At 57.3% G+C, this 115,343-nt stretch carries 94 protein-coding genes and 7 pseudogenes; 38 read left to right on the top strand and 63 right to left on the bottom strand.

Going from position 1 to position 115,343, the window contains the following annotated elements; genetic code table 11:
- Window positions 1-126: 126 nt before the first annotated feature.
- Together AC1DCP_RS24720 and AC1DCP_RS24725 are read right to left on the bottom strand one after the other, a co-directional pair.
- Window positions 127-783 (bottom strand): carboxylesterase family protein, encoded by a 657-nt coding sequence (locus AC1DCP_RS24720; RefSeq protein WP_476774743.1) that lies wholly within the window; start codon window positions 781-783, stop codon window positions 127-129.
- A 281-nt stretch (window positions 784-1,064) separates the two neighbouring features.
- Complete coding sequence (locus AC1DCP_RS24725; RefSeq protein WP_441360477.1) at window positions 1,065-1,952, bottom strand: LysR substrate-binding domain-containing protein; 888 nt, start codon at window positions 1,950-1,952, stop codon at window positions 1,065-1,067.
- 195 nt (window positions 1,953-2,147) lie between these two features.
- On the opposite strand from AC1DCP_RS24725, the gene AC1DCP_RS24730 reads away from it, so the two are divergent.
- Together AC1DCP_RS24730 and AC1DCP_RS24735 are read left to right on the top strand one after the other, a co-directional pair.
- Window positions 2,148-3,098, top strand: a complete 951-nt coding sequence (locus AC1DCP_RS24730; protein ID WP_441360478.1) for a PDR/VanB family oxidoreductase — start codon at window positions 2,148-2,150, stop codon at window positions 3,096-3,098.
- A gap of 60 nt (window positions 3,099-3,158) precedes the next feature.
- The gene (locus AC1DCP_RS24735; protein WP_441360479.1) at window positions 3,159-4,307 is read left to right on the top strand and encodes an aromatic ring-hydroxylating oxygenase subunit alpha; all 1,149 of its coding nucleotides are present in this window, start codon (window positions 3,159-3,161) and stop codon (window positions 4,305-4,307) included.
- A gap of 237 nt (window positions 4,308-4,544) precedes the next feature.
- Here the strand turns inward: AC1DCP_RS24735 and AC1DCP_RS24740 are convergent, their stop codons facing one another.
- On the bottom strand, window positions 4,545-6,911 hold the full coding sequence (locus AC1DCP_RS24740; RefSeq protein WP_476764370.1) for a molybdopterin-dependent oxidoreductase: 2,367 nt from the start codon (window positions 6,909-6,911) through the stop codon (window positions 4,545-4,547).
- Window positions 6,912-7,112: 201 nt separating this feature from the next.
- Between AC1DCP_RS24740 and AC1DCP_RS24745 the strand changes: the two genes are divergently transcribed.
- A complete protein-coding gene (locus AC1DCP_RS24745) occupies window positions 7,113-7,775 on the top strand; it encodes a TetR/AcrR family transcriptional regulator (RefSeq protein ID WP_476774744.1) in 663 nt (220 codons plus the stop codon).
- A gap of 361 nt (window positions 7,776-8,136) precedes the next feature.
- Here AC1DCP_RS24745 and AC1DCP_RS24750 read toward each other — a convergent pair whose 3' ends face one another.
- From AC1DCP_RS24750 to AC1DCP_RS24765, 4 genes are all read right to left on the bottom strand, one after another.
- Complete coding sequence (locus tag AC1DCP_RS24750; protein ID WP_476774745.1) at window positions 8,137-9,567, bottom strand: amidase; 1,431 nt, start codon at window positions 9,565-9,567, stop codon at window positions 8,137-8,139.
- A gap of 22 nt (window positions 9,568-9,589) precedes the next feature.
- Complete coding sequence (locus AC1DCP_RS24755; RefSeq protein WP_476774746.1) at window positions 9,590-11,110, bottom strand: class I adenylate-forming enzyme family protein; 1,521 nt, start codon at window positions 11,108-11,110, stop codon at window positions 9,590-9,592.
- Between the two features lie 19 nt (window positions 11,111-11,129).
- Window positions 11,130-12,002: a polysaccharide deacetylase family protein gene (locus tag AC1DCP_RS24760; protein ID WP_441360484.1), complete on the bottom strand. Its 873-nt coding sequence runs from the start codon at window positions 12,000-12,002 to the stop codon at window positions 11,130-11,132.
- A 414-nt stretch (window positions 12,003-12,416) separates the two neighbouring features.
- Entirely contained in the window at window positions 12,417-12,803 is a 387-nt protein-coding gene (locus AC1DCP_RS24765; RefSeq protein ID WP_476774747.1) for a RidA family protein, read from the bottom strand.
- A gap of 277 nt (window positions 12,804-13,080) precedes the next feature.
- Between AC1DCP_RS24765 and AC1DCP_RS24770 the strand changes: the two genes are divergently transcribed.
- From AC1DCP_RS24770 to AC1DCP_RS24800, 7 genes are all read left to right on the top strand, one after another.
- Window positions 13,081-13,896 carry a citryl-CoA lyase gene (locus AC1DCP_RS24770; RefSeq protein ID WP_441360486.1) on the top strand — a complete coding sequence of 272 codons (816 nt, stop codon included), beginning with the start codon at window positions 13,081-13,083 and terminating at the stop codon, window positions 13,894-13,896.
- A gap of 161 nt (window positions 13,897-14,057) precedes the next feature.
- A complete protein-coding gene (locus tag AC1DCP_RS24775; RefSeq protein ID WP_476774748.1) occupies window positions 14,058-14,585 on the top strand; it encodes a MaoC/PaaZ C-terminal domain-containing protein in 528 nt (175 codons plus the stop codon).
- 60 nt (window positions 14,586-14,645) lie between these two features.
- Window positions 14,646-15,413: an electron transfer flavoprotein subunit beta/FixA family protein gene (locus AC1DCP_RS24780; protein ID WP_441360488.1), complete on the top strand. Its 768-nt coding sequence runs from the start codon at window positions 14,646-14,648 to the stop codon at window positions 15,411-15,413.
- Window positions 15,414-15,421: 8 nt separating this feature from the next.
- Window positions 15,422-16,372: an electron transfer flavoprotein subunit alpha/FixB family protein gene (locus tag AC1DCP_RS24785; protein ID WP_441360489.1), complete on the top strand. Its 951-nt coding sequence runs from the start codon at window positions 15,422-15,424 to the stop codon at window positions 16,370-16,372.
- Window positions 16,373-16,493: 121 nt separating this feature from the next.
- On the top strand, window positions 16,494-17,957 hold the full coding sequence (locus AC1DCP_RS24790; RefSeq protein ID WP_476774749.1) for an FAD-dependent oxidoreductase: 1,464 nt from the start codon (window positions 16,494-16,496) through the stop codon (window positions 17,955-17,957).
- Between the two features lie 6 nt (window positions 17,958-17,963).
- The gene (locus tag AC1DCP_RS24795) at window positions 17,964-19,127 is read left to right on the top strand and encodes an NAD(P)/FAD-dependent oxidoreductase (RefSeq protein ID WP_441360491.1); all 1,164 of its coding nucleotides are present in this window, start codon (window positions 17,964-17,966) and stop codon (window positions 19,125-19,127) included.
- A gap of 125 nt (window positions 19,128-19,252) precedes the next feature.
- Window positions 19,253-19,888, top strand: a complete 636-nt coding sequence (locus AC1DCP_RS24800; protein ID WP_441360492.1) for a TetR/AcrR family transcriptional regulator — start codon at window positions 19,253-19,255, stop codon at window positions 19,886-19,888.
- A 6-nt stretch (window positions 19,889-19,894) separates the two neighbouring features.
- On the opposite strand, the gene AC1DCP_RS24805 is transcribed toward AC1DCP_RS24800, so the two are convergent.
- Together AC1DCP_RS24805 and AC1DCP_RS24810 are read right to left on the bottom strand one after the other, a co-directional pair.
- Window positions 19,895-20,584 (bottom strand): nitroreductase, encoded by a 690-nt coding sequence (locus AC1DCP_RS24805; protein ID WP_441360493.1) that lies wholly within the window; start codon window positions 20,582-20,584, stop codon window positions 19,895-19,897.
- 222 nt (window positions 20,585-20,806) lie between these two features.
- Window positions 20,807-21,595 (bottom strand): SDR family NAD(P)-dependent oxidoreductase, encoded by a 789-nt coding sequence (locus tag AC1DCP_RS24810; RefSeq protein WP_476764369.1) that lies wholly within the window; start codon window positions 21,593-21,595, stop codon window positions 20,807-20,809.
- A 361-nt stretch (window positions 21,596-21,956) separates the two neighbouring features.
- Here AC1DCP_RS24810 and AC1DCP_RS24815 point away from each other — a divergent pair, with 361 nt between their 5' ends.
- From AC1DCP_RS24815 to AC1DCP_RS24830, 4 genes are all read left to right on the top strand, one after another.
- A complete protein-coding gene (locus tag AC1DCP_RS24815; protein WP_476774750.1) occupies window positions 21,957-23,075 on the top strand; it encodes a nitronate monooxygenase in 1,119 nt (372 codons plus the stop codon).
- A 100-nt stretch (window positions 23,076-23,175) separates the two neighbouring features.
- Window positions 23,176-24,825 (top strand): electron transfer flavoprotein-ubiquinone oxidoreductase, encoded by a 1,650-nt coding sequence (locus AC1DCP_RS24820; RefSeq protein WP_476774751.1) that lies wholly within the window; start codon window positions 23,176-23,178, stop codon window positions 24,823-24,825.
- A gap of 27 nt (window positions 24,826-24,852) precedes the next feature.
- On the top strand, window positions 24,853-26,133 hold the full coding sequence (locus AC1DCP_RS24825) for a 4-aminobutyrate--2-oxoglutarate transaminase (RefSeq protein WP_476764368.1): 1,281 nt from the start codon (window positions 24,853-24,855) through the stop codon (window positions 26,131-26,133).
- A 1-nt stretch (window position 26,134) separates the two neighbouring features.
- Entirely contained in the window at window positions 26,135-27,613 is a 1,479-nt protein-coding gene (locus tag AC1DCP_RS24830) for an NAD-dependent succinate-semialdehyde dehydrogenase (protein ID WP_441360497.1), read from the top strand.
- A gap of 111 nt (window positions 27,614-27,724) precedes the next feature.
- Here the strand turns inward: AC1DCP_RS24830 and AC1DCP_RS24835 are convergent, their stop codons facing one another.
- Window positions 27,725-27,856, bottom strand: a complete 132-nt coding sequence (locus AC1DCP_RS24835) for a hypothetical protein (RefSeq protein WP_441360498.1) — start codon at window positions 27,854-27,856, stop codon at window positions 27,725-27,727.
- A 250-nt stretch (window positions 27,857-28,106) separates the two neighbouring features.
- Between AC1DCP_RS24835 and AC1DCP_RS24840 the strand changes: the two genes are divergently transcribed.
- From AC1DCP_RS24840 to AC1DCP_RS24850, 3 genes are all read left to right on the top strand, one after another.
- Window positions 28,107-28,994 carry a transporter substrate-binding domain-containing protein gene (locus tag AC1DCP_RS24840; protein ID WP_441360499.1) on the top strand — a complete coding sequence of 296 codons (888 nt, stop codon included), beginning with the start codon at window positions 28,107-28,109 and terminating at the stop codon, window positions 28,992-28,994.
- An 89-nt stretch (window positions 28,995-29,083) separates the two neighbouring features.
- Complete coding sequence (locus AC1DCP_RS24845) at window positions 29,084-29,995, top strand: amino acid ABC transporter permease (RefSeq protein WP_441360500.1); 912 nt, start codon at window positions 29,084-29,086, stop codon at window positions 29,993-29,995.
- A complete protein-coding gene (locus AC1DCP_RS24850) occupies window positions 29,992-30,780 on the top strand; it encodes an amino acid ABC transporter ATP-binding protein (RefSeq protein WP_441360501.1) in 789 nt (262 codons plus the stop codon). Before AC1DCP_RS24845 ends, AC1DCP_RS24850 begins: the two co-directional genes overlap by 4 nt.
- A gap of 71 nt (window positions 30,781-30,851) precedes the next feature.
- Here AC1DCP_RS24850 and AC1DCP_RS24855 read toward each other — a convergent pair whose 3' ends face one another.
- From AC1DCP_RS24855 to AC1DCP_RS24885, 7 genes are all read right to left on the bottom strand, one after another.
- Window positions 30,852-31,334, bottom strand: a complete 483-nt coding sequence (locus AC1DCP_RS24855) for a thioesterase family protein (protein WP_441360502.1) — start codon at window positions 31,332-31,334, stop codon at window positions 30,852-30,854.
- Window positions 31,331-31,909, bottom strand: coding sequence for an adenylate kinase (locus tag AC1DCP_RS24860; protein ID WP_441360503.1), 579 nt, complete (start codon window positions 31,907-31,909; stop codon window positions 31,331-31,333). Before AC1DCP_RS24860 ends, AC1DCP_RS24855 begins: the two co-directional genes overlap by 4 nt.
- Window positions 31,910-31,952: 43 nt before the next feature.
- Complete coding sequence (locus tag AC1DCP_RS24865) at window positions 31,953-32,651, bottom strand: dimethylsulfonioproprionate lyase family protein (RefSeq protein WP_441360504.1); 699 nt, start codon at window positions 32,649-32,651, stop codon at window positions 31,953-31,955.
- A gap of 7 nt (window positions 32,652-32,658) precedes the next feature.
- Window positions 32,659-33,579 (bottom strand): electron transfer flavoprotein subunit alpha/FixB family protein, encoded by a 921-nt coding sequence (locus AC1DCP_RS24870; RefSeq protein WP_441360505.1) that lies wholly within the window; start codon window positions 33,577-33,579, stop codon window positions 32,659-32,661.
- A gap of 24 nt (window positions 33,580-33,603) precedes the next feature.
- Window positions 33,604-34,350, bottom strand: coding sequence for an electron transfer flavoprotein subunit beta/FixA family protein (locus AC1DCP_RS24875; RefSeq protein WP_476764366.1), 747 nt, complete (start codon window positions 34,348-34,350; stop codon window positions 33,604-33,606).
- A gap of 568 nt (window positions 34,351-34,918) precedes the next feature.
- Window positions 34,919-36,343 (bottom strand): aldehyde dehydrogenase family protein, encoded by a 1,425-nt coding sequence (locus AC1DCP_RS24880; RefSeq protein ID WP_441360507.1) that lies wholly within the window; start codon window positions 36,341-36,343, stop codon window positions 34,919-34,921.
- 187 nt (window positions 36,344-36,530) lie between these two features.
- Window positions 36,531-37,973 carry an FAD-binding oxidoreductase gene (locus AC1DCP_RS24885; protein WP_441360508.1) on the bottom strand — a complete coding sequence of 481 codons (1,443 nt, stop codon included), beginning with the start codon at window positions 37,971-37,973 and terminating at the stop codon, window positions 36,531-36,533.
- A gap of 169 nt (window positions 37,974-38,142) precedes the next feature.
- Here AC1DCP_RS24885 and AC1DCP_RS24890 point away from each other — a divergent pair, with 169 nt between their 5' ends.
- Both AC1DCP_RS24890 and AC1DCP_RS24895 read left to right on the top strand, forming a co-directional pair.
- Window positions 38,143-39,684 carry an ABC transporter substrate-binding protein gene (locus tag AC1DCP_RS24890; RefSeq protein WP_441360509.1) on the top strand — a complete coding sequence of 514 codons (1,542 nt, stop codon included), beginning with the start codon at window positions 38,143-38,145 and terminating at the stop codon, window positions 39,682-39,684.
- Window positions 39,685-40,001: 317 nt separating this feature from the next.
- Complete coding sequence (locus tag AC1DCP_RS24895) at window positions 40,002-41,546, top strand: ABC transporter substrate-binding protein (protein WP_476774752.1); 1,545 nt, start codon at window positions 40,002-40,004, stop codon at window positions 41,544-41,546.
- A gap of 573 nt (window positions 41,547-42,119) precedes the next feature.
- Here the strand turns inward: AC1DCP_RS24895 and AC1DCP_RS24900 are convergent.
- The 5 genes from AC1DCP_RS24900 to AC1DCP_RS24920 form a co-directional block, all read right to left on the bottom strand.
- On the bottom strand, window positions 42,120-43,250 hold the full coding sequence (locus AC1DCP_RS24900) for an alcohol dehydrogenase family protein (protein WP_441360511.1): 1,131 nt from the start codon (window positions 43,248-43,250) through the stop codon (window positions 42,120-42,122).
- 101 nt (window positions 43,251-43,351) lie between these two features.
- Window positions 43,352-45,016, bottom strand: coding sequence for a choline dehydrogenase (locus tag AC1DCP_RS24905; protein WP_441360512.1), 1,665 nt, complete (start codon window positions 45,014-45,016; stop codon window positions 43,352-43,354).
- A 191-nt stretch (window positions 45,017-45,207) separates the two neighbouring features.
- A complete protein-coding gene (locus AC1DCP_RS24910) occupies window positions 45,208-46,884 on the bottom strand; it encodes an ABC transporter ATP-binding protein (protein WP_441360513.1) in 1,677 nt (558 codons plus the stop codon).
- Window positions 46,874-47,770 carry an ABC transporter permease gene (locus AC1DCP_RS24915; RefSeq protein WP_476764365.1) on the bottom strand — a complete coding sequence of 299 codons (897 nt, stop codon included), beginning with the start codon at window positions 47,768-47,770 and terminating at the stop codon, window positions 46,874-46,876. The genes AC1DCP_RS24910 and AC1DCP_RS24915 overlap by 11 nt, the downstream gene beginning before the upstream one ends.
- A gap of 5 nt (window positions 47,771-47,775) precedes the next feature.
- Window positions 47,776-48,906, bottom strand: coding sequence for an ABC transporter permease (locus tag AC1DCP_RS24920; protein WP_441360515.1), 1,131 nt, complete (start codon window positions 48,904-48,906; stop codon window positions 47,776-47,778).
- 256 nt (window positions 48,907-49,162) lie between these two features.
- On the opposite strand from AC1DCP_RS24920, the gene AC1DCP_RS24925 reads away from it, so the two are divergent.
- From AC1DCP_RS24925 to AC1DCP_RS24945, 5 genes and pseudogenes are all read left to right on the top strand, one after another.
- A complete protein-coding gene (locus AC1DCP_RS24925) occupies window positions 49,163-51,163 on the top strand; it encodes an ABC transporter substrate-binding protein (RefSeq protein WP_476764364.1) in 2,001 nt (666 codons plus the stop codon).
- 199 nt (window positions 51,164-51,362) lie between these two features.
- The gene (locus AC1DCP_RS24930; protein ID WP_441360517.1) at window positions 51,363-52,490 is read left to right on the top strand and encodes an S-(hydroxymethyl)glutathione dehydrogenase/class III alcohol dehydrogenase; all 1,128 of its coding nucleotides are present in this window, start codon (window positions 51,363-51,365) and stop codon (window positions 52,488-52,490) included.
- Window positions 52,491-52,493: 3 nt separating this feature from the next.
- Window positions 52,494-52,709, top strand: a pseudogene (locus AC1DCP_RS24935) (alpha/beta hydrolase-fold protein); the annotation flags it as partial.
- Window positions 52,710-52,907: 198 nt separating this feature from the next.
- A pseudogene (locus AC1DCP_RS24940) lies at window positions 52,908-53,222 on the top strand (SOS response-associated peptidase); the annotation flags it as partial.
- 330 nt (window positions 53,223-53,552) lie between these two features.
- Window positions 53,553-53,900, top strand: a complete 348-nt coding sequence (locus tag AC1DCP_RS24945) for a hypothetical protein (protein ID WP_441360518.1) — start codon at window positions 53,553-53,555, stop codon at window positions 53,898-53,900.
- A 50-nt stretch (window positions 53,901-53,950) separates the two neighbouring features.
- Here AC1DCP_RS24945 and AC1DCP_RS24950 read toward each other — a convergent pair whose 3' ends face one another.
- The 3 genes from AC1DCP_RS24950 to AC1DCP_RS24960 form a co-directional block, all read right to left on the bottom strand.
- On the bottom strand, window positions 53,951-54,817 hold the full coding sequence (locus AC1DCP_RS24950) for a transporter substrate-binding domain-containing protein (protein WP_441360519.1): 867 nt from the start codon (window positions 54,815-54,817) through the stop codon (window positions 53,951-53,953).
- Window positions 54,818-54,891: 74 nt separating this feature from the next.
- Entirely contained in the window at window positions 54,892-55,665 is a 774-nt protein-coding gene (locus AC1DCP_RS24955; RefSeq protein ID WP_441360520.1) for an amino acid ABC transporter ATP-binding protein, read from the bottom strand.
- Between the two features lie 2 nt (window positions 55,666-55,667).
- Window positions 55,668-56,330: an amino acid ABC transporter permease gene (locus AC1DCP_RS24960; RefSeq protein ID WP_441360521.1), complete on the bottom strand. Its 663-nt coding sequence runs from the start codon at window positions 56,328-56,330 to the stop codon at window positions 55,668-55,670.
- A gap of 355 nt (window positions 56,331-56,685) precedes the next feature.
- On the opposite strand from AC1DCP_RS24960, the gene AC1DCP_RS24965 reads away from it, so the two are divergent.
- Both AC1DCP_RS24965 and AC1DCP_RS24970 read left to right on the top strand, forming a co-directional pair.
- On the top strand, window positions 56,686-56,868 hold the full coding sequence (locus AC1DCP_RS24965; RefSeq protein WP_441360522.1) for a hypothetical protein: 183 nt from the start codon (window positions 56,686-56,688) through the stop codon (window positions 56,866-56,868).
- A 60-nt stretch (window positions 56,869-56,928) separates the two neighbouring features.
- Window positions 56,929-58,467, top strand: coding sequence for an IS3 family transposase (locus tag AC1DCP_RS24970; RefSeq protein ID WP_476774753.1), 1,539 nt, complete (start codon window positions 56,929-56,931; stop codon window positions 58,465-58,467).
- Window positions 58,468-58,589: 122 nt separating this feature from the next.
- On the opposite strand, the pseudogene AC1DCP_RS24975 reads toward AC1DCP_RS24970, so the two are convergent.
- Together AC1DCP_RS24975 and AC1DCP_RS24980 are read right to left on the bottom strand one after the other, a co-directional pair.
- Window positions 58,590-59,242 (bottom strand): annotated as a pseudogene (locus AC1DCP_RS24975) (alpha-hydroxy-acid oxidizing protein).
- Between the two features lie 222 nt (window positions 59,243-59,464).
- Entirely contained in the window at window positions 59,465-60,418 is a 954-nt protein-coding gene (locus tag AC1DCP_RS24980) for an MBL fold metallo-hydrolase (RefSeq protein WP_441360524.1), read from the bottom strand.
- A gap of 132 nt (window positions 60,419-60,550) precedes the next feature.
- Between AC1DCP_RS24980 and AC1DCP_RS24985 the strand changes: the two genes are divergently transcribed.
- Window positions 60,551-61,477 carry a LysR family transcriptional regulator gene (locus AC1DCP_RS24985; protein WP_476774754.1) on the top strand — a complete coding sequence of 309 codons (927 nt, stop codon included), beginning with the start codon at window positions 60,551-60,553 and terminating at the stop codon, window positions 61,475-61,477.
- A gap of 68 nt (window positions 61,478-61,545) precedes the next feature.
- Here AC1DCP_RS24985 and AC1DCP_RS24990 read toward each other — a convergent pair whose 3' ends face one another.
- Together AC1DCP_RS24990 and AC1DCP_RS24995 are read right to left on the bottom strand one after the other, a co-directional pair.
- Complete coding sequence (locus tag AC1DCP_RS24990; protein WP_441360526.1) at window positions 61,546-61,938, bottom strand: limonene-1,2-epoxide hydrolase family protein; 393 nt, start codon at window positions 61,936-61,938, stop codon at window positions 61,546-61,548.
- A gap of 255 nt (window positions 61,939-62,193) precedes the next feature.
- On the bottom strand, window positions 62,194-62,580 hold the full coding sequence (locus AC1DCP_RS24995; RefSeq protein WP_441360527.1) for a limonene-1,2-epoxide hydrolase: 387 nt from the start codon (window positions 62,578-62,580) through the stop codon (window positions 62,194-62,196).
- 157 nt (window positions 62,581-62,737) lie between these two features.
- Between AC1DCP_RS24995 and AC1DCP_RS25000 the strand changes: the two genes are divergently transcribed.
- Both AC1DCP_RS25000 and AC1DCP_RS25005 read left to right on the top strand, forming a co-directional pair.
- Complete coding sequence (locus AC1DCP_RS25000; protein ID WP_441360528.1) at window positions 62,738-63,670, top strand: AraC family transcriptional regulator; 933 nt, start codon at window positions 62,738-62,740, stop codon at window positions 63,668-63,670.
- Between the two features lie 154 nt (window positions 63,671-63,824).
- Window positions 63,825-64,181, top strand: coding sequence for an MmcQ/YjbR family DNA-binding protein (locus AC1DCP_RS25005; protein WP_441360529.1), 357 nt, complete (start codon window positions 63,825-63,827; stop codon window positions 64,179-64,181).
- Window positions 64,182-64,297: 116 nt separating this feature from the next.
- On the opposite strand, the gene AC1DCP_RS25010 is transcribed toward AC1DCP_RS25005, so the two are convergent.
- The 5 genes from AC1DCP_RS25010 to AC1DCP_RS25030 all read right to left on the bottom strand — a co-directional run bounded on the left by AC1DCP_RS25010 (window position 64,298) and on the right by AC1DCP_RS25030 (window position 68,847).
- Window positions 64,298-65,728: a carboxylesterase family protein gene (locus AC1DCP_RS25010; RefSeq protein ID WP_476774755.1), complete on the bottom strand. Its 1,431-nt coding sequence runs from the start codon at window positions 65,726-65,728 to the stop codon at window positions 64,298-64,300.
- A 64-nt stretch (window positions 65,729-65,792) separates the two neighbouring features.
- A complete protein-coding gene (locus tag AC1DCP_RS25015; protein WP_441360531.1) occupies window positions 65,793-66,467 on the bottom strand; it encodes a glutathione S-transferase family protein in 675 nt (224 codons plus the stop codon).
- Between the two features lie 116 nt (window positions 66,468-66,583).
- A complete protein-coding gene (locus AC1DCP_RS25020; protein ID WP_441360532.1) occupies window positions 66,584-67,327 on the bottom strand; it encodes an antibiotic biosynthesis monooxygenase in 744 nt (247 codons plus the stop codon).
- A gap of 65 nt (window positions 67,328-67,392) precedes the next feature.
- Complete coding sequence (locus AC1DCP_RS25025) at window positions 67,393-67,989, bottom strand: cysteine hydrolase family protein (protein WP_441360533.1); 597 nt, start codon at window positions 67,987-67,989, stop codon at window positions 67,393-67,395.
- Window positions 67,990-68,088: 99 nt separating this feature from the next.
- Window positions 68,089-68,847: an SDR family NAD(P)-dependent oxidoreductase gene (locus tag AC1DCP_RS25030; RefSeq protein WP_441360534.1), complete on the bottom strand. Its 759-nt coding sequence runs from the start codon at window positions 68,845-68,847 to the stop codon at window positions 68,089-68,091.
- Window positions 68,848-69,001: 154 nt separating this feature from the next.
- On the opposite strand from AC1DCP_RS25030, the gene AC1DCP_RS25035 reads away from it, so the two are divergent.
- Together AC1DCP_RS25035 and AC1DCP_RS25040 are read left to right on the top strand one after the other, a co-directional pair.
- Window positions 69,002-69,901, top strand: coding sequence for an AraC family transcriptional regulator (locus tag AC1DCP_RS25035; RefSeq protein ID WP_441360535.1), 900 nt, complete (start codon window positions 69,002-69,004; stop codon window positions 69,899-69,901).
- A 756-nt stretch (window positions 69,902-70,657) separates the two neighbouring features.
- Entirely contained in the window at window positions 70,658-71,269 is a 612-nt protein-coding gene (locus AC1DCP_RS25040; protein WP_441360536.1) for a TetR/AcrR family transcriptional regulator, read from the top strand.
- Window positions 71,270-71,563: 294 nt separating this feature from the next.
- Here the strand turns inward: AC1DCP_RS25040 and AC1DCP_RS25045 are convergent, their stop codons facing one another.
- The 8 genes from AC1DCP_RS25045 to AC1DCP_RS25080 form a co-directional block, all read right to left on the bottom strand.
- On the bottom strand, window positions 71,564-72,058 hold the full coding sequence (locus AC1DCP_RS25045) for a nuclear transport factor 2 family protein (RefSeq protein ID WP_441360537.1): 495 nt from the start codon (window positions 72,056-72,058) through the stop codon (window positions 71,564-71,566).
- A gap of 119 nt (window positions 72,059-72,177) precedes the next feature.
- Window positions 72,178-73,449: an aldo/keto reductase gene (locus tag AC1DCP_RS25050; protein ID WP_441360538.1), complete on the bottom strand. Its 1,272-nt coding sequence runs from the start codon at window positions 73,447-73,449 to the stop codon at window positions 72,178-72,180.
- A 407-nt stretch (window positions 73,450-73,856) separates the two neighbouring features.
- Window positions 73,857-74,030: a hypothetical protein gene (locus tag AC1DCP_RS25055; RefSeq protein WP_441360539.1), complete on the bottom strand. Its 174-nt coding sequence runs from the start codon at window positions 74,028-74,030 to the stop codon at window positions 73,857-73,859.
- 30 nt (window positions 74,031-74,060) lie between these two features.
- Window positions 74,061-75,008, bottom strand: a complete 948-nt coding sequence (locus tag AC1DCP_RS25060) for an aldo/keto reductase (protein ID WP_441360540.1) — start codon at window positions 75,006-75,008, stop codon at window positions 74,061-74,063.
- Between the two features lie 208 nt (window positions 75,009-75,216).
- Window positions 75,217-76,221, bottom strand: coding sequence for an MBL fold metallo-hydrolase (locus AC1DCP_RS25065; protein WP_476774756.1), 1,005 nt, complete (start codon window positions 76,219-76,221; stop codon window positions 75,217-75,219).
- Window positions 76,222-76,373: 152 nt separating this feature from the next.
- Window positions 76,374-77,717 (bottom strand): lactonase family protein, encoded by a 1,344-nt coding sequence (locus AC1DCP_RS25070; protein WP_441360542.1) that lies wholly within the window; start codon window positions 77,715-77,717, stop codon window positions 76,374-76,376.
- Between the two features lie 81 nt (window positions 77,718-77,798).
- Entirely contained in the window at window positions 77,799-78,899 is a 1,101-nt protein-coding gene (locus tag AC1DCP_RS25075) for an aldo/keto reductase (protein WP_441360543.1), read from the bottom strand.
- Between the two features lie 70 nt (window positions 78,900-78,969).
- Complete coding sequence (locus AC1DCP_RS25080) at window positions 78,970-79,932, bottom strand: aldo/keto reductase (RefSeq protein WP_441360544.1); 963 nt, start codon at window positions 79,930-79,932, stop codon at window positions 78,970-78,972.
- Between the two features lie 318 nt (window positions 79,933-80,250).
- Between AC1DCP_RS25080 and AC1DCP_RS25085 the strand changes: the two genes are divergently transcribed.
- Both AC1DCP_RS25085 and AC1DCP_RS25090 read left to right on the top strand, forming a co-directional pair.
- Window positions 80,251-81,192, top strand: coding sequence for an AraC family transcriptional regulator (locus AC1DCP_RS25085; RefSeq protein WP_441360545.1), 942 nt, complete (start codon window positions 80,251-80,253; stop codon window positions 81,190-81,192).
- Window positions 81,193-81,276: 84 nt separating this feature from the next.
- Window positions 81,277-82,044, top strand: coding sequence for an MmcQ/YjbR family DNA-binding protein (locus AC1DCP_RS25090; RefSeq protein ID WP_441360546.1), 768 nt, complete (start codon window positions 81,277-81,279; stop codon window positions 82,042-82,044).
- 79 nt (window positions 82,045-82,123) lie between these two features.
- On the opposite strand, the gene AC1DCP_RS25095 is transcribed toward AC1DCP_RS25090, so the two are convergent.
- The 4 genes and pseudogenes from AC1DCP_RS25095 to AC1DCP_RS25110 all read right to left on the bottom strand — a co-directional run.
- Entirely contained in the window at window positions 82,124-86,875 is a 4,752-nt protein-coding gene (locus tag AC1DCP_RS25095) for an ATP-dependent helicase (protein ID WP_441360547.1), read from the bottom strand.
- Window positions 86,876-86,888: 13 nt separating this feature from the next.
- Window positions 86,889-87,239: a TfoX/Sxy family protein gene (locus AC1DCP_RS25100; RefSeq protein ID WP_441360548.1), complete on the bottom strand. Its 351-nt coding sequence runs from the start codon at window positions 87,237-87,239 to the stop codon at window positions 86,889-86,891.
- Window positions 87,240-87,280: 41 nt separating this feature from the next.
- Window positions 87,281-88,366 (bottom strand): zinc-binding dehydrogenase, encoded by a 1,086-nt coding sequence (locus tag AC1DCP_RS25105; RefSeq protein WP_476764361.1) that lies wholly within the window; start codon window positions 88,364-88,366, stop codon window positions 87,281-87,283.
- Window positions 88,367-88,548: 182 nt separating this feature from the next.
- Window positions 88,549-88,808 (bottom strand): annotated as a pseudogene (locus tag AC1DCP_RS25110) (transposase); the annotation flags it as partial.
- Window positions 88,809-88,833: 25 nt separating this feature from the next.
- Here AC1DCP_RS25110 and AC1DCP_RS25115 point away from each other — a divergent pair.
- Window positions 88,834-89,418, top strand: coding sequence for a helix-turn-helix domain-containing protein (locus AC1DCP_RS25115; RefSeq protein WP_476774757.1), 585 nt, complete (start codon window positions 88,834-88,836; stop codon window positions 89,416-89,418).
- A gap of 161 nt (window positions 89,419-89,579) precedes the next feature.
- Here AC1DCP_RS25115 and AC1DCP_RS25120 read toward each other — a convergent pair.
- The 6 genes and pseudogenes from AC1DCP_RS25120 to AC1DCP_RS25145 form a co-directional block, all read right to left on the bottom strand.
- Window positions 89,580-90,276: pseudogene (locus AC1DCP_RS25120) on the bottom strand (IS6 family transposase).
- A 685-nt stretch (window positions 90,277-90,961) separates the two neighbouring features.
- Window positions 90,962-92,668, bottom strand: coding sequence for a dihydrolipoyl dehydrogenase (lpdA, locus tag AC1DCP_RS25125; protein WP_476774758.1), 1,707 nt, complete (start codon window positions 92,666-92,668; stop codon window positions 90,962-90,964).
- Window positions 92,669-92,688: 20 nt separating this feature from the next.
- Complete coding sequence (locus tag AC1DCP_RS25130) at window positions 92,689-93,969, bottom strand: 2-oxo acid dehydrogenase subunit E2 (protein ID WP_441360552.1); 1,281 nt, start codon at window positions 93,967-93,969, stop codon at window positions 92,689-92,691.
- Window positions 93,970-94,077: 108 nt separating this feature from the next.
- Entirely contained in the window at window positions 94,078-96,759 is a 2,682-nt protein-coding gene (gene mdeB / locus AC1DCP_RS25135) for an alpha-ketoglutarate dehydrogenase (protein ID WP_476774759.1), read from the bottom strand.
- A gap of 248 nt (window positions 96,760-97,007) precedes the next feature.
- Window positions 97,008-97,946 (bottom strand): hydroxymethylglutaryl-CoA lyase, encoded by a 939-nt coding sequence (locus AC1DCP_RS25140; protein WP_476774760.1) that lies wholly within the window; start codon window positions 97,944-97,946, stop codon window positions 97,008-97,010.
- Window positions 97,947-97,960: 14 nt separating this feature from the next.
- Window positions 97,961-99,187, bottom strand: coding sequence for a CaiB/BaiF CoA transferase family protein (locus AC1DCP_RS25145; protein ID WP_476774761.1), 1,227 nt, complete (start codon window positions 99,185-99,187; stop codon window positions 97,961-97,963).
- Window positions 99,188-99,549: 362 nt separating this feature from the next.
- Here AC1DCP_RS25145 and AC1DCP_RS25150 point away from each other — a divergent pair.
- Window positions 99,550-100,110 (top strand): annotated as a pseudogene (locus tag AC1DCP_RS25150) (transposase); the annotation flags it as partial.
- A gap of 68 nt (window positions 100,111-100,178) precedes the next feature.
- Here the strand turns inward: AC1DCP_RS25150 and AC1DCP_RS25155 are convergent.
- Together AC1DCP_RS25155 and AC1DCP_RS25160 are read right to left on the bottom strand one after the other, a co-directional pair.
- The gene (locus AC1DCP_RS25155; protein WP_476774762.1) at window positions 100,179-101,348 is read right to left on the bottom strand and encodes an amino acid ABC transporter substrate-binding protein; all 1,170 of its coding nucleotides are present in this window, start codon (window positions 101,346-101,348) and stop codon (window positions 100,179-100,181) included.
- A 351-nt stretch (window positions 101,349-101,699) separates the two neighbouring features.
- Window positions 101,700-102,395, bottom strand: a complete 696-nt coding sequence (locus AC1DCP_RS25160) for a substrate-binding domain-containing protein (protein ID WP_476774763.1) — start codon at window positions 102,393-102,395, stop codon at window positions 101,700-101,702.
- A gap of 139 nt (window positions 102,396-102,534) precedes the next feature.
- Here AC1DCP_RS25160 and AC1DCP_RS25165 point away from each other — a divergent pair, with 139 nt between their 5' ends.
- Entirely contained in the window at window positions 102,535-103,539 is a 1,005-nt protein-coding gene (locus AC1DCP_RS25165; RefSeq protein ID WP_476774764.1) for a hypothetical protein, read from the top strand.
- A 493-nt stretch (window positions 103,540-104,032) separates the two neighbouring features.
- Here AC1DCP_RS25165 and AC1DCP_RS25170 read toward each other — a convergent pair whose 3' ends face one another.
- From AC1DCP_RS25170 to AC1DCP_RS25185, 4 genes are all read right to left on the bottom strand, one after another.
- Entirely contained in the window at window positions 104,033-104,683 is a 651-nt protein-coding gene (locus tag AC1DCP_RS25170; RefSeq protein ID WP_476774765.1) for a thioesterase family protein, read from the bottom strand.
- A 118-nt stretch (window positions 104,684-104,801) separates the two neighbouring features.
- A complete protein-coding gene (locus AC1DCP_RS25175) occupies window positions 104,802-105,497 on the bottom strand; it encodes an MBL fold metallo-hydrolase (RefSeq protein ID WP_476774766.1) in 696 nt (231 codons plus the stop codon).
- Window positions 105,498-105,551: 54 nt separating this feature from the next.
- Window positions 105,552-106,679: an alpha-hydroxy acid oxidase gene (locus AC1DCP_RS25180; RefSeq protein ID WP_476774809.1), complete on the bottom strand. Its 1,128-nt coding sequence runs from the start codon at window positions 106,677-106,679 to the stop codon at window positions 105,552-105,554.
- A gap of 142 nt (window positions 106,680-106,821) precedes the next feature.
- Window positions 106,822-107,427: an RraA family protein gene (locus AC1DCP_RS25185; RefSeq protein ID WP_441360560.1), complete on the bottom strand. Its 606-nt coding sequence runs from the start codon at window positions 107,425-107,427 to the stop codon at window positions 106,822-106,824.
- A gap of 210 nt (window positions 107,428-107,637) precedes the next feature.
- Between AC1DCP_RS25185 and AC1DCP_RS25190 the strand changes: the two genes are divergently transcribed.
- Window positions 107,638-108,537, top strand: coding sequence for a LysR family transcriptional regulator (locus tag AC1DCP_RS25190; RefSeq protein WP_476774767.1), 900 nt, complete (start codon window positions 107,638-107,640; stop codon window positions 108,535-108,537).
- 344 nt (window positions 108,538-108,881) lie between these two features.
- Here the strand turns inward: AC1DCP_RS25190 and AC1DCP_RS25195 are convergent, their stop codons facing one another.
- From AC1DCP_RS25195 to AC1DCP_RS25210, 4 genes are all read right to left on the bottom strand, one after another.
- The gene (locus tag AC1DCP_RS25195) at window positions 108,882-109,562 is read right to left on the bottom strand and encodes an RraA family protein (protein ID WP_476774768.1); all 681 of its coding nucleotides are present in this window, start codon (window positions 109,560-109,562) and stop codon (window positions 108,882-108,884) included.
- A gap of 23 nt (window positions 109,563-109,585) precedes the next feature.
- Window positions 109,586-110,242 carry an RraA family protein gene (locus AC1DCP_RS25200; protein WP_476774769.1) on the bottom strand — a complete coding sequence of 219 codons (657 nt, stop codon included), beginning with the start codon at window positions 110,240-110,242 and terminating at the stop codon, window positions 109,586-109,588.
- 325 nt (window positions 110,243-110,567) lie between these two features.
- Window positions 110,568-112,196, bottom strand: a complete 1,629-nt coding sequence (locus AC1DCP_RS25205; RefSeq protein ID WP_476774770.1) for a GMC family oxidoreductase — start codon at window positions 112,194-112,196, stop codon at window positions 110,568-110,570.
- A 249-nt stretch (window positions 112,197-112,445) separates the two neighbouring features.
- Complete coding sequence (locus AC1DCP_RS25210) at window positions 112,446-113,918, bottom strand: aldehyde dehydrogenase (RefSeq protein WP_476774771.1); 1,473 nt, start codon at window positions 113,916-113,918, stop codon at window positions 112,446-112,448.
- Window positions 113,919-114,384: 466 nt separating this feature from the next.
- Here AC1DCP_RS25210 and AC1DCP_RS25215 point away from each other — a divergent pair, with 466 nt between their 5' ends.
- Window positions 114,385-114,831: a transposase gene (locus AC1DCP_RS25215; protein WP_476774772.1), complete on the top strand. Its 447-nt coding sequence runs from the start codon at window positions 114,385-114,387 to the stop codon at window positions 114,829-114,831.
- Window positions 114,832-114,881: 50 nt separating this feature from the next.
- Here the strand turns inward: AC1DCP_RS25215 and AC1DCP_RS25220 are convergent.
- Window positions 114,882-115,114 (bottom strand): annotated as a pseudogene (locus AC1DCP_RS25220) (IS630 family transposase); the annotation flags it as partial.
- Between the last annotated feature and the right edge of the window lie 229 nt (window positions 115,115-115,343).

A 115,343-nucleotide genomic window follows, 5' to 3' on the forward strand; every position in this document is an offset into this window, starting at 1 on the left:
TAAAATGCCAGCGTCGGATCACGCTCAGTAACGCCATGTCGATCACTCCAGGGCCCCCGCTGAAAACATGCGAGGGACGGTTGAAACATGGGTCAATTCTCAATGGAAATATCAGGCTGCGCCGGGTCAGCTCTCAGTGGAAATCAACACCATAAGGCAAGAAACCTTACCGCCGCCGCCGGATTCACCGAAAATCGTTACATTTTGTGGGTCTCCGCCGAATGCGGAAATATTTAACCTCACCCAATGTAGAGCAGCGACGAGATCAAGTAGGCCAGGATTTGGTGCGTAATCGCTGTCTGGCAAGAGGTCGCCAAGAAATGTAAACCCAAGGACATGCAGGCGATGGTTGACGGTGACGACGACGACGTCACCGCGCACGGCAAGTCGCTCGCCGTCATAAAGCGGCGCACCGCCAGTGCCGTAGCGATAGCCGCCACCGTGGAAGAAAACCATCACGGGCTTGCCTTTTGCGTCGTTCGGCGACCAGACATTTAAGAAAAGGCAGTTCTCACTACCGTCGCGATTGTCGGTCCAACCTTTCCAATCCCTGTTCTTTTGGTAGCATGGGTCGCCTACTGCTTGTGCGACAAGCGGCGCATCCCAAGCGGCTGCTGGAACCGCGCCTTCAAACCTGGACGCGGCTGTGTCGCGTCCATACGGCACGCCTTTGAAGACGTTAACCCTACCAGTGGTGTACCCGGAAACTTGTCCGCCGGTAGTTCCCACCATCGGTGTTGTTCCGGCCGCAGAAGCAGCCCTGGTTGTTCCTGTCGAACCCATCAACCCCTCCAAGGCGCCCATATTTGATACGAAAGCTCGGCGAACCGGTGAGCGCCATACCTTTTCGTTTGAAAATTATTCTGTCAAGTATGTGATGCGAATAAGAGGCTTCAACTGTTGATCCCGCGATCCAGTCGGCTGGTGCACCAGTCGGCTCTAATGAGACTGCGAGCTACCGTCTAGGGCGGTTTACTGGCAAGTATCATATCTCGATCTTGGTCAGGCCGGTGTTGTGCTTGGCTGCGACAGTCATGTCCAACGCATTGGTAGGGCATCGTTCGTCAGGCACTAGCTTCGGCTGCTTCATCTTTCAGCCAGGCTGCAAAAGCTTCTGCGTTGCGCGAAAGTCGTGTCTCTTTCCTTTTCACAAGATAGTAGGCTTCCTTTGGAAATAGCCGCATTGCCGGAAATGGACAGACGAGACTGCCGCTTGCGAGTTCCCGCCTGGCTAAGATCGGAGCGCACAAGGCTATACCCCGGCTTTCCATAGCCATCTCGCTGAGGATGTAAGCGTCGTCCACGATATGCCCACGTCGGACGTTTGGGTGGTGGATATAATACTGGTCTAGCCACTGCTGCCAGTCCTTGTAGCGCCGATCATGCAAGAGCGTGAAGTTCTGCAGGTCCTCTGCATTATTCAATTTGCCCGAGGCGGCGATCGCCGATGAGCAAACTGGCGTGTAGTAGATGCTAAGCAGCTTCTCAGACACCAAATCCGGCCATCGACCACTACCCCATTTGATAGCAAGCTCAACGCGATCCGACAGCCTCAAGTTCGTTGAGCGATATTGTTCAAGGCGCAGGTTCGGGAACCGCCCGAGAAAACTGTCAAGTCTGGGTGAAAGCCAAGACGCTGCGAAAGCAGACTCAACCTGAATTTTCAGCAAGTTGGTGGAACTGGGAACTGAGAGTGACTCGAAGGCCGACAATAGCTGCGAAATCGGGTCGCTAATCGCGGCAATCAGCGTTTCCCCCGCGTCGGTTAGAGCCAGGCCACGGGCACTTCGTGTAATCAGGCGAGAGCCGACCGCTCGTTCGAGTTTAGCCACCTGGTGGCTCACCGCAGATTGCGTGATGTTAAGTTCGCTCGCGGCAGCCGTAAAGCTCCCGTGTTCGATCGCCAGCTTGAAGGCAAGAAGCTGCTCTGTCGGCGGAAGGTACAACGCCATGGGCTTTCCGATTTCATCATGACAAATCGTCATGAAGAGTAGGACACAGTTTCAATTGCGCCGCAACGCCATCGAACACATACTCACCGGAATGTTCAGTGTCCGCTACGTTCTGCATGACCCTACCCGCTTCAAGCTTTGACCGGGTCGCACGAGGGCCTGATCGACAGTCGCCTGCCAATGATGTGAGAGTGTATGAACGAGCAAGAAACAAGGTCCCTGCGTGTAGTAGATATCGTGAAGCGGGCAGATGATGTCGCCGAGCTCGTGCTTGCGGACGCCCAGGGACGAGAGCTGCCGTCGTGGGAACCGGGGGCGCACTTGTCCCTGAAGCTCGGGCCGCAGCTTGAACGACAATATTCGCTCTGTGGTCCGCTTGGCGATACCGCACACTGGCGAGTCGCCGTCCTACGCGCCGGCAATGGCCGCGGCGGATCGCAATTTATCCATGAGAATCTGAGGAAGGGCGACATCCTGGAAGCTCAGGGTCCGCGAAACCACTTTCCGCTTGAGGCCGCATCGGAGTACATCTTCGTTGCAGGCGGAATAGGCATCACGCCGATCCTTCCAATGATTGAGCAAGCTACGGCGCGTGGCACTCCTTGGGTCTTGTATTACGGCGGCAGAAGCCGTTCATCAATGGCGTATCATCAGGAGCTCGAAGCGCTCGGCGGGCATGTGCGGATCGTTGCGGAAGACCACGCTGGCATTCTCGATCTGAAGGCAATCGCAAATACTATCGCCCCTGGGACAAAACTGTACTCTTGCGGACCAGAGGGACTTTTAAACGCTCTGACCGCGTTGTCCTCTGATTGGCCCAAGGACACGCTGCACAGCGAGAGATTCAGCCCGATAACAGTCTCTGCGCCAGTTCAAAATCATGCGTTCACAGCGCATCTTCGCGCCTCTGGGCGTTCGATTTCGGTAGGCGCAGAGGAGAGCATTTTGGAGGCCATGACACGCGAAGGTATTCGTTGGCCTAGCGCGTGTCGTGAGGGAACCTGCGGTTCATGCGAGACGCGGGTTTTGTCTGGCGCTATCGACCATCGCGATTCGGTGCTTAGCGCTTCGGAGCAACAGCAGGGCGACTGGATGATGGTTTGCGTATCTCGTGCGCTCGGTCCCGAGATTGAACTCGATGCCTAGAGCGCCAGCGAACACGGTTGTCCTGGTATATTTTGAAATCAAACCTTGAAGGAGAAACAAATGGGACAGGAAATCGCGCCAAACAGCCTCCGTGCTGTGCGTTCTACGGAAACAACGTTCCCTCGCGAGCGCTACGTCTCACCTGCGGTCTTTGAAGAAGAGACCCGTCAGATTTTTGCGAAGCAGTGGACCTTTGCGGGCCATATCTCCCAAATTCCGAATGTCGGCGACTTCTTCTCCCATAACTTTGCAGGGGAGAACCTCCTCATCGTCAGGGAGAGCACCGAAAGCGTTCGTGCCCACTACAACGTCTGTCGCCACCGAGGTTCACAGCTGTCCAAATCGGATAAAGGAAATGTTCGCAATTTTGTGTGCCCATACCACCAGTGGAGCTACGGCCTTGACGGCTCACTTCGCCGTGCGCCGATGATGGCCGATAAGGACTGCATCGATTACGAAAAGCTCTCTCTCTTTCCGGCCGCCGTCGAGGTGTGGGCCGGCCTGATCTTCGTGAACCTCACGAGCAATCCCACTGAAAGCTTGACCGAACTGCTTGGCACTCCGTCGGACGAACTCAAAAAGCTTCAACCTGAGAACATGAAGGAAATCTTTCGCGAGGCCCTGCCTGTAAAGGGGAATTGGAAGACCCTCCTGGAAAACTATCTTGAATGCTACCACTGTGCCGGCTCTCACCCCGAACTCGGCATCGCGTTCGACATCCAATCCTCCTACGGCCAGACTGCGGGCTGGGGCGGCAGCTGCTTCCTCGGCGGCGAGCCGCTGCGGAAAGGTTTCACGACGGTTTCCATGAATGGAGAACTCGTTAGCAAGCCGCTCGGCATATATGCGGACAAGAAGGAACTGCCCGTGGAAATTACTGATGGCGTGGGGCTGCTTCCCGTCCTCAGCCGCGTAATCTTTCACATCGACCACGCTATTATTCACACGATGAACCCGATCTCGGAATCGGAAGTCGAGTGGACCTCGCGCTGGTATGTGCACTCAGATGCGATCGAGGGCGTGGACTACGAAATCGACAAGGTGATCGAAGTCTGGCGCGCTACGAACGCCGAGGATAAGGAACTCTGCGAGCGAAACTACAAGGGCGTCCTCTCGCGGAAGTTCCAGCCCGGCCCGTTGAACCCTCTTGCAGAAGGCGCCGTTCGCCCTGCCCTCGATCTTATCGACAGCTTGATGGCCGCCGTTTAAGCCGGAGAACTTCGAAAACAGACCCTGGTGGACGCTCGTTGTCGATCAGGGTCGAGACCGCTTCTGCCGACAGCGGCATGAAGCTCGCGGCTGACCCGATTTTTTAATTACATCTTTTCAACGCCGGTCTCGACCAAGGGCCACGAAAGGTACAGCACCTAATCCGCTTATTCATGCTGCGGTTCTGTCGATGGACTCTTCGATGTGCCGGCCTTCGACAGATCGCTTCCGTTTCGATCAGTCTCTTATTTGGGCGCGATCGTGAGGTTCGGACACTCGCTGCTCTGTCAACGGCGGCGCTTTGAACGCCCTTACTTCGGGCAAAGCTTCGTCAAAACGTTCAACTTCGACCAGACAAGATTGCGCAACAGTCGCTTGGGTCAACTTAGAAGACCCTATGTCGATCGTCAGCACATTGGGATTACCGTGTCGTTCGAGGATGTTGTCGGGACACCAGGTTTGTGGGTCAAACCATGCACCCGTCGCGATGATAACCACGCCTGGAAGGAGTTCGTCTGTCAACTGCGCCGCGGACAAGCACGCACCGCGATCGTTGAAGATGCGGACGGCGTCGCCATCCTTGATATTTCGAGCATCCGCATCGGCCGGGTTCATCAAGACAGGCTCTCTATCCTTGATCTTCCCTGCCCGACTGTGCGGAGAGTGATCAAGCTGACTGTGTAGCCGACGGCGTGGCTCCTGGCTGATCAGATGAAGTGGGTACCGTGAAGCTCGGTCCGAGCCCAGCCACTCGACCGGCTCCATCCAGGTTGCCTGTCCAGGACAATCGTCGTAGCCAAATCCGGCAATTTCCTCCGAATATAGCTCAATGCGTCCTGATGGCGTGCCCAGCGGATGGTTGTCGGGGTCAGCCCGGAAATCAGCCAGCATGATTGTCGGCTTGTTCGATGAAGGGAAATCGATGCGGCCCATTTCCCAAAATTCCTCGAGATCGGGCAAGTCGATGCGTGAACGGAGGTTCGCGCGGAACTCGCAGTACATGTGCTCGATCCACTGAGCGGCTGTCCTGCCGCCGGTGAACTCCTTCCCGACCCCCATCTTCATTGCGACACCTGCAAAGATGTCGAAGTCGCTTTTCGCCTCGCCTAGTGGGGGTTGAAACTGGCGCATCGCGACAAGCTGCCCCTCACGTGATGCGAAACCAAGGTCATTTCTTTCGAGGGAAGTACTCGCGGGAAGAACGATGTCCGCGGCCTTGGCAGTGCTCGTCCAAAACTGTTCGTGGACGATAATCGTCTCCGGTTTTTGCCAGGCACCGATAAACCGGTTGAGGTCCTGATGATGATGGAAGGGATTGCCGCCCGCCCAGTAAACAAGCCTCACATCAGGATATCGATAGGAGTTGCCGTCATAGTCGAACTGACCTCCAGGGTCGAGAAGCATGTCCGCAATGCGAGCGACCGGAATGAAATCCTTTATGGGATTGCTACCCTGCGGTAGCCGCGGGCCGGAAATCTTGAGTTCGTCCGAACCGATAGAGTTGAGGGTTGCGTAACCGATACCGAAACCACCGCCCGGGCTGCCGATCTGTCCTAAATGCGCCGCTAAGGTCACGAGCGCCCAGTAGGACTGCTCCCCGTGGCTTTGGCGCTGCAGAGACCAAGAAGCATTGATCATGGTCTTCGACGCTGCCATCTGCCTGGCAAGCCGCTCTATCTGACCACTTGGAACGCCTGTGATTTTAGCCGCCCATTCGGGCGTTTTGGCCACCCCATCATGTATGCCGAGAACATACGCCTCGACTTTATCGCTTCCGGTACAGAACCGATCGAGAAAGGCAAGATCGTGCAAATTCTCCGAAGTGAGCACATGGATCAGTGCGAGCATCAGTGCGACGTCAGTGTTTGGCCGTATGGAAACCCAATCGGCTTCGACACTGACGTCCTGTCGGAGGGGGCTGACATTTACAAACCGTACGCCCCGTGCGCGCATCGTCTCTATCGCCTGGCGTACTCGATGACGTCCCGCGCCCCCTGCCGTCATCTGGGTATTTCTAAGTGGCAACCCACCAAAGGCGACAAACAGCTCCGTGTGATCTGCGAGACTGTTCCAGTCCGTGTGCTGTTCGAGAAGTTGCTCCATCGGAGCCACGATGCGCGGCATGATGACGGAGCCAGCGCCGAAGCTGTAGGAGTCCCGGCCCCGCACGTAGCCCCCGATTACATTGAGGAAGCGGTGGATCTGACTTTGCGCGTGATGGAAGCGGCCCGCGCTTCCCCATCCATAAGATCCTCCGAAAATAGCATTGTTCCCAAAGGACTGCCTGACCCGCTGCAATTCGTCGGCGACAATGTCGAACGCTTCATCCCAGGGGACCTCGACAAAGTGATCTGAGCCTCTTCGCTGTCGATGGTCTCCCGGCCCTTTCTTCAGCCATCCCTCGCGGAAGGCCGGCCGACGGACGCGCAATGCGCTAACCGCATCGGAGAGCTGGTCTAGTCCGATTGGGCTCGGATCGCTGTCGCCTTCCCATGGCTTGAGAGCAATCTTTCCGACCCCGTCCCGTTCGACGCGATGTGTTCCCCAATGTCCTACGGCAAAATCGGCAGCAAGCGCCGGTGGGATAATTTCTTTCTGCGTCATGTAAGGAACCATGAGTAACTGGAGGAACATGGGTCGAAGCGAGGGCCACGGAACAATCCCCGATCGCTTTGTCAACGGAAACGTCCTGAATTAGCCGAGTTGCCGACCCGCCGAAGTGAGGACGAAGATCACATGGACAATTGTCCAAGTCAATTGCCCAAGTATCGGCCGACCCCCGTTTTAACGGCTTGCAAATGGTGGATGGATGCGGCTAGCCTTGCGCTTCAATGCCCATTTCCGAAAAAAGTGAAGGATTTAGACGTGCGCATTCCATCGGCAATCCGACGTGAACAATTGGTCGACGCGACAATTGAGATCATGCGCGAAAACGGTGTCCAGTCGGTAACTGTGCGGGATGTCGCGGCGAGAGCCAAGGCTCCCCTAGCAATTTTACACTACTGTTTTAAGGACAAGGACGACCTGATCAATGCTGCTGTCGACAGGTGGCTGAAGGAGATGATTTCTGATTCCATGAAATTTTCCACGAGCGGCGGCGTTCGCAATGCCGTCCGTTCTATGCTCGACTCTTGGTGGGAAGGCGTCGAGCGCATGCCCCAGAACGCACAGGCTCAGTTCGAACTCTTCCTGTGGGCGCTTCGCAACAGCGAACCAGTCCGGCTGACCATGTATCCCATGTATCTCCAGGAGCTAACCGTCGTATTGAACGAAGCACTTGAGATCTCAGGCTGCACATGTCAATGGGATACCACGGTCCTTGCAAGATCCTTGTTGGTCATCGTCGACGGTTGCAGCTTCCAGTATTTTTCCGACCCGGAAAACTCCGGGGCAAAGGCGCTAAGCTACGAAATGGCGGAGGCGCTTTTTGACCGAGCAAAAATTCTCCCACTGGAGCAACCGACCTAGATCTTGGAAATATGTAGGCCGCCGCCCTTAGAGCGAATTCACACGTTTCCGGGCGTTGAGTGGCCTAACCAGGCGGGCATTCTAGCGGAGCCCGACTGCTGCTACCGCAAAGCTCTCGCCCTTTGAAGACGAGCGAACAGCCCGGTCACCCTTGCGATCAGTTGCCGGAATGACCACGTCAAGCTTAAGGCGTTTTCACTTTCGTCGGCCGGGGGCGGGGATCGGTCCGCGGGCGTTGGCTCCGGATAGAACATGCTGCAACAGCCACCCAGGGCGACGGTAAATCCTCGGCTTTTCTCGGTTCCATCAGGCATTAGGTCGCTCCTTCTTATTGGCGGGTAGGCGGAAACATCTTTTCATTTCAAACTGCCGGGACGCGATCGAACCACGGCCGTGCTTCCTCCAGACGTGCGGAGAGCCTCAACAGGTCGCTTTCGCCCCCGAACGGCGCAATGATCTGTACGCCGATCGGCAATCCTTGCGCAGACCAATGCAGGGGAAGGCTGGCAGCCGGTTGCCCGGACGCGTTGATGAGTGCGAGGAACGTCGCGTAGCGGCTTATCTTGCTTCTAAAGCTGAAGAAGTCGTCATCCGTCGAAATCGCCCCCAGCACTGCCGGCGGCTGCATTAGCGTCGGCGTGACGATGAAGTCGTATTCAAGAAGATAGTTTGCCAGTTGCCGGCCGATCGTGTGAAACCGCGTAATTGCCAACGCATAGGCTTCCGCGCTCAGGCTCTTTCCCCGGTGATAAGCATCTAGGATGGCAGGCTCCAACTTCCTTTCCCATCCAGACTTCGGATCGTTGCGGATTTTCCCGTTAACCGTGACCGTGACGTTGGCGGCCATCACGTTGATTTGAGCCTCCACGAATTTCGAGAACTGAATGGGCGGAAGTGGTGCATCGACGACTTCCTGGCCAACCTCTTCGAGCAACCGTTTGGCTGTCTGCAGCGCTGCAAGGCACTCCGGGTGGATAGGGATATCGTCAAAGCCCACACTCCACATCGCGATGCGCCGTCGCCTTCTAAAGGGCTTATTCAATACAAATGCGTAGGAACCGTTCTTCAGCGGTGAGGCGTACGGGGCACCAGTTTCCATCCCCGAAATACCATCGAGTGCAGCCGCCGTATCGCGCACTGATCGCGACAATACTCCGTCAGTCGCAAGGCCACCCCAACCTTCCCCGCGTGCGGGGCCAGCTGGAATAAGCCCTCGGGAAGGTTTTAGACCGTAGATACCACAACAAGAGGCGGGAATGCGTATAGAGCCGCCGCCGTCACTGCCATGAGCAATGGGGACAATTCCGGCTGCAACAGCCGCGGCGGCGCCGCCGCTCGATCCGCCCGGCGAGTGATCAAGGTTCCATGGGTTGCGCGTTGGTCCGCCGTTCTGAACTGCCTCGGTGGTCGGCGCCATACTAAATTCCGGAACGGTCGTTCGACCGAAAGGCAGGAAGCCATCCTCAAGGAATCTGTCCGTCAAGGTCGCATTGAAATCGATCTTGAGGTCCGCGAACAATCGCGAGCCGAAGCTGTTGGTAAGTGGCGGATAGGCAAGCCCGGAATCCTTGAGCAGAAACGGAAGCGCCCCGAACCGCCCCTTCAGCGTTGCGTTGCGCGCGAGGTCTCGGCCAGTCTCGAAATTTGTGCAAGTCAAAGCGTTGATCTTGGGATTGATCTGCTCGGCGTAGTCGATCGCACAGTCCATGAGTTCGAGGGGTGTCAGTTGCTTGTCTCGAAGCATCCTGGCTAGGTCGAGACCGTCCTGCTTGCGATATTCGCTCTTATTCATGATATGGTTTGTCCTAACCTGGTCAGACAGCAAGAATTTGCTGTTCGGCGCGCAGTTTCAGCACTTTCTTGTCGACCTTGCCGGTCTTTCCCTGGGGCAGTTCTGTCTCAAAGAAAATTGTCCGGGGGACTTTGAAGTCGGCCATCTTCTGTTCGAGATAAGCGATCAATTCGTCCGAAGAGACATCCATTGCTGGACGCAGGACGACGAAAGCGATCGGCGTTTCTCCGAAAATGCGGTCGGCAATACCGACAACTGCAGCGTCCTGGATCGCCTCGTGGACAAGGATCGTTTTCTCCACTTCCGCCGGTGAGATGTTGTGGCCTCCGCGGATAATGATGTCCTTGATACGGCCGACGATGTAGTAGAAGCCCTCGTTGTCGCGACTGACGAGATCGCCGGTCCGGAACAGGCCTTCCTTGAGCGTTGCCGCTGTGAGCTCAGGATCCTTTGAATAACGCTTGAGTGTTGCCGCGCCACGTACAAACGCTTCGCCGGGCTCTCCCGCGTTACATTCCGAGCCGTCTGGGGCGAGGATTTTGATTGTCGCGCCAGGCGCGGCCTTGCCGATCGCCCCTGCGGGTAGTTGGGCCGGATCGTCGTGGTAGCGGCCAAAGACAGGCGTCACTTCGGTAAGCGCATAATAGTTCTGCAACGACTTATTGAACTTTGCGACGAAACGAGCACCGACCTCCTCTGGTAGGGGAGCCCCGGAGCAAATAAGGAGACGAGCGCCGGAGAGGTCGAACGTGAGTTGCCGTTGCTCGCAGTACTCCATCATCATGGAGTACATAGTCGGCACGCCATGATAGACGGTTATGTGATGGGCTGCGAAAGCCTCTAACACGTCGCGCGGGTGGAAACGGCGAAGGATCACGACAGTGCCCCCCGCATGCAGACCCGTCGCGGCTGCCGTGGAGAGCCCGAAAAGATAACCGAGAGGAAGTGCGACGAGGGTCGTATCCGTTTCGGAGATCCCCCACATTCTCGCCAGCGAGGCCGCCACGTCGATTTGCGCGCGCTGGTCGAGGACAACGGCCTTTGGATTGCCGGTTGTCCCAGAGGAATAGGTAATTATGAAGTCTGACTCGGTATCGATATCCGCGTGCGGCTCCTCCAAACCTTCTGTGTCAGCGGATAGCGTCGAGAGATGCAAAAGCTTGTCAGAGTGAACTGCTTGTCGAGCGATCCCCTCTACGTGATCATCGAAGAAAAGTACCATGGCCTCGCTGTGGTCGAAGCTATAACCAACCTCGTCTGCCGTGAGATTGGGGTTAAGAGAAACAAACACAGCCCCCATCTTGGAGGCAGCGTAGTAGCAGTACAGCTGCTCGGGGTGATTTTGTCCGTAAACCGCGAAGACGTCCCCCTTTCCTATATCAAGCGAACGCAGCTTGCGGATCACCTGATCGATACGACGGAGAAGTCCAGCGTAGGAGATGGTTTCTTGATCGTAGACGATGGCTGTTTTCTCAGACCGTTTTTCAGCAGCTGCACGAAGTGCATCGTAAACCGACGGGAGAGGAGAGAGGTGATTTTCCATGAGGCGTGATTCTTCTTGATTAGTCGGTGAAGGTTTCAAATGCTTGGTTTGCTTCGGCCTGCGCTCCATGCAGCTTGCGAAGTCTGTCCCGCGCTTCATCGGAAGCAGTTCGGAAGATCACGCCCGCTGTCGACTTCATGTGGTCGATCAGCCTCGCCAGCATGTTAATTCTCGGTCCTCGTCCAATAATTTGAGGATGCATTGTAAGCGTGAATACGCCATCGCCTAGGGAGGCGCAGAAGTCGAACTCTTCCCTCCAAAGCTCATACACTTCCTGAGGGGTTCTCATGCCAAGATACATTGGCTTGTTGAGAAAAACGAAATGTGGGAAATCGTCCAGTTCCCATGCTACCGGCATCTCCAGGATTTTGCTCGGCGTGCCAGGATCGTAATCATCTTCCGTTGCGACAATACCTGTGCGCGCCAAATACGGTCGGTAGTCATCCCCCATCATGCTCGAGTCGTAGATTATTCCACGATCCTCAAGGATTGATATTGAGTCGGGCCCGAGGTCCCAGGCTGGAGAGCGATAGCCCTTCGGAAGAAAGTCGCTACCCAGGATCGACCGCATCTTCGAAATCGAGCGATCGAGCAGCCGCTCCTCATCGTTTCGAGAAAGCCCCACTGGCGTCTCATGGCAATACCCATGCAGCGCAAGCTCATGCCCCTCTTCACGGATCCGCAGTGTTTGCGATGGGAACGCTGCGGCGGTGTGCGAAGGAACAAAAAAAGTAGCAGGCACCTTTTTTTCTGCGAGAAGGCTCAACACACGTGGCAAGCCGACCAGAGCCCCAAACTCGCCGCGCGAGAGAGGTGTGGCGCTCGTCTGGCGCATGGTGCTGATCCAAAGTGAAACTGCGTCGAAATCAAATGTGAGACAGACAGTTGTCATCACTCGTCCTTTGCGCGATTCGCCCCCGACTTGTGCCCCACGGACAAACGGGGAGGCAAAAATAGTACTAGTAGGTATGTTTTAATTCGATTTGGTATGCGTAGCGGGAATGTGCCGACATTGCAAGCTTCACAGGCCCAGTTGATGGCATTTACGTTCCTGTTGGAACTCAATGGATACTTCGCGCTTACGCAATGGCTTCCCCGCTGCGGCGTGGGCGTGACGATGAACCTGTGAAGCGGCCATCATCACGGACCTACATCCAATCCCGGTCCTTTCCGGTGACGGAATCGGAACGGAATAAGCGAAAGGTCTGGTGGTTAACGCATGGCGCAACGCTATAGAAAGTCTTCGGGACATTGCGCCGACCTAGCCGGGGACTGACGGCGCTCCACCCGGCTCGGCACCAAGCGCCTACGGCAAGACTGCAATGACTTCAACTTCCGCGAAGAGGCGCGGGTCGTAAAGCCCGGCCTGGACCATCACGCTGGCTGGCGGGCATTCCTGATTGTAGTGTTTCGCACGCACCTCCTTGATCGTTTTCAATAGCTCCGGGGTGAACTCCTTAACAAAGCAAGTGGTCCGTGCCACGTGCTCGAATGTCAGACCGGCTGCGGCGAGCGTGCGCTTCAGGTTCTCGAACATCGCCACGATCTGATCTTCCATCGAACTCGTCACTGGCTCTCCCGACTGGTCAAGACCGCAATGACCGCCCGAGACGAAGAACCCGCTCCCCTTGACGACCATGCCTTGAGACAGGCCCGGCCAGTTGGCTTCAGGTGGGTTTACTGGGGACAACATGAATTTCTTCCTTTCGTCAAAAGACTAGTGAGTTGCCTTCCGCCGGGTGTACCCGACGGGGCGCTCCGACATACCATCGCAGACTTATGGGATACGTGGAAGTATGTGGACACGATTTTATCCCGGACCCATGCCGACAAGAAATTTCCAGTGCCCACTGATTGTACGCTTGAGTATGTTTCATGGATTATCTAGTATGAACTTGAATTTCGGTTCGGACCCGGTCGCCAAAGCTGCCGAACGAAGCTCGCATTCTTGTTCATCTTTCGAGGCATTTATGACCAAAGGAACACCGTCGCATTGGGTGACCGCTGTAAGTGAGATAGCGGAAGAAGGTATCTACATACGCGGATATGCGATGAACGAACTGGTCGGCGCCGTCCCCTTCTCCGCAATCACCTACTTGTTGGTTCGCGGAGAACTCCCGACTCCAGGCCAGTCAAGGATGATGGACGTCATTCTCTCCTCCATTCTCGACTTCGGCCTCCAAAAGTCCGGTACCCTCGCCGCTCGCGCCGTAGTTTCCGTCAATCCCGTCATGACGGCCGGCCTCGGCGCAGCCGTTCTGGCGGCCGGTGCATATGCGGTTTCGCCCGAAGATACTGGCCGCTTTATCGCGGAGACTTTTTCCGGATGGAAGGCCGGCAACCAGCCGATGGACGAAGCCGCGGCAGAGCTTGTTCAAAACCTGCGGTCGGAAAAGCGCCGGGTCCCCGGCTTTGGCCACCAAGTCTTCAGATATCTGGATCCGCGATCCGAGAGGCTGAAGGCGATAGCCAAGTCTGAGGGCGTATGGGGCGAAGCAAACGAGTGGTATGAAGCCGTCCACAGGGCGTTCCAGATAGTGAGCAACAAGCCCGAACTGGTCTTGAACGACGTCGGAATGCTCGCCGCTATCATGGTGCAGATGGGTTTCACGCCCCAGGAGATGTGCGGATTGGCGATCCTGTCGACCATGCCTGGCGTTATCGCTCACATATCGGAAGAGTTAGGTTCGGGCGTTCGTAACCGCCTCGTACCCGACACGCATGTCGAATACACGCAGGTTCGCCGCGATCTCGACAGCGCTCTCAAGAGCGCCGGCTGGAGATGATTTCGAGCGGAGGAGATGCCGCGTCTTGGCATACTGTTCGCTTGACACATCGAACCAGCTGGTAGAAAATACATTCTCATCAGTATGAAAAACTGAGCTTTGGAGCGGATGAGGGAGTCCACAAAGCGATTTATGCGCCACGGCGCTCAAGGAGGTAATGAATGGACGCTATAATCGACCCTAATGCACTGAGCGTCGGTCCAAGCGCTATGTTCTTCGACGATTTCGAGGTTGGTCAGGAATGGACCACCCCCCGTCGGACGATTACTGAAACCGATATCGTGATGTTCGCCGCACTGACCGGCGACCATAACCCGGTGCACACGGACGAGCTCTACGCACGATCCACGCCATTTGGTGCGCGGATCCTTCACGGCCCTGCCGTCTTCGCTATCACCACCGGATTGGAGTTTCGGCTCGGCATCAAAGAGGGCACAGCCATCGCTTTCTTGGGAATGACCTGGGATCTGAAAGCTCCGGTGAAGATGGGAGACACGATCCACGTCTACCAGCGTGTCGAGGAAGTCCGACGCACCTCGAACCCCACGCGCGGGATTGTGAACTTCTGGCTGGAGGTTCGGAACCAGCGAGAAGAAGTTTGTCAACAAGGCATATGGAAAGTCATGTTCCATTCCCGGCCTGGCGTTGACCATCGAACGACAGCACCTTCCCGCGCTGCAGAGGCGTAGGGCAAGAACCGAAATGCGATTGTGCGGGCACTGCCGGCGATAGGAGCGCTGAAACTGCAAATGGATATATTTGTACTCATCAAGAGGGTCGCTGATCCAAACCTTCCCGAGCAACTGGTGTCGATATCCGACGCCGGTGACGAGATCGTCGTGCATGCATCGGCACAGTACTCGATCAATCTTTATGACCTGAATGCCGTGGAAGCGGCGATTGGACTTAAAGAGACACATGGCGGAAGCGTAACCGTACTCACTGCTGACGACGCTTCAGCCGAGCAATATTTGCGACGCGTGCTTGCAATGGGCGCTGATAATGCCATCCGCGTTGATCTCGACAAAGCCGCTCGCACCGACTCCTTCAAGACCGCTCAGGCAATCGTTACTGCGATAGAGAAGAAGGGAACTCCATCGCTGATTATTGCCGGACGACAATCGTCGGACACCGATTCCGGCTACGTGCCCTACCTCGTGGCACACGGGTTGGGTATCCCGGCGATCTCCCCGGTTGTCGCAATTAAGTCTGTAGGCGACAAGGTGATCAATGTGGGCAAGCTCGCCGACGCGACCATCGACGAATACGAGATTTCCCTCCCTGCCGTTCTGCTCGTCTCGAATGAAATCAACAAGCCCCGAACCCCTGGCTTGAAGGGCGTCATGACGGCCAAAAAGGCGACTATCGAGGTCGCTCAAGCGACGTCTGACGGCCCGACTGGCTCCAGGCCCAAATATTCTCCGAAAAAGGCGCAGCGCTCCGGCCAGTCCACCACATTCATCGATGGCAGCAATGAAGACAAGGCCGCCGCCCTTCTCGCAGCACTCGACAAGTGAGATCACCGATGAAGAACGCTCTCTTTGTAATCCATCATACTTCCGAGACCCGCGCGACAGAGTTCGCCACATTGGCGTCGATCGCGGCGAATCTCGCTGCGGCGGGTTATTCCTCCGATCTGCTCATCCTAAACACGACAGGTTCTTCCAGTGTGACTGTGAAGTATGGCGGGGTGTTCCGAAGCGCGTCCGTGGTGAGGCCGAACAAGCCTGTCGGTGACGGTGCAAACTATCTGGTCCAGGTCGTCGGTAAGGCGGCCTCCGATCGTGAAAGCTCACTGGTCGTTGGCTTTGGCACGATTTCCAACCGGAATTGGGGACCGCAAGTCGCGGCTGCGCTTGCCGCGGAATTCGTGACATCCTGCGAAGTCATTCAAGCCCGCGAAGGCAATATTGAAATCACCGGCCCGGTAATGGGCGGCTTGGCGCAGAAGATCCTTTCACTCGAAGGGCGTAAGGCCGTCCTTCTTTATAGCGGTGACGCTCTGTCCGCACCTGCTGCTCAGGATGTCGAAGCGCAAGTGGTCACCGAACCGGTCAATCCCGGAGCCGTGCGTTTTGTCGCCTCGGAGGCTCTGCCCGACAGCGGTGGCCTTCCGCTTCGTGGCGCGAGCAAAGTGGTGTCCGGTGGACTTGGTGTGGGTTCCGGTGAAAAATGGCGTGTCATTGAGGAGTTTGCGGCCAAAGTTGACGCGGCAGTCGGCGCTAGTCGCGCCGCGGTTGAGATGGGATGGGTGCCTTCGTCTCGGCAAGTGGGCTTCAGCGGCCAGAAAATCAGCCCTGAGGTTTACGTGGCAGTCGGCATTTCCGGTGCAGTGCATCACCTCGCCGGGATCGGCGGGGCGAAGAAGGTCATAGCGATCAACAAAGACCCGGATGCAAATATTTTCAAGATTGCGGATATCGGCATCGTCGGTGACTACGAAGAAATCCTGGCTGCGGCCATGAAAAAACTCTGAAGCTGATCGGAAGCGCGCCCAACCGCTTCCGCCTGCATTTGTGGTCGAAGTTTCTATGTGGATGCTGCCGGCCCGATAACAAGAGCTCGCATTTGCGAGGTTATAAGAAGGGAACATTCAAATGAGCGGCAAGCGTGTCGTTGTGGTTGGAGCGAGCCGGCTGGGTTGTGAATTTGCATTGGCTGCTCGTGCAGCCGGCGATGAGGTCACGTTGGTTGACGAGCACCCTCAGGAACTCAAGAGCATGTCTTTTGACGCCCCGTATTTTTACGGATCGGGTCTGCCCACGTCGCTCAGCGACGAAACCGCCGTCTTCGATAACGTCCTGAGTTCAAATGATCTTTTGCTGGAATGCGTCGAGAACGAAGTCGATGTCAAGATCGGTGTGGTTGCCTGGGGTGCGTTTCACAACGCTCCTAACTCCCGGCACATCGAAATTCCTAAGGTGGGAATCGTCTCTCGGGAGGGGAACGAACTCCTGGAATACGACCGACTGGTACTCGCGCCCGGTTCCCGTGACTTCGTACCGTCCTTCAAGGGATGGGATTTACCAGGAGTAATGGGGGGAAAGGCAGCAACTAAGCTTCTCCAGTCTTACCAGTGTTTCAACGGCAGCCGCTGCCTCGTGCTGGGAACGACCACCCTCGCCGTCGAGTTTGCGCGGGCTGCGATCGACCGTGGCATCGAAATCGCGGGATTCGTCGAGCCAACCGCCACCTTTCAATCAGGTGAGGAAGATGGCCACTGGACAGGCGAACAGGATATTCCGGTTTTCTATCAAAGCGTCCTTCTCGAAGCGCAGGGCACCGACAAGATCTCGTCAGCGACCGTCATTTCCATCGACGGCACCGACAAACGTGTCGACATCAACTGCGATACGATATGTGTTGCCATCGCGGTTCTCCCGAATGTGGAACTACCGGCCGCCATGGGCTGTGCTATGCGATTTGCCGGGGAATACCCGGCGTGGCTGCCGGTCGTTGACGCAAAGCTCGAGACATCTGTCCCGAATGTGTATTGGCTGTCAAATTTCAACAGGCAGGATGACCAAGTCGCTCGCCTTCTCGCGCCAACCGCCKGCGAGAACATCGACGCGTTACGCGATTCAGCGCCTTCCGGACAACCAAACCCTGCGAATTACATAGATCTCTGGGTTGCGAAGCTGCACGAGATGGGAGGCTCCGACGTCGTCTTGTGCCAATGCGAGTCGGTGACGCGGGGCGAGTTTCTGGACCTGCAACCGCCTCGGTACCTCAAAGCCGGCTTGCGCGCACCACATGTGGCGACGACGGGCGGAGACGTTGGTCCAAAGGTCAGTCAGGACATGACGAAGCGGATGACGCGGGTCGGCATGGGCCACTGCCAAGGCAAACGTTGTCGCGACGAGGCTGCCATGCTGCTTGCCCAGAGATACGGAATTGACGTCGCCGATATCAAGCCGGCCAGCTATCGCTTCCCGGTCAGACCGGTGGACATGGGCCTGATTGCGGCAGAGGATGACGACTACCACACCCGGGAAAGATGGCCTCACTGGATGCACGAAGAAGTCGTTCCCGAAAGCGTCGCAGGCCAGCAGAAGAGGTAAGAAGACATGAACAGTTATGATATCATCGTCGTCGGCTCCGGGCTGCTTGGATTAGCGACCGCATACCAGGCTCAAAAAGCAGGTGTTCGCGTACTCGTTGTCGACCGCGGGCCGGTGGCGTACGAAGCCTCTTCTCGCGCAACGGGCTATCTGAGCCTGCGCGCCGACGATCCCGACGAAGCGCCGCTTGCGGAGATGGCCGAGAAACTTTGGGATGGTTTGGAGGAGGAACTGGGGTACCCGACCGAATGGACGCAGAAAGGCCGTCTGTGGGTCGCTTTTTCTGACAAGCAGGTGGAAGAACTCCATGCCACCCACAAAGCCTTTCAAAGAGCTGACTTCGGCTTCGAAATCATAGATGCGGATGCATGCCGTAAGCTTATTCCCATTCTCTCCAACGAGTCGCGGGCGGGTCTTTACACACCGCGGTCGGGGCACGCCAACCCACAGCGTGTATCGCAAGCCTACGCTTGGGCGTTTCAAGACCTAGGTGGGGTCATTCTCGAAAACACGCCTGTTTATTCCGTCATCTCGGAGTCGGGGAGAGTCAAAGGCGTCAAAACCGCAACGGGAGACCTTTATGCAGATCGGGTTGTTCTTTGTGCCGGAGGCTATAATGCCAACCTCCTCGAGCCCTTCGGCGTTGTGTTTCCAGTCGCCTCTGTACGCTTGGAGGCATTGGTGACGACTCCTCTGCCGCCCATGTACGAGGTAGGGTTCATCGGTTTGAATGGACTGTCAATACGGCAGACAAAACGTGGCAATCTCCATGCCAACGGCGGTCCACATGAGTGGGTCGATGTAGACGCAGATCACGAGCCCGCAAAGCCGAACACGCCGATCGTTCGCAATTTGGTCCGCCGCATGATCGAGGCGTTTCCGGTCGCGAAAGGGACGCAACTTTTGCGGACCTGGGCGGGCGTTCTCGACATTACGCGCGACCAGAAGTCGATCATCCATAGGTTCGACGATCCCGAAGGGCTGCTCGTCGCTGCGGGCGGGGGACATGGTTTTGGGATGTGTCCGGCCGTCGGGATTGCCATGGCTGACCTCGCTCTAAAGGGCGAGACGTCGGCTCCTGTTGAAAGGCTCAGTCTCGATCGATTCATCGACCTTTCGCCGGACTGGAAAGCTCAGAAGAAGTGGGAAGCGGGATCTTATAATACTTGATTGGCAAACTTCACCAACGGCTGAGGCAGTTGGGTGCAGGCATTCGAATATGTAGGTCCTCAGGCAAGGTTGCCTTTCTGGTTTTTATACCGTAAAGAACGAAAAAATACTCAGGAAGGTACACCATGGATATGGAAGCTCAAAAAGATTCTGCCAAACCCAACATTCGGGGCAAGATCAAGCAGCAAAAGACCGAGCTAATTCAGGAAGAAATCCTCGACGCGGCCGCTCGCCTTATCGCGGCCCGCGGCTTTCGCGCCGTTACGGTAGACGACATCAGCGCGGAGATGGGCTTCACCAAATCGATCGTCTACTACTACATGAAGAACAAGAACGAAATCCTCTGGAGGATCTTCGAGAAGATCGACGACACGTATTCCAAGGGTTTGGCCGAAGTTTTGAAATCAGGCGGTAGTGTCACCGAGGTCCTTGCGCGGATCGTGAAGATGCATTCGCTGAATGTGATGTCACGGAGCGCTTGGGCGACGATCTACAACAGGGATGAAAACGAGCTCAACGACGAGCAACGCGAGGTCGTCACTGGCAACCGTCGGAAATACAACAAACAGATCCAGGATCTGTACGCCAAAGGTGTCAAAGAAGGTGTCTTCCGCGACGTACCTCCAGCCATCGCTGTTAGCTGCATTATCGGCGCTTGCAACTGGCCCTACACTTGGTTCAAGCCGACCTTCAAGCATAGCGCCGAGGAAGTTGCGTCAGTTTTCGCTGATCAGCTTATTCAGGGTGTTGCCCTGAAATAGGAAACCCTATTCGACGAAAATTACGCTGTCCGATAGCTCTGCGCGCGTCGTACGGAAGCTATTGGCAGCGTGATCTTTTACCTCGTATCCGAAAGAAACTCCGCAAACGATCCGGAAGTCGTTTTCGATTGCCGCGTGCTTGCGGATAATTTGCGCATAGTGAGCGATGGCGCCTTGCGGGACGGCCGAAACCCCGACAGCCTGGGCGGCAAGCAGGAAGTGCCCGAGGTATATACCCGCGTCAAATAGCCCTCGCTCAGCCAAGTCCTTGTGAACGGTTATAATGGCAAGGTGTGGTGCACCGAAGAAGCGGAAGTTTTCAAGCGCCTGTTTGGCTGAAGCCACTCGATCTCCCTTCTGGACGCCAACGGCATTGTACAGGGCCCAACCGCATTCGCGCCGACGCTCCTGGAAAATTCCGGTGTAGACACCGATTGGCGGAACATCGGACTTTCTGTCTGCGCCGTCCAAAGCGGACCTGTACATTTCGGCTCGTAGTAGATCCAAAGGCTCGCCACTGACGACGAAGACCTTGGTTGGCTGCGTGTTGCAGTCCGAGGGCGCCGTGCGGGCAACCTCCAGAATTTTATGAATGTCACGGGATGGGACCGGCGTGCTCGTGAACGCACGGCAAGAATAGCGAGCCTTTGCCAAGGAAATGAGTGCCTTGTATGGGCTCCCTTCGTCACAGCTCATCTCGACTTCCCTCAATATTGGTCCTGACTTCGTTCGATCTGTCGGCGAAACCAGCCGGACGCACCGGCGTTTCCCCTACGACCAACGACAACCGTCAAAGAGACTGGTTAGAACAAGCGAGTACCGTGACACTTTTTGCATACACTTAGATCGCCGCTCGTTATGGCGATTTCCCGGCGCGATTGAGCCGGGAAAACTCCCTATTGGATATGAGCCGGCTTGTTACTGGACCGTCCAGCCCGCGTCGATGACAAGCGAATGACCTGCCATGTAGTTGGCGTATGGCGACGCAGCGAACATGATCGCGTTCGCGATGTCCAACGGTACGCCTTTCTTTCCTGCAGGAACGCGCTTCAGTGCGTCGGGATTTACGCCAACGCCGCGTGCCATGTCGGGAGCGGTGTCGCCGAGGATCCGAGCCGAATTGCCGCGCATATCGGTCTGGATCATGCCAGGGCACACTGCGTTGATCCCAACACCTGTCTTGGTCAGATCTACCGCCATCTGCCGTGTCAGGCCGATCACGCCGAATTTGGACGTTGTATAGGCCAGGCCGTCTGCACCACCGATGATACCTCCTACGGATGAGACGTTGACGATGCGACCATCTCCGCGCGCAACCATGTCCTTCAGCACGGCACGGCAGAAGTAGAATGTGCCCCGAAGGTTGGTGTTGATGACCTTTTCCCAAAGGGCGTTGGAGGTCTCAAGCACGCCGGCAAATCCGTCGAAGACGGATGCATTGTTGACAAGAACGTCAATGCGGCCGTGCTTGGCCAACACAGACGTTACGACGTTATCGACCGAACTCTCCTGCTGAACGTCCGTCTTGATAAACTCAACAGACAACCCTTCCGAAGCGAGAGACTTTACAACGTCCTCACCCTGGTCTTCCAAATATCCAGCAATGATGACCTGTCCGCCGGCGCGGGCGAATGCTTCAACGGTCGCCCTGCCGATACCTGTTTCGCCGCCCGTGATAACGACAACTTTTTCCTTAAAGTCGAACATATGCAAGTTCCTTCAGCTTCGCCAATTCAGCAGGTCCGTTCGTCGAAAGAGGCCATCTGGGGGCACGGTCTGATCCTGCCACGCCACCAAACTTGAGATATTGACGCTTTTTTCACCGGACATACTCACACGTACAATACAGTACGCTACGGATTGCGCAACGGCATCCGGAGAACGAAATCGCGTTTTCTTCGATGTTACGGAAACACCCTCCTCGTTTCGAAAACCCATCATATCGCCCATCGCCTCTTTACAAACATACCCATAGTAATGTTTATTATACGCATCGGTAGACAAATAAGCGGTGTTGGTAAGCTGGCTGAGACGCGCCGCTCACCAAAAGGGTCCCGGAGGGTCAAAGTTGCAAACAGAACTAACGAAAACGCTTGGTATTGAGCTTCCAATTTTTGCGTTCTCGCACTGCCGCGACGTCGTCGCCGCAGTGACGAAGGCTGGAGGAATGGGTTCGCTCGGCGCGGCGTGGATGACTCCGGAAGAGTTGGAGATGTCAATCGAATGGATCGAGGAGCGTGTTGATGGGCGCCCCTTTTCGGTCGACCTGGTGTTTCCCGGCACGGGGGGAGAAGGCGTCGAAAAGACCCCCGACGAGTACCGGAAGCTCATTCCCAAAGAACACCTCAACTTTGTGAAGCGGCTTCTTGACGATGCAGGCATTGCGGACATTTCCGAGACCGACCGGGATGCGTATCTGGCCGAGTATGCCGAAAAAATGGCGATGACCAACAAGAAGAGCCGCGAGCAGCTTGACGTGGTGCTTGGCAAAAAGTCCGTCGACCTCGTGGTGGGCGCACTCGGTGTCACCCCGGAATGGGTCGTCAAGGAAGCTCACGCCAAAGGTGTCCAGGTCGGCGCACTTGTTGGCAACGCAAGACACGCGGCAAAGCAGCGGTCGGCCGGCGTGGATGTGCTGGTTGCCCAAGGAACAGAGGCCGGCGGAAGCGTGGGCAATATTGCCTCCATGGTTTTATGGCCGCAGGTCGTCGAGGCGGCTGAAGGCATCCCCGTGCTGGCGGCAGGGGGGATCACGCGCGGATCGCATATCCTGGCCGCCTTGGCACTCGGTTGCCAGGGTGTCTGGATGGGCTCGCTTTGGCTGGGAACGGCCGAGAGCGATCTGAGCTTGGAGATGCGAGAAAAGCTCTTTGCCGCCGCATCCGAAGACGCGCGCCTGTCCAAGGCTATGACCGGTAAGCAAGGTCGCATGCTCTACACCAAGTACGTGGACGCTTGGCACCGTCCCGAGGCTCCGGAGCCCCTTGACTGGCCGATGCAATCGATCATGAACGGGTACCCATTCAAGCGCGCCGAGCGCGGTCGGAACCTCGACTACTGGACCTACTCCGTCGGCCAGGCAGTTGGCGATATGCACGAGCATACGACGGTGAAATCCGAGATCGAGCGGATGCTCATCGAATATGTAGAGGCGCTTGAGAAACTGCAGGGCGTCACCTCTTACTAAGTTGAATCCATGCCTGTCACAATGCGTCAGTGACGGGTAACTGGCGAACCACCATGTTCGCCAGAACGACGCTCCATAATAGATTTTTGGCAGTAACAGTATGAACCTCGAACGCGAAAGCATGGAATTCGACGTGGTGATCGTCGGCGGCGGTCCGGCAGGTCTTTCGGCGGCGATCCGGCTGAAGCAGGTCAATCCGGAACTGTCGGTCGTGGTGCTAGAAAAGGGAGCCGAAGTTGGCGCGCATATCCTGTCGGGTGCCGTGGTTGATCCCATCGGCATCGACCGGCTTCTGCCCAATTGGCGCGAAGAGGACGCCCATCCCTTCAAGACAGCGGTGACTGACGATCAATTCCTGGTGCTCGGCCCTGCCGGAAAACTGCGGTTGCCGAACGTGCTGATGCCGCCGCTGATGAACAATCACGGCAACTATATCGTATCGCTTGGGCTTGTCTGTCGCTGGCTGGCAGGCCACGCCGAATCGCTCGGCGTCGAGATCTATCCCGGCTTTGCCGCCACCGAAGCGCTCTATAACGATGACGGCGCTGTCATCGGCGTCGCCACCGGCGACATGGGCATCGAAAAAGACGGCGAGCCTGGGCCGAACTACACCCGGGGCATGGCGCTCCTCGGCAAATATGTGCTGATCGGCGAAGGCGTGCGCGGCTCGCTCGCCAAGCAGCTGATCGCCAAATTCGACCTTTCCAAGGATCGCGAGCCGCAGAAATTCGGCATCGGCATCAAGGAACTGTGGCAGGTCAAGCCGGAAAACCACCGCCGCGGCCTGGTGCAGCACTCCTTCGGCTGGCCGCTCGGCATGGCCGCGGGCGGCGGCTCGTTCCTCTACCACCTCGAAGACAATATGGTCGCCGTCGGCTTCGTCGTCCACCTGAACTACAAGAACCCCTATCTTTATCCTTTCGAGGAATTCCAGCGCTTCAAGACCCATCCGGCGATCCGCACCACCTTCGAGGGCGGCAAGCGGCTCTCCTATGGCGCCCGCGCCATCACCGAGGGCGGCTACCAGTCAGTCCCGAAGCTGACCTTCCCAGGTGGCGCGCTGATCGGCTGCTCGGCCGGCTTCGTCAATGTTCCCCGCATTAAGGGCAGCCACAATGCCGTGCTCTCGGGCATGTTGGCCGCCGAGAAGATTGCCGATGCAATCGCGGCGGGCCGCGCCAATGACGAAGTCGTCGAGATCGAGAACAAATGGCGCAAGACTGCGATCGGTAAGGACCTGAGACAAGTCCGTAACGTCAAGCCGCTCTGGTCGAAGTTCGGCACGCTTATCGGCATCGGTCTTGGCGGTCTCGACATGTGGACCAATACGCTGTTCGGCTTCTCCTTCTTCGGCACGCTCGGCCACGGCAAGACCGACGCCGCTTCGCTGGAACCGGCTTCGCAGCACAAGAAGATCGACTATCCGAAGCCGGACGGCGTTCTCACCTTCGACCGTCTCTCCTCGGTGTTCCTGTCGAACACCAATCACGAGGAAGACCAGCCTGTTCATCTGCAGGTCAAGGACATGGCGCTGCAGAAGTCATCAGAGCACGACATCTACGCCGGTCCCTCGACCCGCTACTGTCCCGCCGGCGTCTACGAATGGGTGGAGAAGGACGGCAAGGACACCTTTGTCATCAACGCCCAGAACTGCGTCCACTGCAAGACCTGCGACATCAAGGACCCGAACCAGAACATCAACTGGGTCCCGCCGCAGGGCGGCGAGGGACCTGTCTATCCGACCATGTGAAGGTTGTTACTTTCCAGGAGTTTACCAATGCTGAATTCAGAAATCGCCTCACGCCGCAACGACGCCGTATCCAAGGGCGTGGGCGTCACAACGCAGGTTTATGCCGAACGCGCAGAGAACGCGGAAATTTGGGATGTCGAGGGCCGGCGCTATATCGATTTCGCCGCCGGCATTGCGGTGGTCAACACCGGCCACCGTCATCCCAAGGTTATCGAAGCTGTGAAAGCCCAGCTCGACCGTTTTACGCACACCTGCCATCAGGTCGTCCCATACGAAAACTACGTGCGGCTAGCGGAACGTCTCAATGATCTCGTTCCAGGCGACTTCAAAAAGAAAACGATCTTCGTCACCACCGGCGCTGAGGCCGTTGAGAACGCAGTGAAGATCGCGCGGGCCGCGACCAATCGCTCCGCAATCATTGCATTCACAGGCGGCTTCCATGGCCGGACATTCATGGGTATGGCACTGACTGGAAAGGTCGTGCCTTACAAGACAGGGTTCGGCGCAATGATGCCGGACGTGTTTCACGTTCCCTTCCCTGTCGAACTGCACGGCACGTCCGTTGAGGACTCGCTGTCCGTCCTCGACAAGCTGTTCAAAGCTGACGTTGACCCGGCTCGCGTTGCGGCGTTCATCGTCGAGCCCGTCCAGGGTGAAGGCGGCTTCTACGAGGTCCCGCGGGCGTTCATGCTTAAGCTTCGTGAACTTGCGGACAAGCATGGCATCCTGCTGATTGCCGACGAGGTACAAACCGGCTTCTCGCGGACGGGTAAGCATTTTGCGATGGAGCACTACGGCGTCGCAGCAGATATTACGACGATGGCAAAGGGCCTCGGCGGGGGTTTTCCGATCGCGGCCGTCACCGGGCGTGCGGAAATCATGGACGCTCCCGGGCCCGGCGGTCTTGGCGGAACCTATGGCGGAAATCCGATTGGCGTCGCAGCCGGAAACGCCGTCCTGGACGTGATTGAGGAAGAGGGTCTCAATGAGCGGGCTGCGCTTCTGGGCAACCGGCTCAAACAGCGACTGCAGTCTCTCAGGGAGTCAGTCCCGCAGATTGCGGACGTTCGCGGCCTTGGGTTTATGAACGCAGTCGAGTTCAATCTGCCTGGTTCAAAGACGCCCAATCCCGACTTTACGAACAAGGTCAGGCAGAAGGCTCTGGACAACGGGCTGATTCTCCTCACGTGCGGCGTCTACGGCAATGTCATTCGTTTTCTAGCGCCAATCACAATTCCGGATGACGTCTTCGCGGAATCGCTCGACATCCTCGAAGAAAGCATTCGCGAAGCCGTGCAGGAGGGCTGATATGACGATCTCGAACAGTCTGACGTCGAAACTGAAGGATCCATCCCTTGCGGTGGACAAGGCCCTGATCGCGGGCGAATGGGTCGGTGCCGCCGATAGCGGCAAGACATTCGACGTGACCAATCCTTCAACCGGGGAAGTCCTCGCGACCCTTCCCGATATGGACCGGGGAGAAGCCAAGCGGGCGATCGATGCCGCCTACAAAGCACAAAAATCCTGGGCCAAGAGAACCGGAAAGGAGCGCGCGGCGATCCTTAGAAAGCTCTTCGATCTCATGGTTGGAAATGCCGACGACCTCGGGACTATTCTGACGCTGGAGATGGGAAAGCCGTTTGCCGAGGCCCGTGGAGAGATCCTTTATGGAGCCTCTTACGTTGAATGGTTCGGCGAGGAGGCTAAACGCCTCTATGGCGACGTCATCCCAGGCCATCTACCTGACAAGCGCATCATGGTCATCAAGCAGCCCGTGGGCGTCGTGGCAGCGATTACGCCTTGGAACTTCCCAAATGCCATGCTCTCTAGAAAGATGGCTCCAGCAATCGCTGCCGGTTGTGCGATGATATCGAAACCTGCCCGCGAGACACCACTGTCCGCTCTGGCACTCGGGCTGCTTGCAGATCGTGCCGGCGTTCCAGCGGGCATTTTCAACGTTATCCCCTCCAAGAACTCCTCGGCGATGGGATTGGAGTTCACCGAAAACCCTAAGGTTCGCAAACTGACCTTTACGGGCTCAACCGAGGTGGGCCGTATCCTCGCCCGCCAGGGAGCGGAGCAGATCCTGAAGCTTGGGCTGGAGTTGGGCGGCAATGCTCCATTCATCGTCTTTGATGACGCAGATCTAGACGCCGCCGTTGAAGGCGCGATGGTGTCGAAATACCGCAACAATGGGCAAACATGCGTATGCGCAAACCGGCTATACGTGCAGTCCGGCGTCTACGATGCTTTCGCGAAGAAATTGGCTGAGCGGGTTTCCGCCATGAAGGTCGGAGACGGCTTCGAACAGGGTGTCAACGCGGGGCCGCTGATCGACAAGAAGGCGCTTGCGAAGGTTGAGGAGCACATCGAAGACGCGTTGTCCAAAGGCGCGAAAGTTGCAGTGGGCGGTAAGCCTCACGATAGAGGCGGGCTGTTCTTCGAACCGACGGTTCTGACCGGTGTCACGGCGGACATGAAGGTTGCACGAGAGGAGACTTTCGGACCGGTCGCGCCGCTCTTCAAGTTTGATACCGAAGAAGAGGTCGTCGAATTGGCGAACAATACCGAGTTCGGCTTGGCCTCGTACTTTTACTCGAAGGACATCTCGAAGATTTTCCGTGTTGCCGAAGAACTGGAATACGGCATGGTCGGCATCAACACGGGGTTAATCTCGACTGAGGTCGCGCCATTCGGCGGCATCAAGCAATCCGGACAAGGCCGCGAAGGCTCAAAATACGGATTGGATGACTATACAGAAATCAAATACCTCTGCTTGAGCATCTGAGGATGGCGGGAGGCCGAGCGAGACGGCCTCCCCGTGTCCCCCCTGCCTGCCTCCTGGTTCCATATCCCTGACCGGCGCGGTTGCTTCAAGAGCTGCTGCGATACATGGGCCCTACCCGTTAATCCGCGTGGGTCGAGCAACCGGCTCATATTGATCGAGAACCGTGTAGCGATAGCGTGCCAGACCGGTCGAAATGACGTCCAGAAATCGCTCATCGGGCAGGCTCGATCTGTTCATTTTCATCTTTGACTTCTTGTGCCGCGGCTTCTACTAAGCCGCGCCGTCACTTGGCTCGAACCTATTTTTCAACCGGAAATTGCCGTCCGACCACGGACAATTTTCGAAGCCTCGATAGCGCCGAGATTCCGCGCGGGCCGTATAACAAACTAGCTAGACTAGCTCTTAGACTTATGCGTACATTCCAAATCGCGCCCGTACCTGAACTAGACTAAGGGAACACGGATGGACGGTTGCGCCAACCAGGAGGAATGACATGGAAGTTCCATTTGCTCGAAGCTTCAAAGCCCTCGCCATAATCCTTCCGGCACTGGCTGCCGGCGTGGTTAACGCCGGCGCTGAAGACCTGCCTGCGGTTCCCGAAATTGCGGCGAAGCTGCCGCCGTTGGTTAAGGAAGCAGGTGTCCTGCGCATCGCCATGCCGGATCAAGGCAAGCCATTCGCTTATAAGGTCGGCTCTGAACTCAAGGGCATGGATGTCGATCTCGCGAATGCCATGGCCGCGACACTTGGGCTCAAGCCGCAAGTAACCCTCATTCCGTTCGCCTCGGCACTGACCGGTCTCCAGGCGAACAAATTCGACATATCCTTTGGCGAATTCTACATCACCAGCGAACGTATGAAGGCCGCCGACTTCATCACCAGCTGGCAGACTTATGCAACCTTCCTTGTTCGCAAAGATTCGAAGTTCACTCCGGAGAAGGTCCCCGACGTCTGCGGTAAGAGTGTTGCCGCTATGACCGGGTCGGTGGATTTGGCTGCGTTGGAGAAGGCGAAGTCGTCATGTGCGGCGGCCCCGATTAAGGTCGAGGCGTTTCCGACAAGCAGCGCGGCGGTACTGGCGCTCGTCAGTGGACGAGTTGACGCCGTGAGGGCTGATATCGGCGTGGCCAGCGACATGATGAAGGCCAATCCGGGGATCGACAGAAGCGGCAGACTTGGTGGTGGCGTCTGCGCTATTGCCGTTGCGCGCAACGATAACTCGAAGCAGATGCTAGAGGCGAGCAAAGCGGCCCTCGACCACCTTATCAAAACAGGCGACTACACAAAAATCCTCGAAAAGAATGACACGGGATACGGGGCTATTACCGAAGCGACAATCTATGCCCAGGGCTCTAACCCGCCAGTCTATAAAGAGGAATAGCCACACTCTGGAGCTGCCTTATCGGATAGGCAGCTCCCTAGGTCCGGAGTTCGGACCCATGTCGCCTTGCCAGAATCGGAATGCGCCAAATGTCCTCCACCGTCTATTCGAGCTCAAAAACTTCCGAACATGTTGATCTGCCGGTTGTTCGTATGCGTCATTACGGACGCTGGGCGGCAGGAGCGATGATTGCGATCATATTTGCAGCGCTGGTCCGCTCTGCATTCACAAATCCTCGATTCCAGTGGGCTGTCGTTGGAGAATACTTGTTCGATCGGTCCATCATCGAGGGGCTGTACACGACGCTCTGGCTGACGGTGGCAGCCATGCTTATCGGTGTGGTCCTTGGAACTGTCATCGCGGTCATGCGATCATCCAAAAATCCTGTGCTGAACAAGTTCGCGACAGGATATGCGTGGATATTTCGCGGCACACCTCTCCTGGTGCAGTTGATCTTTTGGTACAATATCGCAGCGCTGTACCCACAGATCGAAGTTGGGGTGCCGTTCGGCCCGACATTTCTGAGCCTGGATGCCAACACATTCATCACCGTGTACGTGGCGGCGGTCTTGGGTCTGGGCCTCAATGAGGCCGCCTATATGTCAGAGATTGTCCGATCTGGCCTCAACGCAATCCCTCCAGGGCAGCGCGAGGCAGCCGAGGCGCTTGGCATGAGCAGTCGAAGAATTTTGGTCAGGATTGTTCTGCCACAAGCAATGCGGATTATCATACCGCCCACTGGAAACCAGCTGATCGGAATGCTGAAGACGACATCCGTCGTCAGCGTGATCGCGATACAGGAGCTCCTCTATTCCGCACAGCTGATTTACTCGACCACGTTCCAAACCATTCCGCTGCTCATTGTGGCTTCGATTTGGTACCTTCTGATTACAACGGTCCTATCAACTGGCCAATTCTTTCTCGAGCGCCACTTCGGTCGAAGTGACGCAACTGCTGCCACAGCGCCGAGGATCGAGGAAACCGGGAGCCCAGTGAAATGACGGCTAGTGAAAAATGTTTCGGCGGTTCTGCCGTCTCGGCACGAAATGTAAGAAAACGTTACGGGAACCTCGAAGTCCTTAAGGGGATCAACTTCGACGTTGAATATGGCAAAGTCGCTTGCATCCTCGGCCCGTCAGGATCTGGGAAGAGCACCTTCCTGCGATGCATGAACCATCTGGAACCCCTCGACGGGGGCAGCCTCGCCGTAGCCGGGGAATTGGTCGGTTATCGCCAGCAAAATGGAAAGCTCTACGAACTCGGTCAAAAAGACATTGCAAAGGCCCGGTCAGACATTGGCATGGTCTTTCAAGGCTTCAATCTCTTCCCGCATATGACCGTTCTCCAGAACATCATTGAAGCACCGATTGGCGTGAAGAAGATCGCCCGTGAAGAGGCGGTCGATTACGCTCGCATACTGCTGAGGAAGGTTGGCCTCGAACATAAAAAAGATGCCTACCCACGTATGCTTTCGGGCGGCCAACAGCAAAGAGTTGCTATTGCTCGCGCCTTAGCAATGCGGCCTAAGGTGATGCTGTTTGATGAACCCACGAGTGCACTCGATCCCGAACTTGTCGGTGAGGTGTTGGGCGTGATGAAAGAACTCGCGAGGGACGGTACCACTATGGTGGTCGTCACGCACGAGATGGGGTTTGCACGTGAAGTCGCAGATACCGTCACCTTCATGGACGCCGGGTTGATCGTCGAGCAAGGCGCGCCCGACGAAATCTTCACGCGACCGCAGACCGAACGGGCGCAGGCATTCTTCGGTAAGGTCCGACGATGAGCTTGGTATTGCCCGCGCACGACGAGCAACTCAGACTATCGGCCTGGCATCAAAACTTAAACCCGTCGGGATCAACGGCTGTAGGCAAGCGGTTTCTTGAGCACGCTGCCCACACCCTCCGGCTTCGACAGCTGACGGTGTTCATCGAATATCATAGCGATCCGTTTCTGCATTAAATCGGGAGCCGCTGTGACCGCAGCGTTCTTTACATGGATGGAAAGGTGCTCTCCCGTGGCAAGCAAATTGTTCCCTTCGTCGAAGAGCCTGTGGAGCAAGTGTAGGCGTTTTTCGTCGTAACCGAGAATTTCGGTTTCACTCCAGAGTGGAGTGTGCAGTTTCGCCTCGGCGCGATGGCGTATATGCGTTTCAAGCGTAAAGTATGCACCATTTGTAGCATTACCAAAGTCGACGCCGAGCTCGCCATAAAGCGCGTCTGAACTTTCCCCGAAGACCTGCAGATACCTATGCTCCGTCATGTGACCATTGTAATCGAGCCAATCCGCCAGCACCTGTCCTCGCCATAGGCGAAGAGGTCCGCCCACTTCTTCGTTCATGCTAGTGCCTCCAGGATTTCCGCAGTCACGACATCGACTTCGCGCATTCCATCCACGGATATGAGCCGCCCCTGGTTGTAGTAGAAGTTAGAAAGCACGGTTGTACTTTCGCGGTACGACGCTAGACGCTTTCGCATGGTTTCCGGGTTGTCATCGGATCTAGGCTCCATTCCGTTCGCGATAGCGTCCCGGGCGCGCTTTTCGACCCGCTTTATCAACTGCGCCTCGTCAACGACAAGCTCGATGACAGCGTTGAGATGTTGGTGGCCCGCACTTAGGATATCGTCCAACGCTCGCGCCTGCGGCAAGGTTCGCGGGAAACCATCGAGAATGAACCCGTTTAACGCATCCGTCTCAGCCAACCTCTCCCTAACGCACCCGACAACTATGTCATCGCCCACGAGCCCGCCGGAATCGATAACCGCTTTCGCTTCGAGGCCCATGGGAGTTGACGCTCTCACCGCCGCGCGAAGCATGTCGCCGGTCGAAAGCTGGGGAATATCAAACCGCTCCATCAAGCGCTGGCCCTGGGTGCCTTTCCCGGCCCCTGGTGGCCCAAGCAGTATCAATCGCATCTGTCTCTCCTGTGTGAATCGACCTCCCTCGAACACGACCGCGTCATGCCTGGAGATGGCACCAGAGGATGAAAAGCGGGCGACCCGTGCATCGTATTGCGCAGAGTCGGCCAGCGCCGTTGAAGAGGATGTCGCCTTGTCCAGCTCCCAGCCAGTGTTCGTCGCCAAAGCGGAACTCGCCCATCGTCAGGGGGAGAAACACTTTTGAATGATATTGCCTATGATCGGGAAACCGTGTGTAGGGTGCCATCAACGTGAGGCCGACCCGCAGGTCAGTTCGATGTTCTGTCGCTTCCGGTTCAACAAGAAGCGCGTGTAAATGGCTCCGTCCAAAGTCTAGGCTTGCGAACGGTCCACCGCCACCTCGGGTCCACTCGATGCGATCCATAAGTCTTAGAAGACCGCGGGCCAGTGCCCCATATTGCCCCCCGTCTTGACAAAGCTTACGTAGGATCTCCCGCCCTGAATCTAGAAGTGGCTGCGGGGACGCGGGTGCGGTATCAGAAATCACGATCCCAGCACGGTCCAGCAGAGTCATGATCTTTCCGGCGTTGAACTTCGCCATGAGCGGAACGTTGTATGCAAGGAGAATATCGCCAAGCAACTGCTGGATTTCCGATAGCTCGACGGGCCGACCCACTCGTCGCGTTCGAGACGGCCGGGTCTCCATTAGACTTGAACCGGCGAGAAGCAGATCTTCTTGCCATTTTAGAGCTGCGCTCTTTCCAGCCAACGTCGCCATATCGATCTCAGAGTGCCTTGTGCAGTTCCGGCAGAATTTCGAAGAGATCCCCAACAAGTCCGTAGTCAGCTACCTGGAAGATTGGAGCTTCCTCGTCTTTGTTGATGGCGACGATGACTTTCGAATCCTTCATGCCCGCCAGGTGCTGAATCGCGCCCGAAATACCCACGGCGATATAAAGTTGTGGGGCGACAACCTTGCCGGTCTGACCGACTTGCCAGTCATTCGGCGCGTAGCCTGCGTCGACGGCGGCGCGTGAGGCGCCCACAGCGGCATTCAGCTTATCCGCAACAGGGAGAATAACTTCCTTGAACTTCTCTGAAGACCCCAGCGCACGTCCGCCAGCGATCACGACTTTAGCAGACGTGAGGTCGGGGCGATCCGACGGCGTGATGGAAATGGAAACCTCCTTGGAGAGGTCTGAAGGCAAAGATGCCGTCGGAAGAGCCTCGACGACAACGGATGGGCCTGGGGAGGCCGGGGAAAAGGCAGCCGTTCGCACGGTGATCACCTTTTTACCGTCGAGCGACTGGACCGTCTGGATGGCGTTGCCGGCATAGATCGGGCGCTTGAAGGTGTCGGCCGAGACGACTTCGATGATCTCGGAGATCTGCGCGACATCGAGCAGGGCTGCGACGCGCGGCAGGACGTTCTTGCCGGTCGAGGTCGCAGCCGCGATGATCGTGTCGTAGCCGCCCGCTAGTGAGACAATAAGGCCGGCCAGCGGCTCCGCAAGATTGTCCGTTTCGGCGAGCAATACTTTCGACACGCCCGCAAGCTGAGCGGCCGCGTCGGCAGCAGTCCCGGCGCCCCTGCCGGCGACGAGGATATGAATATCGCCACCGATCTTGGCGGCGGCCGTCAGCGTCTTGGCGGTCTGGTCGGAAAGCGTGGCGTTGTCGTGATCAGCCAGAAGAAGAATTGCCATGATGATTTATTCCTTTCTCGACGCTTAGAGAACGCCAGCGGACTTGAGCTTTTCGACGAGCTCAGCGACCGATGCCACCTTTACGCCTGCCGTGCGGCCCGAGGGTTCTTCGGTCTTCAGCACCTTGAGCTTCGGCGCGGTGGAAACGCCGAAATCGGCGGGCGCTTGTCTGTCGAGCGGCTTTTTCTTGGCCTTCATGATGTTCGGCAGCGAAGCGTAGCGCGGCTCGTTGAGGCGCAGGTCGGTGGTGACGACTGCCGGCAATTTGACGTCGATTGTCTGCAGGCCGCCGTCGACTTCGCGGGTCACGGTTGCCTTGCCATCGCCGATCTCGATCTTCGAGGCGAAGGTGGCCTGCGCGGTGCCCAGGAGAGCGGCCAGCATCTGACCGGTCTGGTTCGAGTCGTCATCGATCGCCTGCTTGCCGACGATGATCAGGCCCGGCCGTTCGGCGTCCGCGACGCCCTTCAGGATCTTGGCGACAGCGAGCGGTTCGACGGCGTCGTCGGTCTCGACGAGAATGGCGCGGTCGGCGCCCATGGCGAGCGCGGTGCGCAGCGTTTCTTCAGCCTTGGCCGGGCCGATCGAGACCACGATCACTTCCTCGGCCTTGCCGGCTTCCTTGAGGCGAAGCGCTTCTTCCACCGAGATCTCGTCGAAGGGGTTCATCGACATCTTCACGTTGGCCAGTTCTACCCCAGTGCCATCCGGCTTCACGCGGATCTTCACGTTGTAATCAACCACCCGCTTGACGGGGACGAGAATCTTCATGTCTGTCTCCACTTGGACGAACCGAATGAAAGGTGTGCGAAATGCCGGCCATCACTGCGAAGGGCCATATATACGCATTAGTACAAAGACATTCCGCTTAGTACAATACGGAAGATGCCACAGACCTCAAATTTTTTACTGTTTCACCCGAGGCGGCGGTTTTCGAGATATCGCGGGGGGCTGGAGGCATGAACGAGCTACGACCAGGCAAGACAAGGCCCTTGATCAGGTCCGCTCGGGGATCGCGCGTCGTTGGAGCCGGACCGAGGAAATACGCTTGCAAGTTGGCTTGTCGCCACAATGTTGCAGCTTTCGCGCACGCAAGAAACCATTCCGATTCTTCCGATGCATGGCGACGCTATGAGCGCGAGTTCCGTCCCGTCCTGTTGCGAATATGTCGACGGCATCGATAGTCGGCCGTCTGAAGTCATCAGGCGGCTGCGAGTCGCACGATTATCCCACGCAGGCGTAATCGAAGGCGGCTTGTCACCCACGCACTCTGCGTGCCGGAAAATGCAGGCTGCACCGGCACGGCGTAGCCTGCTTTTCGTTCGATTACTCTCGCACACTAACCGTGTCCGATAACCGCCTTGAGTTCCAGGTATTCGTTAAAGCCGTATTTGCCGTTTTCCCGCCCGTTGCCAGACTGCCGATAGCCGCCAAAGGGAGCCTTCGGGTCCACATCCGGCGAGTTGACGTAAATGGATCCTGCCCTCAACTCGCGTGCGAGCTTTCGCACCTTCTCCATGTCTTTACCTGTGATGTGTGCCGCCAGACCATATTCGGTGTCGTTTGCAATCCGAACAGCGTCGTCGAGGTCATCATACGCAATGATGCTGAGCACAGGTCCAAAGATTTCCTCTTTGTAGATTGTCATGCTTGGCTGCACGTCGGCGAATACCGTCGGCTTTACGAAATACCCGGCGCCAAACCCCTCTGGCCGGCCGAGGCCGCCCGTAACCAGCCGAGCCCCCTCCTCGATGCCGGATTTGATGCGCTCCTGAATGCTCCTGAACTGGTTTGCATTCATGACTGGACCAAGTGTGGTCTTCGGGTCGCTCGGAGGACCTACGACATTGGCTTCTGCCGCGGCGGCGGCGAGTTTGACCGTCTCATCGAGGCGACTCCGCGGAACGAGGAGCCGAGTTCCTGCATCGCATGCCTGGCCGTTGATGAAGAAGCAGTTTGCGATCGCGCTCTCAATCGCGCTCGGAAAATCAGCGTCATCAACAATAATGTTCGCAGACTTGCCGCCGAGTTCGGTAACGACACGTTTAACTGTATCAGCAGCGGACTTACTGATCTGAACACCAGCGCGCGTGGAGCCTGTAAAGGAAACCATGTCGATATCGGGGTGCCGGGAGATCGCGTCCCCAACGGTGGGACCGTCGCCATTGACAAGGTTGAACACGCCTGCCGGAACGCCGGCCTCATCCATGATTTCGGCGAGGATGATTGCGTCGAGTGGAGTTAGCTCACTGGGCTTAAGCACCATCGTGCATCCTGTTGCCAACGCCGGCAGAATTTTCGTGAATACCTGACCAATCGCAAAATTCCACGGCGTAATAAGGCCCACAACGCCGATGGGATCCTTGTAGACGGTCGTGGTGCCGATGTTCTCGACAAACTCGAATGTCCGGAGAATCTCGATTGTTTCGGCCGTATGTACTTTGCACCAGTCGAGCAGGCCGGTCGTGCTAAGGGAAATGGTCATTCCCATCTCCTGCGTAACCGTCTCGGCAATCTCGCGCTCGCGGCGGCGGAAAATCGCGCCAAGCTTCTCCAGCAATTCAATGCGCTCGCTCACCGATGTCTTCGAGAAAATTGGGAATGCGCGACGGGCGGCCTTCACCGCTTCGTCGACATCAGCGGCGTTCCCCATGGCCACCTTTGCGTAGACTTTCTCGGTCGACGGGTCGATGAGTTCGCGGGTCTCACTGGAAATTGGCGCTACCCATTTTCCATCGATATAGAACTTACTCGCGTTTTCCATGATGTTCCTCTTTCTTGTCTTTCGTCTCGCTCCTGGAGAGAGCGGATCTCAGCTACCGGCTTATGCGGAGGCGCCCGCAAACATACTGTGGCGTATCTCTACATCCCGGACCGTAGGTTGTCCACATCCTTGCGCTTTTTGCGAGGAAAATCCTTCGGTGATCGGCTGGTCATCTCGAAAGCGATCCTCATGGATACGGTCTTGCCGAGGATCCCGTTGCCGATCTCACAACTTTGCCAGGGTTCATATGCCCCGCCGGATCGAGGGCTTTTTTTATCGCTTTCATAACAGCGAGCTTGCCGGGGTCACCGTACTTATCGAGAAGGTCGAGTTTTATCCGGCCAATTCCGTATTCGGCGCTGAAGGACCCGCCCATCTCCGCGACCAGCTTGTAAATAAGCGGAGAGACCATCTCCTCGAATGAAGATTTGAAAGCGCCGGTTACTGCCCCTTTAGGAGGAACGACGTTGAAATGGACGTTTCCGTCCCCGACGTGACCATAGACTGAAAGGATCGCCTCCGATGAATGAGTGCGCACGATCCCTGATGCCTCCTCGATGAAGCTAGCAAGGCGGGAGGTCCTGACCGAAACGTCGTGTTTGACGGATCCTCCGTTCAAAACTTCTCCTTCAGGGATATTCTCCCTGAGATGCCAAAACTGCTTTCGGTGCTCTTCGTTTGCCGCGATTGCGCCATCCGTTACCAACCCGATGCTCATTGCGTCCTCCAAAAGAGCGTTGACCGCACCCGGGAGGTCGAGGAGGTGAGACGATGTTGCTGCCTCTAGCAGTATGTAGTGCTCGCTCGCCTCCTCAAGGGGCCGCCGAAGATGGGGCCGCTTTTGAAGAAGCAGTTCCAGCGAACTGTTCGAAACGTATTCGAAGGAGGTGACTGCATCACCGGTGAACTGCTGAGCTTGATCGAGAAGCGCTGACAATTCAGAAATGTCGGAAATTGCGAGAAAAGCCGTCACCACCTGCTTAGGCTTTCTCACCAGCTTCAACGATGCTCCCGTTATGATGCCGAGGGTGCCCTCGCCTCCTATGAACAACTGTTTTACATCATAGCCGGAGTTGTTTTTCCTCAGCGGGCTTAAGTCGCTCATCAGCGAACCGTCGGGTAGCACCACCTCGAGGCCGAGAACCAGCTCCCGCGCCATTCCATATCGGACAACGTTGATCCCGCCAGCATTCGTGGAAATGTTTCCACCAATCTGGCACGACTGCTGGGATCCGAGGCTCAAGGGCAACATCAGGTCTTTGTCTGCGGCGGCGTCTTGCAGTTGGCTGAGCACGCACCCGGCATCGACCGTCATTGATAGATTGCCGGCGTCGATCTCTCGGATCTTGTTCATGCGCTCCAGGCTGACAACAATTTCGCTTCCGTCATCGCTCGGCGTAGCAGACGTACAGTAGCTTGTATTACCGCCTTGGGGCACGACCGAAACGGCGCGCGCGCGCAGCGCCGCGACGATCTGTTGAATTTCGCTCACAGACCGCGGTCGAAGGACGGCTGGAGTTCGACCAATATAAAGATGTCGAAAATCAGTGGTATATTTGCTTACGATATCCGGATCGCGAACGACGATCTCAGGAGGCAAGTGGGCGAGTACGTCGTCGATTTCCATCATTGATCTATCCCTCGTCTGTAAGTCGCGCCGTTGGCCAGCTGGTCGATCGATCCGAAAGACCGGCAACGAACTGGCGAGTGTCTGACGGCGCTTGACACATCAGCGCGGCGATCTATTATGTACGCATTGGTATAAAATTTGTCTGACCAGTACAAGGGGAATCTTTCCGATGATCGACGTCACTCGAAGAACGTTCATGCAAGGCACGGCAGCGGCGATGCTCGCGTCCGTCGCTTACCGCCCGGCAATGGCGGCTCCGAAACGCGGCGGCAATCTTCGGATCGGCCTTGCGGGAGGATCTTCTCAGGACAATCTCGACCCTGCCAGCGTGGTCTACGATACGGCGTATCTGACCATGGCCACCGCTCGAAACACGTTGACCAACGTCGAGCCCAACGGCGACCTCTCACCAGGTCTCGCTGTCAAGTGGGAGCCGTCCGCCGACGTTACACAGTGGACGTTCGAGATCCGCCCCGGCGTCACTTTCCACAGTGGCAAGAAGCTCGAACTTGAGGACATCATCGCCTCGATCAACCTACATAGGGGCGCCGAGTCGACCTCTCCCGCAAAATCCTTGCTTGACCCGGTGACCGACATCGTCGCTGACGGCAATAACAAGATTGTCGTGAAGTTGAACGGGCCCAATGTTGACTTCCCCGCAGTTCTGACCGATCTGCGGCTGGTCATCGTGCCTGCCAAAGACGGGAAGGCGAATCGCCAGACGATGGATGGAACCGGGCCTTATGTTATTGAGAGCTTCGAGCCGGGCCAGCGAATTCGGTTCAAACGAAACCCCAACTATTGGAATGCCGAGAAATCCGGGTTCTTCGACACCGCCGAGGTGATCATCATCACTGATGCGGCCGCGCGAATGAATGCATTGCGTTCAGGACAGGTCGATGTGATCAATCTCGCGGACCTGAAAACGCTCAATATGCTTAAGCGAGTGCCGGGGATCAAGGTCGAGGATGTTCCAAGTGGCCGTTTCTATATCTTCGGCATGATGTCGGATTCCGCGCCCTTCACCGACAAGAACGTACGTCAGGCGGTAAAGTACGCCGTCAATCGCCAGGAGATGGTTGATAAAATTCTGCTCGGACATGGAACGGTGGGGAACGATCAGCCTCTCGACCGGGCGCAAAAATATTTTGATAAGAGCCTGCCGCAACGAGAGTTTGACCCTGAAAAGGCGAAATTTTACCTCAAGCAGGCCGGGCTTTCATCTCTCAAAATCCCGCTCAGTGTCTCCGAGGCAGCTTTCCCAGGTGCGGTTGCGGCAGGGTCTTTGTATGCCGCTTCCGCCGAACAGGCAGGGATAACTATCGATGTGACACGTGAACCGGACGACGGGTACTTCGAAAATGTCTGGATGAAGAAACCCTTCACGGCAGACTACTGGACGAAGCTTGCCTCAGCGGATGCACAATTTACTCAAGGCTACGCGCCTGGTTCTCCATTCAACGAGACGCACTTCGATAACAAGCGTTTTAATGATCTGCTTGTGCAGGCCCGGGCGACACTGGACGAAGCCAAGCGTTCAGAAATGTATTCCGAGATGCAACATCTGATCCACGAGGAAAGTGGCGCGGTAATCCCGATGTTCGCAAACTATGTCTGGGCAACGAAAGCGAACGTTATGCATCAGCCGGAACTTTCGACCAAGGGCGACCTGGATGGCTTCCGTTGTATCGAGCGGTGGTGGTTCGAATAAGGGTTTCAGTCAGGCAGCAGAACATCGCGGCCTGATTTTTTTCAAGGCATGATTGATCGCCGCATCGAAGGCTCGTGTATCGCGATGGGCTCTGCACGGAGCGATCCTAGTCGATGGGACAAGAGGGTATAGGTGTAAGCCCACTTCTGCGGTGACTGTGTCCATCGGGGGGAGAGGCATGCGCCGGAGCCTTTTCTGCGGCGCTGACCGGATTGACGAAGTTGGACAATTGTCCTTGACGTCCACCCGAGTTGGAATACACTGTCCCGTACAAAAAGATACCACTAAGGATATCATGTAAAAAAGGGGATCAGACCATGATTGAAATTTCACGTAGAACGATCTTGAAAGCGACGGGCGCTGCCGTCATCGTGAGTGCCCTTTCGGGACAAGCGTCGGCCGCACCAAGGCGAGGCGGTCATCTGCGCGTAGGCCTCGCTGGCGGAACGTCAACAGATACCCTTGACCCGACGGCTACACCGGTCGACTCTGGCTTTTTGACCTTGGCAACGATGAGAAGCACGCTCGTTGGAATGGATTCCAAGGGTGAGCTTGTTCCCAACCTCGCGGAGAGCTGGGAGCCCTCGAAGGACCTGACGCAATGGGTTTTTAATATCCGCAAAGGCGCAACTTTCCACAGTGGCAAGACCGTGACCGCCGACGATGTGGTCGCGTCACTCAACCTCCATCGCGGAGATGAGACGGCATCGCCGGCTAAGGCGTTGCTGCAGCCCATTACCAAGATCGCCGCCGATGGGCCGAATCGGGTCGTGATCACCCTCGAGAGCCCGGACGTCGATTTTGCGAGCCTTCTCAGGACGGACTTCCTTGTGATCTTGCCGTCGAAGGGCGGTACCGTCGACCGGGCCAGCAAGGACGGTACCGGACCGTATTCGCTTGAGAGCTTCGAGCCTGGACAGCGCATGCGCTTTACGCGCAACGCAAACTACTGGGACCTCGATAACTACGGATTCCTGGACTCCGCCGAGATCGTTATAATCGCGGACGCCGCTGCCAGGATGAACGCTTTGCGCTCAGGCCGCGTGGACCTGGTTAACTCGGTCGACCTCAAAACCGCTGGTATGCTGAAACGTGTGCCGGGGATAAAAGTGGAGGACGTGCCGAGCGGGCTCTATTATGGTCTCCCCATGCTCACGGACGTGGCTCCCTTCAACGACAATAATGTTCGCCTTGCCCTAAAGTATGCGATTAATCGGCAGGAGATCGTGGATAAGGTTTTGCTCGGCCACGGAACCGTTGGCAATGACCATCCCATCTTCAAGAATGTGAAATACAGCGCTACTGATATCCCGCAGCGCGAGTACGATCCGGATAAGGCCAAGTACTACCTGAAGCAGTCGGGACTAAACACGATCGACATTCCGTTGAATGTCGCTGAGATCGGATTCCCCGGCGCAACCGCAGCGGGCGAGCTGTATGCGGCTTCAGCCAAGGCCGCCGGCATCAACCTTAAGGTCAGCCGAGAGCCCGACGATGGATATTTCGAACGAATTTGGATGAAACAGCCGTTCTGCGCTGCCTATTGGCACCAGGCGATCACCGCCGATGCGCGGTTCACCGAAGCGTTCCTGCCCAAGTCGCCTTGGAATGAGACGCATTTCAGTAACCCACGCTTTAATGAGCTTGTGGTCACGGCGCGCAAAACAGTCGACGAGAACTCTCGTGCTGGGATGTATCATGAAATGCAAAAGATCATTCACGATGAAGGCGGGCTGGTGAACCCCGCTTTTGTAAACTACGTCTGGGCGATGACGGACAAAGTGCGCCGCCCTGAGGATCTGACCACCCTTGGAGACCTCGATTCCTTCCAATGCATCGCCCGTTGGTGGCTTGCAGCATAACCCCCTCCCCAACACCGGCAACTCGAGACGCGCAGCAAGCTATTGTTCGCATGCGCGTCTCGGATATCATTCGATCGGGCGGAAAGGTCGTGCCACAGCTGACCCTTAATTTGGTCCGTGAGATACCATACTGCTTCATGAGGTTCGCCAGCGAGGTGTGCTCACAGCGAAGACCGGGCAACCATCGCCTCGCTCATCACGAGCTGCATCTGTGTGAATGGCTCCCGTCAAACAAGAGGCTTATTTGGCGCGCGAAAGTCGGCGGCTGCATGCGTCGGGTCTGCATAAAGGTGGCTCATCTCGCTGCTGGTCCAGATCAGATTGAGGGACCGGGTTCATAACAAACTGACGCGCTCGAAGGGCCCGCAGCTCGGTGTCCTGAGCTCGTCTATCAACTGTCGCGTCATCCACGCCTTCACTGCCGCTGCACTTACGACCGCCAGCATCCATCTGATCCTGGCGATCGATACTTGTGCGTCGGTAGGTCTCCTCGCGGTCATCACCGCCCAAATGATCCTTGCCATTTTGTTTGCAAGGGCAATGGCTGCGAGTTTGATCGACCCGTTGATGGCGTCAGGGAACTATGACCAGTTTTCCGACGTGATTACGCTTTACCAATTCAGTCTGGGCGAGTGGAAGATCGCGCAGTGCAAATGTTTTTTCGATCAGGGGTCTCAACCGACCGGATGCGACATGATCTACAACGGCGCGGAACGTCTCTGGTGTGGGGCACGTAATCCCGAACATTTCCAGATCCTTGTAGATCAGGTCTCTAAGATCGATAGGTTGGATCGGCCCTCCGATAGCACCTGCCGTCGAGTAACGACCCCCACGGGCAAGCAATTTCAAACTGTCGGTGAAGAATGGGCCACCGACAACATCCGCGACGACGTGGACGCCATTTTCTCCGGAGATCGCTTCGATATCTGCCCGAACGTCTTTGCCTTCTCTCGCAACGAAATGATGCGCCCCGAGCGAGAGAACACGCTCTTTCTTTGCAGCGCCGGCAATGGCAATGACGCGTGCGCCGCGAATGAGTGAGAGCTGGATCAGCGCGGTGCCAACACCGCCTGCAGCCCCCGTTATGACCACCGTTTCGCCATTCCCCAGACGCGCCCGTGCAAGCATTTCTTCGGCGGTATCGTAAGATGTCGGAAACGTTGCCAGCTCGGCATCGCTCAGCGAACTATCGATTGAATAAGCATTCTCCGAGGGCACCGCGGTAAATTCTGCGAAGCCGCCGTCCCTGTCTCCGCCAAGATAAGCAATCAACTGCGCGCGCTCCGGTAGCGCAAGATCTCTCACCTGAGGATCGACGATCACCCGCTGTCCGATCCTGGAATCGTCAACGCCGGCACCGACCTTGATAATGGTACCAACTACCGCGGCCCCTTGAATACGCGGGAACAGAGCAGCCTGGGAGCTCCATGTTCCTTTTGTGTCGTTGTCATCCTCACCCTTGGCATCTGCGCCTCTGAGGCCGACATCCTCGGACAGACTTTCATTGACTGCGCGGTCATACCACCGAGTGCGCAAATTGATGTCGGTATTGTTGACCCCGCAAGCGCCAACCCGGATAAGCACCTCGCTTACTTCGGGCAGTGGAACTGCAACGTCGTCCCGATACTCGAGCTTGTCGATGCCACCATAGCCCGTGAGCAGAACGGCGCGCATTTTTTCGGGGACGGTTACCTTGGCATCCATGAGTATCTCCGCTTCTAAGAATGTTGGAGCCGTGAAAATAGAACAGCTCACATAGTCAACTTCAGTTCAGAAACCTTCCGCTCCGCGCGGCACGTACAGCGTCAGCGTTGGCTTGTCTGCCAGTTCGGGTTGACCCAGTAGGGCTCGTTCGATGGACTTAGCTGCGGACGTCCGAGACACAGATCCGCAGCTCTGTCTCCGATCATCATGGCCGAGGCATTCAGATTGGAGGTAACGACGACGGGCATAATAGAGCAGTCCGCCACCCGGAGGCCCTCCACGCCATGTACCTTTAGATCGGGACCCACCACAGCCTTGGGGTCGCTGCTTCGGCCCATCGCACAAGTGCTTGCTATGTGAAATGCCGTTGTGGCGCGTTTGCGGATCCAGGCATCCAGTGCCTCCTTGCTCTGGACCGCCTCTCCAGGTTCAATCTCCGCGCCTCTAAAAGCTTCGAAAGGAGCAGTGCCAACGAGCTCACGAACCAGGGCGATCGCTTCCCGGAACGTCTGCATGTCTCGTTCGTCGGACAGATAGTTGAACTGAAGCAGGGGCATTTGTGAGGCGTCTTTGGAGCGAAGACGCAATGTCCCGCGGGCAAAAGAAGTCTCCGCAGTACAATGGATCTGGAAGGCTTCCTGCGGATGCGGCTTAAAAGTGTCGTGCGAGATGCTTAGAGGGAAAAATTCAAATTTGAGATTGGGCTTTGATAGACCGGCTCTTGTGCGGATGTAGGCGCTCACCTCAAACTGGTTGCTCGCTGCAACGCCTTTCTTAAACAGAAACCAGTTTACGCCGACCAGGCCCTTGTTCGGCCATGCCGCAGCCCGTCTCAGGCTAACAGCTTGTTTGCAGGAGAACTGAACCGGAAGATCAAGATGATCCTGAAGGTTGCTTCCAACTCCGGCAGCATTGTGAACCACAGGAATTCCGTGCTTGAGCAGTTCCTCTGCGGGTCCGATACCCGAAAGCTGAAGAATGTGAGGAGTGCCGACACCCCCGGCGCAGAGGATGATCTCGCGGTGTGCGGTGAACGTCAGGGAGCCGTTGTTCATCCTGCACCGAACGCCAACTGCACGCTTTCCTTCCAAGATCACTCTTTCGACAAGTGCTCTCGGGGTGATCGTCAGGTTCGAACGAGATCGTACCTCACGGTTCAGAAATGCCGCCGCGGCTGTATTCCGTTGACCATCGATGATGGTTTGCTCAGCGACGCCAAAGCCCTCATGTTGAGGCCCATTTATATCGTCAGAAATGGGATAGCCGAGTGCCCTTCCCGCTTCGAGGAACGCCGCGTTCAGCGGATTGTTTGGCTTTGGCCGCGTCACGCGCAGCGGCCCCGTTCTGCCCCTGTAGCGGTCATCGCCTGCCTTGGCGGTTTCCATCCGCCTGAAGTACGGGAGAACATCGGCGTAACCCCAGCCTGTACATCCATGCTCGTCGCGCCACTCGTCGTAGTCTTGCGGATTGCCTCGCGTGTACACCATCCCGTTGATCGCCGAAGAGCCGCCAATTACTCTGCCGCGGGGATGGCTCATCGTTCTTCCGTTGAGACCTTTTTCGGCCTGGGACTCAAATCCCCAATTGTACTTGGTAGAGGTCAGAAGACTATCGACGGCAAGAGGCATCCTGATCTGCCAGGGGCTGGCGTCCGGCCCGGCTTCGATCAGGAGCACCGATACTGAATGGTCTTCGCTGAGCCGCGCCGCAAGGGCACATCCAGCCGATCCGCCGCCGACAACAATGAAGTCGTATTCTTTCAGCATGTAGCGACGCTCCCAAGAGTTCTTCAAGTTCCTCACGCCCGGTATCGGCGACAAGTCACCATCACAAACTGACGAGTAGGAATTTAGTCTAATTAGTATTCTCGGGGGCCGAAGGCGTCAAGTGCAGACCTTCGAATTCTCCGCTCGCCATCCCCCGGGGACTGCTACGTCCAGTTTTCGGATATCGGCGGCTACACGGCAGTTTTCTGGATTTTTTCTGCTGTTGCAGTCGATGAGCCCGCCCGCGCACTTAGAATTGAAGACAGCCAACCGGTCTCCATTTTTGGAACCGACGAAAGCAGGAGTTCGGTATAGGGGTGACATGGAGGGTTCAGGACATCGGTCTTGAGACCCTGCTCAATGATCTTGCCGTCGTTCATCACGATAACTTCGTCAGCGATAGCACGGACCGTGTTGATGTCATGCGTGATGAACATATAAGTGACACCGGAGTCGCGTTGCAGATCAGTTAGCAGCTTGAGGATGCCCTCTTGAACCACCTGATCGAGCGCAGACGTCACTTCGTCACAGATAATGAGTTCTGGATCCGCGGCGAGTGCTCGGGCGATGCAGATGCGCTGCTTCTGCCCCCCCGAAAGCTCTGATGGCAAACGATCATAGTACGATGAATCGAGTTCTATCCGCTCAAGCAGCTTGACAGTTTCCGCAACGAGCGCAGCACCCTTGATGTTCTTGAATACCCGGATCGCTCGGGAGAGAATCTCGCCGACGGTGTGGCGTGGATTCAATGCTGTATCAGGGATCTGGTGCACGAGTTGGATCTTTTTCAGCACCGATCGGTCGCGACTTCGAAGCGAGCTTGGAAGCGGCCGTCCACAGTATAAGACCGAACCACTCGTGGGAGGGAACAATCCCGCGATTGAACGCGCAAGACTCGACTTCCCAGAGCCGGACTCGCCGACAACGCAGACAGTGCGCCCCTTAGGCAGCACGATATTGATGTCGTGCAGCACCTGGTGCGTCCCGTAGGATGCCGTAAGGTTCTGAACGGAGAGCAACGAGTCCTCTGACGTCGTCGGCTCCTTGTAGAGGTTCCGAACGGCCCAAAGGGACTTCGTATAGTCCTCTTTGGGCTCGGTAATCATCTCGTTCGTCGGCGCCTCTTCGACTGTGGTTCCGTACCGAAGAACCTTGATTCGATCCGCCATCTGGGCAACAACGGCCAAATCGTGGGTAATGTAAAGCGCGGCGGTGTGGTGGCGCTCGACCAACGACCGGATCGACGCCAAAACCTCGACCTGTGTGGTCACATCCAGTGCTGTGGTCGGCTCATCGAAAATGATGAGGTCCGGCTTACAGATCATGGCCATTGCGGTCATTATGCGCTGGAGCTGCCCGCCTGAGACCTGATGCGGGTAACGATAGCCGATCTCCTCCGGTTTGGGCAGATGTAGCTCTCGGTAGAGCTCGATCGCATCGGCCTCAGCCTCTTCACGGGACTTGATGCCTCTGCGAACCGCCGCTTCTATAGTTTGCGCAATAAGGCGCTTGGCCGGATTGAACGCCGCAGCAGCACTCTGCGCAACATACGCGATCCGGTTTCCACGAAGGTCCCGAAGGCGCTTTTCCGAACAGCGCGTAAGATCCTCGCCATCGAACAATACCTGGCCGCCAACGATCTTGCATCCGGGTTTGGCATAGCCCATTGCCGCGAGACCAAGTGAAGATTTTCCCGCTCCCGACTCTCCGATAAGGCCGACAATCTCTCCGCGCTTAACCGTGAGGTCAACGCCCTTTACAATCTCGTGCCAGCGGTCGTTGCTGTACCCGTCGATCCGCAGGTCTCTGATCTCGAGAAGATCGCCGCCTTTGGAGCGCGTATCGAAGCTGCGTTTATCATTGCCCATTTTTAAGCCCACTCAGATTATGCAAGAGCCAGTCGACAACAAAATTTACGGCTACCGTCAGAAGGCCGATGGCCGCTGCGGGCAGAAGTGGGGTGACGTCGCCGTAGGTGATCAGTGTCGCGTTTTCGCGCACCATGGATCCCCAGTCGGCTGTCGGTGGTTGTATGCCAACGCCGAGGAAGGACAACGCTGAGATCGTCAGGAAGACGAAGCAAAAACGTAGACCCGCTTCCGCGATGAGCGGAGGCATAATGTTCGGAAGAATTTCATTGAAGACGATCCAGTGCGAGCGCTCGCCACGTAGTCTGGCTGCTTCAATGAATTCCAGCGATGCCACCGACAAGCCGCTGGTGCGTGCCAATCTGAAGAAATTGGTCGAGTCCAGGACAGCGATGATGAGGATAAGGCTCCAGACGTTTGATCCAAAGATTGCCAGAAGCATCAGCGAGAAAATCAGACCGGGGATCGACAATACGATATCGACTGATCGCGAGAGGACTTGATCGACCCATCCCCGGAGCAAAGCGGCCACGACCCCAAGCGAGACCCCGATGAAAAAGGACAACGCAGTCGTCAGGACCGCAATACCAAGGGTGTTCCGTGCACCGTAGACCAGACGAGTGAAGACGTCGCGGCCCAATTGGTCTGTTCCAAGAAGGTACTGCTCGCTCCAAGGTGCGAATGGTTCGGGGAATACCTGCGCTTCGCCATAGGGAGCAATCAGGGGAGCGAACAGAGCCACGGCAACATAAGTGGCTACAACGACCAAGCCAAACCAAGCGCTGATTGGAGCGGTGATAAGGGCCTTGCGGAGCTTAGTGCGACGGGTACGGCCCGGTTTAAAGGGCGTACGCAGCGCGGGTGTAACGGTTTCGATGTTGTTCATATTGGTCATCGCGCGTGAAGTAGCCTTGGGTTGGTTACGATAGTTACGATATCGGTGATCAGGTTGAGCAGGATGTATGCGCTCGCAAAGATGAGCGTGCAGGCCTGTACAACCGGTATGTCACGCGATCGAACGCCGTCGACAAGCAGCTGCCCGGCGCCGGGGTAAACGAAGACAACCTCCACCACGACCACACCAGTGATCAGGTATGCCAGGTTGACCGTAACCACGTAGGCGATAGGGCCCCAAGCGTTCGGTAGCGCGTGCCGTACAATGACCGAGAACGGGCTCACTCCTTTTAGGTAGGCCATCTCCACGTACGGGGTGGCGAGGAGATTGATGATGGCCGCCCGCGTCATTCTCATCATATATGCAATCGTCACCAAGGCCAGTGTCATCGCCGGAAGCATGCACATCCAAATTCGATCGCCGATCCCCATGTCTGGGGAAACGTCGGCCAGTATCGGGAATGCTGGGATATAGCTGAATACGACGGCGATGCCCTGCGAAAGCCACTCTGGCAGCACCTGCGCCAATCCTGTCATCGCAAAATTGTCTCGCATGATGACGAAGTAGGTCAGGATGTATGCGACGAAGAATTCAGGGACCGAGATAGCTGTTAGCGTCGCGCTGTTCAGTCCCCGGTCTACCCAACCGTTTCTATAAAAAGCGCAAACTATTCCGAGACATATCGATAACGGAACCGCTATGAGGGCTACGAAACTAGCAAGGAAAAGGGTGTTGTAAAGCCGGGGAGCGACAATCGCCGTTACATAGCGTTTGTTGTCGCCGCGACTTGTGAACGATGCTCCAAAGTCGCCGCGCACCGCGCCGCTAATCCAGGTAATGTAGCGCTCCACCGGAGGGCGGTCGAGCCCAAGTTCCCGCTCGAAAGCAGCGACAGTCTCCGGCGTCGCCGACTGACCTAGGACGGCCGTTGCGTAGTTGCCGGGAAGAAGCGTAACCGATCCAAAGATGATGACTGAGACGACGAAAAGCGATGTGATCGCGAGCAGTGCGCGTTGTCCAATCAGCCGTGCAAGACGTCCATACACGCCATTTGACCGTCCGCTTGGCCGGTCTATTGCTACCGAGGCAAGATTCTCCCCGCCGAGACCCACGGTGTGATGTTCCATGCCTTAACTCTCCCTTGGGTGTCCTCGCTCCTGAACTTAATCGAAAGACTGTTCTTACTTCAGAGCGTAGGGCCCGTTCCGCAGGCACGCGTTCCTTTATAATGTCTGCGGTGGCCTTCAATGTACTCATACGTATAAAAAATAACCCGGCGGTACAAGGAAAATCTTCAAATGTCCAACATCACACTCATGGAGGTCAGCGCGGATTACGGACAACCCTTGAGGGAAATTGTTTGCTCGTCGCCGGCGGACATTGATGGCGCTGATCGAAGCCGGGACAATAAAGCGGTTTGCGCACTGGCTGACGATTATCCCGCTCCTCGCTTTTAGTAATCGCTGCCTCGATTGGTCAGAGCTGCGGGTGGCTGCAAACATTTTGAAGCCGCTTCCACGAACGAGCTTGACTTCATACCCGACTTGCTGGATTGAATTACATACTTATGCGTCTTTTTTTAATGGGATGAGTTCACTTTTCATCCATTTCTGGGAGAGAGGCATGCCGGACGAGTTCAACTTCACTGAGGGGACGACGCTCCGCGAGTCTCGCCACGTTCGCCCGCGGTATCATTCCTGGCCATTCCGCCGGTTCTCACGTCCTCAACTGACACAGCCCTTGCCTGGTTCCCGCAGGTTGCGGGAGGGGCTCTGTATCTATGCGGCTAGGTTCAACGCTCAAATTAAAATGAAGCGATATCGCAAAAGGGGAACACAAATGCTCGAAATCAAACGAAGAACACTCATGAAAACCGCAGCGGCTGGTTTGCTGTTGTCAGCCGCGCCGAAGGCGGCGTTCGCCGCGCCGAAGCGCGGCGGCCATATCAAGATCGGCCTATCTGGGGGCTCCTCGCAGGATACCCTGGATCCCGCGAATGTTCTCTACGATTCCGCCTATCTGACGATGGCTACCGCCCGCAGCAACTTGACGAAACGCGCCGCGAACGGAGAGATTGTTCCCGATCTCGCTGAAAAATGGGAACACTCCGACGATCTCAAGACCTGGACTTTCACCATCCGGCAGGGCGTGACTTTCCATAGTGGAAAGTCGCTCGAGTTGAATGATATCGTCGCTTCGTTCAACAGACATCGCGGTCCGGACACCACTTCTCCCGCCAAGTCGGCGCTGGCGGCGGTCGACGATATCCTCGCCGAAGCTCCGAACAAAATCATCTTCAAGCTTAAGGACGCTAACGTCGATTTTCCAAGCATTCTAAGGGATCTGCGTTTTGTGATTGTGCCATCGAAGGACGGCAAAGCCGACGTCACTACCACGGACGGCACTGGTCCTTATAGCATTGAAAGCTTTGAGCCGGGACAAAGGATCCGCTTCAAGCGAAACCCAAATTACTGGGACAAGGAAAACGTCGGCTTCTTTGATACCGCAGAGGTGATCATCATCACAGATGCCGCTGCGCGCATGAACGCCCTGCGGGTCGGACAAGTGGACGTGGCCAATGCCATCGACCTAAGAACGCTCGACATGCTCAGGCGCGTCAAGGGCATCACGATCGACGACGTTCCAAGTGGACGCTACTACATCTTCGGCATGATGGCGAATACCGATCCTTTCAAGGACAAGAACGTTCGCCAGGCAGTAAAGTACTCCATCGACCGAAAAGAAATGCTCGAGAAGATTCTGTCTGGCCACGGTACCCTCGGGAACGACCACCCCATTGCCTCCAATCACCCATATTGGGACAGCAGTCTTCCACAGCGTGAATATGATCCGGACAAAGCGAGGTACTATCTCAAGCAGGCAGGACTGACGTCTCTGGAGATCCCGCTCAGCGTTTCGGAAGCCGCATTCCAGGGTGCGAACGCCGCCGCCGCGCTTTTTGCTGCCTCTGCGTCGAAAGCCGGCGTCACGATCAATGTGACGCGCGAACCCGACGATGGTTATTTCGAAAACGTCTGGATGAAAAAGCCGTTCACTGCCGATTACTGGACACAACAGGCGTCGGCCGATGCGCAGTTCACGCTCGCCTACTCGAAAGGCGCTACGTGGAACGAAACCCGGTTCGAAAACGATCGCTTTAACGAACTCCTGATTAAGGCTCGCGGAACCGTTGACGAAAAGGAGCGGGCCGGCATGTATCACGAGATGCAGCAACTCGTTCACGATGAGAGCGGCTCCGTCATCCCAATGTTCGCGAATTACGTCTGGGCTTCCAAATCCAAGGTTAAGCATCAAGAGGCCCTGTCGTCGGACGGCGATCTCGACGGGTTCCGCTGCATCAATCGTTGGTGGTTTGAGGAATAGCAAAACCGGGGCGCTTTGCGGAAACGCCAGCGCCTCGTTCCTCTACCACGTACCTCTCACGACAGAATTGAAGCCCGCGCGATGATGTCCGCGGTCGATAAGGGCTTGGCTCTCAAGTGACCCAAGCGGGACGATCGAGCAAACTGATCGTTCGGCTTGGGCACATATCTCAACTGAAAATCCGGAAAGGAACTCAACGATGGACGTTCGCGCCGCTGTTGCCGTTCAGGCAGGAAAACCACTCGAAGTGATGACCGTGCAGCTCGAAGGCCCCAAGGCCGGCGAAGTGCTGATCGAGGTCAAGGCAACCGGCATTTGCCACACCGACGACTTCACGCTCTCAGGTGCCGACCCGGAAGGTCTGTTCCCCGCCATTCTCGGCCATGAAGGTGCTGGTATCGTTGTGGACGTTGGACCGGGCGCCACATCTGTGAAGAAGGGCGACCACGTCATCCCGCTCTACACGCCCGAATGCCGCGAGTGTTATTCCTGCCTGTCGCGCAAGACCAATCTCTGCACCTCCATCCGCGCCACGCAGGGCCAGGGCCTGATGCCGGACGGCACATCACGCTTTTCCATCGGCAAGGACAAGATTCACCACTATATGGGCTGCTCGACCTTTGCGAACTACACGGTTCTGCCTGAAATTGCGCTGGCCAAAGTCAATCCCGACGCGCCATTCGACAAGATATGCTACATCGGCTGCGGCGTGACGACTGGCATTGGCGCCGTCATCAACACTGCCAAGGTCGAGATCGGCTCCACCGCCATCGTCTTCGGTCTCGGTGGCATCGGCCTCAACGTGTTGCAGGGTCTTCGCCTTGCCGGTGCGGACATGATCATCGGCGTCGATATCAACAATGAGCGCAAGGCTTGGGGCGAACGCTTCGGCATGACGCATTTCGTCAACCCGAAGGAAGTCGGCGACGACATCGTGCCCTACCTCGTCAACATGACGAAGCGCAATGGCGACACCATCGGCGGTGCGGATTACACATTCGATTGCACCGGCAACACCAAGGTCATGCGTCAGGCACTGGAAGCCTCGCACCGCGGCTGGGGCAAGTCGATCATCATCGGCGTGGCCGGTGCCGGTCAGGAAATCTCCACGCGTCCGTTCCAGTTGGTCACCGGCCGCAACTGGATGGGCACTGCATTCGGTGGCGCCCGCGGTCGTACCGATGTTCCCAAGATCGTCGACTGGTACATGGACGGCAAGATCATCATCGATCCGCTCATCACCCACACCATGCCACTCGAAGACATCAACAAGGGCTTCGAGCTGATGCATTCGGGTGAATCGATCCGCGGCGTGGTGGTCTACTAAGCCATGAAAACCATCTCCATCGACAAGTCTTACGGCGGTACTCAAGGGGTTTATGTCCATCGCTCGGATTCTTGCGGCTGCGACATGACCTTCGCGGTATACCTGCCGCCGCACGCCGCCGGGGGCAATTGCCCGGTGCTGTGGTACCTGTCCGGCCCGACCTGCACGCATGCCAATGTCATGGACAAGGGCGAATATCGGCGGCTTCCCCTGCAGCTTCGCATGCAGGAAGGCTACGGCCACTCCTACTTTTTCACTTCGACCTTTATGCAGGACCATCTGCGCTGGCACGCGCAACGATTAGCAGACTGATTGCAGAGCTCGGCCGGGCATATCGCAAACGGCCAGGGAGGGAAGGAGAGCATCAATGAGCATAGCCATTCATCCGGCAGTGGATTCAGGCTTTCGGGCAACTGACTGCCCTCCCCGCGCTTCGCACTTGAGAAGGCCGCCAAAGCCAAGGGCAAGCCTTTCGATCTCGACGAGATGATCCGCATGGAGGCCGATCGTGGCACAACCAATGTGCGCAAGCTCAGTTTCCCGCACTGGAGACGATGGTTCGGTGTCGAAAACGGATGCCTCGTCCCGGTTACAAGTTTCGCGGAACCGGATCCGGCCAGCCAGGAGGATGGCGGAAACGTGCCCAATACGTGGTGCGCCCGCGACGCAACCAAACCGCTGATGTTCTTTGCCGGCATCCATTTGCCGCAGTGGCAGAGTGTCCGAAAGGTCACGCGCGCCAGGCTGAGCTGCTTGCGCCAGGATGGTCAGCTTCACCTCTAACGGCCAGCGCCGCTTGCGTTCAATGCCTGCATCTTGGCAAAGACCGATCCAAAATCCACCTGACTTGCACTGGGAGGATGCTCTGCTCGGCCGCTACTGTCGTGTAGGTCAGAGGTCTTGCACATACGACACTGCAGGACGTGAAAGCTGTTGCCAAAATTAGCAGCAGCCGACTTTTCTACTATTTTCCAGATGGTCGGGCGGAGTTGTTTCTTCCCGTGCTCTCCTTTGAGATCGATCGTTTTTTCGACAAACAGGAGCACTGTCTGCAGACACTCGATGACTGACCGGGTTGGGGGCTTGCTGCGAAAACATGATCTGCCGTATTCCACGCCGCCCGGCTATCAGCGGCGCTCACCGATCCGGCGACCGAAGCTCACGCTTTCGCTGGCTGGTTATCGGTATGCGTTAGCGGCGGCAGACGGGGCCGATATCGACATTGCATTCACCGTATCCAGGAAGAATTCAGCCTCTCGAACACAGGCGGGTCTGATCGTTGGTATCTACGCCCTGTTCTACGCGCTTGGCCAACTTCCTGCCCAAATACTGAATCGGCATAACCAGCGTCGGGTGGATAACAGCGATATAAGAACAAGTAACAATTTTTCGATAGGGCTTTGTTTTTAGGTTGCAAGCTCCGAATAAAAAAAGGGCGAGCATAACCCCGCCCCTGTGGATCAGAAAATTACCTCTGGCGGAATGTCCTCTGCTTTGACGCCTGCCAGCGCAAGCCCACCACGCATCCACGCGCCAATCTGCCCAGCGCCCTTGTTGTACTCAATCCAGGCGTCCAGGAAATCACGCCAGTCTCTATTGGTCTCTTTTGGGATAACAATGCCCGTCGGCATCGCAACCATTGGATCGCGCAGCATCAGGAAGCGACCAAGCTGCGGCGTTTTTTTCAAGGCTGCAAGTCCGGGTATGGCAGCAAATGCTGCACAATCTGCCCTGCCCGACTGCATGGCGAGTATCACCTCATCGCGAGTTGGGAATGAAGTAATTGTTGCCTTCGGAGCATTCTGACGCGCCGCAAATTCCTGCGTGGAGCCGATGTCGGTCACTATACGGATTTCCGGCTTATTTATGTCGGCCCAGCTATTCGCTTCAACATTAGGCTTTGCGACAACCCCATAACCTTGATTGAAGTAAGGGATCGTGAATCCGACAGCCAAGGCGCGAGCACCGGTGTGCGTCGAAGCCATACCAATGTCGACCTTGTCGGTCTGAAGCTGAAGGATCTGGTCGCCCCATGTCGAGTCGACGAACTGAACCTTGACCTTGAGAATATTCGCGATGTCTTTGGCCATCTCGACAGCCGCGCCGATGATCTCGCCGCTCTTCAGGTCCTTGACGAAGTACGGGGGCTCGCCAACAGGTGCTGCGACCCGAAGGACGCCGCGATCTTTGATCTTGTCAATTCTAGAGTCAGAAGGCTGCGCGCTGGCAAGCTTTGTTTGAACTCCGATGTAAGCAGCAGTCGCCGTTGCACCGAGAACCAGTTTACCGAATCCTCTACGGCTCCGAGTATTATCAATCTTTTCCAATGAACTTCCCCTTATTTTGTTTGTTCAAACAACGCCAGCGAACTTTCAGGGTTCGTGGTACTCACTTCCAGCGGCTACGGCCTTACATAGTGAGATAAGAACGTTTTAGCCGCGTCGGTTGTTGGTGCTGCGAAGAAGTCGTTCGATCTAGCGTCTTCGACGATCAAGCCTTCCTTCATAAACAGCACTCGATCCGCAACGTCATGCGCGAATGACATTTCGTGCGTGACGACGACCATGGTCATTCCCTCTTTGGCGAGATCCTTCATCACGCTAAGCACCTCGGCCACCAATTCAGGGTCGAGCGCCGATGTAGCCTCATCGAACAACATGACCTCTGGCTTCATTGCCAAAGCGCGAGCGATAGCGACGCGCTGCTTTTGTCCGCCTGACAACTGCGCCGGGTAATCATTCGCTTTTGGGCTCAGGCCGACTTTCTGCAGCAATGCGAGACCTTCCTGCTTCGCATCAGCCTTCTTGCGCTTCTTCACTGTCACCAAGCCTTCGATGACATTTTCGATTACCGTCATGTGGGGGAAGAGATTGAAGCTCTGAAACACCATGCCGATCTGTTCGCGGAACGCCGATAAGCTATTATCTTTTGGGGCGCGGCTCGATTTTTGGAACTCAAATAATTTGCCGCAAACTTCGATACTGCCGGTTGTTGGGGCCACCAAGAGGTTAAGACATCGGCAAAGCGTTGATTTACCGGATCCAGATGGCCCGATCAGTGCAACAACCTCGCCCTTTTTGACGCTGAAATCGATGTCTTGCAGCACTCGATGGTCGGCGTAATACTTGTTGAGCTTCGACACGCGAACGACGGTTTCATTGGAAGACACTAGCATGGTCACGCTCCCATACTTTTCTTGATCTCCAGGCGTCGAGCCAGAAGAGTCGCGGGAAACAGAATGAGGAAATAGAGCACCGCGACAGCTGAGTACAACTCAAGCGGTCGGTAAGTTTCATGTGTGATCAACTGCGACTGATAGATGAGGTCTGGCAGCGCGAGGACAGATATAAGCGAGGTATTCTTCAACTGCATAATGGACTGGTTTACCAAGGGAGGAACCATCTTCTTGAGTGCTTGGGGCAACACGATACGGCGCATGACAGCGCCTCGTCTCATCCCCAAGGCCTTTGCGGCTTCGGTCTGGCCTTCGTCGACTGACTTGATGCCGCCCCGGATGATCTCGCCGTAGAATGCACCACCATACAAAGACAACGCCCAGAAAGCGGCAACACTCGCACTAATCTCGACGCCAAGAAGAGCAGGCAGCGCATAGTAGAACCAGATTAGGCTTACGAGCAGGGGCGTACATCTGAAGAGTTCGGTGATGGCTGCGAATGGTGCGATCAGAAACAAGCTGCCTGACAGCCGCGCAAACGCCGCGCTCAGTCCGAATATCATGCCACCTATGATCGTCAGCAGCGCAAACACGACGGTATATAGCAGACCGCTTAGAAGCAGCCCTTTATAGTCCCAGATTACATTTAAGTCCCAAACGTACATGATAACCCTGCATAACCCTGCTGTTAAATTTACCGTCTGCCTGAGGCTCAAAAGGGCGCGCCAACTAGTCCGACCGTACGGAAGATAGACTCTGTAGTCTATAATACAAACTAATGCGTATCTATAAATTCACAAACGTATGCTGTCAACAGGAGCACGCTTTCGTCATTCGCTATTCATCATCAAATTACCATCACATACCAAACACGATATCTGATGTACTACAAGGTATATGAGACGCAACATCGTCAAGCGTGCCAAAACGGAAGCGATCTTGCCCAACGCCGTTTCATGCTCATCAATCACAACAATCCCTTCGTCGCCGATAGATCGAGGAAATTGAACCAAAGTTCTTATGCTGGCCAATGCTCGCGATGAGCGCGAACGTAGCCAAGAGCACGATCAACTCATCCTCGACAAAGTTGTCCACCAGCGGCTAGTCGCAATGACGGCGAATTTTAATAAGCTCGGAACGATCCAGACACTCAAAGCGGGGAACGCTCGCGACCGCTGGTTGTTGATTGCCACTGAGAAGTGACCCGGTAGCGCAGGATAGGGGGTGCGGACGAAAACTTGGACCACCAGCAGGAGGTAGTTCATGTATTCCTACGCAGACAGACTTCGAGCCGTTGAGCTCTACATCCGGCTTGGCAAGCGGCTCAAGGCAACCATTCGGCAGTTGGGTTATCCCACAAAGAATGCTTTGAGGGGTTGGTACCGCGAGCACGTCGAGAATCGCGACTTGCGTGTTCAGGCGGTAGCTCGAGCACCAAAATTTTCCGAGGCCCAAAAGCAGGCTGCCCTTGAGCATTACCGCACTCACGATCGTTGCATCTCTTCAACGATGAGGGCGCTTGGCTACCCTGGTCGCGGAACTTTAACCGGATGGGTCCGGGAGGCCTTTCCGGAGGCGCGCTCATCCATGGTTGGTCGATCTTGGCGCCGTGGCTATTCCGATGAGATCCGGCAAGTAGGGGTCATAGGTCTCTGTAGTGGAGATCAAAGCGCTCAACAGGTGGCTGACCGGCTGGGCGTCTCAAGGCCGACATTGTATAGCTGGAGAGACCAGCTTCTCGGTCATGAGGCTTCTTCATCCATGAAACGCCGCAAAACCAACGCTAAAGCGCCAGAACGTGAAGAACTCGAGCGACAGCTCGAAGCCCTCCAGCGCGATGTCCGCCAATTGCAACTCGAGCATGACCTCCTAAAGAAGGCCAATGAACTGCTAAAAAAAGGCCTGGGCGTCGATCTGCAGATCCTGAGTAATCGGGAGAAGACACAGCTGGTTGACGCTCTTAGGACTATCTATCKAGTGCCGGAACTGCTTGCCCAATTGGGCTTGGCGCGCAGCTCCTACTTCTATCACAGGATCCGTGCGGGCCTGGCAGACAAATATGTCGCCATCCGCCGCAGCATGACGGAAATCTTTGAAACGAACCATCGTTGTTACGGCTATCGCAGACTACAGGAGTCGTTGGGCAGGCAGAGCGTGACAATCTCGGAAAAGGTGGTCCAGCGCTTGATGAAGCAGGAGCAGCTGGTGGTCGCAAGACCACGTCGAAAGCGTTTCGGATCCTACATGGGAGAAATCAGTCCGGCGCCCGAGAACATAATCAATCGCGATTTCCATGCGAATGCGCCGAACGTGAAGTGGCTGACAGACATCACCGAGTTCCAGATCCCAGCTGGGAAGGTCTACCTTTCGCCTATCATCGACTGCTTCGACGGCATGGTCATCAGTTGGTCGATTGGAACGCAACCCGATGCAGGGCTGGTCAACACCATGCTGGATGCAGCCATTGTGACCGTGACCGAAGTTGAAGAACGGCCAATCGTTCATTCCGATCGCGGAGCTCATTACCGCTGGCCAGGCTGGCTGACCCGGATCAGCGAAGCGAAACTGGTTCGCTCGATGTCCCGAAAGGGTTGCTCTCAAGACAACGCCGCGTGCGAAGGCTTCTTCGGCCGGTTGAAAAACGAACTCTTCTATCCTCGGGAGTGGAAGGCCATGACCATCGAACAGTTCGTCGGCGAGGTGGATGCCTATATCTGCTGGTACAATGAGAAGCGCATCAAGATATCGCTGGGCTCACTCAGCCCGGTCGAATATCGTAAAAGTCTCGGCCTGATCTTATAAATCAGTCCAAGTTTTTATCCGCACCCCCGCCGGGTCACTTCTCAGTGAAAATCAACAGCGATCCGTTCCACAGACTTGGAAGCTCCGCTTCGCGAGGTCGATCGCAAGGATATTCACCTGTGTCATCTGCTTTCCCTCCGTGAGCGCCACAATGGCGCTAGGCAGGCATCATACGCCGATGCCGGCCGGAAGGGGGCATCCACCCCAAACAGAACCGGACGACCTACTGCGACGGCCGTCGCACCTAGCGACAGAGCGCGGACGACATCGATGCCGCGACGGATGCCGCTATCGAAGATGACGGGAACGCGACCTCCTACAGCTTCCACCACCTCGCTCAGGACGGAAATCGAGGCAGGTAATCCATCCAACTGTCTACCGCCATGATTCGAAACTTGAACAGCGCTTGCCCCGGCTTTGATCGCTGCGTCTGCGTCGGGACCCCGCATGATACCTTTCACAACGACGGGGAGGCGAGACATCGATTTGACACGACCAATATCATCGAAAGTCAGATCAATTTTCTTATTGCGGAAGTCACCGGTGCCACCGTAACGCGGGTCGTGATTGCCAAGGTGAACTCGCTGGGAAACGGTCGGCCAAGTCGAATGAACTCGTCGCTGGCGCCTGGACCCAAGGCGTCCGCCGTGAGAATGACAGCGCTGTAGCCAGCGTTACGGGCTCTGTCCAGAAGGCTCTGCGTAACTTTTTCATCGGCATTGTAGTAAAGCTGGAACCATTTAGGCCCTGTTGTTGCCTCCGCAATCTCTTCCAACGGCCTGTTTGATGCCCCGGACGATTGATACAGAGCTCCGCCATACCTGCTCCACCAGCTGCGGCGAGTTCGGGGATGGGACTGGCAAAGATCTGGGCACCCATAGGAGCAACCATAATCGAAAAGGGCAGCCTATGGCCCAGCAGGTCGGTTTCGAGGTTGATGCTTTTGGCAGGCCAATTTTCTCGTGATCGAAGCCCGGCTATGCGTTTACCGGCTTCATTACCAATTGCCGCGACGATGATTGCTGACCCAGCGATACATGCCGAGGACGTTTAAGGTCTTCATTGTGCTGAATGCGGTCCATGACTGGACTTCAGGACTGAACTTTATGTTGCGATACAGTTCGTCCCAGGACTGTCCCTGACGCACAAGATCAAGCACCTGCTGATGCAGATCAACCATGTACGAGCGCTCTGCAACGATATCTGCCTTAGCAGCAGGTGTGTAATGGCCAACATCAATGAAATCGACATCCTGTTTGATCACCCAATCAAGCGTCTCGACCCAGCCCTCATAATAAAAGTCAAGAAAGTCGTTATATGGCATCGACTTGCTCTCGCACACGTCGGTGCACTGCAAAGCCCGATCCTTCGGAAACGACACCATTACCATGCTGTCGGAATGGCTGCCTGCGACACGATGAAGATTAACTTTCTCGCCTCCGAGAGTGATCGTCATATCTTCATCGAACACTTTGTCGGGGAGCGCTGTCGGTATCCCCTCTCCCACGATCGGCTCGACAGCCCTGGCATTCGCTACCACAATTGCGCCCGCCTGCTGGAAAATCTGTCCGCCGCTGATATGGTCGGCATGTGCGTGGGTGTACACGACATATTTTACCGGCACGTGGAATTTACTCTGAATCTCATTCTTTAGCCATTCTGACGTGCATGTCATCGCGGGGTCGATGACTAAAGCGCCTTCGGTGGTGATAAGTACCAAACCGCTGTGGACGGCCAGTCCGGGACCCGTCGTGTGACGATAGAGATTTCCCTTGATGTGTTCGAGAGCTCTCGGGTTGTCCGGGCAGGCGGCCGCGGTGAAGTCCTTTTTGACAATCCGATCCGAATACTTGGATGCGTCCATTGCGACACCGTCGTCGCTCGCAGCAAGTGCTGCCGAGCTGAAAAGAAATCCCGCCAGCAACGCGGTGGAGACTGTAGTTATCTTCATGGGGCCCTCAATCTAATTGTCTGGCCGTTGCACTTCACGACAACGATCGGCAAGGCGGCAGTGGTTTCGTCAGGTTCGCCGTCTAAATCCATCAAATTGACTGATCGATAAATTCCTATAATGTCTATCCTAATGAACAGTTTTATCGATAGAAGACGCAAGCTACCCACACTCGACCAAATGAGTGTTTTTCTCACCGTCGTGGACGAGAAAGGCTTCGCGGCTGCAGCCCGCCATCTTAATAGGCAACAATCGGTCATTAGCTATTCGATAGCAGCCATGGAAGCGCAGCTTGGTGGGGTCGAATTGTTTGATAGAAGCAAGCGGCGTCCTGTCCTTACGGAGGTTGGAAGAGCGGTTCTGGTCGATGCAAGGCGTATAGTACAGGAGATGGATGGTCTGGCCGCCAGGGTGGACGGGCTTCTTTCTGGAGTGGAGCCTGAACTGCGCTTAGTAGTTGACGCCTTGCTTCCGGCATCCTGGGTTGTTGCTGTATTAAAGGAGTTGCGGGAAGAATTTCCGAGCTTGCTTATTTCGCTTCGCATCGAATTGCTTGGGGGCGTACCATTAAGCGTTCTTAGTGGAGAGACCGATATCGGTATTAGTGGCCCCCTTTTTAACCGGATAGATGGCCTCGATCATACGTATATCGGCAAAACCAGGCTGCTGCCTGTCGCCTCACCTGATCACCCCTTGTCGTATAAAGAGGACGCGATACGCTCCTCCGAGGCGCAGCGCCATACGCAAGTCGTGCTATCGGATAATTCGAAATTGTCCGCGGGGCGGGATTTCTCAGTACTTGCAACCGAAACTATTCGAGTTTCTGACCTCAGAGCGAAGCACTACCTAATCCTTGCAGGGTTGGGATGGGGTAACTTGCCAGAACCGTTGATTAGCGAAGATATTGCCGCTGGCAATCTCAAAAGGCTGCGTCTTGCCGAATGGGAGGAACGCCCCTATCCGTTCCACTCAGTATATAAAGCGGGCCACCCTGTGCGCCCTGCCGCTGCTTGTTTCATCGCACGCTTGGGCGCACTTCTGAACCGATCTGAGCGATGAAGCTTGGACTATCGTTTTGCAGGCTTGCGACGGGACATCTGTATAGAGTCGACCAAGGCTCCAGTGAGCTAGCTCTTATCATCTGACAATTTTTTACCAGCGTTGATGTCGAAGTAATCGCGCCAAGCCACGATATGGTCGCCCTCCACCTCGAATATGCCCATCACCTTGATTGCGGCGATCTCACTGCCGTCGGCGCGTACAAAGCGGTCCAGTCGCTCGGTGAGCACGCGATTCCCGTCTGCGGCGATCGCGAGCATGTCAAAATGGACTGCCGCGACGCTCCTCGATCTGTTTGGCCGCTGAAGAAACGCGATGGCTTCGTCAATGCCGGTCGTTCTCGAAACACCTTCATTGACCCAAACCGTCTGGGACGTGAAATATCGCCGGATGGCGACCTTGCCATCCTCCTCAGGGATAGCAGCGGAGAAGGCTTTGACGATTTCGATGGGCTTTGGCATTCTGTTGTCCTTTACTTGAATGATATATCGGGCGACTGATACCTAGCAACGACCTAAACCATCCCAGCAGCCTGGTTATAAGCGCAGATAACATTTGAACACTCTCCACGTCTAAATTCATAAGAGTGACCTAAGCGGAGGGATCGGCCTATCGAAAAGTAGCTGTAGTCTTTTGCTCATTATCTAGAGTTGAATTGCGCGCTCGGTGCGGAGACAATAACCTCCGCCCCTTTTCATCGTCCGCGAGCGGGCTCCTCAAGGCGCGGCGAACGTTTCGATGGCTTTAACGTCGAAATAGTCCCGCCACGCGACGATCTTGTCGCCTTCGAGCTCGAAGATGCCCATGACCTTGAACCGTCCGATTTCGCTGCCATCGGCACGCTCGAACCGGTCGAGCCTTTCGGTGAGAACGCGGTTTTCGTCTGCGGCAATCGCGAGCATATCGATATGGACCGTCGCGATGCCCATCGACTTCTCCAGTTCGTTGATCATGGCGATGGCCTCATCGATGCCCGTTGTCACGGAAACACCTTCGTTGACCCAACTCGTGGTGGGAGTAAACCAGCGATGGACAGCTGGCCTTCCGCCGTCTTCAACAAACGCAGCGCAAAAGGCCGAAACAGTTTTGATTGGGGTGGGCATAGTAGCTCCTTTAATTGATCTCGAGGCCTTAATGGTCTCGTTGTTGAGCCTAAAAATAGTGGACGAACCGCGACGCCACGATGTCGGATTATCCGCCATCATTGCCTGATTTTCCGGAATGTTTGATAATTCTGGGCAATCAAGCTAACGTGCCTTGATGAGCGAACTCGACGAAATCCGCGAAATGGCGGTGCGGCATGCCGGACGGCCAAACCAACAGCTGCCAAGGCTGGTTGCTTACACCCTCGACCATACGACCGAAGTCGATCCCCTGGTCTACGACCCTGCAGCGTCTCTGGTAATCCAAGGGACCCAACGCATGTTCATCGGCGACCAGATGTTCGAGTATGGCCCCGGCCAGAGCATGATCATGGCGGCTGAGATCGCCGCGTTAGGCCAAGTCTGTGAGGCGTCGAAGGACAAGCCGTTCGTTGCGGTCGGCCTCTTTCTCGATCCTGTAGTGCTATCGGATCTTATACTCGAAATGGCCTCGATACCTGATTTGCCGATCGCGTCAGGATACGGGGTGAGTGCCGCGAGTGCGTCGCTTGTGGGGGCTTGGCGAAGATTGTTGGAGTTGCTCGACCGCCCGGCTGAAATACCGGTCATGGCGCAGTCCCTGGAGCATGAACTCATGTTCCGGCTGCTGATGGGGCCGCACGGCACCCTCCTCCGTCAGATCGCCGGAAGCAGTTCGCGCTTGGCGCACATCCGAAAAGCCATGGCCTGGATCCGGGATCATTATACCGAGCGTCTCGATTTCAAGGCGGTCGCAAACCTTGCGGGCATGAGTGTGTCCGTTTTTTACGACCGCTTTAGATCCGTCGCTGCCGTTAGCCCACTCCAGTATCAAAAGTACATCCGGCTCCACGAGGCCCGTCGCCGCATGATCGCGGACCACGTGAGCGCAGCCGAGGTGGGGTTCGCTGTCGGCTATGAAAGCGCCTCGCAGTTCAGCCGTGAATACAAGCGTCTCTTCGGAGCACCGCCGGGTCAAGATACCGAGAGAGCGAAGGCGGGCTTGGGGGGAACCAATCGACCGAAATCGCTTAGTGTGAGGCCAGACGTTGCCGAAAGCGGCGACCACTAACGTCAAACGCTAGGTTTATCTCGGCGGCAGCCCGATGTTGCAGGCATTGCGAGCCGTCGGCTTTGGTAAGGGTGAAAACCTGGAACGAAAGGCTTTGCCAACTCTATGTATATGTACAAGGACCGGGCACACAGGACAACACAGGAGATCTCTCATGATTGGACGTTCTGAAATCTTCGACTACGCCAAAAGGAAGTTCGACGCCAAACCCGATTATCCGTTCGAGAAGTTTCCGCGGTACGCGATCCTTCGCCATACCGACGACAACAGATGGTTTGGGCTGATCATGAATGTACCTCAGGAAAAGCTAGCTCTCAAAGGCGAAGGAGATGTCGATGTGATCGACATCAAATGCCATCCGGGAAAAATTGACGACCTCAAGACAAAGCCTGGCTTCAGGCCGGCCTATCATATGAACAAGGAGCACTGGCTTACCGTTGTCCTCGATGGATCAGTATCGAGGGAAGATGTCTTCGCGCTTCTCGACGAAAGCTACGACCTGACGAAATAAGTCGACCCTTGCGGCAAATACCCATCCGGGGTGGCATGACGGGTTCGTCGTGATCTCTCGTTTCCGCGTGTGGCTCTGCCAGAGCGGGTTGTCCGTCACTTTGTCCGGAGGGCAGCTCAGGGCCTCTCGATGCCTTGAAAAGTTTTAAAGACTTCGGCCGCATGGAGGGTCGCGTCATATGGCATGTTTCCGATCCCTTTGGTGGTGGGTTCGGTGCTAACGGCAGTCCAAAGGCGGTTTCTGTTTCCTTCTGCAAAATCCAGGAGGGTGTCACGGACGAAGGTGTCGCGGACAATCTGCTCTCCGCTGGCACCTGGGCGTTCCTGGCCGACAATGCCGTACATCTCGGTGCCATGCACCGCGTGCGCGCCCTCGACGGGGCCGACCGACAGCAGGTGCGCATTTCCGCCCGCTGCGGCGTGCGCCAGCGCAGCACGGACGTGTGGCAGAGTAAAGGAGAAATCGGTGAGCAATTCCCCGCGGACCTGAACGGGAGTGCGCCCGTCGATATCGTACGCGCCAATGACCGCACGGGCGCGACTGTGTGGAATTCGATTCCTCGTGGCGAATTCCTTGACGAGTTCGCTGATGCTGCCGGGATCGAAGTCCTTGGTCTTGTGAAGAACCCACCAGTCGGTTTCGTGGGTAGTGCTGCTTAACAGGATGTCAATGTCCCGATGCCGTCCGGATTCGAGGACCCGCAGGGGATGATGCGCAATGATACCACCCGGCTGGGCGTGGTCATCCACAATGGCAATGACATTGTTGTCGATGCCGTGGCGTGCACCGGGGTCTGCAGGTTGCGTCTTGCTCATTGTCTCGGCGAGCAACTTTGCGTCAATGTTCAGCAGCTTCTCGGGATCGTCCTGAATTCCGAGCGCGGTGAGCACGTCCAGTGCGCGTTCTTCCGCGCCCCACGCAGGCACCAAACGTGAAGCCATGCCGGAGAAAGCCGCGAGGTGGTGGTAGAGGCCATCGGCCGATGGCGCGGCAAGGAGGGCGAGGGTCGCGAAAGCACCTGCGCTGTGGCCGGTAACGGTGACGTTGTTCGGATCGCCTCCAAAACGGGCAATGTTCGCTTTTACCCACTGGAGTGCGGTGATGATGTCCTGGAGGCCGAGATTGGTGGCGTCCGCGAACACGCCCCCATAGTGTGAAAGTGAAAGCCAGCCGAACGGCCCGAGCCGGTAGTTGAGGGACACCCCGACGGCGCGGCCGGTCGCGGCCAGACCCGAGGCGTTTGACGTTGTCTGGGTGTTTGCACCAAGCTCGAACCCGCCGCCATAGATATAGACAATCACCGGAAGGGGCCGATTGCCGGCGTTTTCAGGTGCCCAGACGTTCAGGTTCAGGCAATCCTCCGAGAACCCATTGTCGGCCTCGAGCCAGCTGGTGTCCCCGGCTTGCAGCGGGGCCGGTCCCTTCTGGTCGTATGGTCGGCCCGGATCGAACGGCAGCAGGATCGGACGGCGAAAACGTTCGGCGGTGGCATAAGGGATGCCTAGCCAAGAGCGGATCGAGTGGGCAGCGGTATTAGCATCAGTCATGTATTCGGTCCTTCGGCCACGGGGAACGTCGAGAGCTGAGACAGCGGTGGCTTATAACCGGCAATCAGTCAACAAGGAGTGCCTTGTGCTGACGTAGGTGCTGGTGGAAACGCTCGGCATAGTCGCCTCCTACAGCGGCAATGACGCTCTCTCGTGCCGCCAGCGCCTTTTTCCACGCCGTGACGCGGGGAAGGCCCTCGAAGATTGGCTGGGATATTTCCGGATCAAGGATGTCGAAATACCGAAAGACAGGCGCGTAAACAGCATCGACCATGCCAAAGGCGTCACCGCTGAAAAAGGGTTCTGCAGCAACGACCTCCTCCAGTCGCTCCAGCTTTTCCCGAAAGGCGGCAAGCCTTGCGTCGGAAGTCGTGCGGTCCTTCGCGTTCAGGAATTGCCATGCTTCGGTAAGCGTTGCCGTGCCGTATTCGATCCAAGCCCGCTGCTGGGCGCGCGACAGCGCATCTTCCGCGTAGAGCTTGCGACCGCTCTGCGTCTCTTCAAGATATTCGCAGATCACCATGCTTTCGAATAGTGTCGCGTTCTCTGTGTTTTCCTGCTCCACCTTCAGCAAGGGTACTTTGCCCGTTGGAGAGAGCGCAAGGAACCAGTCCGGTTTGTCCGTGAGATCAACGTCGATCCTCTCGAACGACACGCCCTTTTCCAAGAGGACGATCGCCGCTCTTTGAACGAAAGGGCAAAGCGGATGGCTGATAAGCGTGAGGTGGCTGTCTGGCATGATAATCTCTCGTGAGGCGGCAAGGAAGGGCGATGGGGGAGCGTTTGCCTCACCCATACCGTTTGACAGAATTAGCGGCGACGGATCCACCGGCATGGTCGGATAGGCCCGAGCCGCTATTGTTGATCTTTGGGCATTTTTTTGGCGAGATTGACGTCGAAATAGTCGCGCCACGCAACAATAAAATCGCCTTCTATTTCGAAGATGCCCATCACCTTCAGTGCAGCGACCTCGCTCCCGTCAGAGCGCACGAAGCGGTCCAGTCTTTCGGTAAGAACGCGATTTCCGTCCGCAGCAATCGAAAGCATGTCGAAATAGACAGCTGCGACGTCCGGCGATCTGGGCCGTTTTATCGCCTCTTCTACGCCAGTAGTCATCGACAATCCTTCATTGATCCAGATCGTCGTGGGGGTAAACCATCGCCGGATCGCATCTTCCGCGTGATTTTCCGAGAATGCAGCGCAAAAAGCACTGACCGTTTCCATTGGGGTCGGCATGTTACGATCTCCTGTGTTGCGGCCTTGCGGATCCGCCGGGCGAAACTGCTGGGAAGCAGATACGCCTGCATCAGCGGATACAACGTCGAACACCTGCATGGCGGGCGGCTCGACGAGGAACGGCGCTGTCAGCGGGCGGCTCGTCGCCATTTGCGGCGATGCCCGGTGCGCGGCGAGCGCTGCCTCATCGTCGTAGATCTCGACGAGCGTGTAGTTGTTGGGCAACGTCTGCGAGCGGAACAGTTCGTACTGCCGGTTGCCGGGCTCGTTGGCGCGGACCGCCGCAGCCTGCACCGCGAATGCGCGTTCGAATGCATCGCCGCTGCCCGGTGCAATGGTAAGTCCGACTATCATTCCGATCATCGTATCGCTTCCACTTCCGGCTGCGCGAATGCCTGGTGCCCGTGATGGCTGGACCCGGCTAGGGTTCACGCCTGCGCCACGAAATCCTGCGTGGTCATGGCGTTGGCGTAGAACGGCGCGATTTCAGCCACGAAGTCCTCCTGCTGCTTCCGGGTGTAGCCGGCCGACGCGTCGTAGATGACGTTGGTGTGATAGCCGAGATCGTGGGCGTTGCGCATCGAGGATTCAACGCACTGGCGCAGGGAGAAGCCGGCAAGGTAGATGTCGAAGATGCGGTTGTTGCGTAGATAGCTGTCGAGAGTGGTGCCGACGAAGACGCTGCTCCCGCCGCCGCGTTCGCGGACGACGAATTCGCCCTCTGCAGGCTCGAAGCCAGGAAAGAACTCTGCCTGCTCGCCCAGGAACGACCCGTAATCGCGCATCATCTTGCGCAGCCCGTACTTGCCCTCGCCCAGGACCTTGAACTCAGGCTCGAACTTAAGCGCGGCGTGGATCACGTGCATCCCGCGACGGCGGGCTTCGGCGAGCGCGATCGTTGAATTTGTGATTGCGGTGTCGACCTGCTCGCGATCCTGAAACGATGGATATATTCCGCCGGTCGGCGAGAGCCAGTCGTTGACGTATTCGATCAAGATCAGCGCGCTCTTGGATGCTTCTGTCATGATTTTGGTCCTTAACATTAGGCGGGATCAGGCGGCGATCATCGCATCATGCTGACGCAGATCGTCGCCGAAGAGGTCGGGACAGGTAATCGTCACGGATTACAGCAACTGCCCGCCCGAAATATCGAAGGTCGTGCCGTTCGCCCAAGCCATGTCGTCGGACAGGATGGCGGCGACGGCGCTACCCACATCGTCCGGCAGGCCGACGCGGCCGAGTGCAATGCCCTGCGCCACATACGCGTTCACTCCCTCATTATCGCGCACGGCACCGCCGCCGAAATCAGTTGCGATGGCGCCCGGCGCGATGGCATTGACGCGGATCCTGCGTTCACCCAACTCCACAGCCAGATAACGGGAAAGCACCTCGACTGCGGCCTTCATGGCTGCATAGAGGCTGTATCCCGGCATGGTGAAGCGTACGAAGCCGGAGGAGACGTTCAGGATGCGCCCGCCGTCCGCGATCAGCGGCAGAAGCTTCTGGGTCAAGAAAATCGGTCCCTGGAGATGGGTGGAAACCAGGGAAGCAAACTGCTCCTCAGTCGCATCGACAAAGTTCGAGAACAGGCCGTTTCCAGCGTTGTTGACGAGATAGTCGAAACGATCCTGGTGAAAATCTTTATTGAGCGTCTCGGCGACGGCTCCGGCGAACGCCGCGAAGCTCGCTATATCGGTCACATCGAGTGCCAGCATCGACACCTTGCCACCTAGAGCTTCGATTTCCTGACGCACGGCGTTTGCCTCGGCTTCGCCGGTGCGGTAGGTGCCGATGATGTGGACCCCTCGCTTGGCCAAATGAAGCGCCATGTTACGGCCAAGGCCGCGGCTTGCGCCGGTGATGAGTGCGATTGGGTGGGTCATGGAGTGCCTTTCTCGGATCGTTGCGCCCTAAAGCGCTTTTGCTGGATCCAAGATAGGCCAATACCGGTATGTAAACCCGCCCGATCGGCTCAACTTCTTGCCTTATCGTCTCAATGCCTTTGCTTTCCCGGACGAAACATGACACAATGCCGGAATGACAGACGACCTCGCGCCGCATCTAGATATTGTTTTGCGTCATGCCTCGACAGGCTTGACGGACACACAGATCCCTCGCCTCGACATGTTCGTAGGAGAAGACTCCACCGGGAAGGCTCCTTGCCTTTATCGCTCAATGATCTGCTTCATTCTACAGGGGTCCAAGCGTGTCGCAATCGGCGACACCGTTCTAAGTTACGATAGCGCTCAGTATTTCGTAAGCGCTCTTGACCTGCCGCTGATTGGGGAAATCCTGGATGCCGGCAAGGGTCGGCCCTATGTCGCGGTCTCCCTGGTTCTGGAGCCGGCGCTGTTGGCTGAGTTGGCTGCGACAATGCCGTCAGTACGCGAAGGCGATCAAGACGGCATGGGGGTTGCGATCAATCCGATGACGCCTCCGCTTCGCGATACATTGCTGCGCTTGCTGTCGTTGCTCGATAGTCCCACCGACATTCCGGTCCTTGGCCCTATGATCGAGCGCGAGTTACTGTACCGGTTGCTGCAAGGTCCCCAAGGGCGATTGCTGCGCCAAATCGCACGCCCCGACGGCGCCTTAGACCGTGTCCGGCGCGCCATCGCGTGGATCCGGGATCATACCGACACGCACCTTCGGATCGACGCCCTTTGCGATGCCTGCGGGATGAGCCGTGCAAGCCTGCATCGCCATTTCCTTGCGATGACGGGTTTCAGCCCTCTCCAGTACCAGAAACAGCTTAAATTGCAGGAGGCGCGCCAACTGTTGCTGGCGGGCAGTCATAGCGCGTCTGATGCGGCGTTCGCGGTCGGATACGAGAGCGCCTCCCAATTCAGCCGCGAGTATCTCAGGCAATTTGGCGCGCCGCCGGCGCGGCATGTCCGGGAGATGCGTCAAGCAATAGAACACCCGACGGTGGCTTAGGCATTTTCTTTTACCGGCAAATGTGCCTGACACGGCTTTCTTACATCAACGTGGGTAACGACGTGGCGCAAACCACAGGTTGCGCCACTTCTGCTTTTGAATCGAAGCGTGGGGTCGTTTAGGCTGCGTTTCGAAATACTTGCGGGCTTCATCTACTTGAACCTCCAGCCGGAAACGCTGAAGTTGATCCTGCAGTTTTGCTCCTCGTTTGCGAGGACCTGGCTGGCAGCGGTGGTTTCTTCGACCATCGCCGACCGACCGCCTTTGAAGTGGCCGTCCGTTTAATCGTCTCCGGTCGCATTTACACCCCTACCCTTATCCAGGAGCTTGGCTCTGGCTCTGATGCGAGGCATCATCCGGCCTCGCTCCGCAAGGTTCAAATGTTATGCTCGTGAGGGCAGGTTCGGGTTCAACGAGTTCATCTATAGAGCACCATGGTGTGGAACGCGGCCAAACCACGCATGCGCATCGGAAAACCGCTTGGCAGGTCGGCCACGAACTCCCCGATATTCCAACCGGCAATAGACTTGCTAATTGCCCCTTATTCTCTTTTTGCTGTCGGATCCGATATCGTGCCTGCGCTCGAAGTATTGTCAACAACCGGATGTTGGTTCGGTGTCCATGTCCCGATCTGTCCGACGTCGAGATAATGATATCAGCCGGGATCGGCTCGCTTTCATCTTTAATTTTACGGATCAGGGCGGCCTGTGATATCCATTAGCCGCTTTCACCAATAGGAATAAATAGCATTTTCTTATGACGATTCGTATCACCCAAAAAGGACGGGCCGTACGCGACAGAATCATCTGTTCGGCCGCTGCTGTTGTGCAGGACAAAGGCCTTGCACATACGACATTGGAGGATGTGAAGGCCGCCGCCAAAATTAGCAGCAGCCAACTTTTCCACTATTTTCCAGAAGGCAGGGCGGCGTTGTTTATTGCCGTGCTCTCCTTCGAGATCGATCGATTTTTCGAAGAACAGGAACACTGGCTACAGACCCTCGAGGACTGGCCGGGCTGGGAGGCTTGGTGCGAGAATATGATTTCATGCTACACCGGCAGAGGAATTCTTTGCGGTTTCGGCCGAATTATTACGCAGGTAGATCCTGCCGACCCCGCAACGCAGAAATTGCTCATGGATATGCAAAGTCGATGGGAAGAAGCCATTGCTTCCGGCGTTAAGGCGCTGCAGAGTGCTAACTGCGTTTCCTCGGAACTCGATCCCAAACCATTTGCAGCATCTCTCCTTGCGGGCATACAGGGCGGACTTTTACTTCTCAGAACGACAGGCTCCAGCAGCCATCTGGAAGCAGTTTTTTCAGAGGCAACCCGACGCCTGAAAATGGTGACTGCGGATGGGGGGAACTGATTCCTCTCGGTGAACCAAGTCTCTTGGAATGTACATGTGGCGAGACCGGGAGGTTTACAGCAGAGTGGGCTAAGTCTGAAATGGCGGCGGTCGCCTAAGCGTCTACCTGTGCGCAACCAAGCCTTTGACATCGCTGATCTGTCATACGCTAGATGACAGATGCATTTGGATGATCGTGCTCAACCAATTCCTTGCTTGGAAAGGACAACCTCCCTGTGCAACTGGAGTTTTGGACGGCTTGCAACCTCGGTAAGCCAGCCATCCAAAACAATCGGATCCGGAAACTGCGGTAGTTCAGAACATGGAATTCGGATTTGCGGAGCCCTCCGGAACCGGCTGTACCACATCCCAATGTTCGGCTATCTTGCCGTCCTGGACCCTCAGGATATCCATCACCGCGCGTCCGCGATCTTCAGGATTGTTTCTGGCAAAAACATGAAGATAAACCAGATCGCCATCCACTGCAGTTCGAATGATGCGGTGCTCGGATTGGGGAAAGCTTTTGAACATCTCACGGAAGAAATTCATGAACGCCTCGCGGCCGTTCGGTGCCAGCGGATTGTGCTGGATGTAATCTTCCCGCATGTAATTTGGTGCCAGATCAACCCGGCGCTCGCTGAGTACTTTGGTGTAGAACTCGATGACGAGAGACCGGTTCTGTTCCTCCTGCACCAGATTGCGCGGTTGCTGGGATATGGACGGTGTAACGGTCTGGGCAAGCGCGTTTGGCAATGCAGCGAACAGCCCCCAGGCAAGAGCCGCTAGAATAAATCGGATTTTGGTGCTCAAGACGATCCTCCGGTGTGGTTTACAAGGCTCGCATGGACCGCTGCCAGAACACCAGTTCCTGGCAGCGGTTCATGCGGTAGCTGCAGTTGTCGTATCAATGCGATCCTGGGCTTGATGTGCTACGATGCTGTCGGGGCGCTATCGGCAATCAGTTTCTCGCTTCGGAGCGCCTGCCAGAACTCCTCGGGGATCGCAACTTTCATCGACTGAACGTTGGCGGCGACCTGTCTCGGAGCGCGAGCGCCGGGAATAATCGCCGAAACGATCGGATGTGCAGCGGCGAATTGCAACGCTGCCGTTCGGATATCTAGTCCAAACCTGTCGGCGACAGCCATCAGCTTCGCTCGCTTTTCCGCGACCCCTTTGGGCAGATCTGCACTGAAGTTGAAGCGGCTGCGACCACCCAGAAAACCGTCATTGAGAGGCGTGCCGACGACGACGGACGTGCCTTTTTTCTGAAGTGCCGGGAAAGTTTTCGTCAGCGCTTCATCGTGATCAATGATGGTGTATTGGCAGGCGAGAAGCACGATATCGGGAACAGGACCGTCCAGTTCGGTCGCACGGACGGCTGCATTGGGCGTGTTAATGCCGAAGCCCCAAGCCTTGATCAGACCTTCGTCTCGCATTTTGGACAATTCCGACATGGCTCCCGGCGCGGCCACCTTGTAGACGTCCTCCCAGGAACCGGGAAGCTCGGAATTGTCGGGAGAAAGATCATGAATATAGACGATATCGATCCGCGGTAGTCCGAGACGTTGAAGGCTGTCCTCTACAGAGCGGCGCGCGCCTGCTGCTGTGTAATCGTAGGCATAGTTAAACGGTGCAGGTGAAGTCCAGATTGCCTTGTCGCCAACGGGTTTGCCGGCGGCCGTCAGGATGCGGCCCACTTTTGTGGAGATAACGTAATCATCCGGGTTCTTTGTGTGCAGGAAACGGCCGAGCCGGTACTCGCTAAGACCGAATCCGTAAAACGGGGATGTATCGAAATACCGTACGCCCGCGTCCCAGGCAGCCTGCAGGATGTCGTGCGCGTCGGCATCGCTGATAGGCGCAAAGATATTGCCTATCTGTGTGCCGCCCATGCCGAACCGACCGGGCGTCATGTACCGCATCCCGTGGTTACCGCCATTGGTGGGAAGCGAAGCCCCCGTGATGTTGCCCCGGGTCGGTAAAACCGAACCACGCTCGGTCAGTCGAACAGGCAGAGTTGGGGCGACAGCCTCCGTTTGTGCAAAAGACAGCGTGGGAATCGCAGTCGCAGCAAGAGTGCCGCCGATTGACAGTCCAAGAAAATTGCGTCGATCCAAATTCATCTCCATAAGTGGATTGCGTAATCCAGTCTTGCAAAGCCAGACTGGATCGTCAAATCCATTATGTGCCAGCTCGATCAACAAATGTTGAGAAGCAGTCACCGTTATCTTGCAGGAAGCTCATCGGCGATGAGCAGCATCCATCGCTGACGGCTCAAACGCCAACCTCAAACCTGCGTGCAGGAATGTCGAAATCAGCGTCAGATAATCTGCCAGGATGCCGTTGACCCTACGTGGCCAGCAAAGCCCCATGCTCGCGATGTGTACGGAAGCGCTCCGGATATGGCGTCGTCGTTTGGTAGGACGATGGTTTCTGCTGCACCGCTGATGGCGACTTCGACAGGCGCGCGCACGAGAGCGACAACGGTCGCGCCGCGCGAGGCAGCGGCACAGATCGCAGCCCGGCCCACGCTTCCGGCCGCGCCGGTGACCAGGATAAGGTATCCTGGCTTGGCATCGAAGCCCCTTTTGGATGGGATCGTACCCGGTCATGACGCCCATTGGCAGCGCGGCGGCCTCAGCCAGTTCCAGCCCCTCGGGCACAGGCACGGCTCCTTCTGCGCGGCCGGTGAGGATGACGCTCCAGCCTTTCGCGGCCGAAGCGGGCGGACAGACTGGCCGATGCCGGGGCCCGCGCCGACGATCATGATGGACTTGCTCATGGAGATTTCCTTGGGGGGCGCCGGCCAGTGTTATTTGCCGGTGATGACGTCGATCTCCGTGAGGTCTTCAGCGGACAACTTCCAGCCAACTGACTTGGCGTTAGCCGTAACCTGCTCGGGACGAGTGGCGCCAGCAATGATGCTGGAAACCAACGGGTTAGAACCAAGCCAGCTCATGGCGAGCTCCAACATGGTGTGGCCGCGAGACTCGGCGAAAGCGATCAGTTTTCCCACCGTATCAAGACGTTCATCGGTCATGCCCGCCTGGAAATAAGGCATGGACATGCGCGTGTCCTCCGGGATTGCCTGCCCCTTGCGATACTTGCCGGTCAGAAGTCCACTGGCCAGTGGGAAGTAAGGCAGCAGTGAAATTCCGGTGCGCTCAAGCGCCGGGAAGAGACTGGTTTCTACGCCGCGTTCCAGCAAGCTATACTCGTGCTGTGTCGACAGCAGGCTGTGAAGATTATGGTGACGCGTGGTCCACCATGCATCGATCAGTTGCCACGGCGCAAGATTGGAAGAGGCAACGTAACGCACCTTACCCTGACGGACGAGATCGTCGAGTGCCCGCAATGTTTCCTCGATAGGCGTCTGCGGATCGGGGAAATGGTACTGGTAGAGGTCGATATAGTCGGTCTTCAGACGGCGGAGACTGTCTTCAACTGCCTTCATGATGTAACCGCGCGAGCCATTGTAGCGCGTGCTCTTCTCAGGGTTCATTGGCAAAGCAAACTTGCTCGCCAGAACGATTTCCTCGCGGTTGCTGCCAAGAATTTCACCCAGAACTATCTCGGAGCCGCCATTCACACCGTAGGCATCCGCTGTATCGAAGAAATTCACTCCGGCATCCATCGCTGCATGAACTACCAGACGTGCCCCTTCCACATCGAGCGACTCTCTCATTCCGCCAAAATTATTGCAGCCGAGCCCGACCAGCGAAACCAGAAGGCCAGAATTGCCGAGTTTACGTTTTTCCATTTATCAAACTCCTTATCGTTATCCCACACGGATGAGCTCGGCCACAGTGTCGTCTTGCGCAAGTTACTACTGAACACACCGTGTCACTACCAATGGCGCTTTCAAGTCGCGAGCCCACGCTGCCCCTCAGGAACACTGTGTCCGGCAACACCGCCGATTGCTCTGCGTGAATTTCTACCGCACCGACGCTTTCATCGAACACGTCGGCCTATTTCCTGTTCATCGCCAACTGGTAGCTCTCGGGTATGAAGCGATAGGCGTCGCCGTCACGCTGCACATAGCCAATACCGGGAAAAGGAAGGTGATATGCCGTGAACGGCATGCCTGTCTCCGCCAATTGCTGAGCCACCCGGTGCCGCGTCGCGACTGCGGCCTCGTGGTCAACGTCAAACGGCACCCGCCAGTCTGACCGCTGGAAGGAGGCGATGGGGCTGTGGAAGACATCCCCTGTGATCAGCAGCCGATGGCCGTTGCCCCCGTCAAGTTCGAAAGCCAGCATTCCTGGCGTATGTCCATAGGTGGCCCGCGCCGTCAGTCCCGGCATGATCGCCTCGCCATCGTCGAGAAGGCGGGTGCGCTTGCGAAGCGGCCCGAACAATCGCGCGACGAGACCCGCGCCATCGCCTGTCGCCTCGGTCTCCCAATAGTTCATTTCTACCCGCCCGACTGCGTAGGAAGCATTTGGGAAAAGCGGGTTTCCATTTTCCGAGACCCCCAGGATGTGATCGATATGGAGATGGGTGAACAGCACGAGGTCCACATCATTTCGGCTGTAACCGGAGGCTTCCAGCCGCTCCAGCAACATGCCCGTACCCCTTTCACTGCCTGCCGCGCCGAATCCTGTATCAACCACGACGAGCTGGTCGCCGAGCTGCACCGCTACCGGCATGAGGGAGCTTGCGAACCGATCCTCCGGCAAGGCGTTTGCCCTCATCAACTCCTGCATGGCCCCGCGATCCTGATCCGGGCCGTAGATCGGATCGAACCCTTCTGCGATGGAAACGCCATCCAGCAAGCAGGTTATGCGCGCATCCCCGATCTGGAAACGACGCCAACCGGGAGCGAAATCCCGGTCATCCAATGTGGCAATGACACTTTGCGCCTCAGCGTGTCTCGCCGGCGCCATCGCCAACCCAGCGGTTCCGGCAACCGCCAGAAGCAGGGTGGATCGGCGACTTATTGCGGCTGCAGGCTGGTTAGATTTATTCGACATTTATTCTCCTCTCCCGAACATCGTCATTCCTAGCGAGATGCGAGGTCGGATGTGATGCGTGGCGGAACTGCGATCCTGTCCGGGGCGTTGTGTGGACTGGAAACACGGGGCAATGGTTTGTCATGTCTCCCGTCTCCCGATTGGTCCATCGGCTAGCGCACGATGCTGATCACATGCGGGCCGCGCGTCACCGGGACGGAATAGCTCGTCTTCACGAACTCGATCCGGTCGGGATCGCCAGGGTCGCCAGAGATGCGCCAGAAATCGATCGATCCGCCCGGCATCCTTCCGTCATAGTGGTCGTAGGTCGTTGCGGCGACGAAACGGCTGGAATTGTCGAACACCACGGATTCGGGAAGGATGCCGTCGAACGGATAGGTGCCGACCGTCGTCAGATGGCCGGTTTCCGGGTTTATCCGCAGCAAGCTGAGAGAGGAGAAAAAAGACTGCGAGGGATCGTCATGAGCCGGCGGGCTACGTTCAAGGTTGGCGGTCACTGCCCATCGGCCATCCGGGCTGACAGCAAGCCCTTCGGGAACGACGCCGACCTCGGCGCGCGACACCTGGATGTGCTGCGGCGTTCCATCTTCATCGCGCGACGCATCGAGGCGAATGCTGGTGATCGTGCCGGGAGGCGCCTCGCCGCCGAGCCCTGCATAGATGGAATTCGTCAGGATGTGGCGACCGTCTGGAGTGAACTTGGCGGTGAAGGGATACCAACTGATCGGAATGGAATTGCCCCAGCGGGCCAGTCGCGTCGCGTCGCCTTCGCCGACGACCTCCACAAACGACAACTCCGGTCGCGTCCAGTTGGTAAGGGCGATAATGTTGAGTTGCGGGTGGAAGCTGGCATCCATCAACAAGTCGCCGGGCGTCCAGCCCGGAATCGCGGAGGCGGACAAAAACGACAATCGGCCGTTCGCGAACCGATAGAGCGCCAATGGTGTTTCACGTCCATCTCCGCCAAGCGCATGGCTGATGGCGACGAGGTTTCCGCCTGCATTGATGGCAACCGTCGAAGGCTGTGCAAAACCGTCGAGGGTCTGAACCACCGTCGGGTGGTCCGGATCGCTCAGATCGACGACTGTGATCTTCCGCGAGTTTGGCATGTCGGACATGACGGCATCAGCCTTGCCGGCGGGACGTGGACCGCGCGTCTCGACCACGATCGCGTAGCGCCCGTCCTGCGTGAGTGTGAGCGCGGTGGGAGGACCAACGACGGCATTGCCGACCGGAACACTTGTTGCGCGCCACTCTGACGGCGGCCTGTCCAGCCGGATGACCGAAAGCGCATCCTGCCCCTGTTCGGGCCCGAGCCGGCCGTCACGATAGGCCGAGGCCACCATGTCCGCATCCGATATCGCAACGAGGAACTTGCCTTGAAAATTCATATGGCCGACAGGTTGAAGAGCCTGCGCATGAGCGCCGGTCAAGGCCGCCGCATATAGCGCCGCCGCAAAGGCAGCAGCCGAATATCGTGATCGTCTCATACCCATTACCTACTCCCGGTGTGGTTGCGTTTCTTATTTACTGCGTGCGGCTGCGATGCCGGCCGCCTGATTGAAGCGGTCGACGTTCTACACCTCGTTCATCCAGCGGGGATACTCACCCCACCCGAGGACATTGTGACCGCCGAAGACCATGCGACGGATCATCGGTGAGCCGAGACCGGACGTAAACCCGATCGAGGGCGCGCTCGCATCGTTTAGGCGTTCGAGATGCGCGCCGTCGAGACGGAGGTCGGTGGCGGCGATGTTGCTTTCGAGCTGCGAGACCTTGCTGGCGCCTACCAGCGTCGATGCCACCCTCTCGTGCACCAGTGTCCATGCCAGCGCAACCTCGGCAATCGGGCGCTCCAGCTCCGCTGCCACCTGTTCCAGCGTTCCGAGAATTGTCCAGTTACGTTCGGTAAACTTGGTGTCGCCGAGCGGATTGGGACCGCTGAGCCGACCCTTGCCTTTAATATTTTCTGGCCGGTATTTTCCGGATAGAAAACCGCCGGCCAGCGGGCTCCATGGCATCACGCCCATCCCGGCCTCGCGCGCTACCGGGAAATGCTCGCTCTCCACGTCGCGCGCAACTAGCGAATATTCGAGCTGCATCGCGATCGGGCCTGGCACCCGCCGTTCCGCCGCGATCGTGGCTGCCTTCATCGCCACCCAGGCCGGCATGTCCGACAGGCCGTAATAGCGGATCTTGCCTGCGCGAACGAGGTCGCCGAGCGTCTGGACGATTTCCTCGATCGGCGTGACCTGATCCCAGATATGCATCCAGTACAGGTCGATATAGTCGGTGCCGAGCCGTTTCAGCGAGGCGTCGAGCGCCCGGTGGATGTTCTTCGCGCCCGCGCCGCCCGCGTTCGGGTTGTCGCCTGCGACGTGCACGCCCGATGTCGGATTGGCCGACGCGTTGAAGGCGAACTTCGTCGAAAGCACGATTTCATCGCGTGAGCCGCTATCGGCTATGAATTTGCCGACCAGTTTCTCGCTTTCGCCATCGCTATAGATATCGGCTGTGTCGATGAAATTGCCGCCGGCTTCACGGTAATGCTCGAAGATGGCGCGCGAGCCAGCCTCGTCCGCACCCCACACATCGGTGCCAAAGGTCATTGTGCCGAGCGCCAGGGGGCTGACGATAAGGCCGGATCGGCCAAGGGCGCGGTAATTGGTGAGAGACATGCTTTTTCTTTCGCAACGATTGGGGGAATGATCCGAACTTGCAGGTGCGGACCGGGCTCGCGAGGCGCGGTCAGATCCAGATCGGCGCGAATTCTTCGGCATAGCGCTCACCGAAACCGCCTTCAGGCAGGATTTCCTTGATCTTCGCTAGGTCTTCCGCCGTCAGCACCAGATCGGCGGCACCGACGTTTTCCGCGACGCGCTCCGCTTTGCGAGAGCCCGGGATCGGCACGATGTCGTTGCCCTGAGCCAGCAACCAGGCGAGCGCCAATTGCGATACGGTCGCGCACTTCGATGCAGCAAGCTCTTTCAACTGGCGGACGGCTTCGACATTCTTTTCGAAATTGCCGGGCTGCCAGCGAGGATCGCCCCGGCGCATATCACTCTCTTCGAGTTCGGCGGCCGGCTTGACCGCACCTGTTAGAAAGCCACGGCCAAGCGGCGAGTACGGGACGAAGCCGATGCCGAGCTCTCGCAAGAGCGGAAACAGGACTTCCACGTCGCGCTCGAAGACCGAGTATTCGGTCTGAAGCATCGCCACTTCCTGCACGGCGTGAGCCTTGCGGATGGTTTGGGGACCAGCCTCGCTCAATCCGAAATGCTTGACCTTGCCCTCGGCGATCAGGTCCTTGACCGTGCCGGCCACATCTTCGATCGGCACGTTCGGATCAACGCGGTGCTGGTAGAGCACGTCGATATGGTCGACACCCAGATAGCCCAGGCTGTTCTCGGTAACTTCGCGAATGTGCGCGGGGCGGCTGTCAGTCCCCCATGAGGGGGTAAAGCCAAACTTGGTGGCCAACAAGACGTCGTCGCGGAAGCCTTTGACGGCGCGGCCGATGAACTTCTCGTTGTCGCCCCAGCCATAAAGCTCGGCCGTATCGAAGAACGTCACGCCGAGATCGTACGCACGACGGATTGTCGCTAGGCCGGCCTCTTCGTCGGCAGAGCCGTAAGCCAGATGAAAGCCCATGGCGCCATAGCCGATGGCAGAGACTTCCGGACCGTTTGTGCCCAACCTGCGCTTTTGCATTCTGTATCCTTTTCCTGATAGAAATCCGCCGACGTATTCTTTTCCACATTTCGGCGTATCTGCTGGCGGGAAATGACGAACATTCGTGATTAGTATCGCTTCGTCATTGAACGAGGCTTCGGTTGCCTGATCGTCATCCCTCCATCGAGTACGCGAACCCGCAGCCTGTAATCTTTGTGCACCACGTGGCTGGGATGGAGCCTTTCTACGCTTCACTCGTCAGGACCGGTTAGCCCGATCCTTCCGAATAATTGCCCATTTCTCTTGATCAGGCTCATATCGCTTGTCTGGAAGGGTGCCGGGTGTCATTCTGTCCACATGCTTTTCACGACATCGCCTTCTCATGCACCGAACGACGGCGACGAGCATCGCCTAAATCACCTACGGTCGACGCTGGCGCTCAGAATCGGCGACGTTCTGCCAAGCGATGGCGAACATGTCTCCCCCGTACCCGGCCTACTGCTTATTCGCCGCGACAGCCCTAGCGACGCCGTTTCAGCCCTTTACGAGCCGAGCCTCGCGCTTCCGGTTCAAGGCCGCAAGCGCGTGATTCTCGGCGCGGATTGGATCGAATATGATCCGGACCGGTTTCTGTTGACGTCCGTCGATCTACCTACAATGTCTCATGTCATCGAGGCGAGTTCGGTCCGCCCGTTCCTATCGATCATGCTCAAGCTGGATCTACAGATCGCGCAGGAGGTCGCCGCCACCATCGACAGTCATGGACTAATCAATGACGCGGTGCACATACCGATGGCGCTCGGAACCGTAACCGCTGATCTACTCGACGCTGTCATTCGGTTAGAGGCCTTGGCGGACCGGCCTGGAGACATACCGTTTATGGGGCCATTGCTGATGCGCGAGGTGACCTACCGCTTGTTGCTCAGCCCCGCCGGTGCCTGGCTGCGGGAGATCGCGATGCTGGAAACGCGGGGCAATCGGATCGGTCGGGTGATCGTTTGGCTCCGGGAAAACCATGCGCGCTCCGTGCGGGTCGAGGAGTTGGCCGAGATGGCTGCCATGGGCGTCTCAACCTTCCACCATCATTTCAGCGGCATCACCCGGATGAGCCCCCTCCAGTTCCAAAAGCACATCCGCCTCCACGAGGCCCGACGCCTGCTGCTGACCGATCGGATCGACGCCGCGACCGCTGCGCTGTCGGTCGGTTACGAAAGCGCCACGCAGTTCAATCGTGAATATCGCCGCCTGTTTGGCAACCCGCCTATCCGGGACACTTCCTCACTTCGCGACAACGATTAAAATACATAGGAAGGCTCGGCGGCTCGGGACCAGGGCTGTCGTCTAACGGCGGCCCCGGTTACAACCGGCGAGGACTATTCAAGTATGACCGCCGCTGAAGAGGAAAGTTTTCCGATGGACGCTAAAACACTCGCCGCCGCCTGTACAGCCGCTGAGCAACTCCCAGAGGTCGCTTTACAGCAGGCGGCTGGTTCAGAAAGACGAGTTTACCGGGTGTTGGGAAAAACATTTATGATCGTGACGGAAGGCGCGGTGGTGACCATCAAGGCCGATCCCATCCGAGCCGAAATACTGCGCCAGCGACACACAGGGATCTCGCCCGGCCATGGTATGAACAAGCGGCACTGGGTCTCGATTACGGAGGGCGATACCATCACCAAGGACCTCGTCGAGGAGGAGGTGCGAGAGTCCTATCGGCTGGTGCGGTCAAAATTGCCGTTGCTTGATGAGCTCACCCCCGCAGGGATGCGGCAACGAAGTTTGTCCGGCCAGCGATTGCAGTCCCTCGCTCGTAAAGTCGCATCCGGACTACCCGGCGTCAGCCATGGGCGCCCTTTCGTCGAAAAGCTAGATGTCTACAAGGTCGGTGCCAAGGTCTTCCTGATCGTGACGGATGATCCGACCGAGCGAATTATCACGGTGAAGGTCGGTCACGAACAACGGGACCCCCTGTTCGACCGCTTTCCATCCGTGACTGCCGGTCGCTATCTCGACAAAGACCACTGGATATCCATTGGCTCAGGCAAAGGTATCACCAGCACTTTGGTGACCGAAACGGTGAAGACCTCCTACCGGCTTGTCCTCAAGTCAATGGCCAAGCGCGAACGACCGGCGAACAGCGCCGACGTCTGACAGGCGGGATCACCCGGTCGAAATGCGGCATGATCTGCCCTCAACGCTTTCTCCACAAAGTTAACCAACGATCCCGGCGTCAACCGAACCAGATCAGCCCCTTGGGTACCGTGGAAAAACCGATGGCGCGCAAGGCGGGCGACAGGCTGGTTTTTGCCACTCGAAGATCGTTGACCTGTTCCAGGGTAAACACGAGGTGTGGCTCGCGCTTCAGCGCGGCGGACAGCGCCAGCAAACCCGTTGCCAGCGTCCGGGACATGGCAGGATCGTCGATATCGACATAGGTCAGCAGATTGCGCCCGCCCTGGACCAAGTACAGCAGCAGACGTCCATCGACGATGACGGCGAAGGCACCGCTTCGTCGTGCCGGACGCACCGGGGATTGATGAGTTGGCCAGGGAAGAATCCGCCCGAAAGGGTTGGCCGGATCGGCGGCAGACAATGCCACCGCGATTGGTTCACTTGGCCGCGCGTCGGCCAATTCGCGGAGCCGTTCGATTGTTGAGCGCTCCGCGAACTGCGCGCCCCCTAATCCCTCCACGAAGCGGCCGCGCAACACACGGCCCGTATCCTCCATTCCGCGAAACACCGGTTGCAGCGCAGGAAAGCCTCCCGGCACCTCTTCGGCGACTGCCGCGCCGCGTGTGACGACGCCGAAACGATCAAGCAGTCCCTCGACCAACGCAACCGCGCGGACGGTATCGGCGACCGGCTCTCTATGCAGCAGGGACCAGCGGCCTGCCAAAGCCGGATCCCCGCCCCCGGTAAAGGACAAAGCGCGACGCCCGCCCGGTCGCCCAGAGGCACGAACTGGGCTTGGCCTGCGCGATGCCTGCGTGCCGCCCGAGAGGGAGCGCAATGGCGACCAGGTGTCAGTGGTGACATATCCGGTCCAGGCCAAATCCCAAAGCGCCTCATGAATTTCAGCTGGAAGCGACCCGGTTTCCCGCCCGCCAATCCCTGGGTGCCTGGCTTGCACCAGCGTGACGATCTGGCGCACAAAATATGCCCCGCCATCGGCGAAGATGTCGAGCATCGCTTGCTGAAGCGGCGGGAGCGTCGCCGCAGCGGGCACAGCCGCGAGGGTTTCGTTAGCAAACTCCTGAAGATGCAGGGCCACCAAACCATCTTCTTCGCCAAGCCGTCCATGGCCGGACCAGATAACCGCGCCGGTGGCGATCAACTCGTCCAGCATGCCAAGCGTATAGTCGCTGACGCGGGCCCGCAAGATCTGGCTCTCCCACAGGGAGGCTGGCAGAAGTACACCGGCCAGTTGTTGCACGACGCGGGCGACGCCATTTATCCCTTCGATCGCTCCCCCGGGTGGGCTCGTCGTCTTTAAGGCGGCATGGCCGGCGGATTCGGCAATAAGGCCGTGCCGCTCCAGCAGCAGGCGCGCAAAGGCTTCCCGAGGCACCGGGCGGGTAGCCTCTCGGGCAGCCTGAAGGGACCGCAGCCGCAGGCGCCGGAACACCTCGTCGCCGACCCATTCATGTTGCGCCAGGGGATTGCCGCCAATGCCGGAGGGATCCTTCGCCTGAAGGCGGCGCTCCACCCCGAACCGCCCTTTCAACACTTTGCCCTGATCGCGCAACCGCTCCAGGGCCATGTCGACCACGGCCACGCCAAGACCGAAACTTGTTGCGATCTCGCCGGTGCTGAAAGGCGTGTGGGTGCGCACATAGCGCCCAACCAGGTCGCGCAGCGGTTCAGCGGTCGGTTGCAGGAAGATATCGGGAATGGCGGCTGGCAGTGCCACGCCGAGCGCGTCGCGCAGCCGGGCTGCATCCTCGACGGCGGCCCATCGGTCGTCGCCGGCAATTGGCACCCGGATGACACGCCGTTCGGATTCAAGCAAAGCGAGGTGCGCCTTGGCGTCGCCGCTTCCATCGGCAAGGCGCCGGGCGACTTCGCTCGCCGACAAGGGGCCGAGTTCGCGCAGCAGATCGACCACGCTCTCGGCGCTTTTCGCCCGATAGTCGGGCACAAGGCGTTGCAGTTCACCTTCGACGCGCTCGATGACATCCGGATCGAGCAGTTCGCCAATATCAACCTGGCCCAGAAGATCGCTCAGCAACCCGCTGTCAAGCGACAGCACCGAGGCCCGGCGCTCGGCGAGCGGCGCATCCGTCTCGTACATGAACTCAGCAACGTAGCCGAACAGCAAGCTGGCCGCGAACGGCGAGGGAACCTCTGTGGTAATCTCCGCGATCTGGATTTTACCGTCGCCGAGGCGCTCCATGAGCGTGTCGAGAGCGGCCAGGTCATAGACATCCTGCAGGCATTCCCGGGCCGCCTCGATCAGTATCGGAAAATCCGGATAACCTTGGGCGATCTCCAATAGCTGGCCGGCGCGCAAGCGCTGCTGCCAGAGTGGAGAGCGGCGGCCGGGGCTCCGACGCGGCAGCAGCAGGGCGCGGGCGGCGCATTCGCGGAAGCGGGCCGCGAACAACGCCGACCCGCCGAGAGCCTCGGTTACCAGTTGCCGCAGGCTGACAGCATCAAAAGTGAACAGTTCCGAGCCCGGTATGCGACCGGATGTGTCGGGCATGCGAGCGACAATGCCGTCATCGCTGGCGACGACGGATGGGTCGATGTTCCAGCGCTGACGGATGCGTTCCGCGACCGCCAGTGCCCAGGGTTCATGGACACGGCGACCGTATGGCGAATGCAGGATGACCCGCCAATCCCCGATTTCGTCGCGGCAACGCTCGATCACCAGGGTCCGATCCGTAGGCAGCACACCGGTGGCGCGGCGCTGTTCGGTAATCATGCTGAACAGGTTGACGACGGCGTTCCGATCAAGCCCGGTCGCCTTGAGCCGTGCCTCTAATACTGGCGCTATATCGCCATCACCGTTGACGTCCACATTGGCTTCGAGCATTCCGAGGAAGGCGCCGATCGCTTCTCCCAGTTCGGCCGGTCGCCCAACCCCCTCGCCTCGCCAGAAGGGCAACCGTGCCGACCGGCCCGGTGCTGGCGTTACGATCACCTGATCGTTGGTGATCTGCTGAATGCGCCAGGACGTAGCGCCGAGGGTGACGACGTCGTTGACGCGAGATTCGTAGACCATTTCCTCGTCGAGTTCGCCGACGCGGCGCGAGCCGGCCCGCTCCTCACCTTCGGGCAACACGACGCTGAACATGCCGCGGTCGGGAATGGTGCCGCCACTGGTCACCGCAAGCTGGTGGGCGCCAGGGCGTGGGGTCAGCACGCCGGTTTCACGGTTCCAGACGATGCGTGGCCGGAACTCTGCGAAATCATCAGAGGGATAGCGGCCTGTCAGCATATCGAGAGTGGCGTCGAAGGCGGAGCGTGGCAGGTTCCGGAAAGGTGCAGCACGCCTGACCGCCATATACCAGTCATCGACATTTAGGGGATCCATTGCGACCGCGGCGACTGTTTGTTGCGCCAGCACGTCGAGCGGATTGCGCGGCGGATCGATCGCCTCGATACGGCCAGTTTGCATGCACTCGACAGTAACGGCAGCGTCGAGCAGATCGCGCCTTGTGCGCGGATAGATCAAGCCGGACGAAGTGCCACCGACCTGATGGCCAGCACGTCCGACCCGTTGCAGGGCGCTTGACACTGAAAACGGCGCCGCGACCTGGATCACCAGATCGACCAGTCCCATGTCGATGCCAAGTTCGAGGCTCGATGTTGCGACAACGCATCGCAAATCGCCGGATTTGAGCGCCCGCTCAATCTCGCCGCGCTGCGCCTTCGAGACCGAACCGTGGTGTGACCGCGCAATTAGCGGCGGCGCGCCCGACGATCGAGCCTCGGCGCTTCCCGAGGAAGAGTCATGATGGACAGGTTCACTGTTGCTGTCCGGCAATGGGGCCGGGATTTCGTCGGTAAAGCGTTCGGCGTAAAGTTCGTTCAGCCTTGCCGTCAGCTTCTCCGCAAGGCCCCGCGAGTTGGCGAAGACGATGGTCGAATGTCGGGCAAGCACCTGATCGAGGATACTGGCTTCGACATGCGGCCAGATCGAGCATACCCGGCCGCTCTGCTGGCCGCTGTGAGCTTGGTCATTCCTTGCCGGAATGTCGGTCATATCCTCAACGGGCACGACGATCTTGAGATCGATCTGACGGTTGGAGGGCGGGTTTACCACCGTGACCGGCCGGTCTCCTCCCAGGAAACGCGCAACTTCATTCACGGGCCGCACCGTCGCAGACAGTCCCACCCGCTGCGCCGGTTCGTCGACCAACGCCTCAAGACGCTCGAGACTGAGTGCCAGGTGCGAGCCGCGCTTGCCGTCGGCCACTGCGTGAATTTCATCGATGATGACGGTGCGCACACCGCGCAGGGTATCACGGGCCTTTGAGGTCAGCATCAGGTAGAGCGATTCAGGAGTGGTAATCAGGATATCGGGAGGGCGGCGTATGAGGATGGCTCGCTCGCCCGCCGGCGTGTCGCCAGTGCGCATGCCGACAGAGATTTCGACCGGCGGATCGCCACGACGCTGGCGTTCTGCGCTGACGCCCTGAAGCGGAATGCGCAGGTTCCTTTGGACGTCAGCGCCCAGCGCCTTGATCGGCGAAATGTAAAGGATGCGGGTCGCCGACTTCGACGATCCGGGGGTTGCGTCTGAGACGGGGTCCTGTGTTCGCTCGCGGAACAACTGATCGATGGCCTGCATAAAGGCGGCGAGGGTCTTTCCAGAGCCGGTCGGCGCGATCACCAGCGCGTTCTCACCCGCACCGATAGCCGCCCAGGCTGCTGCCTGCACAGCCGTTGGCGCAGCGAACGTCGACGCAAACCATGTGCGGGTCGCTGGCGTGAAACCGGCAAGCGGGCCGGCTGTTTCAGCTTCAGTCAAAGTCATTGGCGGCTGCAAGTCAGGTCCGGCCGCTCTTCAGTGCAGCTTGGTAGGCGCGATCGGCCCACTCATGCAGCTTCTCATTATCTTCCAGTATGTCGGCAGGAACAGTCCAGTAAGACTTGAGAGCGTGGTCCTCTCCTTCGTGCGAATAGCCAAGCGTGTGGGAGCCCGCTGTCTCGTACTGGGCGCGCGAATCGTCATCGACCTTGAAGTAAAGCGCGCCCTGCCAGGCCATGGCGAAGACATTATCGTTGCGATAGAGCGCAACAGCGCCGAACAGTGGCTTTGTCGTGATTTTCGCCCAGTCCGACAGTTGATCGACATAGTGTTCGGCAAGGTGCTTCGTCTGTTCGGATTGTTTCGACATCTGCTTGTCCTTTTTCTGGGATGAATAGGTGCGCGGCTGAGTTAGTCGAGAACGACTACATATTTGCCCGGCTCTGCCCGCGCCTCGAGGTCGGCCTGCGCGTCACGAACTCTCTCCAGTCCTTGATAGACCTTGGCGACAGAGATCTTCAGCCGGCCGGCCGCGATGGCCCGAAGTTGGCGGTCGAAGACCTCGGCTGGCAGGTCGGTGGCTCCACCGCCGTAGGCCGTCAGCCGCACCCCGAACGGAATGTAGCCAAGTGGGCTAAAGTCGGCGACTGTCCAGTCGTCCGACAGGGCGCCAGTGAAGCAGACCGTGCCGTGGACGCGAGTCGCCTGCATCGTGTCCCGCAAGGCCCGGCCGCCCACCAGTTCAAGCGCCGCATCGACACCGTCGGGGAAGATCGCCCGAACAGCGTCGGCGACCTTTCCGTCATCGACGATCGGATGGTCCACGCCGACGCCCCGCAACATCTCCAGCCGATCCGGACGGCGCGTGGTGGCGATCACGACCGCTCCCATTTCCCTGGCGATCGAAGCCGCCGAAAGGCCGACCGTCGATGTGCCGCCGCGGATCAGCAGCGTCTGACCAGGGCGGAGGTCGAGCCCTTTGGTCAGCGAGCCGTAAGCAGTCTGGAGCATTTCCGGAAGTGCCCCGACGACATCCCAGGGAAGCTTTGTCTCGAACGGGATGACCTGGGAGGTGGGGACAACGGTGTATTCGGCATAGGCCCCGTCGAACGATCTGCCCATGCCACCCATCATAGTGGCCACCATCTGGCCGGGCTGGAGATCGCTGCCAGGTGAGGCCTGATCTACGATACCGACGCATTCGATGCCCAGTATACGCGGCATTGTAAAATCCGGGCTGGACAAACCTTTGCGGCTGGTCACTTCGGACTCGTTGACGCCAAACGCCTTCACCCGTATGCGCACATAGCCGGGTTCAACGCCGGGTAATGGCACGTCCTTGACAACAAGCTTGTCAATGCCGCCGGGTTCAGAGACCACCACGGCTCGCATGGTTGTATTCATGGAAACTCCCTTCTTCGGACCGGCGTGGCGCTTTCGCAGGTATTTAGCTTGGCGCAGTTCCCGGGTGCCGACAGCAAACAATTCGTACTGCAACAAGACGCCTCTTCAGGAACGGCGTTCAGGTGCACGAGCATCCGAGGACCGGATAAGCTTTATCGGACTTTACCGATGCTGATTAAAGGTAAAGTTCAGACATTGGATGATACTTTTCGGACATTACACAATGTTGCGCCCCGAACAAGACCGGCGGCAGTGACCGGGCTCCAGTCGTCAGCCCATTCCATCCGCTCCATCAAAAGCCGCTCACAGCGGATGGAATAGAAGGCTTGCAAAAGCATGGCGCGTAAAAAAGCTTCTCAGGCGCGATCGATGGTCGCCCGATCGGCGAATAGAATGCTGCAAAATCATGCTCCAGCAAGACGAGTGCATCATTCACGATCTGGCGGATCGCCCTCAGCGGATGATCACGACGAACGCAATCCTCAAGATCGATATTGCTGAAGAGTTCACCTGTCCTCAGATCGCCGCCGCGCATCCATCCTCCAATCTCAATGAAGCAAATGAATCACGACAAACACCATCACGCTAAGCCTTTTTCAGAGCTCGATCGGGCGGCGCGTTCGATCCTGCAGATGCGCTACGATTCTTTGATCGGGGGTTTACTGTCCAAGGATGCCGGCCCCGCAAGCGAGCTTACCGGCAATGTTAACGCACTGCTGCGTTACCAGTTTTATGCCCTGATGAGTTGGCTGACCGTTGTTCATGGCGAGCGGCGAACGCAAGATTCACGGGTTTCTACCGCGTTACAGCGCTTCAAGCGCTTTCAGAAGCTGGTAGAACAGCGCTACGCCAAGTGGAACCAACTCAGCGAATACGCGACGGAGCTCGGTTGCACCGAAAAAACCCTGACCCGTGCCACCACTCTGGCAATTGGCATGAGCGCGAAGGCATTTATTTCCAAACGCATCAATCTCGAAGCCAAGCGCCTGCTCACCCATACGGACCTAACGGTGGGTGCCATCGCGGAAAAACTTGGATTTCAGGAAGCGAGCCATTTCAGCAAGTTCTTCAAACGTGAAGCCAATTGCACACCGAGGGAGTTCCGAGTCCTAAACGGTCACCTTGCTCCTCGCGACGCCTCGTAGTCCAGAGTGTCGGATAGGCCAGCCTACCATCACTGCGCGAGACGTGTCCGTAGCTGGCTCGGTCACGTGAGCCTCGATACGACAAACCACTATGCCAAGGTCAACCTCGAAACATAGCATAGGGCATTGTATCAGGTTCGCGTTCCGGAAACACCCTGCCGTTAGCCCTCGAGGAAACGCAATACGAGCGTCCTCGCGCGGATCCAATGAAAATGTGTGGCGAGGGCTGAGCGTTTCTGGTGCGGTGGCACGAAGAGATTGGTGACTGCTGAAAAGATCGAGACGAAACGTTGCAATCCTCCCGCGGATCGGAAGCCCTGCATCACCTGCTCCCGTTTTCGAAGCGGCACGTGAGAATTCTCTGCACGATTGTTAAGGCCCTTGTGCGATCGATGTTCGACGCCGGGCATTACGTCCCGTTTTTCCGCGCCGTATGAGCGCAGTTTGTCGGTGATGATGCGCTTCGGCGACAGACCCTGCTTCTTCAGCAGCCTGACCATCAACCGCCCTGGCAGCCTTGGTATCGCGGCGGGTCTGAACGATCTCATCGAGAACGTAGGTCCTGATCGACCGCACGCCACAGCCAATATTTTCGGCCGCCGATGGAAATCACGACCTCGTCCAGATGCCAGATATCTTTGCGCGAAGGCTTCTTTCTCCGCAACTTCTTCGCATAAGCCGTCCCGAATTTTCGACCCCATCGCCGTATCATTCGTAAGAGACGACGATGCCGCGCTCCAGCAACATTTCCTCGACCAGCCGCAGGCTCAACGGGAACCGGAAATACAACCGCGCAGCATGCGAGATGATCTGCGGTGGGAGGCGATGGTTCTTATAACTGATTATCGTCGAGTTCATCCTCGCCGAATTATCCGTCAATCGTTAAGCTGCAGACCACGTGACATCGCCCTTCCGATCTGTCACTAGGTGTGACGGCTGTCGCAATCGATCTTATTTTTCGAGATCACGCACTTGCAGAACCCGTCTGACCTCGCGCTGGCGCGAAGACACAATTGCAACCCACATCTTTTGGCGGATCGTCGCGAATGTCGATTGATGAACCTGCGTCATTAAAGGATACCTCATTTTTGCATGCTGCTGATTATGCCTGACGCTTTGAGGAAAATGAAACGCGATTTCTGCATTGCAGCATTGCGTGATCCGTCGGTTAATCACGGAATGCTGGGTCCGGTTCAGCTATCAATGCGATCGTTCAGCTTCTCCCAGATAGACGGGCCAAACCAACCGTGGACAAAATGCAGCTTCCTATCAAAACAATGCTGGTCTTCCACACGGAGCTGCGAAACTACTGAGGGGCGTACCACACACCGTGTTTAATTTTTGCGTGAGTGGTTATTAACGGGACGCAGCGCAAGATGCGCCAACCTTGGCAAATTCGTTGTCCGACGACCAAAAGCTGCGCGCGCATGAGAACCCGCTCGGGCTGCGCCCTCCAGCAGGACTTATGGGCGCTCCAAGGTGGCCTGGTTTTAGTTCGCCGCCGGGCCTGGTTTTATTCCGGCGTCGACAGGTGCAGACCCTCTCATTGTCGCCGCATTGGCGGCAAGTCAGTGCACGTTCCTTGTGCAACTTCGCCGGCCATGCCAATGGTCTCGCCAAGCGTGGGGTGGGGGTGGATAGTCTTGCCGACATCGGCTGCGTCTGCACCGAGTTCTATTGCCAGGCATACCTCCCCGATCATGTCGCCTGCATTGGGTCCGATCATCGCGCCGCCTACGATGCGGCCAGTCTTCACCGAGAAGATAAGCTTGGTCTGTCCATACTCGACGCCATTTGCTATCGCGCGCCCAGATGCGGCCCATGGGAACCGCCCTACCTTGACTTCGATACCGTCTGATTTCGCAGCATCTTCGGTAAGGCCCACCCAAGCGATCTCAGGTTCCAAGTACGCAACAGACGGAATGACCATCGGATCGAACGCCGATTTGTGTCCTGCCAAGACTTCGGCGGCCACGTGGCCCTGATGGACCGCCTTGTGCGCCAGCATCGGTTGTCCGACTATGTCGCCAATAGCGAAAATATTGCCAACGCTCGTGCGCATCTGATCGTCGACCGAGATGTAGCCGTTTTGGGTTTCGATGCCTGCAGCGTCAAGATCGAGGTTACCCCCGTTCGGACGGCGACCGACTGATTGCAGCACGCGATCGTAGACTGCAGGCTCGTTGCCGCCATCGAAGGTCGCCGACAAACCTTCTTCAGAGACCACGACGGATGCCAGCTTCGTAGACAGCATGACGCGGTCGAACCTATTCGCGTTGTGTTTAGACCAGATGGCGACCAAGTCACTGTCGACGCCTGTAAGGAGCTGATCCAATTGCTCTACGATGTCGATGCGTGTGCCCAGTGCACTGTAGACGGTCGCCATCTCCAGTCCGATGATGCCGCCGCCCACAACCAGCATCCGCTCCGGGATGGACTCCAGGGCCAAGGCACCAGTCGAGTTAATGACACGTGGATCGTCGGGCAGGAAGGGAAGTGCCACCGGAGTCGATCCGGCCGCCACGACGCACGACTTGAAGTCGATCCGCTGCTCACCGGCGTCAGTGCTAACCAATACATGATTGGGGCTGCCGAACTTCCCTGTTCCTGTGATGCGTTCGACCTTGCGCAGCTTCGCCATTTGGCCGAGTCCATCGGTAAGCTTTCTCACCGTTGCCTCCTTAAAGCCGCGCAGCTTGTTGACGTCGATTTCTGGCGCCGCGAAACTTACGCCGTGAGTTCCGAGCCGTTCGGCTTCCTCCTTGACCGCCGCGACGTGGAGCAACGCCTTGGATGGGATGCAGCCCACGTTCAAGCAAACGCCCCCAAGCACGTCATATCTTTCGACCAGTGCCACCCGTAGTCCGAGATCGGCTGCCCGGAATGCAGCTGTATAGCCGCCTGGACCACCCCCGATGACGAGCAGGTCGTAGCCCTGCTGCCCGGGGGCAATGTTTGGGGTTTCGCCGACACCGGCGGCAGTAGTTGCGGGAACCGGGGCGTGCCCGGAGGCCGAAAGCTCAAGCGTGGCCAGCAGGGACCCACTGCTGACCGTGTCGCCGACGGATACCCTCACATCAATGACCGTCCCGGCCGATGGACCGGGAATGTCCATCGTCGCCTTATCCGTCTCAACCGACGCGACCGGCTGCTCGGCGGCGACGATATCGCCGTTCTTAACAAATACCTCTGCGACGACGACTTCCTTGAAGTCTCCGAGGTCAGGCACCAGAATATCGACTGTCGTCATGACGTTTCTCTCGATGTTTATCAGAGGATCGCGCGGCGGAAGTCGCCGAGCATCGTCGCCAAGTGGCCAAGAAACCGAGCGGCGGCGACTCCGTCGACGACACGATGGTCCCAGGAAAGGCTTATGGGCATGATGAGTCGAGGCTGGAAGTCCTTGCCATCCCACACAGGCTGCACTTGGGAACGCGCCGCACCAAGGATCGCGACTTCGGGCGAGTTGATTATCGGCGTGAACCCGGTTCCCCCTACCCCCCCGAGCGACGACACCGAGAAGCTTCCGCCCTCCATCTCCGACGGTTGCAGCTTGCCGGAGCGAGCCTTGTCTGAAAGCGCGCCCATCTCCGCCGCTATCTCCAGCAAGCCCTTGCGATCGCAGTCGCGGATGACGGGGACCATCAAGCCCTTCGGCGTGTCCACTGCGAAGCCGACGTGCGCATATTTCTTCTGAATCAGCGTTTCGCCGTCCAGTGAGGTGTTGAAGCGGGGATGGGCGGCGAGGGTCAAGGCCGAAGCCTTTATAAGGAAGGCCACCATGGTAACCTTGACCGCCGGATCCCGTTTCTCCCCATTCAAGGTAAGCCTGAACGCTTCGAGATCAGTCACGTCTGCGTTGTCGAAGTTGGTGACGTGCGGGATGTTCAGCCAGTTGCGATGCAGGTTGCTGCCAGCGATCTTCTGGATGCGCGACAGCGGCGCGCTTTCGATCTCGCCGAACTTGGTAAAATCGTAGGTCGGAAGCGAGGGGATGCCGGATGCCGACAAGACCGGCGTCTGGGCACTGCCACCGGAGATTTGGGCCTTGATGAAGTTGTTCACGTCCTCGCGAAGTATCCTGCCATTGGCACCGCTGGCCGGCACCCTGCCCAGGTCCACACCCAACTCGCGAGCGAATGCCCTGACAGAGGGCGAGGCATGCGTCGAACCCGCAGACGGCGACGTTGTTAGAGGCGAGGTTTTTTCGACCAGAGGCTCCGTCGGCGCAAACGCCGCAGCCAGTGCTTGCGCCGTTTCCCGGGCAGGCGGAGCGGCGGTGACGACCGCTGATCCTGCTTCCGCGACTTCTCCGGCGTCCAGCACCATCACCGGGGCACCCTGTGATACTTTCTGGCCCAGCTCGATCAGGAGTTGAATGACCCTGCCCGCGACGGGGGAAGGCACTTCGATGGTGGCCTTGTCGGACTCCAGAGTGATCAACGGTTGGTCGACCGTCACGGTGTCGCCTGGTTTGACGAGGATCTCGACGACAGGCACGTTCTTGTAATCGCCGATGTCGGGCAATTCTATGGTCTGTGGGACGCCCATCGGCGGTTCCTCCCTATCATTCGGGTAAGCGCTGGCCATTCCGAAGGGAATGTGTGCGCTGAAAATGTCCTTGGTAGATGGCGTTACGCTCACAGGGCGTCATTGGCATCAGCAGTTCCATGGAGCGTCGACGTTCAAGGTGATGCCATATTTGCCGATCGCCTCAAGCACTTTCGATCGATCAATCTTCCCCTCCGAAGCTAGCGTGGAGAGTGCGGCGACCACGACGTGATGGCGGTCGACTTCGAAGAAGTCACGGAGCGCACGACGGTTGTCGCTCCTTCCGAAACCATCTGTGCCCAGAACCACGAATCTTCCGGTCACGTATGAGGCGATCAACTGAGGATAAGCACGGACGTAATCGGTCGCGGCGACGATCGGTGCCTGACCTGCGAGCAGGGTACCCACATAGCTGCGACGAGCGTGAGCTTCCGCGCCGAACATCTCCTCGCGCTCGATCTCGCGCGCTTCCCGCGCCAGCTCCGTGAAACTTGTCGCGCTGAAGATCTCCGCCTCGATCTTCCAATCCGTCTTCAGCAGCTCTGCGGCGGCAACCACTTCGGGCAGAATAGCACCCGAACCGACAAGCCTGATCGCGGCTTCGCCCTCAGGACCCGCAAGGCGGTACATACCCTTGACGATGCCCTCTTCGACTCCGGCAGGCATGGATGGCTGTGCGTAGCCCTCGTTCATCGCGGTGATGTAGTAGAACTCGTCCTTGCCATCCTCCATCATGCGACGAGCACCGTGATCGACGATCACTGCCATTTCGTAGGCATAGGCGGGATCGTAGGCGCGGCAGTTGGGAACGGTGGCGGCCATCACATGGCTGCTGCCATCCTGATGTTGCAGCCCTTCGCCGCCTAAGGTCGTACGACCGGCAGTTGCGCCGATCAGGAAGCCACGGGCCCGCTGATCGGCGGCCGCCCAGATCAGATCGCCGACGCGCTGAAAACCGAACATAGAGTAGTAGATGTAGAACGGCAGCATAGGCTTGCCGTGCACACTGTAAGAGGTTGCCGCGGCGACCCAGGACGATATGGCGCCCGCTTCGGTAATGCCTTCCTCGAGGAGTTGCCCGTCGACAGACTCCTTGTAGTAGAGCATCGAGCCGGCATCTTCCGGTTCGTAAAGTTGTCCCACGGGGGAGTAGATGCCGACCTGTCGAAAGAGGTTGTCCATCCCGAAGGTGCGGGCCTCGTCCGCTACGATCGGAACGATGCGATCGCCAAAATCCTTGCTCTTGAGGAGATTGCTGAAGAGACGGACCGCTGCAACGGTGGTCGACATATCCTTGCCGTCCGGCTTCGTCGCAAAATCCGCGTAGCTCGAAAATGCCGGAACTGCGATCGGGTCCGACGACGACCGACGCCGCGGCAAAAAGCCACCCAGCGCTGCGCGCCGTGCACGGAGATACTTCATCTCAGAGGAGTCTTCATGAGGACGGAAGAATTCGAGATCTTCGACCTGTTTGTCGGTCAGTGGCAAGCTGAACTTGTCCCTGAATGCGATGAGCGCACCGACTTCGAGCTTCTTGGCCTGATGGGCGGTCATGCGCGACTCCCCGGCGCCGCCCATGCCAAAGCCCTTCTTGGTCTTGGCGAGAATAACGGTCGGCCGCCCCTTGGTATCCTTGGCCGCTTGGAATGCAGCATGTAGTTTTTTGAAGTCGTGACCGCCTCGCTTAAGCGCTTCGATATCCTTGTCGGACATGTGCGAAACCAAGCGCTTTACCTCCGGGTCGCCATCGAAGAAGTTTGCCAGATTGTAGGCACCGTCTTTGGCGCCCAGCGTTTGGTACTTTCCGTCGACGGTCTCTGCGAAACGCTTGAGCAGGCTATGGTTCTCGTCCCTTGCGAAGATCTGGTCCCATTCCGATCCCCATAGAACCTTGACGACATTCCAGCCGGCACCCTTGAAGACGCTCTCCAGCTCCTGGACGATCTGCCCATTGCCTCGTACCGGACCGTCGAGGCGTTGCAGGTTGCAGTTGATGACAAATGTCAGGTTGTCGAGCTTCTCGCGGGCAGCGAGCGAAAGGGCCGCGATGGATTCCGGTTCGTCCATCTCTCCATCGCCGAACACGCCCCAGACATGCTGGGCGTTGGTGTCATGCAGCTTGCGATCCCGGAGATAACGCATGAATCGCGCCTGGTAAATTGCGCTGATGGGACCGATGCCCATCGATCCCGTTGGAAACTGCCAGAAGTCAGGCATCAACCATGGATGAGGGTAAGAGCAGAGGCCTTCACCTGTGATTTCCTGCCGGTAGTGCGAGAGTTGGTTCTCGGTGAGTCGGCCCTCAAGGAACGCGCGAGCGTATACGCCGGGCGCGGAATGGGGCTGGAAGAACACCAGATCCCCGCCGTGCTGCCCGTCGTTGGCATGGAAGAAATGGTTGAAGCCGATTTCGAAGATCTCCGCGGCGGATGCATAGCTGGCGACGTGACCGCCGAGTTCGCCGTAGGCCCGGTTGGCGCGAACCACCATTGCCAGGGCGTTCCAGCGGATGATCGAGGTGATGCGCTCCTCCATGGCGAGATCGCCGGGATATGGAAGCTGCTTGTCAAGTTCGATGGTATTTCGATAGGGCGAGTAGGGAAGAGCACCTTCTACCAAGCCGAGTTGCTTGGCACGACGGTCGAGCGCGTCGAGAAGAAACCGCGCTCGGGAGCCGCCAGCATGCTTTGCAACGGAATCGAGCGACTGTACCCAGTCCGCAGTCTCCTGCGGATCTTGGTCGGTGCCCGAAGGAGCATTGGTCTGGATGGAATTGTTGATCGAATTCATAGCGGTCCTCCACTCAGTCGTCGAAGTTTATCTGGATATTCGCGTAGTTTCCTGCTGGTCACTTGGCGAATGCCCGGCTGTCGGCACAGAACGTGGCTTTACCCATCCCTCTCGTCGAGCCGATTTTGGTCAGGCGCGGTGCCTGCCCAGGCCCGTTCTTGAGGAACCTGAAACATGATCAGTGGACAGACTGCCACATACTCCACCCAATCTGATGAGCCGGCTCACCTCGGATTCCACATGGGGCGCTACTGCCCTCTCTCCATCAGCTCGCGGCGCGAACCGCAGTAAGCAACATGCCCCACGGGCTGGATGCCGAGAATATCAGCGATGTCACGCGAAGCGGCGATCGTCGCGTCAGTGTCGAGACCGGTCTCGATTCCCATCTCGTTGAGAAGATAGACAATGTCTTCAGTCGCAAGATTGCCGAGAGCACTAATTCCGCCTGGCATGGCGACGCCGCCGCCGATACCACATATCGCGCCTTCAACGAAAGTCGCGCCGGCATCAAGTGCGGCCAGGATGTTGGCCGTCGCAGTGCCAGCCATGTTGTGAACATGAAAGCCGGTTTCGAGCTCCGGCCAACGCGTGTTCACTGCCCCGAATAGCTCACTAACATGCCGCGGATCTTCCATTCCCAAGCTTCCGCCGAAATAGAATCGCTTGATTCCGGCATCACGAAACCGTCCCACCAGGTCCACGACCCTGTCTACCGGTACGCGACCATCGTAAATGTCCCACAAAGCCGAAGCGACAGCCATTACGAAGCCGACACCGGCATCGCTGGCAATCTGGAAGGCGCGGATGGCCTGCTCGATCGCCTGCTCAGTGCTCATGTTCTGGTTCTTTTTCATATACCTTTCGCTGGTAGTGATAAGACCCAGGATTTCATCTGGCGGTGCAGCCGAGTGCAACGCCAGTTCCGCGCCCTTGGCGTTCGGGACAAGCGCCCGGTACACCGTTCCCGGCCGGCGCTTGATCCCTGCCATCACCTCTTGAGCGTCACGCAGATTGGGGATGGCCCGCGGGTGCACGAACCCGGTGACCTCGATGACTGGAAACCCGACCTCGCTCAGCCGATCGACGATGGCTATCTTGGTTTCCGTATCAATCCAACGCGGAAAGCCTTGAAGACCATCCCGCGGCGCCACTTCGACGATCTTAACCTTGTTTGGCAGTTTCAGCATGGGCCACGCTCCGATTAGACGACGATCTGTGCTGCACGCAGCTCGTCTTCACTGAACCCTAGCTGGTCAATCAGTACCTCGCGGTTATGCTCGCCCAAACGCGGCCCAGTGGAACGGATCTTACCAGGCGTCGCCGAGAGTTTCCCGACAACGTTTTGCATGCGCAAAGGGCCGCCAAGCTCTTCGTCGGGGATGGACGCTACGTTTTCGCGCGCTATAAACTGTGGGTCGTCGAAGGTCTCGGCAACACTGTAGGCAGGCGCTACCGCCGCTTCAAAAGACACGAGACGAGACAAAAGATCATCCAAATCGAAATTCGAAATCGCCTTCTGGAGATGCACATCAAGCTCCGTTGCATTTTCCAAGCGCACCCGATTATCCGAGAAACGCGGATCACTTGCGAGATCGGGGACGTCGAGGGCAGCACACAGCCGCTCGAAAATGCTCTGAGTGCTGCCGGCTATTGCGACGAATTTACCATCACGCGTCTCATAGGTGTTGCGTGGCGCCGTGAAAGGCAGCCGGCTCCCCTCGCGTTGTTGAATGATGCCGAGCTGGTCATAGTTGACCACTTGCGGACCCAGCAGGGTATAGAGAGTCTCATAGAGGGCGAGATCGATGACTTGCCCTTTGCCCCCGTTCACTTTCTTCTCATGAAGGGCCACCATCGTGAGGAAGGCGCCCATCAAGCCCGTGCTGGCATCGCCCAGCCCGAAGCCGGGCAGGAGCGGCGGCCGGTCCGGATGGCCGGTGATGTATGCCAATCCGGAGAATGCCTCCGCAAGGGTTCCGAACCCGGGGCGATTGCGGTTTGGCCCAGTCTGGCCGTAGCCGGTAATTCTTAACATCACCAGTCCGGGATTTATGGCGCTAAGGACATCGTAGTCGAGACCCCACTTCTCCAGAGTTCCGGTCCGGTAATTTTCGACGACGATGTCGACGTCCTTCACCAGCCTCTTCACAATTTCGACTCCCAATGGAGTACGAAGGTCGGCGCACACCGACTTTTTATTTCGGTTCACCACTTTGTAATAGAGACCGACACCGTTCTTACTGTTGCCCCAGTAACGCATCTCGTCGCCGTGCCCCGGCCGCTCAATCTTGACCACGTCGGCGCCATAATCACCCAGAAACATTGAAGCTGTGGGGGCCGCCAAGTAGTTGGATATGTCGAGAACGCGTACGCCCTCTAGTGGCATGCGCTTTCCGGCAAATGCGTTATCACCATTCGAATCACTCATCCTCGTACCTCCTCCATATTGAGGGCCCGACCTTGCCCTGCAAAAAGTGCAAATGTAGCGCCCGTAGGACGCGTCGATATCTGGCAAGCCGACCATGATTACGCAAACATAGACGAGAGGTGCTGGCTTGGCAAACGAAAATGTTTGCGTAAACATATATGCCGTCCCCCCGTAACTTCGATGAAACCGGACCGAGGGGCATACAGCCCTCCCACTCGGTCGACTTCCACATGGGCTTTCACCTAAGAGGACGTCCTCTGTCTCCTAGAGCGCGTCCGTTGAACGCGGAATCTCACTGAGGATTCGCGTGGCTGGCGAATTCTGTTTCCATCGCTCTGACGGGTGATTTGGTCGGAGGCAATATGACCCGCGCTTTCAGCGCTGATCTGCGTAGTCGCGTTCTGGCTGCGTCACAGGGTTGCATTTCGACAGCCATCGCCTGGATTGCGAGTGCGCGCGCTGCTCGGCTGACACCTGCGAAACAAGGCCGACGGGGTGGCTCGCTCCTTGATGCCCACGAGGACTTCATCGTCGGCATAATCGAAGAAACAAAGGACATCACCCTCAACGAGATGGTCCTGCGATTGCGTGAGGAGAGAGCCGTTTCCATTGGCCGTAATGCGCTCGATGTCTGGCTGCGAAAGCGCGGCTCGACTTTCAAAAAAGACCGCACATGCACTGGAGCAGGAACGCCACGACCTCACGAAGCGTCGTGGGGACTGGTTCGACGGCCAGCTCGATCTCGATCGGCGCGGATCGTCTTCATCGATGAAAACGGTCTCAGCACGAAAATGTGCCGGCTTCTCGGACAGGCCATTTGTGGAGAGTGATCCCGCTCTCCGATCCCAGACGGCCATTGGAAGACAACGACATTCTCCGGTGCGCTCAGGCTATTGGGCATGACCGCGCCCATGATCCTCGAAGTGAGATAACGCTCTTGCCTGCCGGGATCAACGCCGTATCGGCCGGTTGGTTGTCAGTGCGGCGGCGCTTAGCGCTTGGACCAATCCGGAGTCGGGAGGACCGCAGACTTCGATTGGATTTCGGACGGCCAGACGATTTCCCACTGGCCATTCAAAACCTGCACAATCATGCTTTGCAGGGCAGTCTGGAGGCCAGTCTCATCAACTTTGTAGGGACCCAGAACGTCATTCGTCTCCAGTGTCAGCAGGGCCTCACGGAGCTTCTCTTGGTCGGTACTGCCGGTCTTCTCAACAGCCTGCTGCAAGACCTGCAGGCCCGCATAGCTAGTGGCTGCGTAATAGCCCGGCTCGTAGCCCCATTTTTCTTTGAATGCCTTGACGAACTGCTCGTTATTCCCGATCTTTATGCTCGGATGATATCTCGACATGCCGACTGTATACTCCGCGTCCTTTCCCGTAGCTTCCAGGTAGCCTTCTAAGGCCACACCATTGTGTACAAACATCTTCGGCATGTAGTTGTTTGCGCGCATCTGGCGGACGATCTCGATCGCCTCATTCGGATAGCCGAGCGAGAGCCAGACATCCGGATTGAGCTTGCGGGCGGAAGCGAAGTAGGGGGAAAAATCGTTGGTGTTGATTGGAAAATACTCCGTCATCACGATCTTGATGTTGCTCTTGAGCGCCATTGGCTTGATGGTCTCATAGAATTCGTGCGCAGCCTCATAGTCGCGGCTGACCACCGCCATCGTCTCGTAGCCCTGCTGCTCCGCTACTGCGAAGACGCCGGTGCCAAATGTGAGGATGTTGGAGCCCGTCTGGAAAATATACTTAAAGCCGCGCTCATGGATCTTCTCCGAGCTACCGCCTGAATTGATCATCACTCTCCCATGCTTCTCCGACACAGCGCTGGCGGCTATCACGTTGGCGGATCCGAACGGAGCGATCAGGAAGTCGACCTTGTCATCGGTTATCAGCCGCTCCGTAAGGAGGGCAACCGTCGCCGGGTCGCTCTTATCGTCATAATACTTGAACTCAACCGGCCGGTTTAACAGGCCGCCTGCCTTGTTGATCTGTTCCTGCCAGAGCACAATGCCCTTCCGGTAGTGTTCGGCCGAGTCGGCCAGAGAGCCCGTCTGCGAGATGGTGGCGCCAACGACGATCGGTTCGGCCGCAGTCGCCGGGAAGCCGGCGAGCACGCCCATGGCCAAGAGGCCGGTTGCCATAAATCGGGAAAGCATAGTTATTGTCTCCTCCGTTGATGTTTTGGGTTGACCGACTAATAGGCGTCGAAGTCGTGGGACGACGCGCCTGTATCCGCCAGACTTATATGTTTACGCAATCATAGCCCTGCAGAAGCCCTTAGCAGGCTCATTGTCTTTGCTCAAACAGTTTCTCGGAAATGGTCCGGCAAATCGATCATTCTACGCAAAAGTTTGCGCTCCGATTGGTTTCGCCCGCTGCCGCGGCGCTGTTCGGAGCGATACGCAATGCTGACATTCTCCGTCGGGGCGTTGAAAGAGCAGTTTTACGAGACCGTCGCACCAACCCCAGGCGAACCTCGACATCGTCAAGCGTCAGATAAACCCGTTCTATACAACCGATATCGAAGCTATCCTGCGACGCAACGGATCACACGCCTTTACCTCTCTAAGAGAGTCATCGCGATTCCGCCGTGCGCGGAGGCCACGATCGCAATTATGAAGTGCTCGAAGATTGCGGCGCAGCTTTGAATCCATTAGGACCACGAGGCCGCGCTGGCGGCTCATGGCCGCTCTGCAGGGCGATACATCAGTGGCCGGGGTCGTGTACACCTGACCGCCGAACGACCCCGCCCCGGATCCTGTGCTTTCCCGCAGAATGATCTCAAAGGCAACTGTGCGTTTCGGAACGCTCTTGTCGCCACCACCTACGCTCGCCAAGACCACGTCGGTAGCGCGGCATCCGATCTCGTAACGTGGAACGCGGACTGCGGGAATGCTGGCCATGGAACTGATCACGGATTCGTAATCGTCGAACCCAGCGATCGTCAACCGCTGCGGCACTTTCCAGCCGCGAGCGTTGCATTCGGTTAGTGCTCGAGAATCTCGCCAACGTCCGGCTACGGGCGCGCCTGATGCAAAGCGGCAATTGGGTCCTTCACCGAATGTGAGAATGAGGCTCGTGGTATTTTTCTCCGTGAGCTGGTCGCGGACACCCCGATGCAATGAGATTGACGATGCACTGTGGGACGAAGCGTGCCGACGGGATGATGCAATATGAATATTCTTGAAGTGTGATCTGATCACAATCGCTTGCCGACAGACGTTTGCGCAAACATATTTCGCTTGCCGGAGCCGGCAGTCTTCAACTATCCTTACGCAGTGGAACCTCTGGGAGGGTTCGCGTGGGGGGGGGGGGGGGGGGAAACCAAAATGTCTCCATGCCGTGGCGGTGACCGCCGGCGCGCTGCTTGGGACGTCTATTGTGGCGGCGAACGCGGTCGAGTTGAAAAGCGGGAGTTGTGATCCGGCAGGCAAGTTCGAATTCGTCTGCGGTCCGGTGAACGCGGAGGAACTGCTCCCTCTGGACGGGACGCCCTGGATTGTGGCCAGCCAGCTCGGGTCGCCGAATGTTAAGAAAGGCGCGATTTCGATCATTCATCGGAAGAGCCGGCAATGGGGCGTATTGCCCATCGACGGCTCGGCCGCCAGTTACAACGACGCAGCCTATCCCGGCTGCACGAGCCCGCTCGTCGCGGAGGAATTTGTCGGCCACGGTATGACGTTCGTCGCCGGCAAGGATGGCAAGCAATTTCTGTTCGCGATCAATCATGGAAAGCGCGAAGCGGTTGAGGTATTCGAAGTCACGCCGAAGGGAGACGAGCTTCCCGATGGCGGAATTGCCGCTACCGTCTACTTCCAGATCGCGAGTTCAAAAACCTGGTTTTCGGACATGATGCAGGGGAAGGTCACAGGCGATGTCTTCGAATGGCATCCGGGCAAGGGCTGGTCCAAGATTCCGGATTCTGGGATGGCGGGCGCTAACGGCATCGTTGCGTTGGACGAAGACTCCCTCATAGTGGCGGAATGGGGCGCCAAAAAGGTTCACAAGATTAGTCGAAATGGATCGACCCCGCGCGTGACTGCGGAGATCACCGGTTATCCGGACAACATTCATAAGACGGACGACGGAACGTTCTTGGTGGTGGCACAGTCAGACAATCAGGAAGTATTCATGAATGTAGTCCGATGCTTGGGGACCGACGCACAGACTTGCGGAGGCGAGGACGACGTCGTCGAACTGCGTCCGGCGGACATGTCGGTGAAGCACCGGCTGAAGGTTGATGCCAATCCGAAACTGCTCGGCTTCGTCACCAGCGCCCTCGACCTCGGGGACGAGATCTGGCTCGGTGCCGTGCGCGGCAACAGGATCGGGATCGTCAAGAAATAGGCGCCTAAAGAACCGCCGCTCGGTCATCGGGCGGCGGTTTGTGACACGTCAGCCGCGCCGCAACACAGCACGCCCTTCGAGTGCGACCTGCTGACTGTATATGAAGAGAGAGTCCTGGAACATCATCGCCGGCTGACGGGCTCTCCGCATTTCGGACAAGCTACCGTCTTCGCCATCAGCGCTCACGTCAACGGACCTCTCATCCTGCACGCCGATCTCCACTGGGATTAATAGCCGTAGGGCCCCGCATATCATGCCTGTTGATAGTACGTAAGACCGTATCATTCTATGCCTGAGTGGCCCTAATTTCGCGTCGGCATGTTTTCGCCGACGCGCGACGACGACGCCATTGCCTATGGTGAGTCAACGTGACGGAGGGCAGCACGGCTCTATCTCGCGCCGGAAATAATCTGCCTCGCTCGGCTATGACTTAGCGCAGGTCACAATCGGCCTCTCCTGGTGAGCACACGCTCGATTAACCCCGAGCGCGCTCTTACGAACCTGGGTTAATCGGGGCGCAAGTCAGGCGCGCTTGTAGGAGTGTATTCCGCAAGCTGTCTGGCATGGGCACTGATTTCTGCCTGGAAAAGTCAATCCAGACGCAGCGAGCGGAGCCTGTAGCACAGATTTTTTCCGGCTCATCAGCGCGGCTCAGCTTGTAGCGGGTATCGAAGCTGCTTCGGCCAGGCAGCCCGACCGACATTGTGACAAGAACATCACCCGGGTAGCTCAACTGCCGCAGAAAAGCGGTGGCCGCATCAACGATAACCGGTCCTTCGCCATGGCCAACATCGCCAAGGAGGCCGAGGCCTTCAAACCATGTAATCCGGATTTGCTCCATGAAACGAAAATAGACGGTGTTGTTCAGATGTCCGGCGGCATCCATATCACCCCAGCGCATCTGCAATGACATTTGGCAGACCTCGGAATAGGCCTCATCTTCCAGAACAGCGGCTTCCGCCTGGGCGTCGTGTGAGAAAATCCCAGACATACCTTCGAGCGCCTTGATCTTCCAAGAATACACCATCGTCTGATCCAGCCCATAGTTCGACGCCAGTTCAGAGATCGTCGCATCGCCGAGAATGGCCTCTAGGGCCACCTTTGCCTTGAAATCCGCGCCATGAACCGTCTGTTCTCGAGCCACGCTGTTCGTCCTTACGTTTGTTGACGGCAACCTCAGCCAAGGCTCTGGTATACAGGACCGACTGCGCAGATCTTGCCAAAATCCGGGATAATGTGAACGGAAACCGGGTTGTGTCGAATTATCTGACTACTAAAGAAATACACTGGCTATCCGTCCAGAATATTTTGCCATCCTCCAGTGTCAGGGGCGGATAATGCCCTGGGATTATGAGGTCGCTATCGGATAAAATTTCCGCAATTGTAGTCGCGGATGATTCCCGAGTGTCGAAACACATGTCCGCCCTACCCCGAAGCGCCTCGGTTGGCATCTTGAGAGCATCGCCGGCCAGCGTCACCCTTGAGCCATCAGGCAAGGCCAGCTTGATCGCATAGCAACCAGGCGTATGTCCGGGGGCCGGGAAATACTTGACGCCCGGCGCGAGATCCCCCCTGCCCTTAATCAACGACAACCTATACTTGGAAAGCTGCTCCTTGATGAGCCAAGGTATGTAGATGTCCTTCTCATGCGGCCTGTCGGCGTAATTCCATTCTGCCTTGCTTACAAAAACCTCCGTGCTGAACGGGAAAAGGTCGATATTGAGGCAGTGGTCGCTATGAAGATGCGAGAGAAATATTTTAGTTATATCGTTCGGCGAAAGCCCCCTGTCGCGCAGCCCTTTTACCAACATGTCGCGTGTAACAGGGCCACCAACGTCGAATAGAATGTAGCCATCCTCGACTTGAATCAGTGTGATATTCGATATCCCGATAAATCCCACGTCAAGCTTAATACTACTTCCCATCACAACAATGTCATATTTGGGATAGGGTAACATAAATATCTCTCCACCTACGACAAAAACAAATATAGCTATACGTCTTCGCCTTTACTAAGCGATGACTGATCTATCAACGTCCCCTATGTTCTTCAGCCCGAGCATTCCGAGGTTGCGGTCTACTTCTTGAGAGAGAAGATCAATAGCGTGGATCACTCCGCGTTCACCAAACACGGCGGCGGCATAAAGGAATGGTCGGCCAACGAAAACGAACTGCGCCCCCAATGCTATCGCCTTGATCACATCTGTCCCGCGACGGATGCCACCATCCAACATCACGGTTGTGGAGCCGGCTTGGTCAATGATCCCGGGCAAAGCGTGGAGAGGAGCCACGGCGCCGTCGAGTTGCCGCCCACCATGGCTCGAGACAATAATCCCATCTACGCCGCAATCGGCAGCGATCCGAGCGTCCGCGGCTGCAAGTATGCCCTTAACGACAAGGTTGCCCTTCCACCGTCTGCGAATGATTTCCAGATGTTTCCAACTGAAATGATCGCGCTTACCAAAGTCACGCATGACATTGCGGGAAAGAATAGGCGCTCCTCGATAGGCCTCCATATTCTCGAAGTGGGGAATACCATGTTTCATCAACGTCTTCGCCGCCGTGCCGAGCAGCCACCGCGGGTGCGTTACGCCCTGCCACGCCAGATTCCAACTTGGTCGAAGTGGTGTCTCGAAACCCGCCCGCGCATAGTGCTCGCGATTCCCGAGTACAGCAACATCCGCTGTAAAGACAAGTGTCTCGAAGCCGGCGTTGGCAACTCGATCCACGAGCGCTTCGACCCGTGCCTCATCGGCGCCGAGGTAGGCCTGAAACCAGCGCCCTGGCGCTTCGTCTTCAACGCGCTCGAGACGTGTAAGCGAGGCACCACTAACAATTGAAGGAATACCGCGCTTCGCCGCGGACCGCGCAAGCACCACGTCGCCGTCGAATGCTGCCAGGACGCTACTGCCCATCGGTGCGATGCCGAACGGATGGTTGTAGGTTTTGCCGAAAAGTGTCGTAGCCTGGACGCGGCCGCTAACGTCGCGCAACACCCTCGGGATCAGCCTGGTTTCGTGGAACGACCGGTTAATTGCGTCGGCTGCCTGCCCTTCTTCCGCGACGCCCGAGACATAGGCAAAAATGGATTTGGGAAGGTGGCGTTTGGCCACTCTCTCAAAGTCATTCAAGGCAAGCATCTTGCCGAGCGGCCCGCGCAAGAGTTTGGGCGCGTGCGTACCTGCTGTCGTAGCGGTTCCCGCATCGGGCGTGTTCACGGTATTCATGTCACCTTTACCTCGATCTCACTCTGCTTCTGTCGATGGTCCATCTGACAGGCCGTCAATTGCGGTAGTGAGTCAGGCCTAGAATTTCCACTGTCGTTTCGCCCTTGCGAAGTCGGTCCATCACGATCTTCTCTTTCTCCTGACGGTCCCTCGCCGCCGATAAGGTGGCTTCCAAATGATGAGCTGGAATACTCATTACGCCGTCGACGTCGGCGACGACCATGTCCCCCAGCGCGACGGAGACGCCTGCGACTGTCGTGGTTTCGCCAACGCACAAAGCTTGACGCTTGATCGTGCCACGCATGGACACGCACCGCGCGAAGACGGGAAAGCCCCGGGCTTCTAAAGCATCGATGTCGCGCGCGCCTCCGTCGATCACGAGACCGACGATGCCGCGGGCTTCCGCCGCTACAGCAAACACTTCTCCCCAATATCCGGCCTGACAGCCTGCGGCATCGACCATGAGCACACTTCCCTTCGGCGCCCGCTCCACTGCTAGATGAATGGCTAAATTGTCCCCCGGAGGGCAGCTGACCGGAAATGCCGGTCCAGCGAACGCAGCGCCCTTCCACACCGGGCGGAGGGCTGGGTCGAGCGAACATTTTAGGCCGGAGGCTTCGCTCAGCGTTGACGTACCAAGTTCAAGTAGATCGCGCACCATTATACCCCTTCACGACACAGCGATGAATGATGAAAAAACCGCTCTCGCAGCTGTTCGCGTGCCGCCATTCTGGATGCCAACCAAACGTGAAAACACGCTTTCTTCGATTGACGCACCAGCGTCACGATATCTTCAAAGCTTAGTCTAATCGGGGCCTTTCATATGTCAATTACGATTGACAAAGGCCGTTGATATGCTGATGCTATGAGCATGATCGATTTTCGTTTGGTCCGCCACTTACATGCCTTTTTGATTGTCGCCGAAGAAGGCCATTTTGGCAGGGCGGCGGTTCGGCTGGGTATGTCGCAACCGCCCCTGACACAGCAGATCCAGCTTTTAGAGCATGCCTTGGGCGTTAAGCTTTTCGATCGGTCACGACGCGGCACGATCCTGTCAGTCCATGGCGCCGCGATTCTCCCCACGGTCCGCCGCTTCATTGACCACGCTGCTCGCGTCGATGGAATGGTTCGCGCCGCGAAAGACGGCAAAGCCAGCGAGTTGCGGATCGGCGCGATCCTCTCGGTCATAGAAAATATCTTACCCCCGATCGTGGAAAAATTGCGCCAGACCTTCCCGGACCTGTCGTTGTCAATTGTTGAGATCGATAGCTACCAGGCGCTTGAGTTGGTTGAGTCAGGCGAACTTGATGCTGCCTACGCACGCCTCACGCGTGGTCCAGAAAAACTGGATGTCCAGCTCGTGAAGAAAGACGATCTTGTCGTGGCGTTAACGGATAGCCATCCGTTCAGCGCACACACTAAGATCGACCTCGCGAACCTGAAAGAGGAGTCTTTGATCCTTTTTCCTCGTCAGACTGCTCCTGAGTTCTTTGACAGCATTATCTCACTCTGCTCGTCTGCCGGATACACGCCTCGCACCTTGAGTGAATGTAGGTCGATTTCCGCGCAAAACGCCATGGTCGGCTGTGGTCAAGGAGTAGCTTTGATTCCCAGCACCTACGCGCGTGCATTACCTGCGCTGTACAAAGTCATCTACAAGCCGATCGCGCAGAGATGCGACATCGCCACCATATCCATCATTACAAAAAAAACACGCAGCAATGAATTTATCGACACACTGATTGGTATGTCTGTCGAACCTGCGCACTGATCAAATCACGACGGCAACGCTGGAATGAAAACATTTAAACACCTTGAGTGAAACTGCAGCCAACCTTCCGAACGTTCATCTAAACGACTTCGAACAATTGCAAACCATCCTGCCGGACCCGGTACTTTGGCTTTGAAGTTGTGCCTCCCGCACACCCCTCAGGTCATTTTCCGGGCTGGCGCACTTCGACCGAGTTGCATGCGCCCGCACGATCATGGTTGTTTCGCAAAAAAACCGAAGGTCGATCCGGAGCCAGATTCATATTCGAGCGATTACAGTGATCGAGGTCGCGGATGCGACGAACACCCTGCAGGTCCGCGTGACATTGTCAGTCGTCATGATACTCAAGCCTTTCGCTGCAGATTGTGGTAGCCAAGTGATGCACGCGCCTCACCGATCGTCGCTCCCTTCGCGATTTGCTCGCGGATTGCTGCCTCGGTGGTTTCTATCTTGTGGGCTGCTTCCGCGACCTCACGGGCGCGGGCCCTCGGTACGATCACCACACCGTTTGCGTCAGCAACTACAATATCGCGGGATGCAACGCGGACTGTACCGATCCCGACCGTGGCGTTGACCGATTCCACCTGAACTCGGTCTTTCCCGGTTCGCATGAAGCGGCCTGCCGTGAACAAAGGATAGCCGTCCGCAAGCGCCTTGCCGACGTCGCGGCAGACGCCGTCGATGACCGTAGCCGCGATGGCGCGTAGTCCGGCATACTGAGTCATGATGTCGCCCCATACCGTGCAGTCGGTGCGTCCATCATTATCGATGACAATGATGTCTCCCTCGGCCACATCATCGATGAAATCACCTACACTACCCGGAGGCACGGCAGCGGGCACGTATTTCACCGTGTATGCAGGGCCTACTGTGACCTTGGTGTAATTGGCGAGTGGCCCGATCCCCATCGCCTGCCCGTGAATGCCGAGCTTGTCCAGCGCATCGGAAACACCTGGCGTGTCGAGGCCGACGAAGAGTGCAACGAGTTCCTGATCCTCGGAACTGGCGCTTTTTGGATTGTTCATCTGTATTGCTCCTGAAGGTGTGGTCACTGGTGACGAATGGCTTCGAATTCCTTATCGTGCATCACGTCCGCGACAGAACGTCCGGACCGGACCTCTCTCACCATACCGTCCTGTCGCTTGGCTATGCGCTCTCCAAGATCAAGCGCTTCTTCAATACGTGCGGCCGGCACGAAAACCGTCCCGCAGCGGTCGGCGATTACGTAATCCCCTTCACTTACCGTCACGCCGGCGACCTCGATCGGGGTGCCGGAACCGAGCTGCACGACACGATTGCGGCCGCTGATCATGGTTACGCCGCGACCGTAGACCGGATAGCCGATGGACTCGCTGCCCTCGATGTCCCGGCTGACACCATCGATAATGGTCCCTCGCACTTTTTTGACCGTCGCGGCGTTTGCGATGATGTCGCCCCAGGAGGAAATGCCTTCGAGGCCACCGGCGATCACGAGGATGCGGTCGTCGGTGGTGATCGAAGCGATGACGGGCGTAATGAGATGCGGCGTCAGTGTGTCGTCGGTCTTCGCTCCGATTTGGATTGTGCTCGCCCGGCCGACAATCTTCGGGCAATTCCACAGCGGCCTAAGACCATAGGTGGCACCAGGAAGGCCGAGGAAGTCCAGCGCATCAGAGACGGTGTTCGTATCTAGCGAAGCAAGGCGGGCGAGTAGCGTGTTTGTCATGAAAACCTCCAGAATCGATGGACCGCAAATGTGTTGTGGGCCGACAGGGAAGTAAAATTCGTAGTTCATATATCTTTGATAGCAAATCTGTACCAATGCCCCGCGGAGGAGGCTGAATTACTGCAATGATAGTCCGTTTATCTGCTTGACAGCTCCAGCCCGTTCGCCTTGCGCGGGCCTGCCGGACTGCTATGCCGGCCGTAGAGAAGGCCTCTTCAGGAACAGCCTCTTCCAAGAAGCACACGGCTTCATCGATTCTAAGCGGAGACGGCGACCTCCACTCCGGCGAACAGTAAGCCGAGCCGTTTGAGCGTACCAATGAGTTTCAAGGCAAAGGGTCTGCTGCCAGTGGCTGCTTCCCAAGAATCATGTCAGCCGCTTTCTCGCCGACCATAATTGTAGGGCCGTTGGTATTGCCTCCGAGCAGAGTGGGCATTATCGAAGCATCGGCGACCCGAAGCCCTTTGATCCCGTAAACCCTCAATTCGCTGTCTACTACAGCTTCTTTTCCTGGACCCATCGCGCAGGTGCCGACCGGGTGATACGCGGTGTGTGAGTTTTCGCGCACATAAGCTGTCATATCATCCGCGCGTTCTACGTCGCGGCCCGGGTCTATCTCCAATCCGCGATAAGGAGCGAATGGCTCGGTCTCGACTAGCCGTCTGGCGATGCGCAGGCCCCGCACAACGGTTTCGACATCCTCGGGCTCAGCAAGCAAGTTGGGATCAACTCCAGGTGCGGCCTTTGGGTCGGCGCTTAGGAGGAATACGCGGCCTATGCTCTTCGGGCGCAAAAGCACACTTAGCATGCCGAAGCCAAATCCGCGACCCATGCGCCCCGCCTTGTCCCGAAGCGCGGGGACGAATATGAGTTGGACGTCTGGGCGGGCTAGACCGGGCTGGCTGCGGATAAAGGCGCCGGAATGAAGAATGTTGTTGGCGAGCAGTCCCCGTCCGGTGAACGGGTAGGACAGGACATCCCAGGCGAGCCGAGGCAAAGTCTTCCAAGACAACCCGTAGGGCACAGTGCTTGGGCTTGTGTACTGGATCGGAGCCGCGATGTGGTCCCGGAGATTTCGCCCGACTCCGGGGAGGTGATGCTTTACCTCGATTCCTTTTTTGCGCAGATCGTCTGCATCGCCAACCCCGGACAGTAACAGAAGATGCGGGGAGCCGATCGCCCCGGCGGATAGGATTACCTCGCGGCCGGACTCCACTAAGCGAACCTCACCACCAGTCTCAATCTCTACACCTACGGCGCGGCCGTCTTCGATGACCACTCGGCGGGCGAGGGCGCCGGTGAGTATATGCAGGTTCGGGCGGTGGCGCGCGGGCGCTAGATATGCCGTGGACGTGGAACAGCGGCGGCCGCGCGCGATTGACGCCTGGCGTCGCCCAAAGCCTTCGTGCGTCTCGCCGCAGAAATCCTCGTTGCGGTGATACTGCAGTGCCTCTCCCGCCTGGAAAAAGACCTCGGACAACGGATTGTACCGGTCGAGAAACCCGACCTCAATTGGGCCATCGGTACCGTGGTAGACCGAATCGCGGAAATCCCGGTTGTTCTCGGAGCGTCGAAAGTAAGGCAGTAACTCTCGAAATGACCAACCCGGGTTCCCGAGGTTCGCCCAGTCGTCATAGTCCGTGGGATCGCCCCGCGTGTAGACCATGCCATTGATCGAGCTCGACCCACCAAGCGTTTTGCCACGTGGAATCGCGATCTTGCGGTTGCTGGCGTGGGTCTGTGGGGTAGTGGTAAAATTCCAGTTCAGGCGCGGATGTTTGAGTAGCCGCATAATGCCAAGGGGCACGTGAATCAGCGGATTGCGATCGACCGGTCCCGCCTCGATCAGGCAGACCGTATTGGAAGGATCTTCGGAAAGTCGGTTCGCTAGTACGCAGCCGGCTGAGCCAGCTCCGACGATGATATACGTGAAACGTTGTTCTGCACTTTTCATAAGGGTCCTGCGTACCGATTATCGAGGAGACTAGGGGTCCGTTCTTCCTCAGCTTCAATTGGGGCAGGCAGGGGCCTTCTTGTCAAAGAAGCCTCGCATGCCCCGGCAAGTAACGTCAATGCCGCGACCTATCTAAATAGATTGAATGTCACGTTACCGCAGATGTCGATCCGCACTCATTCGTCGATTTTGCCGTGAATGGGCAACGGGTCTCTTTTTGCAGTGTTCGACCGGAGCTGGCCAAGCCCCTCAGTTCAGGCGCATAACAAACGGGTTGGGGACTTCGGAGTCGTAGTTGATCCACACGCTCTTGGTCTTGAGATATTGCCGGATTGAACTGATTCCGTTTTCAAAACCCACACCCGAGTTCTTGTAACCGCCAAAAGGCATCGTATAGCTGGCATCACGGTACGTATTGATCCAGACCGTACCGGCCTCAATCGCGTTGGCCATGGTAAACATGCGCCGTATGTCCTGAGTCCATACCCCGGCGGCGAGGCCATACATCGTGTCGTTGGCGATGGCGATTGCCTCATCCTGATCACGAAACTTGATGACAGAGAGTACGGGGCCGAAAACCTCCTGTTGTGCGATGCGCATGCTGTTATCGACGTTTGTGAAAATTGTCGGTTGGATGAACCACTCCCCGGCATCGGATGATCCTCCGCCAAGTACAAGTTCCGCGCCCTCGGATTTGGCCACGTCGATGTAGTCGAGAATTTTCTTGAACTGGGGCGGCGTAGCCACCGGTCCCATCTGGGTGTCCTCCAACATGGGATTGCCAATCCGCACGGTTTTCGCGAAGGCGAGCAAGCGTTCAACGAATTGGTCATGGATCGATTCCTGCAGGAGCAGGCGCGAGCCAGCGATGCAAGTTTGTCCAGAGGCGGCAAAGATGCCGGAGACCGCTCCTTTCAAAGCGTCCTCGATATTGGCGTCCGCGAAGACGATGTTCGGCGACTTGCCACCGAGCTCCAGCGTAACGGACTTGAAGTCGCCCGCCGCCGCCTCGTAGACCGTGCGTCCCGCGTTCTCGCTGCCGGTGAAGGATATCTTCGCCGTCTTAGGATGCCGGACGAGCGCGTCGCCTACGTCCTTGCCATAACCACATACAACGTTGAACACGCCCGGCGGGAAGCCGACCGCCTCAACCAGCCTTGCGAGTTCCAGCGTCGATGCAGAAGTGAATTCCGACGGCTTCACGACCACGGAACAACCAGCAGCGAGCGCCGTCGTAACCTTCATCACCGCCTGGAACAGCGGAGAGTTCCAAGGCGTAATAGCCACGACAACGCCGATGGGCTCGTTGCGTGTATAGTTGAAGTATCCATGACGTTCTGCCGGAGGTGCGGTTCCCTCGATTTTATCCGCTAGACCGGCATAATAGTAGCAGAACTGCGGGAGATAGCGAACCTGCAGTCTCATCTCTGAAATCAGCTTACCGTTGTCACGGGTTTCTAGCTCGCCTAGAAAATCTGCTTTCTCGGCGATCGCATCTCCGAGACGACGTATCAGTGCGCCCCGTGCACTGGCCGACATAGCTGCCCATGTGCCGGCACGCATTGCCGAGTGGGCGGCTTCAACGGCGAGCGCTGCATCTGCTTCGGTACCGCGTGCGATAGTTGCCCAAGGTTTTCCAGTGTAAGGATCGCTTGTATCAAAGCGCTCGCCTTTTGAGCCCTCGACCCAACGCCCACCTATGAACATTTGATAGTGCTTCATGACTTTTCTTCCTCCGCAGAAGCGCCTGCATTTCCGGCATCCTGGCGCACTAAACCTAACTCATCTTACCGAGACACTCGGCAATAGGCCGCTCAAGGAGCGTCACCGCCGATGAGCAACACGCCTTAGCTCTTCCTCCGTGTTGAGCTGCTCCGTGCGCTTCACTTCCTGCAGCGCCCCCGCCCGTTAGCAATGGGGTTAGAGGTGCCAAAGTTCGGGAAGATTTTCCCATAAAATGATTACGCAAACATAATCGATGCGAGCATGTCCCGCAAGTGAATTTGTGCGGAACGTTTTCAGTGGAAGTAAAGCCGGCAAACCGATCTGGCTGTAAGATCGCCGTGCCAATTAACCTCGAAAGCGTTCATTCAGCGATCATCCCGTACGTCTACGTGTCGGACCATAAATAAGTTAAACAACATAAATCAGTTGTGATTCTCTCTAACTAATTTAACTCGACGCGGACATGGAAACGACGTGGATGACGACGAACCGAGGGGAATATAACCTAGTGCGCTATGCGGACAATTTGACGGATGCGGAACGGGTGCTGGTTGAGCCTTTGATCCCGCCAGCCAAGCGTGGCGGCCGCAAGAGTGAGGTCGATCTGGACGACGTCATCGACGACCTGATTTATGTTCTCCGCACGGGCTGCCATTGGCGAGCCATGCCGAAAGACCTGTCGCTAAAGAACGCTGTTCAGCGATTTCGAACGGTGGAACTGACAGGGCACTCTCGGCTGCATTCATGGGGATCTGTACGTGAATACCGCGAGGCGATGGGCGGGGAGGTCGTCCGACGGCGGCGACCATCGACAGCCAGAGCGTCAAAGGCAAAGGAAAAAGTGTGCTTTGCATCGACCCCTGCGGGTAGCGTGCAAGGAGGAAGCGGCATATCCTTGTCGACACGGTAGGTCTGCTGCACGCACTGGTTTGTCCGACCGACATTCAGAGCAGATCCTGTTCAATCCGGGTCATATCCAGCACCTCTGAAGTAGTTTGCGCATTCTATCGGCGTGAAGCGGGGCATCAATACGCCGACCGCATCCCACAAAGGGCATCGATCTTTCTCTCTGCCCGAGCCCGCCACATGGCCTTCGACTTTGAGAAGGCATTTTCAATGGGGTTGGAGTCGGGACTGTAGGGCTTGCGCTCGATGGCCTCGCGCACCCCGGCCGTTTTGTGCGCGGGCAGATTGATGGGGTGGACGCCCCCTCACGGCATCACTGTGGCAGAGTGGGGTGTCGATCATCATTTGAACGGAGGCGTCCATGTTGGAAGTAAACACAATCGGATTGGATCTGGCGAAGAACGTGTTCCAGGTGCACGGTGCAGATGCGCCTGGATCTGTATTGTTTCGAAAGAAGCCATGTCAGCACCCGACCACGCTCCTTGCTCTTCAAAAGATTTTTTCTTGCACAAACGG

The organism is Agrobacterium sp. 10T429 (genome assembly GCF_056393925.1).

Coding starts and splice junctions, on each gene's coding strand:
- AC1DCP_RS24865 (WP_441360504.1), bottom strand. CDS start 32,651: ATGGCGACGTTGGCTGGAAAGAGCGCAGCTCTAAAATGGCAAGAAGAT.
- AC1DCP_RS24745 (WP_476774744.1), top strand. CDS start 7,113: ATGGATGCGGCTAGCCTTGCGCTTCAATGCCCATTTCCGAAAAAAGTG.
- AC1DCP_RS24800 (WP_441360492.1), top strand. CDS start 19,253: ATGGATATGGAAGCTCAAAAAGATTCTGCCAAACCCAACATTCGGGGC.
- AC1DCP_RS25025 (WP_441360533.1), bottom strand. CDS start 67,989: ATGACAGAAGCATCCAAGAGCGCGCTGATCTTGATCGAATACGTCAAC.
- AC1DCP_RS24835 (WP_441360498.1), bottom strand. CDS start 27,856: ATGAAAATGAACAGATCGAGCCTGCCCGATGAGCGATTTCTGGACGTC.
- AC1DCP_RS24805 (WP_441360493.1), bottom strand. CDS start 20,584: ATGAGCTGTGACGAAGGGAGCCCATACAAGGCACTCATTTCCTTGGCA.
- AC1DCP_RS24765 (WP_476774747.1), bottom strand. CDS start 12,803: ATGTTGTCCCCAGTAAACCCACCTGAAGCCAACTGGCCGGGCCTGTCT.
- AC1DCP_RS25010 (WP_476774755.1), bottom strand. CDS start 65,728: ATGACTGATGCTAATACCGCTGCCCACTCGATCCGCTCTTGGCTAGGC.
- AC1DCP_RS25065 (WP_476774756.1), bottom strand. CDS start 76,221: ATGTCGAATAAATCTAACCAGCCTGCAGCCGCAATAAGTCGCCGATCC.
- AC1DCP_RS24855 (WP_441360502.1), bottom strand. CDS start 31,334: ATGAACGAAGAAGTGGGCGGACCTCTTCGCCTATGGCGAGGACAGGTG.
- AC1DCP_RS25030 (WP_441360534.1), bottom strand. CDS start 68,847: ATGACCCACCCAATCGCACTCATCACCGGCGCAAGCCGCGGCCTTGGC.
- AC1DCP_RS25180 (WP_476774809.1), bottom strand. CDS start 106,679: ATGCTTGCCTTGAATGACTTTGAGAGAGTGGCCAAACGCCACCTTCCC.
- AC1DCP_RS24920 (WP_441360515.1), bottom strand. CDS start 48,906: ATGGAACATCACACCGTGGGTCTCGGCGGGGAGAATCTTGCCTCGGTA.
- AC1DCP_RS25210 (WP_476774771.1), bottom strand. CDS start 113,918: ATGAAGCACTATCAAATGTTCATAGGTGGGCGTTGGGTCGAGGGCTCA.
- AC1DCP_RS25015 (WP_441360531.1), bottom strand. CDS start 66,467: ATGCCAGACAGCCACCTCACGCTTATCAGCCATCCGCTTTGCCCTTTC.
- AC1DCP_RS25200 (WP_476774769.1), bottom strand. CDS start 110,242: ATGACAAACACGCTACTCGCCCGCCTTGCTTCGCTAGATACGAACACC.
- AC1DCP_RS25140 (WP_476774760.1), bottom strand. CDS start 97,946: ATGCTGAAACTGCCAAACAAGGTTAAGATCGTCGAAGTGGCGCCGCGG.
- AC1DCP_RS25060 (WP_441360540.1), bottom strand. CDS start 75,008: ATGGAAAAACGTAAACTCGGCAATTCTGGCCTTCTGGTTTCGCTGGTC.
- AC1DCP_RS24720 (WP_476774743.1), bottom strand. CDS start 783: ATGGGTTCGACAGGAACAACCAGGGCTGCTTCTGCGGCCGGAACAACA.
- AC1DCP_RS24990 (WP_441360526.1), bottom strand. CDS start 61,938: ATGCCAAAGCCCATCGAAATCGTCAAAGCCTTCTCCGCTGCTATCCCT.
- AC1DCP_RS24830 (WP_441360497.1), top strand. CDS start 26,135: ATGACGATCTCGAACAGTCTGACGTCGAAACTGAAGGATCCATCCCTT.
- AC1DCP_RS24740 (WP_476764370.1), bottom strand. CDS start 6,911: ATGACGCAGAAAGAAATTATCCCACCGGCGCTTGCTGCCGATTTTGCC.
- AC1DCP_RS24775 (WP_476774748.1), top strand. CDS start 14,058: ATGGACGCTATAATCGACCCTAATGCACTGAGCGTCGGTCCAAGCGCT.
- AC1DCP_RS24755 (WP_476774746.1), bottom strand. CDS start 11,110: ATGGAAAATCACCTCTCTCCTCTCCCGTCGGTTTACGATGCACTTCGT.
- AC1DCP_RS25205 (WP_476774770.1), bottom strand. CDS start 112,196: ATGAAAAGTGCAGAACAACGTTTCACGTATATCATCGTCGGAGCTGGC.
- AC1DCP_RS24850 (WP_441360501.1), top strand. CDS start 29,992: ATGACGGCTAGTGAAAAATGTTTCGGCGGTTCTGCCGTCTCGGCACGA.
- AC1DCP_RS25055 (WP_441360539.1), bottom strand. CDS start 74,030: ATGAGCAAGTCCATCATGATCGTCGGCGCGGGCCCCGGCATCGGCCAG.
- AC1DCP_RS24900 (WP_441360511.1), bottom strand. CDS start 43,250: ATGGATGCCAAGGTAACCGTCCCCGAAAAAATGCGCGCCGTTCTGCTC.
- AC1DCP_RS25070 (WP_441360542.1), bottom strand. CDS start 77,717: ATGGGTATGAGACGATCACGATATTCGGCTGCTGCCTTTGCGGCGGCG.
- AC1DCP_RS25185 (WP_441360560.1), bottom strand. CDS start 107,427: ATGGTGCGCGATCTACTTGAACTTGGTACGTCAACGCTGAGCGAAGCC.
- AC1DCP_RS25095 (WP_441360547.1), bottom strand. CDS start 86,875: ATGACTTTGACTGAAGCTGAAACAGCCGGCCCGCTTGCCGGTTTCACG.
- AC1DCP_RS24915 (WP_476764365.1), bottom strand. CDS start 47,770: ATGAACAACATCGAAACCGTTACACCCGCGCTGCGTACGCCCTTTAAA.
- lpdA (WP_476774758.1), bottom strand. CDS start 92,668: ATGACGACAGTCGATATTCTGGTGCCTGACCTCGGAGACTTCAAGGAA.
- AC1DCP_RS24905 (WP_441360512.1), bottom strand. CDS start 45,016: ATGCTGAAAGAATACGACTTCATTGTTGTCGGCGGCGGATCGGCTGGA.
- AC1DCP_RS24995 (WP_441360527.1), bottom strand. CDS start 62,580: ATGCCCACCCCAATCAAAACTGTTTCGGCCTTTTGCGCTGCGTTTGTT.
- AC1DCP_RS25155 (WP_476774762.1), bottom strand. CDS start 101,348: ATGCTTTCCCGATTTATGGCAACCGGCCTCTTGGCCATGGGCGTGCTC.
- AC1DCP_RS24735 (WP_441360479.1), top strand. CDS start 3,159: ATGGGACAGGAAATCGCGCCAAACAGCCTCCGTGCTGTGCGTTCTACG.
- AC1DCP_RS25040 (WP_441360536.1), top strand. CDS start 70,658: ATGACGATTCGTATCACCCAAAAAGGACGGGCCGTACGCGACAGAATC.
- AC1DCP_RS25145 (WP_476774761.1), bottom strand. CDS start 99,187: ATGAGTGATTCGAATGGTGATAACGCATTTGCCGGAAAGCGCATGCCA.
- AC1DCP_RS24965 (WP_441360522.1), top strand. CDS start 56,686: ATGCTGGCCAATGCTCGCGATGAGCGCGAACGTAGCCAAGAGCACGAT.
- AC1DCP_RS24910 (WP_441360513.1), bottom strand. CDS start 46,884: ATGGGCAATGATAAACGCAGCTTCGATACGCGCTCCAAAGGCGGCGAT.
- AC1DCP_RS24840 (WP_441360499.1), top strand. CDS start 28,107: ATGGAAGTTCCATTTGCTCGAAGCTTCAAAGCCCTCGCCATAATCCTT.
- AC1DCP_RS24960 (WP_441360521.1), bottom strand. CDS start 56,330: ATGTACGTTTGGGACTTAAATGTAATCTGGGACTATAAAGGGCTGCTT.
- AC1DCP_RS24725 (WP_441360477.1), bottom strand. CDS start 1,952: ATGGCGTTGTACCTTCCGCCGACAGAGCAGCTTCTTGCCTTCAAGCTG.
- AC1DCP_RS25075 (WP_441360543.1), bottom strand. CDS start 78,899: ATGTCTCTCACCAATTACCGCGCCCTTGGCCGATCCGGCCTTATCGTC.
- AC1DCP_RS25080 (WP_441360544.1), bottom strand. CDS start 79,932: ATGCAAAAGCGCAGGTTGGGCACAAACGGTCCGGAAGTCTCTGCCATC.
- AC1DCP_RS25020 (WP_441360532.1), bottom strand. CDS start 67,327: ATGATCGGAATGATAGTCGGACTTACCATTGCACCGGGCAGCGGCGAT.
- AC1DCP_RS24885 (WP_441360508.1), bottom strand. CDS start 37,973: ATGATGGAAATCGACGACGTACTCGCCCACTTGCCTCCTGAGATCGTC.
- AC1DCP_RS24890 (WP_441360509.1), top strand. CDS start 38,143: ATGATCGACGTCACTCGAAGAACGTTCATGCAAGGCACGGCAGCGGCG.
- AC1DCP_RS25115 (WP_476774757.1), top strand. CDS start 88,834: ATGAATCACGACAAACACCATCACGCTAAGCCTTTTTCAGAGCTCGAT.
- AC1DCP_RS24785 (WP_441360489.1), top strand. CDS start 15,422: ATGAAGAACGCTCTCTTTGTAATCCATCATACTTCCGAGACCCGCGCG.
- AC1DCP_RS24870 (WP_441360505.1), bottom strand. CDS start 33,579: ATGGCAATTCTTCTTCTGGCTGATCACGACAACGCCACGCTTTCCGAC.
- AC1DCP_RS25190 (WP_476774767.1), top strand. CDS start 107,638: ATGATCGATTTTCGTTTGGTCCGCCACTTACATGCCTTTTTGATTGTC.
- AC1DCP_RS24810 (WP_476764369.1), bottom strand. CDS start 21,595: ATGTTCGACTTTAAGGAAAAAGTTGTCGTTATCACGGGCGGCGAAACA.
- AC1DCP_RS25175 (WP_476774766.1), bottom strand. CDS start 105,497: ATGTTACCCTATCCCAAATATGACATTGTTGTGATGGGAAGTAGTATT.
- AC1DCP_RS24780 (WP_441360488.1), top strand. CDS start 14,646: ATGGATATATTTGTACTCATCAAGAGGGTCGCTGATCCAAACCTTCCC.
- AC1DCP_RS25100 (WP_441360548.1), bottom strand. CDS start 87,239: ATGTCGAAACAATCCGAACAGACGAAGCACCTTGCCGAACACTATGTC.
- AC1DCP_RS24880 (WP_441360507.1), bottom strand. CDS start 36,343: ATGGAAAACGCGAGTAAGTTCTATATCGATGGAAAATGGGTAGCGCCA.
- AC1DCP_RS24820 (WP_476774751.1), top strand. CDS start 23,176: ATGAACCTCGAACGCGAAAGCATGGAATTCGACGTGGTGATCGTCGGC.
- AC1DCP_RS25215 (WP_476774772.1), top strand. CDS start 114,385: ATGGAAACGACGTGGATGACGACGAACCGAGGGGAATATAACCTAGTG.
- AC1DCP_RS24980 (WP_441360524.1), bottom strand. CDS start 60,418: ATGAAGATAACTACAGTCTCCACCGCGTTGCTGGCGGGATTTCTTTTC.
- AC1DCP_RS24760 (WP_441360484.1), bottom strand. CDS start 12,002: ATGACAACTGTCTGTCTCACATTTGATTTCGACGCAGTTTCACTTTGG.
- AC1DCP_RS24730 (WP_441360478.1), top strand. CDS start 2,148: ATGAACGAGCAAGAAACAAGGTCCCTGCGTGTAGTAGATATCGTGAAG.
- mdeB (WP_476774759.1), bottom strand. CDS start 96,759: ATGAATTCGATCAACAATTCCATCCAGACCAATGCTCCTTCGGGCACC.
- AC1DCP_RS25035 (WP_441360535.1), top strand. CDS start 69,002: ATGACAGACGACCTCGCGCCGCATCTAGATATTGTTTTGCGTCATGCC.
- AC1DCP_RS24825 (WP_476764368.1), top strand. CDS start 24,853: ATGCTGAATTCAGAAATCGCCTCACGCCGCAACGACGCCGTATCCAAG.
- AC1DCP_RS24925 (WP_476764364.1), top strand. CDS start 49,163: ATGGCGCTGATCGAAGCCGGGACAATAAAGCGGTTTGCGCACTGGCTG.
- AC1DCP_RS24795 (WP_441360491.1), top strand. CDS start 17,964: ATGAACAGTTATGATATCATCGTCGTCGGCTCCGGGCTGCTTGGATTA.
- AC1DCP_RS24860 (WP_441360503.1), bottom strand. CDS start 31,909: ATGCGATTGATACTGCTTGGGCCACCAGGGGCCGGGAAAGGCACCCAG.
- AC1DCP_RS25130 (WP_441360552.1), bottom strand. CDS start 93,969: ATGGGCGTCCCACAGACCATAGAATTGCCCGACATCGGCGATTACAAG.
- AC1DCP_RS25085 (WP_441360545.1), top strand. CDS start 80,251: ATGCTTTTCACGACATCGCCTTCTCATGCACCGAACGACGGCGACGAG.
- AC1DCP_RS24845 (WP_441360500.1), top strand. CDS start 29,084: ATGTCCTCCACCGTCTATTCGAGCTCAAAAACTTCCGAACATGTTGAT.
- AC1DCP_RS25090 (WP_441360546.1), top strand. CDS start 81,277: ATGACCGCCGCTGAAGAGGAAAGTTTTCCGATGGACGCTAAAACACTC.
- AC1DCP_RS24945 (WP_441360518.1), top strand. CDS start 53,553: ATGACTGACCGGGTTGGGGGCTTGCTGCGAAAACATGATCTGCCGTAT.
- AC1DCP_RS25195 (WP_476774768.1), bottom strand. CDS start 109,562: ATGAACAATCCAAAAAGCGCCAGTTCCGAGGATCAGGAACTCGTTGCA.
- AC1DCP_RS25005 (WP_441360529.1), top strand. CDS start 63,825: ATGATTGGACGTTCTGAAATCTTCGACTACGCCAAAAGGAAGTTCGAC.
- AC1DCP_RS24875 (WP_476764366.1), bottom strand. CDS start 34,350: ATGAAGATTCTCGTCCCCGTCAAGCGGGTGGTTGATTACAACGTGAAG.
- AC1DCP_RS24985 (WP_476774754.1), top strand. CDS start 60,551: ATGAACAGTTTTATCGATAGAAGACGCAAGCTACCCACACTCGACCAA.
- AC1DCP_RS24955 (WP_441360520.1), bottom strand. CDS start 55,665: ATGCTAGTGTCTTCCAATGAAACCGTCGTTCGCGTGTCGAAGCTCAAC.
- AC1DCP_RS24930 (WP_441360517.1), top strand. CDS start 51,363: ATGGACGTTCGCGCCGCTGTTGCCGTTCAGGCAGGAAAACCACTCGAA.
- AC1DCP_RS24750 (WP_476774745.1), bottom strand. CDS start 9,567: ATGAATAAGAGCGAATATCGCAAGCAGGACGGTCTCGACCTAGCCAGG.
- AC1DCP_RS24895 (WP_476774752.1), top strand. CDS start 40,002: ATGATTGAAATTTCACGTAGAACGATCTTGAAAGCGACGGGCGCTGCC.
- AC1DCP_RS25000 (WP_441360528.1), top strand. CDS start 62,738: ATGAGCGAACTCGACGAAATCCGCGAAATGGCGGTGCGGCATGCCGGA.
- AC1DCP_RS24770 (WP_441360486.1), top strand. CDS start 13,081: ATGACCAAAGGAACACCGTCGCATTGGGTGACCGCTGTAAGTGAGATA.